Raw genomic sequence first — 115,343 nt, 5'->3', positions numbered from 1 at the left:
CTGCCAGCAAGGATTTCAGGGTCGTCGGAGCCTATCCGGACGGCATGGATTACAATCTGTGCACCGGCAAGCCCGGGGAGCGCCCAAAAGTGCTGGAAGACATCGCCCGGGTGCCCCTTCCAAATACCGATCCGCTGTACGGTGCGGCGGGCCCGCTCATGAGTGCCTGGAAACCTCAGCAGCAGACCGGAAATCACACTTAATCCTTCCTTGGACGACCGCTGGTTGAACGAGCCCGTGAAGCGGAATGCATTACAGCTCTGAACAAGTTAAGCCGCAAGCCGTTCCCCATTTGACATTCCTGACAAAATAGGTTTCGATTAGGATCAAACGTCAATTGAGGTGAACATGCCATGCGGCTTCTTGTCATTGAGGACGACAAGCATTTATCTGATACGGTATGCGAGACGACCCGGGACCTGTTTGAGGCCGATCAAGCCTTTGACGGCGAAGAGGGACTGTATCTCGCCCAGCAAAATATATACGATGTCATCATTCTGGATATTATGATGCCGGGTATGAACGGGTACGAAGTGCTGACCCATCTTCGGGAATACGGCATCACCACGCCGGTGCTGATACTGACCGCCAAGGACAGCATCGACGACAAGATTCAGGGCTTCAAGAAGGGGGCCGACGACTATCTCGTCAAGCCGTTCCATCGCGAGGAGCTCCTGCTTCGCCTGGAGGCCATCGTCCGGCGCTCTGTCGGAGGGTTCAGGGAGCACACCCTCTCCTTCAAGGAACTGAAGCTGAATCTGAAGAGCCGAACGGTCAGCATTGGCGAGGAAGCGATCCTGCTGAACGGCAAGCAGATCGACCTGCTGGAATACCTGATGAACAACAAAAATATTATCGTGACCAAAGAACAAATTTTCGACCGGGTCTGGGGTATGGATTCCAGCACCACCAACACGGTGATCGAGGTCTATATCAGCAACCTGCGCAAAAAGTTCAAAGCGGCCGGTTACGACAAATACATCAAGACGATCCGCGGCATGGGGTACATGCTGTCAGAGAACGGTGAAGACCATGAATAAAAACAAAGTGATCCGTCACCAGCAGCTCCGGCTGATTCTGTACAATCTGATCGCATTCACCCTGCTCTTCGGCCTGTTCGGAGTGATCGTATTCGGCCAAATGCGAACGACGCTGTTCGCCAAACCCGACCGGGATCTGACCATGTACAAAAGCATCATCGAAGCCAGATTCGGCGGCAGTCCGCTCAAGGATGGGTCGTCGGAGCGGTTCCGGTTTGGCAGGGTCATGCCCCCTCCAAGCCCCCGGATCATTCCCGTGCAGTGGAACGCCAATGGAGAAATTTCCAACATCCAGCAGATCGGCATGCTGAACTACGAAAATTACGGTTTGGAAAATCTTAAATTCGACCCGTCCACGATCGGCGTCATTTCCAACCTGACCCTGAACGGCACGTACCACTTCCGCACACTGACCGTTCCAGACCCCCTTTTCAAGGGCAGCTACATCCAGCTGCTGGTTGATGTCGATACCGAGCATAATCTGCTGGGCAACTTCAAGCGCATCATCATCATTTGTGCGGCCGTGTTTATCCTGCTGTCGATCACCGCCAGCATCATTTTATCCCGGAAAACGATGAAACCCGTCATCCGCTCCTGGGAGAAGCAGGTGGAGTTTGTGGAGAACGCATCGCATGAACTGCGGACCCCGCTCACCATCATCCAGAACAAACTGGAACTGCTGCAGACCATGCCGGATAAAAAAATCGTAGACACGTTTGAGAACATCGCCTTGTCCCTCTCGGAAACGCGCCGGCTGTCCCGGCTGACGACCGATCTCCTTACGCTCGCCAGAGCCGATTCCACCGAAACCCAGCTGGAGAAGCAGCCGGTCGACATAGACGATTTGATCCACGAAATGTGCAGCCCGTATATCGAAATCGCCGAGCTTTCGGACAAGCATATCTGGTTCCGGCTGACGAGCAAGGCCCGGATCCAGGCGGATCCCGCCCGGCTTCACCAGCTGATGGTCATTCTATTGGACAACGCCCTCAAGTACACGAAAGAGAACGACAGCATCGGCATCAGCACCTATATCAAGGAAAATCGGGTGTTTATCGAAGTCAGCGACACCGGCATCGGCATCAGCGAGGAAGGTCTTCAACGCGTCTTCGACCGGTTTTACCGGGAAGACCGGGCACGCACCAGGGAGAGCGGCGGCTCCGGACTCGGGCTCTCGATTGCCCAGTGGATCGTGCACAGCCATCACGGCACCATCCAGGCGCTTCACAACCATCCGAAGGGCGTCATTATCCGCATCCGTCTGCCTAAATAGCTGCCTCCCTCCGCTCGGGCTTTTCAGGAAATATGTTACCCCCTCGCGTCTTGAACACGAAGATGTAGAACACCCCGACCAAAGCGGACAGAGCCACACACCAACGAACAAGATATCGCGAGCTGACCGCATCATGCTTCGATAGCAAAGCAAGCTTCGCATGAACAACAAAAGAGGCAGTCTGTACCAGCGGCCCTATAAGGGGCCAGGTACGGTCTGCCTCTTTTTATATGAACAATAAAATTAAAATGTCGCAGCCTCCCTTAGGGGCATGGCTGTTTTTTCATATAGGATCACTTTGGTGAAGAGTGGCTGAAGTTTTATCCCGGTTCCCTTTGATGAGGATGATCATTTGCCTTTTGCCACCCACAGTATGGAAAACGGGATCTGTCCTTATACAATGGACACATCCCTATTTTGTCCTACAAAAGAAGGACAAGACATATATATCCTCCTGCATGCGGCCGGGCTCAATATTCCCTATATCTAGTTTCATTATCCAATCTACACCCTATATATAGAAGCGGATGTTTGAGCAAAGGTATGTTACCTCTGTCCACCATTTAAAAGACAAAAACTGAATTTGTTCGTTATACGTAGACAAGATCAAAATACGTAGACAAGATCAAATTAACCGTTACCCCAGCTCTAAATCGTCTAACTCGTCTAAATCGCAAACCATTCAGCTATTCTCTTCTCCGGCATTCTTCAGGTTTTCGGACTGAATTTCCAAATTTACGGCCAGCCTGGCGGTAAGGATGTTCTACGCTGGCTGGCCGATCTCCAAACTTCACAATATAAAATACTGGATCTTTGCCGCCATCCTGAGCAACGCCACGCCTGGCATCCTTATACCCTGCGCGATACGAGCCGCACCAGGTCGACGGTCAGCACCGGCAGGGACACGGAAGCAGGATATGCTAGGAACCGTGGCTCCCATCCTGGCGAAAACTTGCTCTTGTACTTCCGGAGGCCTTTAAATCCGTACCAATGCCCTCCGTACTGGAACACCAGCGCGGCCAGCTTCTCCTCACGCAGAGCGCTCCGGGTCTCGCCCACACTTGCCAGCGGCGCGTTCCCGAGATTAAAGACCTTGTATCCCTGTTCCTTGGACCACTCCAAGAGCTGGACGAACAAATAATCCATCGTCCCGTTCGGAACCTGGCTGCGGTGGCGCATCAGATCGATCGATATCGTCCGTCCGCCGTCATAAGCAGGGGCAAGGGACGCAAAGGCAAAGATGCTCCCTCCAGTCTCCCGCAGCACGGCAATCGGCGCCTCCTGCAAATAGCGCTCGTCAAACCAGCCCAGGGAGAACCCTTTTTCCCGTCTGCCGTGCATCCAGTCGTCCGACACTGCCCGCAGCTCGCGCAGCAGCTCCGGTGCAAAAGGCGGATGAACCACTTCAAACACCGCACCCTCCCGCTCAAAGCGATTGCGTACCGTGCGCAGGTCGGTGTTTTTCTTGCCCGACAGCGTAAACTGATTCAGATGCACCAAGGCTTCTTCCCCAAGCTTGAAAAACCGGTAGCCGAACTCATGATACATCGGCAGATAGCCGGGGGTCGCCTGATAGAAGACCACGGACATCGCGTAGGTATCGGCCATTTGCAGAAACTCGCCCAACGCACCCGGCACCAGCTTCTCCGGACCGAGCGGATCGCCGAGCACGACCAGCTTGTCCCGCGAGCGGGCGTAAGGGATCAGCACTTCGCCATCCGCGGACCAGAAGAAGCTTTTATCCCCCGTAAACAGCATATGGGTCAGCAAATTTCCGTGATGACTCTGCAGATACTGCCGCAGCCTGTCCAGATCGGCCGGTGTCGCCGGGGCCGCGACCTTGCGGCTGGGACGCAGCACGATCAGCATGGTCAGCAGGATCCATGCCCCGGCGAGACCGATCACGGCGGATGCAGCATACGGATTGGAGCCGACCATCCAATGCATCCGCTCCGCTGTCGGCAGGTGGCGGAGCCATCCATGATGGACATGAGCGCCGACCCAGTAATAAGCCAAGGCGATGACCGCCGAGAGCACGTACCATACGGCTGCGCTTCTCCACTCGATCAGGGCGCCCGAGCGATAAAAGCGGGCACGCGAGATCCACAGCATCAGTGCAACGATCAGCAGAAAGATCGCCTCTTCAAAATCAAACGCCTTCGTAAAGGTGAAGACCGCCCCGGCGAACAGCAGCCCGCTCGTCCACAAATACGCCCCGCGGATACGGAGCGAAATGCCCCGGGAGAGGATAATCAGCATAAAGCCGATCATGACCGACAGCAGGTGGGAGATGCGCATGATCGGCATGGACAGCAGTTCCTCCGACAACCGCAGACGATACAGCAGTCCCGGCGTAGCCGCCGACAGCAGCAGAAGAAGACCGCTGACCAGCACGAGCTTGCCAAGCGCCCACACACCCAGATCGCTGAGAAAGCGCATCTGTCCCGGCCAGCGCCACAGCCGCTGCCAGGCGTTCAGCGGAATCTCGATCGCGGTCTCGACCTTCTCCAAGTTGCGTTTCGCTGGACTGCCGAATTCGAAGGCCGCCATGATCAGCCCGATCAGCCAGGGTATAACGTAGTAGAACAGCCGGAACAGCACCAGGACGGCCATCGCCCTTTCGGCGGGAAATCCCATATGCTCAATGCCGAGAAGGACGGTCAGGTCGAACGCGCCGATACCTCCCGGCGCCATACTGAGGATACCAGCAATGGCGGATACGGTATACATGCCCATGACGCCCTGGAAGGTCACGTCATGCAGGACGCTGGCGGCAATCAGCCAAAACGTCACGCCAGCGCAGACCCACTCCAGTAGCGATGCGCACAGAGAGACGGCCACCGTGCTCCACGGCGTTCGGCCCTCCCCTTTGTTGAACCACCGCGCGAATAGCGATGAGCGCTGCATCAGAATAAATAAAGGCAGGTACAGGGCCATCCCCCATACCGCGAATATCAGCCAGCGGTGCTCCCGAATCATTGTGGTTGCCGGGAACACCCCCGTTAGAACACCCCAGGACATGATGGATAGTCCCGTGATGATGACCGGGGACAAAAATACGACCGCAGACGCCATCAGCGAGGGCGCAATGCCGCTCCTTTTATATAGCAAGGTACGGAGACCGGCGCCGGTCAGTCCGGCAAAACCGATAATGTTGTTGAACGTGTTGGCGATCCAGGCATAGCGGAACGTGTTCCACCAGCCAACTTTCAGTTTAAAATGCATGCGGATCATGTAATCGTACAAGCTCATCACCCCGACGGAAAACAGGGAAAAGAGACAGATCCCCACAACGGTGCCCACCGGCAGCAGACGCAGCTCATGGAACGTACGCGCCAGGTGAATCTGCCGCAGCTCCCGCTGCCCCTCCCAATAGACGAGCGCGATCACCGCAAGCGGAATGAGCAGACGAATCGCTTTGATTTCATATATTGAAGCCAGGATACGGAAAAATTTGTACCGCTCCAGCTTTTCCTTCATGTTATGCACCCTTTCAGCAGCGAAAACCCATTGATGTTGGTCCTGACATTCTTCCTTATCCTACCATAAAGCACTCATCCCATCCAAACACGTCCAATGAGCCGGGTTTCTATGGGAAGAGAGGCAAAGAGAGAGATAAGGCGGGAGCGGTAAAGCGGGAGCGGTAAAGCAGGAACGGCAAAGAGAGAGCGGCAAACGGGACGGAACGAACCGCAGCACGAACGGCCAGATTCGGCGCCCCGGTATCGGAACAACGCTGAATGCATAAAAAAATGCATAAAAAAACCGGCCCCGCAACGAGCGGAGCCGGACCATCTTGCTTTATTTATTCTCAATCGATTTACACGTTCACTTCGCTGGAGAAATCATCTGCATTTCCCGGCCCCAATGGCGGTGCAAGGCGATGGCGTCGACCAGCTGCCGGGCAAAAATGCTGCCGTCTTCCGTCTCCTTGCGGATCACCAGTCCGGTATCCTCACCCGGTGACGTCAGATGGCCGGAAGATGCCGAGGCGTCGGCCAAATGAATGCCTGAGCCGGACAGCAGTCCGGCCGCCAGCTCGGAGGCGCCTACCGTTTTGAAGTGGTTGTAGGCTTCCGTCACGAAATTGACCGCCTCTTTGATACCCTGCAGCTTGGCGATACTCTGCTCCCCGCCGGCCACATAGACGGCGTCAAACAGCACAGAGTCAGCCGTCAGGAAGGTATGCATGGCCTCCAGCTGGCTGCCGTCGGTTCCTGCGATCATACCCAGATTCTCGCTGACGACTTCCGGCACGACACCTGCTTCAGCGAAGGCCGCGAGGACAGCCTTCATTTCGCCCGCGTCGAATCCGTCAGCGGCCAGTACCGCCACCTTACGGGTAGCCGGGGACATGGCAGTATGAAGCTGGCTCAGCGCCGGGGAAGCCTGGGTTTCGGCACCTCCTGCCACGGTCGCTCCGGAGGCTTCTTCTCCAGCCTTCGGCGGGTTGACACCAACGCCGAGGGCGATTTGCTCAGCCAGCATCAGATCAACGTTGCCGAACATATCGACAACCTGCTGCTGCACGCTTTTACTTTTCACCTTGCCTACTTCAAAGCGGAAAGCTTTAATAATATGCTGCTTCTCCACGTCGGACATGCTGTTCCAGAACAGCTTGGCCTGGGTATAGTGGTCCTTGAAGCTGTCGCTGCGCGCCCGGACCTTGCGCCCCTCCACTTTTTCCTGATAGTGGGTGTATCCGCCCTCCTGCTCCGAAACCGGACGGGGATCGTTGTTTCCAAGGGAGTTTTTATGATAGCTCGTTTGGCCCCGGTTGATCGTCATGCGGTGGTATCCGTCGCGCTGGTTGTTATGGATCTCCGCCACCGGCCGATTGATCGGAATCTCATGGAAGTTCGGTCCGCCCAGACGGATCAGCTGCGTATCGGTATAAGAGAACAAGCGTCCCTGCAGCAGCGGATCGTTGGAAAAATCGATCCCCGGCACGACGTTGCCCACGTGGAAGGCCGCCTGCTCCGTTTCAGCGAACACATTGTCCACATTGCGGTTCAGTGTCATTTTTCCGATGCGCTGAACGGGAATGAGCTCCTCCGGCCATATTTTGGTCGGGTCGAGAATATCAAAGTCGAAGTTGAACTCCTCATCCTCCCGGATCATTTGCACGCCAAACTCATATTCGGGGTAGTCGCCCATTTCAATCGCTTCCCACAGGTCGCGGCGGTGAAAGTCGGGATCCTTGCCGGCGATTTTCTGCGCTTCGTCCCAGACTAGGGAATGCACGCCCAGCAGCGGCTTCCAGTGGAATTTGACGAAATGCGCTTCGCCCTTGTCATTGACGAGCCGGAAGGTATGTACGCCGAACCCCTCCATCATCCGGTAGCTGCGCGGAATCGCCCGGTCCGACATCGTCCACATGACCATGTGGGCCGATTCCGTGTTATTGGCGACAAAATCCCAATGCGTATCATGGGCCGTCGACGCCTGCGGAATCTCGTTATGGGGCTCAGGCTTGAACGCATGTACCAAATCAGGAAATTTCAGCGCATCCTGAATGAAGAAAACCGGAATGTTGTTGCCCACGAGGTCGAAGTTGCCGTCCTCTGTATAGAACTTGGTGGCAAAACCCCGGGCGTCCCGCACCGTATCAGCCGAACCCCGCGAACCAGCCACGGTTGAGAAACGCACGAACACCGGCGTTTTCATCGACGGGTCCTGCAGAAACTTCGCCTTCGTATACTGCGTCATCGGCTTGTACACCTGAAAATACCCGTGTACACCAAAGCCCCGGGCATGAACCACGCGCTCAGGAATACGCTCATGGTCAAAGTGGGTCATTTTCTCCCGAAAATGAAAATCCTCCATTAACGTCGGCCCGCGTTCGCCTGCTTTGAGCGAATGTTCGTCCTCAGAAACCCGAACGCCCTGGTTCGTAGTCATGGGTTTCCCCGCATCGCTGACGCGGAATTCCTCCAGCTGACTGTCCTTTACATCCTTCTGCGGCTGCTGTTCATTCTTACGGTCCATCAATGCATCCCCTCCTGGTCGGTTACGGACGGTGTCCGAGTATTTACACCCGTTATTACCCGAATGAAAATCCACCCAAACGGGAATGTTAACCTGGACATTTGCGGTACATTCGTTAAAAGCCGTTCTGCAGGGGCGTTTTCCGGATTTCAAACTTTTTTGCCAAACTATATTTACATTTCTATAAAAATAGATATAATAAGATCCATGGATACCTTATTAACCATTAAAGCACTATCAAACGAGACCCGGTTTAAAATTCTCGAATGGCTGAAGCATCCGGAGGAGCACTTTGATCCTCAGGAGCATATGCCGGCATCCTGTAATTTCAAAGGCGGCATTTGCGTCGGAAGCATTTCGCAGAAGACAGGGCTTGCACAGTCGGTTGTTTCAGGCTACCTGGTGAAATTGCAAAAGGCTGGTTTGCTGGAATCCCGCCGGGCCGGCCAGTGGACCTACTATAGACGGAATGAGGAGGGTATCAATCGTTTTATCGAACAACTCAAGAATGAGCTTTAGGCTAAAATGACATATGGTACACATCTGGACTTTTTGGCTTAAACGCTCTTTCTTTTCATCATATATATCTATTTTTATGTAAATGTATAAAGATATAAATCTCACATATTGGAGGAAACCGATACATGAACAGCAATACACAGCATACCCGTTCCACCGCAGCTCTATTCGAACCGTTTACCATTGGCAACTTGACGCTGCCCACCCGCATCGTCATGGCGCCCATGACCCGCGGATTCTCCCCGAACGGAGTACCGGGCCCGGACGTAGCAGCCTATTACCGCCGCCGTGCCGAGAACAACGTCGGCCTCATCATTACCGAAGGTACGGTAATCAATCACCCGGCGTCTACTGACAGCCCGAACATTCCGAGATTTTTCGGTGAAGATGCCCTGAACGGATGGGCCGAAGTGGTTAAGCAAGTTCATGAAGCCGGAGGCAAGATCATGCCGCAAATCTGGCATATCGGCATGACCCGTCCGGTCGGCGCCGAGCCGAATCCGGAAGCGATGCCGATTGGTCCTTCGGGCCTTGATCTGAACGGCAATAAGGTTTCCGAACCAATGACCGAAGAAGAAATCGCCTACGTGATCCAGGCTTATGCCGATGCGGCTGCCAATGCCAAACGAATCGGGTTTGACGGAGTGGAAATCCATGGCGCCCACGGTTATTTGATCGACCAGTTCCTGTGGGAACAAACGAACCGCCGCACGGACCGCTACGGCGGCGATATGATGAAGCGCGCACGCTTTGCGATTGAAGTCGTGGAAGCCGTCCGCCGTGCCGTAGGACCGGATTTCCCTGTCGTGCTGCGCCTCTCCCAATGGAAGACAAACCAATACGACGCAAGGCTCGCCCCAACTCCGGAAGACCTTGGGAAGCTGCTAGGCGCCTTGTCAGTCGCGGGCGTCGACGTGTTCCACTGCTCGACCCGCCGTTTCTGGGAGCCGGAGTATGAAGGATCCGACCTGAACTTCGCCGGCTGGGCCAAGAAGCTGACGGGCAAACCGGCCATTACTGTCGGTTCCGTCGGACTCGACGAAGCATTCACGAGCCTGTTTGCCGAAGGCAAAGGTGCAGGCAGCAAGGATATCGACGATCTCCTGGAGCGCCTGGAGAACGGTGAATTCGACCTGGTTGCCGTAGGCCGTGCATTGCTTGGAGACCCGGCTTGGGCCACCAAAGTGCGTGAAGGCCGCTTCGATGAGCTTGCTCCGTTCACGCCTGATGCGCTGAAAACACTGGCTTAATGCGGTCCCGCCCCACCCCCGGGACAACGCGCCGCGTGAAGCCTTGATATAAATAAAGACCGGAAGAGGGCTGCAGCCTCTTCCGGTCTTTTTGCTGTGTACAGAATATTGTTCTTGTTTGACCTGTGCACCATGCGTTCATACGTTTACGAGTATTAGGAATCCAGCGTGGAGTCCTTTCCGCTGACATGGGCCATCTGCTGCTTGCGGGACCGCCCGCGCGACAAGGTTTCCGGCAGCACGATCAAGGCCGGTACCAGCATCGGCAGCAGGATGAAGCAGAGCACGACGAGACCGACGATCACGGCCGCAGCCAGCTCGATCAAGAGCACGAGCCCCGAAGGCATCAGCGTTGCGAACGTTCCGCCCAGAATAACCATGGCGGAAATAATGACACCGCCGACGCTGCGGGCTGCCTTGACAATCCCTTCTCCCGGAGACAGCTCCCCGTTTTCCTTGTAGCGCTCCATCAGGAAGATGCTGTAATCCACGCCCACCGCGACGATGACGATGAAGGAGAAGAACGGCACGAAGGAAGATACCCCTTCCGCTCCGATGATATAGGTCGTTACGAACTTCGAGGCACTCATCGCCACGTAGTAGGAAGCGACAAGTGACAATACGATAAAGACCGATGGCCAGAAGGAACGGATCACGAACAGCAGAACGACGAACACGCTGACGATGACGATAATCGCCGTGCTGTTGAAGGATTTGATCTGGGCCTCATTCGTATCATACGTCGTTGAGCTAGGTCCCGCAGCTCCGAACTTGGCATCGCCAAGCACGGTTCCCTTCAGCGTGCCGGAAACCTCGCTGTTGATTTTCTCGATCGTGTCCATGGCCGCCGGGGAATACGGATCGTCGTTGAGGATGACGATCAGCTTCGTAATCTTGCGGTCCTTGGACATAAAGGCATCCACTGCCTGCTGGAAATCTTCATTTTCCAGCGCTTCGCGTGGAATAAAGAAGGTTTTCGAGCTGTTCAGCTGGGTCAGGAAGTCATTGGTCTTGCCGAGACCTTCAGAGATGTCGCCCAGTCCGTTGCCGCTCTGGTCGATGCCTTCCTTCAGCTGGGACATGCCGCCCGAGAGGCTGGATAGTCCGCTCAGCAGCTGTTGCTGCCCGCTTTGGACGCTGCCCAGCGCAGCATTCAGCTTCTTCATGTTTGCGGCGATTTCCTGACTGCCGCTGCTGCCTTGGCGCAATCCCTTGGCCAACTGGTCAGCCCCTTGCTCCAGTGCTGCCATGCCGGCAGCCATTTGCTTCTGCGCCGCGGCAATTTGGCCTAAGCCGCCGGAAGCCTGAGCGAAGGATGCGTTCAGCTTGGCATAATTCGCATTCAGTTCCTTGAGACCGCCGTCAAGCTGCGCCAAACCGGTAACGAGTCCTTCGCCGGTCTGCTTCAGCTGGATATAGTTTGGATCCTCGGCCAGCTCACTGTGGCTCTCACCCAGATTGCCGATCAGCGTATTCATGCCGGCAAGCCCCTGCTGAATTTGCGGAATCTGTCCGGATACCTGCTCATAACCGCCTGCGAGCGACGCATATCCTTTGGACAGCTCGGTGAGGCCTTGGTTGATTTTGGACGTATTGGTGCTGACGGTGTTCATACCGGCTTCGAGCTTCGCGATGCCCTTGCTGAGCTCCGATGCGCCGCTTGCTCCCTGCTGGATGCCGCCGGACACCTGCGAGATCGCGTCCGTAATTTGATCGTAGCCCTGCTTGACCTGTCCCGTACCCGACACCAGCTGATTGGCGCTGGAGAAGTCAGGCGTCGTCAGCTTATCTCCGATCTGGTCCAGGCCGTCCTTGATCTGGTCCACACCTTTTTTGGACGCCGAAATACCGTCCGTCACCGTTTCCGTCTGGCTGCTGATATAGAAGTCCTCCACAGGCTCCGACTGCGGCTGGGTCACGCTTGATACCGACTTGACCCCGTCGATGCCTTTTAACTTCTCGGTCAGCTTGTCGATAACCCCAAGCGTGTCGTTATTGTCCATCGTCTTGTCGTCTTCGATGACGACAGTCGTCGGCAGCGCCTGGCCGCGGCTGAAATGATCAGCGACGATGCTGAAGCCCTTGGTCGACGGATAGCCGTCCCCCAGCTCCTTCAGCTGGTCGAACGACAGCTTCTGGCCGCTGGTCAGCAGCACCGGAATCATCAGAATGACGATGATGACCGTCACGATGACCGGATGCTTAACGGAAACTGCCGTCAGCTTCGCCCAGAAGGTGCTTTCCTTGTGGCCCGCCACCTTTTTCGACGGCCAGAACAGCTTCGGTCCGAGCGTCTTCATCAGGAACGGTGTCAGCGTCAGAATTTCAAGCACCAAGATCACCGTGCCGATCGCAACCACGTTGGCCGATTTATAGATGCCGAAGTCCGAGAAGCTGAGTCCTGCAAAGGCAATAAAGACGGTAAGAATGCTGTATACGATCGTTTTACCCGCCGTTCTGTAGGAAGCGACGATGGCTTCATCGACGGATTTGCCATGCGACAACTCCTCTTTAAAACGGTTGAACAGCAGAATGTTATAGTCCGTCCCGATGCCGAACAGGATGAGTACCAGCAGCATCTGGGTCACACTGGTGACCGGGAAGTTCATTTTATCGATGATCTGCGCCGCAATCCCCATCGAACAGAGGTAGGATATGCCTACGGCAAGGAGTGACACGAACGGGATCACGACGGAACGGAACATGACGATGAGCACGACGAGAATAAAAATAACGGTCAGCGCCGCGCTTTTCTCCACCCCTGCCGTGGACGCCTTGATGTAGTCGTTCTGGATAAAATCCTCGCCGCTCAGGTAGTATGTCGCTTTGACATCCTTCAGCGCCTGATTGAACTGATCCGTGATTTCTTCCATATCCCGCCCGTTCTTGTCCAGGCTGAAGCTGACCATCACGGTCGTGCCGTCCTCCGAAATCAGCTGAGATTTGGCTTCAGGCATCGAGAACGGGTCCAGGACTTCGGTGATGCCAAGCTCGGACTGCTTCGCCTTCATGTTCATCACGCCGCTCTCGATGCTCTTCATATCCTCATCGGTCAGCTTGTTTTCTTCGTGGAACACCACGATGTCGCTGGTCCCGCTCTGGCCGGTCATTTTATTGAGCAGCGCCCCCGCAACCTTGGAAGGGCTGTCTTCGGCGAGGGGATCCTGGCCTCTTTGCTGGAGAATGGCATTCACGTCGGGCTGGAACACGGTCAGCAGGACCGTCGCCACCAGCCATAACACCAGAATCGCCCAGCGCCACTTGATGATTTGCCGCATGTTGTTGATATTCCTCCTTCAACTTCCTTAGTAAACAAGCGTTCATTTTTGAGCGAAAAAAAGGGAATCCCTTGGATTCATCCCTTTTTCTTATTCCAATGATCGGTGCCAAAGTAGTACAGATACACCAGCTGGTTCACCAGCCGTTTGACCGTTTCCCCGTCTTCATGATCACGCAGAATCAGACATACGCCTTCCACCACGGTTCCGCCCAGCATCTGGGCCGTCTGTTTCTCTTCCAGCGTCAGCTCGCCGGTCTCATCCTTACCGAAGCGGATCATGCTCTCCAGAATCGATACGACCAAAGCGCATATACTTGCCTTCACGCCGGCGTATTTGGAACCGGTGCTGCGGTTGAGTAAAATCATCAGCTCGGCGCTGGATTCCTCGAACAGATCAAGAATAATGCTCTCGACCATCTGCAGGCAGTCGCTCGCCTCCGTCCCTTTGGCGAAGTTCCGGTCCACTTCCTCCTTAATGACCAGGATGTTGGCGATGCATCGCTCATAGACCGGCCCGACCAGCGCTTCGAACAGCTCCTCTTTATTTTTAAAATAACGGTAGATATTCCCGGTGGTCATGCCGGCGGAGGCGGAAATGCGGCGCATGGAGGCATCGGCGTAGTCGTGCTGCTTGAATTCGGCCAGTGCGGCGTTCAAAATACTTTGGCGGACGTCATCTTTGAGAATTTGCATAAATAAACACCCGTTTACTGATAGATTAATGAGTTTATTATAGCGGCTGCATCGCCTGCTGGCAAATGTCGTTTTTCCGGCTTTTCATCCTATGCGGGAAATTGTCGAAACATACGTTCATTTTAGACGGTTGCGGTCGGTCGACGTAAGTATCAAAATGCCCTCAGTAGGGCGGCATTTCTGCCTCAGCGAAATACCACCTCGAATAGATAAATATCAGCACCTGCCCGTAGCCCTCCCCTGCGGCTCCGCATCCTCAGCTAGACCGCCCGCTCTTCGATCTCAAAGCCGAGATCCTCGATCATCGCATGGTCCGCAAGCACGTCCTGCCCTTCAGTCGTCAAGTAGTCGCCCACGAACACCGAGTTGGCTGCGTAGAGTGCGAGCGGCTGCAGGGAACGGAGGTTCAGCTCGCGGCCGCCGGCCACGCGAATTTCCTTGGAAGGGCACACGAGGCGGAACAAAGCCAGCACCTTCAGCGCCTTCAGCGCGGGCGTACGTCCGGCCTGCTCCAAAGGCGTCCCCGGAATCGCGTTCAAAAAGTTAACCGGGATCGAATCGGCGTCCAGTTCCCGCAAGGCGTAGGCCATGCCGACGATATCCTCGTCACTTTCGCCCATGCCGATAATGACCCCGGAGCAGGGGGACATGCCGGAGGCTTTGGCCTTCTGCACTGTGTCCACCCGGTCGTCATAGGTGTGCGTTGTGGTAATGCGGCTATAATTTGCTTGGCTTGTGTTGAGATTGTGGTTATACCGATGCACCCCTGCCTCAGCCAGTTTCTCGGCCTGCCCATCCTTTAGCAGCCCAAGGCAGGCACAAATTTTAAGCGGCATCGTCTCCCGGATTTCCTGAACCGCCTCCACTACTTGATCCAGTTCCCTCGGCGTCGGGCCCCGGCCGGAGGCCACGATGCAGTATGTACCCGCTTTACGCGCAAGAGCCTCCCGGGCTCCGGCAAGCACCGTCTCTTTATCCAACAGGCTGTACTTCTCGATCGGCGCCGTAGATACGATGGATTGGGAGCAGTAGCCGCAGTCCTCGGGACACAGCCCGCTCTTGGCGTTTAAGATCATGTTGAGCTTCACCTTCAGGCCGTAGTAATGCTTTCTTACCGTAAAAGCAGCCTGCATCAGTCCCAGAATCTCATCGTTCGGTGCGCTTAAAACTGCCAGTCCTTCTTCCATGGTAAGCCGCTGCCCATTCAGCGCCTTGTCGGCCAATGCCTGCCAGTCCTGCCGTACCGGGCTTCCCAGAACCATGTCCTTCTGCATAGGTTATCATCCCTTCGAACTGTTATATTTTCGGTATTCGTTAAGTCGTTACATTGGTCTATTTGCTACTCGTTAATTGTCAACCAAATTATCGTTATTTTGGTTGACAATTAATTTACCGCTATTCTAGCAGATCCATCATCCGCTGTAAATGCGCGAAAAAGGCAATCCGCCGCCTCTGGTTTTGCATCTCCCCTGCAGGCGACTCTACCGCACCTACCAAAGGCAGCCGATAAAAGCTGTTGTTCTTCAAGCGCACCGGTTCCTGAAGGGATGCCCTTCACGAATGACGCAAAAAGGCAGAGAGCTTTAGCTCCCTGCCTTTTCTGACACACTGATGATCCAGATCCATATTACCGCAGCTGGTAACGGTTGAATGGTACTAGAACGCCCGGAACGTGGGACAGCGCATAAATCTCTTAACGCGTTCCTTATCCGGCTACTTTAATATGGTATTCCTTTTTCAAGTACTGATGAATCCGTTTGAAGTCTTCCTGGTTCAGGTCGTGCAGGCGCTTGCCCTGCTTCAGCTCCCTGCCCAAAATAATGCCGATGGTCTGCGCCGCCAGGGCGGTGTTCGGCATGATACGCGCACTGCCGTAGGCTTCGATGGACGCCCCGATATTTTTGCCGGTCACCAGGACGTTGTCATAGCCCTTCAGCTCAAAAGAGCGCAGCGGAATGCCATAGCGGTCCGGCTGACCGAGATGGATGCCCTTCGGCACCGTCCGGGTTCCCTGCAGATCCAAAGCATAGCCGCCAATGCTGACGTTATCCCAGAACATCCGGCTGTTCATGACGTCCGAGAAGGTCAAAATATAATCCGTTTCGAACCGGTTATAGTCGCGGATATACAAATAATCCGGAAAGCCGTTCAGCTCGGCCCTGTCGAATCCCGGGATGTTCTTCCTCAAAAATTGCAGGATGTACGGAGCCTCTGCCTTTGCTTTATCCAGGGCGGACTGCACCGACTTCGGATCGGATGGATTGACGTCGAAGATCAGAAGGGAGTTCATAATGGCTTCGCCGCCCTTCTGGTAAGAGGTGTTCATTCCTCTCAGCAGCAGCTGCGGATCGCGCGGCTTGTATTTGAGCGTTATGTTGCTGAACCCGGTGGCAAAATCCCAATCGACATACGTATTTCCGCCGTACTTATCCCGGACGTTGGTCAACGGGTAGTCGTCCAGCACGGCCTGGTGGAGCTTGCTCCAGTTCACATGCTTGAACTTCAGCATCATCGTGGCCGCCATGTAGTCGGGATGGCCGACCTTTGAAATGCGCTCCATCCCGGGAATCCGCTTCGCATTCAGCTTGCCGGTCAGGGCATTAAAGTCCGTATTTTCCACCCAATAGCCCGCCTCTACCGTAACGACGCTGCCTTGAGGATCCCGGTACGTCAAGGATTTCAGCAGCTTTTTGCTGCCGCCGGAAGCCGCAGCCGTGACGGACTTGACCGTGATTCCGCTTTGGACCGGAATTCCCTTGATCAGCCGGTTATAGTACCGGTTAAAATCGGCTGCCTTCCGGATCTTCCCGCTGTTGTAGCCGTCAAACAAGGCTTTGATCTCGCCCTGGACCAGGCTCCGCTTCTTGGCGTCATGCGGCTCGTCCAGAAAGATCATCTGCCCCTGAATCAGCTCGCCGCCCGGCTTGCTCCGCGGATCGAGAATCAGAACGCTGAGCCCCTGCTTTTGCGCTTCCCGGGCCAGCAGCACCCCCTGTATTTCACTGCCGATGACGACGACGTCGTAATACTTGCTCTGTGTGTGCATGCCCTGCGCTTGCTTGCCCTGCGTTCCCGCTGTGCCCCCCGTCCTAACGGGAGCATCCACCTGAGCCGTCGCGGCCTCATGGAACAGGGAAGCCGGCGTCAATGAGATAACCAGCCCTATAAGCAGGAGTGGAACAAGGACGAAATATACGAATTTCCTTTTATTGATCATGAAAAAGCATGCGCCCCTTATCCCTTTGTAATCGTGTCTGGAAAACGTCTAATCATGCGGGTGCCACAGCGTCTTGGTTATCATTAATCCGTGACGGATATTAGAAGGCAACGTCAGAGCAGGCGAACCTTTCCATAAAAGATGCCCCAAAAACGCTCCCCGTATGTTTGCGGTCATAGTCACCCTCCGCCGGCATTAGGAGGCGCGGCTTAAGTTTACCGGAGCAGCGCCTCCCAGTCCGAACCCGACAAGTCAACCGGAATGTCCTGAAAGCTTCCCCTCAGCACATCGGTATCCTTCAGAAGGTTTCCCGTCAAAATGCAGACCGCCGTCTCATCCTTGGTAATCGTCTTCTCGGCGACCAGCTTCTGCAATCCGGCGAGTGTCGCCGCCGATGCCGGCTCGCATCCGATCCCGCTCCGGTCGATCTGCGCCTTGGCGGCGAGAATTTCCGCATCAGTGACGGAGCAGGTTACGCCGCTGCTCATCTCCATCACGCTGCGCGCTTTTTTCCAGCTCGGCGGGTTGCCGATGTTCAGTGCCGAGGCCAGCGTATCCGGCCGGGGTGCCGGCGTCAGCACCGGGCTTCCCGAAGCCATCATGCGGTGGAAGGGACTCGCCCCTTCCGCCTGGATCAGCGCGATCCGCGGCACCGACGGGATGAACCCGAGGCTTTTCAAATCGGCCAGCCCTTTGCCAAGTGCAGATACGTTGCTGAGCGCGCCGCCGGGAATGATGATCCAGTCCGGCAGACTCCAGCCGAGCGTCTGGGCGATTTCATAAATGATGCTCTTCTGACCCTCGATCCGCAGCGGGTTCACCGAGTTGCAGACGTACAACCCCAACTCCTCGCCCCGCTTCTCCAAGAAGCGGATTCCGTCATCATACGTGCCGTCAAAGCTGAGGACCCGGGCGCCGTAAGCCTGAGTCTGCAGCACCTTGTTCGCGGATACCTTCCGATTGGGGACGAATACATACGCCTGGCTCCTTCCCATGGCTGCATACATGGCGAGCGAAGAGGAGGTATTGCCCGTCGAGGTGCACGCAAATGCGGAGTACCCGAGAGAACGACCATGCGACACGGCCACGGTCATCCCGTTATCTTTGAATGAGCCGCTCGGATTCTCGCTCTGCGCTTTGAAGTACAGCCCGCGGATTCCCAGCGTTTCGCGAATCGGCTCCGGAGCGTACATTCCGGTATTGCCTTCATATTTAGTAACAATATATTCGTCCGGAAGTTCCGGAAAAATTAATTCTTTATACCGCCATACGCCGCTGGCATAGACCCCCATCCGTTCGGACAGGCGCTCCTGAAACCGCCGCTTCAGAAGCTCGGCATCGACCATCGCCAGCTCCTGCTCCACTTCCAGCAGCCCGCCGCACCCGCATCGAACCTGAAACGGCTCCAGGGAACAACGGCTGCCGCAATCCACGCATTTCAGCCTCATTGACAAATTCCTCCTATTTTGACGTTGTGCTTCCTCAAATGGTTGCACCCGCCTGTAATTTAAGCTTAGAATATGCTCTGTTACGGTATAAATCTAATATATTGTTTTTCATAAAACATAAATTTCAATTATGAATTGACCTGAATCTCTAATCCCTATGTAAAGGAGAACTCCCATGAACCTGCACGCGCTTCGCCTCTTTTACCAAGCCGCTTCCCTCGGAAGCGTAACTCTCGCAGCCGAGGCTCTGCATCTCAGCCAGCCCGCCGTGACGGCCCAAATCAAAAAGCTGGAGCGCGAAATCGGCCTCCGCCTGCTGATCCCTCAGGGGCGGGGCGTCATGTTGACGGAGGCCGGCAGGCATTTGGCCTCCGAAGCCCGGCGGCTGTTCGAGCTGGAAGGCCATATCGAGGAGACCCTGGAGCAGCTGAAAGCGGGCAGCGCCGGCAAGCTTCACCTGGCGGCCACCTATCTTCCGGCCAACTTCCTGCTCCCCAAGTGGATTGCCCGCTACAAACGCGCTTATCCCGGCGTCGGCGTCGAGCTCAGCACCGCCAATTCCAGCCAGGCCGCCGATCTGCTGCTGCATTACCGCGCGGAGATCGCCTTTATCGGCGGCATCCGGCTGGACCATCCGCTTCTGCTGCGCACCCCTTGGTATGAGGACGAAATGTGCTTTATCGTTCATAAGGGGCATCCTCTGGCCGGCGCCCGGGTCACCCTGGAAGAGGTGCTGCAGGAGCCGTTCATCTACCGCGAGGAGGGCAGTTTTGGCAGAGAGCAGCTGATCGCTCTATGCTCCGCCCGCCATCTGCCCGCCCCGCCGGTCGGGCTGCAGATGAACGGTCTGAACGAAACGCTGCGGGTCGTGATGGAGGGTTACGGCGCGGCCTTTCTGTCGCTGCTGGAGACCCGCGAACATATCGCGGCAGGCGTCATTTCCCGGGTGGAAATCGACGGCGTGCATATGACGAATCCGGTCTCCATCTACACCCGGAAGGAGGAGGCCTCTCCCCCTGCACAGCGGTTCATCGATATGATTTTGGCCAAGTCATAACTTGTCGAAAAGCGTAGTCTTTTTCAGTACAACTATAGGAGGACTTGTCGAAGAACGGCTGGTGGTGGCGGTAAGGGCTGGAGGTTAAAGCTAAAGGTAAAGGTAGAAGAGATGAGATGAGATGAGATGAGATGAGATGAGATGAGATAAGATAAGGTGAGATGAAATAAGAAAAGAAAAGGCAAACCGCGGGACATAGTGTCCATACGGCTTACCGAAGAGGGTAGATTATGATGATTTGATGGCAGGGGACTGCGTCGTGCGGTCCCGGATCTGCAGCGCTTCATGAAGCCCGGCCAGTTCATGCTGCAGCACAGGGATGGAGCTGAGCGCCGGGATGTTCGCCGGCTCAGGCGTGAGCTGCTGCTCGGCGGCCTGGGCCATCTGTTCAAAGAACAGGCTGCAGTCCGATGACGCTTCATCCGGTGCGGCATGACTCTGGGCGTTACCGGCTGCCGTGATCAGCGCGTAACCGATGTGCTGCACCGCATCCAGCGCAGGCCACCAGGAGCTGGCCTGATTCCGCCGGCCCACCGACTCGGCCAGTGCACCGTCATACAGCAGGCGCAGCCGGTTAAGCGCAGTCTCCAGCTCGTTCGTCCATGCCGTAACCCTGCTAGAGGGGGAGGAGGACAGGATGCTCTCCAGCAATTTGCCTTCCATCCGGATGACGCCTGCAAGCGCCCGCGGCAGCTTGCTGGAAGAAGCGCGTCTCCAGAGGAGGAGCATGCCGATGATGCCGATGGCGCTCCCGATCAGAATATCGGTCAACCGGGCCGAGATGAAGAAGCTTACCGCCATATCCGGATGGCTGCTCTCCGCGATCAGCAGCGAGCTCGGCGTGATGAAGATGACGGCCAGGGCGTAATTGCGCAAGTAAATCAGCTCGATAATAAATTGAAGAACAGCCATGATCAGCGCGATATAAATGCCCTCGGGCCGCAGCGACAGGATGAAGGCGCCGAGGAACAGCCCGACGACGGTGCCCGCCGTCCGCTGGATGGCCCGGTGAGCCGTGCCGAGCACCGTTGTACCGAGCATCACCGCCGTACAAGAAAGCGGCACCCAGTAGGACCGGTTCAAATCCAGCGAGTAGGCGACCGCAGCAGCGACGGCAATCATGATGCCGTACCGAAGCGAGGTATGGAGCAGCGCCGAGTGCGGATTCAGAGCGCCGGACAAGAGACGGCGCAGGGAAAAAGAGGGAGGAAGGGTCCCTTCCTCCGCCGTCCCGCGGCCTGCATCTTCCCCCAGGCAGATGGCGGCCGCCTCGTTCAGCAGCCCGGACAAGCGCCGGACATGCCCGTTCGGGATGTCCGCAGCCGCCTTGGGCTGCAGCATCTCCTGCTGCGGATGCTGCAAGCGATCCGCAATCGAGAGAAGGGACGCCGCCGTCCCTTCCGGCACCTTCGCCGCCTGGCGGTCCAGCGAGATTTCGACGGCCGCCATAAACATCTCATTGGCCTTCCGGGTCAATGCCATCAGGCGCAGCGTCGGCCCGTAATTCCGGCGCCAGCGCAGCTCCCCGCCGGACACAGCCGCGTCGGCTGCTCGAAGCTGAACGGCCGCCTGGTATCTTTTCTCCGGGTACAAATCGGTTCCGATCGCATCCACAAAGGCGGCCAGGCTCCGGTAAGCCCCGGCGACCGCTTTGGTCTCCGGCCCATGAGGGCGAAGCAGCCAACCGCTCATTCCCACCATCCAGGCAAAGGCTCCGCCGGTCAGCACGAGCAGGGTTCGCAGTGGCAGGGCGTGAAGATCGTACGGCAGACTCGTTCCGACCGAGAAGGTCAGAATGAAGAACATGGCCGACGGTCCGGCCATTTGAAATGCGCCAAAGCCGAATACGGCAAGGGCACCGATCAAGCCAAACAGCAGCACCATCAGCCACGGGGTTGCCGCTGAGAGCGACCCAAGACCAAAGGTAAGCGACAGGCCCAGGGCCACACAGGCAAGCTTGATCGCCCGCTGCCGGTACGTTTCGCTGCCCACGTACAGGAAAGCAAAGCCCCCGATCGAGGCGCACAGCCCGTAATCGAGATGCCCGGTCAGCGCGCCGATCAGCGTAGGAACCCCTGCTGCAACGGCCGAGCCGATCCCCCGGAACCACTGCAGCGGCATCCGCCGGATGCGGAACGCGTCCCGGACGGTTCCGGGAGCCGGGCCCTTGTGAACCGCCCGTACCCCCGGATAAGTATGCATCGTATTCAATTCGCATCATCTCTTTCTCTTAGATTCCATATTTATTCGCACCCATTCCATGCGGTACGTTCTACCTTTTCATCTATCCCTTTTCATCACTGCTCAGCCTCATATTCATCAACGAACGGACCGCTCGCTCCGATATTCCGGTTGATCCGCTTCAGAATCCCGCTGAACAGGGCCAGCTCCGCCTCCGGAATACCGGCGAGCACCTCTTCCCGGTACAGCCGGTTGATCCGCCCGACCAGCTCCCGATGCAGCTGCCGGCCCTCTTCCGTGATATAGATCAAGAACGACCGCCGGTCCTCTTCATTTCGGCTGCGGCGCACGAGATGCTTACGTTCCAGGATGTCGAGAATTTTCGTCAGGTTTGCCTGGTCTTTATCGGCAATCCATGCGAGATCCTTCTGCGTAATGCCGTCCTGCTCACTGAGTCGCTTAATGACCGTCCATTGTTCCGGGGTAATATCGTCATCCTTTAAATGTACCGCCATGTACCGGTTCAGCGCGCGGCTGGTTCTGGAAACAAATTGTCCGTACAGATCCTCGTAGTCTCCCTTGTTCACGGCCGGATCGTCCCTTCTCTTGTGCATGTTCTTCTTTTCACTTTACAGCCAAAGATGTTTTTTGTAAATAATATTTGCAAACATATAATTAATATACAAACTATTTATCCAATCGCTTCCCTTCCCCTACATCATGCGCAGTACAGGTGTAAGGGGATACATCCGGTTTTTAAAAAAATGAACGCCATACGCCAAAAAGCAGCCATTCTACCCGAATGACTGCCGTGCTATGTATTTCTATACTCTTTCCAGCTGGTTCAAAATCAGCCTGGCCGCCCCGATCGCTCCCGCCTGATTGCCGAGCTGCGCCGGGCGGACATCGATCCCCGGACTTAAGCTGGAGAGACATTCATCAAGCAGCGGCCACCAGATTTCCCGTGAATCGGTCAAGCCTCCGCCAATAACGATCACACCGGGGTTGAGGCCGATATGGATATTGTGCAGCAGCACACCTAAATTTCCGACGTATTCGTTGACAACCTTCACAACAGCCGGAAGCCCTCGCTTAAAGTCCTCCAGCACCTCAACCCCTGACGGATAGGATACGCCTGCAGCCTCTGCAGCAAGGGAAACCAGCGCCGTCCCAGACAGATATTGCTCCACGCAGCCCCGCTGGCCGCAGTTGCATGGCCGGCCCCCGGGTATGAGAATGGTATGTCCCCATTCTCCGCCGTTCCAGCCAGCCCCCCTGAACAGTTCCGTGCCCACCATATTTGCCCCGCCTACGCCAGTGCCCAGGGTAAGCATGGTAATATCGGGAATCCCCTTGCCCGCTCCCAGCCAAGCCTCTCCGACGAGGGCTGTGTTGGCGTCGTTATCGACAAAGACCGGCCGGCCGTATGCCTGCTCCAAGATCGCCTTCAGCTCCGTTCCCTGCCAGCCCGGCAAATTGTCGGTCGCATACACAATCCTTCCGGCATGGACGTCGACCCGGCCGGCGGTGCCGATACCGATGCCGGTCACATCGCCGTTTCTTTCCAGCAGCTCACGCAGAAGCGAATGCATGTTGGCCATAATCCGATCATTCCCCTGCTTCGCATCGGTCGCGATTTTACCGAGGTCGAGCACCTGTCCGTTCCTATCGAGCACCATGCCCTTGATGGAAGTTCCCCCAATATCCAGGCCAATTGCTTTCATGTATCGCACATCCCTTCGGTTCTGCTCAGATGCCTCCATTATAGCAATTTTCAGATATTTTCTCCATAAATATGTTTATAAAAGGAGAAATAGTTCAGCGCTACAATCGTACCTGCACCCCATCAACAGTACCGCTTGAAATGGATATTCTCGTACTTCATTCTCAGCCGGTCCCGGAGCGCAATCAGCTCGTCTTCAGTCATGGGTTCCAGCTTCTCCCTCGTATAATCCAGCCCATGCTCCTCCGCTATATCCAGTATCCCCCGAATATATAGTTCCCGGTAATCTTTCATCCCCGGCCCGCCTCCTTTGAAGTTTATCCCCTACTTCATACACTACCCCTCTGTTCTGTGATCAAACAGCAACCTCTGGCGCATGCACTTGGTCGCGTATAACTGCATCGCGATTGGATAGAATACCCACGAGGTGTGATTTATGGACATATTTGCAAAAATTAAGCATTTTTTTGTAGCCGGGGAACAAGAGAAAACAACCGTCAAAGAGCCGGAAAAAAATGAGCATCCTTCGCTGGAGCACACGATCCGGCAGTTCGAAAATTCGATGGATTTTATCCACCGGACCTACCCGCATTGTAAAGTGGATGTTATTTATTTGGCTTTTCTCGTCGGCAATGACCAGCTGCTGCAGGAAATCATTCAGCCCTTTACCGATGCGGACGAAGAACAAGTCAAAACCGTCCTTAGCCGTTCCCAATATGTCGTCGTCGTAGACAGCAAAGAGTGCATCAAAGGCATTCTAAACGGCAAGGCAGCTGTTTTCTTCCGAGGCAGCACTTATTTGGTCGATATCGCCAAACCGCCCGGCCGCAGCATTGATCAATCCGAGACCGAAACGGTCATCTCCGGTCCCCATGACGGCTTTGTGGAGAATATTGGACAGAACCTCGGTGTCCTGCGCCAAAGGCTGAAGAGCTCCCATTTAAAGTTCATTAAGCTGGAGGTCGGGGAGGTTGCCAAAAACGTCGTCGTCATCGCTTATATAGAAGGGCTCGCCAATCAGGAAATTGTCGACGAGCTGATCAGGCGGATCCAAAGGATTGAATATAACGCCGTTACCGATTCCAATATGCTGATACAGTTTATCGATGAGAATCCCAACTCCATCTTTCCGCAATTTATGACGACCGAGCGTCCGGATGCCATCGTGTCCAAGCTGGTCGCCGGGCGGGTCGCCGGATTTGTCGATGGCAGTCCGTCGGGCTTTACCTGCCCGACCGCCTTCTTCGATTTCTTCTCATCGCCGGATGACTATTATCAGCGGTGGCTGATCGGCACCGCACTGCGCTTTTTGCGGTTGATCGGCTTCCTGATTACGATTTCCTTTACCGCCTTCTACGTATCTGTAACAACCTACCATTATGAAATGATCCCGCACACGATGCTGCTCAACTTGACGGAGTCCCGGGCCAAGGTCCCGTTTCCCCCGCTGCTCGAAGCGCTGCTTATGGAAACGACGATCGAGCTGCTGCGGGAAGCCGGCGCCCGGCTGCCGACGAAGGTCGGACAGACCATCGGCATCGTCGGCGGTATTGTCATCGGTCAGGCTGCAGTTCAGGCTGGGTTTACGAGCAACATCCTGATCATTGCCGTCGCGACATCAGCGATCGCTTCCTTCGTCATCCCGAGTTACATCATGAGTGCATCGATTCGTCTCATCCGGTTCGGGCTGATCATCATGGCCGGTATTCTGGGGAATCTTGGTCTGCTAATGGCCATCGGCATGGTCGTGATCCATTTGGCGGGGGTCACGAATATGGGGACCTCTTATCTCACGCCCCTGGCCCCAATCAACTTTAAGGACATGCTGGACACTTATATCCGGGGGCCGTTTTGGGCTTTGCGCAGCCGGCCGACGATAGTGAAAACACCCAACAAAAAAATCAATAAAATGCGGAAATAGCGGCGGTGATGGACTGTGAACGAAAAATTAAGCGCTTTTCATATTGCGACCTTGATGATCGAGAACAACATCGTCCTGTTCGCCCTGCCGCGGCTGGTAGCGGAGAACATGGGAACCAACGGCTGGGTGGGATACATCGTTCTTGCCTTGGTATCCACCGGCAATATTTTGCTGTATTGGGTCGTCTATCGCATGGGGAAGGGACGGTCCATGTTCGACATTCTGGAGAAATCCCTGTCCAAATGGATTCTCTACCCGGTATATGCAGGATTGGCCGTCTTTTATATCATGATCGCCTCCTTTGTCGGAAAAAACTTCTTTCTGATCTTCCAGATGATTTCGTTCCAGACATCCAATGTAACGTTTATCTTTTTGCTGTTCTGTATTATGGTGTATTTCCTGCTCATCAAGCCTGTTTACAGCATCAGCAAAGCAGCCACGGTGTTTGCATTTATGACTTGGTGGACCTTATTGCTGACATCCTACCAGGCGCGCGAGTGGAAGCTGGTCCGCCTCACGTCTTATTTTTTTGAGGATCCTGCCGGGGGGCAGGTTCTTCACAATTGGGCCGAGGTGTATACGTCCTTTATTGGCTATGAGCTGTGCATCTTTCTATTCCCTTATGTCAACAAAAAGAGCAAATTGTTCAAGGGGGTTCTGTACGGTCATCTGCTGACTGCACTGGCTCAGGTGATCGTCCTGCTGACGGCGTTTGGCTTCTTCAGCTTCCAGCAGCTTCAGTCCCTGCTGTACCCGATCATCGATATGCTGGATTTTATTGAGATGCCGTTTATTAACCGGGTGGAAAACCTGGTGTTTGTCATTTTCGTATTCGGCAATCTGATTTCGACCACGATGTTTTCGTTCGCGTCCCTGTCCATGATCAAGCGGATCTTTCCCAAGACCCGCCCCAAACGCCTCGAGTTTTTGATCGTGCTCGGGGTATTTATCGTCGGGTTTTATTCCAAGTACTTGTCCCAATCGGAATATCAGCTCCGGCGTGTGCTATTCACGGAGATCGGCGTTGCCTTTATCCTGCCTATGCTGCTGATCCTGGTTCTCCTGTTTCAAAAGCTTCGGGAAAGGATGAACAGCCATGAGCATTAACAAGCGCCTGCTGATGACGCTGACTGCCGTTATGCTGCTCACGGGATGCACCGACCAGCATATTATCGAAAGGGCGGGTTTCGTCCGGACGATTGCTTATGACTTATCCGGGGAAGGAGAAAACACCAAATTAAGGGTAACCGTCAGCATCCCGAAGTCCAACCACGAGGATGCGATTGTCTATTCTACCATGGCGGAATCAGGAAAGAAGGCCAAAATGATCTTTGACCGGCAGAACAACCGCCGCTTGGTCAACGGGCAGCTGCGGCAGGTCGTTTTCGGCGAGAGGCTGGCAAGAAGAGGCGTTTGGAGCAATATGGACACACTGACCCGGGACCCGTCCATCGGCTCGCGCCTGCATATTATCGTGGCGGAATCCGACCCGCATCACATCCTGATCCGGAACGACTATCCCCAAGGCCCGACCGCCGGAGAATATCTCGATACGCTGATCCGTACCGAAGCTAAGTCCGGTGAAATTCCGGATACCACCTTATATACATTCACAAGAGATTACTATGACGACGGCATTGACCCGGTCGCCACGATCTTAAAGGAAGAGAAGGAGTCTCTTTCTGTTGACGGCATCGCCCTGTTCAAAAACGATCAATATGTCGGGAAAATCAACGCGGATGACCGGATGTTCTTCGCCCTGCTCCATCACGGGGTCCGTGCCGGCGATTTAAACGTCGGCATTCAAACGGATCGGAACGCGGATGAGCAGGCGACGCTGGAGTACCTGTCCAGCAAGCGGAGGATCAAGGTGCTCTCGACCCGCGACATCCGCGAGGGCAGGCCGATTCAGGTCGCCCTCCATATCAGGCTGTCGGGCTCGCTGCTGGAGTATATTGGAGCGCTCGACATGAAGAAGCGGACCGATCAGCGAAAGCTGGAAGCGGAGCTGGAAAAAACCATTAACCGGAAGTGCCAGAAGCTGATCGACCACATGCAGGAGGTAAAATCCGACCCGATGGGTATCGGACAGTATGTCCGTAACTCGATTCCCCACAGCGTATGGAAGCAGCTGAAGTGGGAAGAGATATTTTCCAAGGCGGATATCAGCGTGCACGTCGACGTCAAAATCCGGGATTACGGCAAAATGCTGCACTAATGCGGCTGGTTCCGCAGTGCTTTTATCGAATTTGTGAGAACGAATCAAAAAAACCGCCCGAACGAAACTGCACCTCCAGTGTAGAGACAATCTACCACTGAGGATGCAGTTTAAACGCTCGGTGCGGTTTTTTCCGTCTGTCTGCTTGGTCCGGCTGCCTAGTCCTCGTAACTGGCCAATCCCTGGTCCATCAAGAAATCCATTTCCGCCTCCAGAATAGCTTCCACGGTCATCTCGTCCAGCTTGATATCGCGGCGGCTCAGCACGTAATCGACCAAATCGTCCATGTCGATCTCCACCTCACCTTTCACATCGGCCTTGGCGTTGTTAATATAGGCTTCCTCATACTTCAGGACGAGCGTAATGCTGTCCCTGTCGGCTTGGGTTTCCTCGGCAATATATGAAATCAGCTCTTGTTGTTTGAGCGGCTTGTTCATGGGCGAAATCATCTCCAATCTTTGTTTGACTAGAGCCATTGTACCACAACTTCCTCCGATCTCCATGGGCAACGCCCGGCGCGAAAAACCCTCTTCTCATTTCGGCCCGTTGTTGTAGAATAGAATGGCATCCCTATGGAATGCAAGGAAACCATTGGGAGAGCCAAATGATGAATTCAACAGCTCCCTACATCGGGACTGTTCGGAAAGGAAATGTTGGACGAGAATGAAGCAGGTGTACGACAAAGTGTTTAACCGCTACTGGAGCCCTTATTTGGCCATGGCGCTGGCCGGTATTTTAAGCGCCGTATATTTTGGTATCACCGGCACGGTCTGGGCCGTCACCGGGGAGTTTACCCGTCTGGGCGGACATCTTCTGGAATGGAGCGGCGTGGATATTTCGGACTGGGCTTACTTTCAGCTGATCCATATGAACGGAACTACGTTCACCCGGACCGACGGATGGATCGTCTGGGGCATGTTCATCGGCGCGCTGATCATGATTCTGCTCAGCAACAGCTTCAAAATCAGGGTGCCGCGGCAGAAACGCCGGCTGCTTCAGGGGCTGGCCGGAGGTTTTGTCGCCGGCTTCGGGGCACGGCTTGCCCTCGGCTGCAATCTGGCGGCCTTTTTCACGGGCGTGCCGCAGTTTTCCCTTCACTCCTGGATTTTTATTGCCGCTACCGCAATCGGTACATACCTCGGGACCAAGCTGGTGAATACCTCCTGGTGGAAGGGGAAGCCCACCCTTCTGAAGGGTAATGCCGCCGCGCCTTCCGCGGCCCGCAAGAAGATCCAGCCCTACGTCGGTGCCGTTCTGGCGCTCGCGTATGCGGCTCTGATCGTCTATTTCTATGCGGCAGGCAAAACGATGCTGGGCACGGCCGCTTTGTTCGGGGCCGCCTTCGGCATTCTGATTGAACGGGGACAGATTTGCTTTACGTCCGCATTCCGCGATCTCTGGATCAGCGGACGGGCAGCCATGACGAAGGCGATCTTCGTCGGAATGGCCGTCAGCTCCGTCGCCACGCTGATCATTATTCTGGTAAACGGAATGGATCCGATTACGAAGATCGCCGCGCCGAGCACGCTGATCGGCGGCATCCTGTTCGGCATCGGCATCGTCATGGCCGGCGGCTGCGAAACCGGCATGATGTACCGTCTGATGGAAGGCCAGGTGGTATTCCTGCCTGTATTCATCGGCAACATTGCGGGAGCCACCGCTTTGGCATACGCCTGGGACCACCTCGGCATTTTCAATGCCATCGTGAAGCCAGGCAAACCGATCAACCTTATTACGGCAATGGGTCCGGCCGGTGCGATCATTCTGACGCTGGCTTTGCTGGCGGTCGGCTTTGGCATCGCCGTGTACTGGCAAAAAAACTACCGGTTTGGCATCGGCTTTAAGAAAGGGGAAACGAAACATGTCCATTGATTTTACGCTCGATCTCCGCGGAGAATCCTGCCCGTATCCGGTCATTTACACGCTCGAAACGCTGCGTGACTTGAAGAAAGGCCAGCTGCTGCAGGTCATTACCGACTGCCCTTCTTCCTTCCGCAACGTACCGGAGGAAGTCGTGAAGCATGGGTATACGCTGGAACAGGATCCCGTCCGGAACGGGCAGGAGTTTTTGTTCTATATCCGCGCGTAAGCCGCGGCATACGTTGAAGACCAAAAAAAGGATTAGAGCGATAACCGCTCTAATCCTTTTTTACATAACAGACAAGGAACAGCGCCGAGAGAGTCCCCGTCACGCCCGCGATAACCGCAGTAACGCCGGCGGCCTCCGGCCGTTCCCTGACTTGATCATAACGTATGAAATGCATACCAGATCAAGATGTTTTTTCGTCGCGCCCATTTTTAGGCTTGCGGATCACTGACTTTGACTAACATTTTACCGAGATTCGTACCCTGGAACAGCTGCAGGAACGCGTCGACCACATGGTCAAAGCCCTCGACGATCGTTTCTTCGTATTTCAGCTTGCCTTCGGCCAGCCACTGTCCCAGCTGCTGCATGCCCTCAGCTTGGCGGGAGGCATAATCGCTCAGCACAAAACCTTTGATCATTGAGCGGGTCTTGATCAGCTTGGACAGAATTCTCGGACCCACATCCTCCGTGCTGTTGTAGGACGAAATCGCGCCGCACAGCGGAATCCGCGCATAGTCGTTCAGCAGGTTCATGACTGCATCCGATACGCTGCCGCCGACATTGTCAAAATACACGTCGACCCCGTTCGGACATGCCGCTGCCAGCTCTTCTTGGAAATTGTCGGCTTTATAGTTCACCGCTGCATCAAAGCCGAGCTCGCGGGTCAGGTACTCGCATTTCTCATCCGTACCGGCGATGCCGACGACGCGGGTGCCCTGAATCTTGGCGATCTGGCCCACGAACATGCCGACGGAACCGGCGGCTCCCGAGACGACGACGGTTTCCCCTGCCTTCGGCTTGCCGATATCCAGCAGACCGAAATAGGCCGTCAATCCGGTCAGGCCCAGCACACTCAAGTAAGCGGACAACGGCGCGATCGACGGATCGAGCTTGCGGACGCTGCCGGCATCGACCGTGTTATACAGCCTCCAGCCCAGCATGCCGATGACCTTGTCCCCTGGCTGCAGGTCACCGGACTTCGATTCCACCACTTCGCCGACGATCCCGCCGGAAATGACCTCATTCAGCTTGAACGGCTCCACATACGACTTCGCGTCGCTCATTCTCCCCCGCATATAAGGGTCCACCGACAGATACAGTGTGCGGATGACGGCTTGTCCTTCCTGCGGCTCCTGGACGCTCCCTTCGCGGAACTCAAAGTTTTCGGGTCCCGGCATACCTACCGGGCGCGATTGTAACAGAATCGAACGGTTCATCAATGGTTGTACCATACAATATTCACATCTCCATCATTTAGAATTGGATCAAAAGGCGATGACTACACGGCCTCAAAACCATCCAGCATTAATAGGATAGTTTTAAAACTTTCAAATTATAAAGAATAAAGAGGGGTTTCCCGCCCAATCATAGACTGTCCAGGAAACCCGGTAAAAATGCGTTAAACGTATCCTCTCTAAGCTGCCCGTATTTATTCTGGCCCCTCCGGTAAATGTGGATCAAATCGGCCTCATACAAAATCTTGAGATGATAAGACACGTTGGATTTGTCCATCCCAAGCGATTCGCCGACCTCACCGCATGTTTTGTGTTCCGGATGCCGAACCAGATACCGGATCATTTCGATCCGCTTCACTTCCGACAGCGCCTTGAAAATTTTGGCCCGCTTCTCATCGTCTTTTGACGTTAGTTTGATAGTCATGCAACTATCCTACTCCTTTGCCTTCGGCAGAGTCAAGCAGCCAAATTGTGACATCCCCTATTCTGCTGCCTGCTCTTTCTCGGTCGTAACAATGACCCCATCGATATTATCCCCGGAAATTTCATAGTTTGCGGAAGCCGGATTATCAATTTTTTCCATATCGGCCGACGGGTAATAAGCGATCTCGTAGGTCTTGCCCTCTACCGTCTCCGTGATCTTCCCCTGCTGCTTTAGATAGTCCAGGTATTCTTCCAGCGCCATATTCTTCTCATACATCACGGCGCTGTGCGGCAGGCCGACATACCGGAAGTGCCACGGTTCATATTGGATGCCGGTAATGCTGATTTTGTCTTCGGGATACCGCAAAATAAAGCCGTACTTCCAGGCGTTCTCCTTCAGCCATTTGCCTTCCGGCGCCTTATCCATCTCCTTCAGACTGGAACCGATATCCATGGAGAGCCCCAAATTATGCTCGCTGGCACCGGCCGGAAGGGCATACTCGGAGCCTTTTTCCTTATACAGCTCCTCCTGCTTGTCAAAATCTCGGTAGCCGCTGCTGATGAGAAAATGATCCACGCCGTCCTTCCTGGCCGCGTCCACCATCGTCATAAAATGGCGTGCCAAATCCTCGGACAGCATAATATGCGCGTCCAGCAGGCTGTATCCTTCCATCAGGTCTTTATGATCAAACAGATTGACAACATCTTTCTTTACCGCATCCCCTGAAACGGGATGATCCTTGTTGACCAGCAGCAGGTTGCCCAGATGCACCTGATTCGAGCTGACGTCCAAATACAGACTCTCTTCCTTGGAAGGGGATTCATCTTCCGGCTTCGCCGAAGCTCCGCCCTGCTTGGCGGCTTCCTGTTCCGTTTCTGTCTTCACATGCTTTGTGCCCGAGCCGCCGATCTGATGCTGTACGCTTCTAAAGCCCACCAGCACCAGGATGACGATGACTGCGAGCATGAAAAACCACTTTCTCATTTCATCGTGTCCTCCTTCAATGCCTGTGTAATATAATAGAGGATCGCTTGGGAAATGAATAGGGGAAATTATGACTATTTCGCGGATTCGCCAACAATGTAAGGTGCCAGGGGCGTTCGGGAGACCGCCTTGACGATCGTCCAGGACAGCAGGATAGACAGCGCTCCGCCGGCCCATACAAGCAAATGATAAGAGAACGGTCCGGTCTGCTGCATATATTCCCGCCACAGGAGCAGGAAGAATGGATGCAGCAGGTAAATGCCGTAGGAATACGTCCCGAGCGAAAACAGTGTCTTGTACAGCGGGCTTCCTTGACGGAATTTCCGCGCCAGCTGCAGCAGGAATAAGCAGGCCAGTGAGAAATACAAACCTTCGGACAGCTTGTTCATGTACGATAGATACGGCTGCGGAACCCAGTGCGGAGCGGCGGTCTGCAGCCATTTCTGCCCAATATACACGGCTGCAGCCGCTATAAACGCTGCCGACATCCAGCCCGCGCCTGAGCCAAACGCTTGTCGGACGCCCTTCTCCCTCATCTTTTTGGCAGCATAAGCCCCCAGGTATAAATACAGCATATACGATCCGATAAACGTACCGATTTCGTCCATATGCCATACATAATAGTTCAGCAAATAGATGGCCAGCTGGACGGCGATCCCGAAGACGAGCGGATGGCGTTTCAGCACCGGAATTTTCTGCAGCAGCATAAACAGCGGAAACAGCAGGTAGAACTGCGCGATAATGATCATGAAGTACAAATGCTCGTAATTGTTCCCCAGCGGCAGGTTGCTCCAGAATCGATGCCAGCCCTGCTCCAGCGGGAGTCCGTGATCGTACGTATAATAGGCCGCATAAAAAAGGGACCAGAACAGATACGGAACCACGACTTTCTTGATCCGCTTTTTATAAAAAGAAAGCCAGCTCAGCTGCCTCCCGTCGTAATGATAGAACAGCAGGAGCGCGCTCAGGAACAGAAATCCCGGAACGGCGAAATTACAGCCGACGTTTACGATATAGTACAGCGGGTATAACGATGAACCGGTCGGCAGCTTCGTGACCGAAAACGAAGTTGTATGAATGGCAACCACCGCGATGATCAGTATACCTCTCAGCAGCTCCAGATAGGTTATCCTCTCTCTTTTTCCCATAATGTCCACCCCAGATGTCAGGATTCAGCCTTATAGAGGTCATTACCCATATGGTGGGGGCGGTTACCAAGGTATTTTCTAGGGGGCGAAAAGCAAAAGGCCCGCGGGATGATTCCCGGGGCCTTAAACTGCTGCGTTAACCTACCGTTCTACAGATGCTGAAGCTTATCGGGGTTTCTGACGACAAACAGATCACGAATCCGGTCACCTTCCACATGGAGAAGCATGGCGCCTTCGACCCCCTCCTGAGACCGGAACACAATCCCAGGCTGGCCGTTCAGTGAGACATGCTCAATCTGGATGTCTCCGTCAGCGGCCGAAAATTTGCGATACACGCCCAGCGCAAAGCGGGCGACGAAGATCGGCGACACGATCGGATGAACCGCCGCGGACGCCTTGCCGCCGCCGTCGGAGGTGATGACGACGTCCTTCGAGAGCAGAGACAGCACGGAATCCATGCTACCCTGCTCCAGAGCCGACAGAAACCGGTGGACCCACTCTTCGTCTGCAGCTTCCGGCTGAATCGGCATCTCGGGATCGAACCCCATTTTGGCACGGGCCCGGCTGAACAGCTTGCGGCAGTATACCTCCGTTTTCTCGACGAGTTCCGCAATGTCCGGATATTCAAAGCCGAGCGCCTCCCGAAGGATAAAGACGGCGCGCTCCAGCGGGGACAGCCGCTCCAGCAGCACCAGCATCGCGTAGGACAGCAGCTCCCCGCGAACCACGGTTTCGGCGGTATCCTCCGCCGACGTCTCGAACGGCTCGGGCAGCCATGGCCCGAAGTACTGCTCCCGCTGCCTCTGGGTGGATTTCAGCATATCCAGGCAGCGGTTCGAAACCATTTTGCACAGGTAGGATTTCGGTTCTTTCAGCTGTGCCAGGTCCCGGTCCGCCAGCTTCACGAAAACGTCCTGCACCGCATCCTCCGCATCGGACACGGAGCCCATCATTTGATAAGCGATCGAAAACAGCAGCGGACGGTAATTCTCATACAGTTCCCTCATGGATTGCTCACCTTTCCTACTGGCATGGCGCTGCTCACTTGAGCAGACTCGCATGATCCCAGGTGAATTTCCGAATATTCCAGCCGAGTCTCCCTTGTATGATCATATCGAGTCCCCACTGCCGGGTCCAGACCATTCCTTTGGCCGGACCAAGGCCGAAGCAGAAAACATCCATATACCCTTTATGGACAGGTGCAGGACGGCCCTCGACATCCGCCGCCACGACCTGGCCGAGCCTGTTCGCCTGAGCGCCGGCTTCCTTGCAGGTCATACTGTCTGCCCGGCCCGTCTCCGGATCGACGATCTGCGCGCAATCTCCAATGCTGTAGACGCCGGGTTTGCCCTCCACCCGATAGCTCGCATCGACAACTACTTTTCCTTCCACAGTAATCGGGAAGCCCATGCTGGAAAGCCTTGGATTCGGCACGATGCCAAGCGTCCATACGCACAGCCCTGCGGAAATTTCGCTCCCGTCTGAAAGGGCGATCACCCCGCCGCGTTCCCGAAGGACCTTGCGTCTGTGCAGCGTGGTGACCCCTTCGCCGGCGAGCAACCCCTCCAGTTTACGCGATACCTTCGCCGGCCCCTGCGCAAACAACCGCTCCTCGGCATTGACCAGATACACCCGGATGTCCGCGGGATTGAGACCCAGGCCCTCAGCATCCGCCCGAATGGCATGAGCCAGTTCAGCCGAGGTTTCAATGCCGCTGATGCCCCCTCCGGCCACGGCAAACGTCAGCAGCTTGGCGCGTTCCTCCGCACTGGCGCTGGCCGCTTCACGGAGATTCTGCTTCCACATCCGGCGGATCTGTTCAGCCGATTCCGGCGAGGTCAGCGCGATACCGCCCTGATCCGGCTGTGGGCGCCGGACCATACTCCCCGCCGCCATCACCAGGATGTCATATCCAAGGCGTGCGTCCCCGCCCTCACTGCGGCTGTAGATCAGCTGCCTGGCGTCAAAATCCACACGCGTGACCTCCCCCTGAACGAGTTCTACGCCTTCCCCCTCCGGGAACAATTGTCTCAAGGGGACGGCAATATCCTCCTGCAGAGCCGCCGGCTTGAACAGCAGCACCTTGCGAAGGTGATAAGGATCCTTGTTGATCAGGATGAGCCTGAGTTCCCGGCCAGCCCCTTTAAGCGATTTTTGCAAAGCCTTGACCGCATTGATTCCGGCGTAGCCGCCGCCGACCACGACGCATGTTAACTTTTCCATAACGTCCACTCCCCGCTTTGGTTTTGCATATATCACGAGGAAGGGGAAGCATTTGTGACACCGAAAGCAGAAAAAAATGAAAAAGCAGCACATGCCAAAAAAACCTCCCGCCTTCGGGAGGTCTAACTGGCTTCTATGATCCGGCTTCCTGTAATCTATGACTGGGCGCCGGGATTCATTCCGCAAGACGCCTCGCCTGCAGCATTCACGCATTCCGCCTGTCCCGCTGCCGCTGCGCTTCCTGGCTTCGAGCGCTCCAGCATCACGCTGCCCGCGGCTAAGGCGATGCCAATGGCCACAATCACGGCCGAAGCCAGCGGCAGTCCGGACAGCCCCAGCCTGCTCTCAGCCACATACCCGCCGATAAAGGCGCCAAGCGCATTGCCGAGATTAAAGGCAGAGATGTTCAGGGTGGAGGCCAAATCCTGCGCCGAGCCGGACCGCCGCAGCACCTGGACGTTCAGCGGAGTGACCATCGCGTAAGCGGCCGCTCCCCACACAAACACTGTAATGAGCGCGGGAACGACCGAAGTGCTCGTGAAATAAAAGGCGATCATCACTGCCAGCAGCAGGCCCATACTGCCCAAGAGAGCCGAATGCAGATGCCGGTCGGCCAGCTTGCCTCCAGCGGCATTCCCGATCACCGACGCCAGCCCAAACAGCAGCAGCACGATTGAAATGTGCTCTTCCGGAAGCCCCGTGATCTCCTGCAGGATCGGGGAGATATACGTAAAGGCCAAAAAGACGCCGCCAAATCCGAATACGGTCGTTAAAAGGGCCAGTACCGGGCCCGTACGGGCGATCTGCCCGAGCTGCCGGCGGATCTGAGGCCGTGTCGCCTGCGGCATGTCTGGAATCTTCCACAGGATGCCCGCTCCGACGAGCAGCGTAATGATGACCAGCATCCAAAAGGGAAAGCGCCAGCCGAGCTGCTGTCCGAGCAGCGTGCCCAGCGGCCCGCCGATGACCGTCGCAATCGTCAGCCCCGACCCGGCCAGAGATATGGCCGCGCCTTCCCGTCCCGGAGCCGCCAGCTGGCCTGCCATGACGACGGCGGCTCCGAAGAAGGCCCCCTGAGCCACGGCGCTGACGACGCGGGAGGCGATCAGCAGTCCGAAGGAAGGCGCGACTGCGCTGAGCAGGCTCCCTGCCCCGAACAGGGCCAGCATGTATAGGAGCAGGCGTTTGCGGGGGACCCGGACTGTGGCGACCGTCAGCAGCGGTCCTCCCGCGACAACCCCGAGTGCATAGGCGGTGACGAGCCATCCTGCTGTCTGAACGGTGACCTCGTACTGCCGTCCGATGTCCGGCAGCAGACCCATCGGGAGCAGCTCTGACGTACTGATCACAAAAATGCCCACCGCCAGCAGGAGGACCTGCAGGATACCGGACGGAACCCGTCTTCTTTCCCTCATGCCTGTCCCCCCTCTGCCCCGGGAGCTCCGCCCGGTCTGTCCACGATCGGCATCTGCAGCTCGGACAACACCGGGCTGGCCGGCTGGTCCGGCAGTTCCCAGTAAATCTCCCGGCTCGGTTCCTTCTCCGAAATGCCGTATCCCTGTTCCTCAAGCCAACCGGCCAGCTTGGCCGTGACCTCATAGGAACCCGCTAGGCCTGCGGAATGGGCTATACAAGCAAGCTTGGCGCCTTTCAGCTCCCTAACCCGGATTCGGCCTTGGTCCGGGAGGGGGCCCGCAACCGGAACGCCTACCTCCAGGTCCACGGCGTCTTCGCATTCGGCGCAGCTGTGCCACAGAACGATCACCCTTTGGTCCAGAGCGCCCTTGTACAGCGTCTTGACGGCCTGCCGCAGCTCCCGGATCAGCCCCGGAACCTTCGATTTGGAGGTGACTTCCCGAATGGAGGCGATCCATTCAGGGCCGGTCTGCCTCACGATGACATCCAGGGGCGGCTCTCCATCCTCACTCCGGTCCAGCTCATCCAGCCTGGCCTCGATCCGGTTCAGGCGGGCCTGCTCCTCCCTCAGCATCTCGGCAATTTCGGCCGATTTATGAAGAAGCATCGCCCGCATCTGTTCCGTGCCCAAGGCTCCGTCCAGCAGCGGAATCATCTGCTCCAAGGTGAACCCCAGGTCCTTAAACACCAGAATCCGGTGAACCCGCTTCAGCTGGTCTGCCGTATAGAATCGGTATCCCGTATCCGGATCGGTATAAGACGGCTTCAACAGCCCGATCTGGTCGTAATAGCGAAGCGCTTTGGCCGATACCTGGCTAATTTTCGAAAATTCCGTAATTTTGAACATTTCCCAGCCTCCTCTCCGCTCCAGTATAAAGCTTTCCCTTAAGTGGAAAGTCAACCCCCGTGCCAGCGTCCATCGTTCCAAGAATCCACAAGCTTTTACGAAATCCAAGGCGAATGTCCATACCTTTCATGACATAAAGAATACGATAAAAAATCAACGGTCACCACACCATGCGCTGCTGTCTAAGTTACTTTCTAACGGAGGGAGACCCCACCCATGTCACATCTACTGAGTCAAAGGGAAATCCGCAGCATTTCCCGGCGTTTCCGTCTGCAAACCCTTCGCTCCACGCCGGTCTCATCGTTTTACCGGAAAAACGCCGTGATCCAGATCCAGACGAACCTGGGCACGTTTGCATTAAAGCCGTATAACCGGAATCCCCACCTTCGCTCAGGTCTGGCTGCCCAAATCAAATCAGCCGCAAAGTATGTTCGTCTGTTAATGAACAACGACTACGGCTTTATGCCGGACTGGCTTCCTGCCGACTCGGGAAAGCTGTGGGTCATGCGCCAGGGGCAGCCTTATTATATGACGGAGTGGATTCATGGACGGCCGATGGGGACGGAGCAGGATTGTGAGCAGCTGGGCCACGCCTTGGCAAAGCTTCACACCCTCCGCTGCGGGCTGCCGCCCACAACGAAATCGGCTACCTTGGAGCAAGTTCGACTGTGGAAAGTCAAGGATCGTTATCTGCGGAAAAACATGGTTCAAGCAGCTTCCGCAAATACGGCGCTCCGAAGAGCCGTCAGTAAATACGGCGCGGCTTGGAAACGCTTCTCTGATGAGGCATGGTCCGAAATCCGCCATCCGGATATTTCGCGGCTTTGCGCCCAAGAAAAGGCGAATCCGGCCTTAATTCACGGCGATATCACGCCGCCGAATGTCATTATCGCAAATGACGAGCGTCTTCATATTATAGACTGGGATTTTATCAGAGTCGGCTCCACCTATGCGGATACGGCCAAGACGATCATGAATACGACCGGGTTTAATACTGCATTCATAGAGGCTTTTCTTAGGGGATACGAAGGGATCCGGCCCTTAAGCCCACCGGAGCGAAAATTGGTAACGGCATTATACGGCTTGCCGAGGGAAGCCTGGTATGCCGTCCGGTTCCCACGAAGCAACAGAAGCGCCGAGATGCTGAAGACCATGGACCAGACCTGGGTGCTCAGGCGTCAGGCGATGGAATATATGAGCAGGTGGGCAAATCTATAACCAAGGGGTGATGTTTGTGACGGACTTCAGGACCGGCATTGAAGAAACCTACGGCATGAGAATCCGTGAAATCAGACGGGTAAAGGACGTGTTCCGAATTCGGACTCGTCTGGGTACTTACTGCTTGAAGGGCTACGATGTTCAAGTGGAAGAAGTCTTCTATATCGCCCGGGTCTTTGCCTGCCTGGACGAACGGGGATTTACCCGCAGTCCAAAAGTATACCCTACAACCGCGCTTTCGCCGGTCATGATCCATCAGGGCTCGGTGTATATGCTGACGAATTGGGTGCACGGAAGGCAGCCGGATTTTGGGTCAGCAGCGGATTTGAGGAAAGGTCTTCGCTCGCTGGCCAGGTTTCACGCTGCCGCCGAAGGCTTTCCCGCAGGGGAGGCCCCCGCCTCTAGAATACGTTATTTCGACTTGGAGAAAGATGTCTCGGATTATAAGGACCTGCTTGGGTGCTACGAAAATACACGCCACTTAGTCCCTCCTTGCGAAGAAGCGATCAGCCGGCTGCGAGAGCCCGCCGTTCTTGCGGCGATTACAGCGGAGCAGCAGGCATCTGCTTTTATCCATGGAGATTATAATTATCCCAACTTGATTAAAGACAAGCGGGGAAAGCTGCATCTGATTGACTTTGAAAACAGCTCACTGCATGTGCGAATGAAAGACTTAGCCCACATTCTCCACCGCAATTTCACCTGGAACGCTGGCGGAATGCTGCGCGCCGTCGAATACTACCAGCGGCACCGGCAGCTTAGCGCTCCGGATCTCTCCCTACTGCATGCACTGCTGTCTGCACCGTATCCCGTCGTCCGAAGCATCAAAATCGGCGGGATCCAGTCTGCCGCACGGGTCATCCCTTCTACAGACCGATTCATGCAATATCAAAAAGAGCTGGTCGCATTGCTCGCTTCCTCCTGAATGTCCCGGCCGTATTTACCCTTCATCCATCGGGAAAGCGCCCCCCGCTACACTTATTGGAACGGAGGGAGTCTGTGGCAAGGCCTCAGTCCGCCCCAGGCTCCGGATGATAGCGGTATGCCTCCAAGTCAATCCGCCCCTCGGCGTCAACCTCTACCCCCTCGCCCTTCAAATACAGAATTTGCAGCATGCGCGACTCCTCCTCTACAAGGGCGATCTCGCCTTTCGCGTTGATGACCCGGTGCCAGGGAAGACGGTGCTTCTTGCCCAAGGAATGAAGAATGCGCACGACCTGCCTTGCCGCTCTCCGGCTCCCCGCCAGCTCGGCGATTTGCCCATAGGTCATCACGCGGCCCTCCGGTATATTTTGAATAATGTGGATGACGTTCATCGTAAAAGGCGTCATTAGCTTCTCCAACCTCCAAAACGGGATTCATGCTTAAAGCGGTCGATCATATACTGATACGCCGGCCGCTTCCGGCTTTCCTGCAAAAATCCAGCCGTAACAGCAGGCTGCAAATCAACGACGGCTTTTCACTAGCACAACATCAACAAGACCGCCTCTAAAGAGGCGGCCTTGTTTGGGCTGCAGCGCTTGTACAGGTCGTTACTTCACCGGAATCCAAATTTCCGAATACAGGTCCGGACTGGAAGGATCCTCGTCTGTATAAACCTCCAGCTCTGCGGTGCCGGTATACTCGTAACCGCTGGACGGAAACCATTCGGAGAAAATCCGCTTCCAGGCGCTCTGCATCGCATCCGGCATCGGGCCGCGCACTTCGAACACGGCCCATTTGGATGCCGGGATGTCCAGCTTCTCCAAGCCTTCCGGCACCTCCTGGTCGCACTCGGTCGCAATCCAGTAGTCCATCTCCTCCGGTCTCACCGCGCTTTGATCGACGCATACGCCAAGCACGCCCTTGATTTGCCCGCTGTTCACGCGGAACAACAGGTCGTTGACCCCGTTCTGGTGAACCTCCTGCCACATCTTCGGAATCCCCTCGAGATTCTGGCCATTTTCACAGGAAAAGGCCCGTTTGACTCCAACGACCTGGAACGCTTCTCTCTCCACAATATGATATTTCACCGGTTCGGCTCCTTTCAGACTTACCTGGATGACCAGGCGGTTATAAAATTGCAGTTTCCCGATCCCTTTCCGCGCTTCCGTCGGGGTAACGCCGTGCTGCTTGCGAAAAGCTTTCGAGAACGCCTCGGGAGTGTCGTACCCGTATTTGCAGGCAAGGTCGATAATTTTGGTATCCGTCCCCGTCAGCTCCTTCGCTGCGAGAGACAGCCGCCTGCGCCGAAGATAATCGCCGATCGTAATGTCGGTCAGCAGCGTAAAGGTCCGCTGAAAGTGAAACGGCGACGAATGTGCCTGCTTCGCGATCTCCTCAATGGTAATGTCCTCGGAGAGGTGGTCCTCCATATAATCGATTGCCCGCTGCAGCGATTCTACCCATGCCATATATCCGATCACTCCTCGTAAGTCATCATAACCCCGTCATTCGCCAAAATCCTGTCATTCCGTGCTATTGCCGAACAGGTTGTCCGTTACATTCTTCCGTTAAACTTAAGTATACAACAGGAACACGGGGGTACAGCACTCCGTTTGGCGAAGGCAGCACAAATCAGGGAGCCCGGCTGTTTGGGAACTCCGCATAGAACGAACGTCAAATAAGCCCGAAACGCGAAGGTTTCGGGCTGCCATCGGATGTGGCTGATCATCAGGTACGCTCACCGTTCACTTTTATTTTCCCCATTTCAGGAACATGGCCAGTTTGCAGCAAGGGTCGGTTTCAACTAACGGGTCGACGGTAATCCCGATTCCGCTCGGAGAAAACTCGGACGAAATCTTCGACCTGCTGCTGATCGACTTCATCAGCCGGTCCACCTCCTGCTTGTTGCCGGCCTGGGCGGCTGTCATCACCTGAACGGCAAAGGCATGGTCCGACAGCCTGTTGAGAATTTTGTAGCCCTCCTCCATCAGCGAATAATATCCCTGAATGGACTGGTTGAGGGTATCGGTCTTGATCTGCGGGTATTCACGAATCCATGAATAGTAATAGGGCCGCGGGTAATAATGGGGACACCATCCACCGTATGAGGGATAACTCATGGCGTGATCTCCTTTCTGTAGGCACCGGTCGGTCCATTATATGCCGCGGCTGGGCAATGGTGAGAGGCGCCTATCCAAAGCGCTTGGTTTTATACCATTTGCTCTGCCTGCCCGTCACTTTATCGACGATCATCGACCAGAAGGCCAGCAGCGAAATGACCAGAAACAGCTGGGCATACGTAAAGTAAGACACACAGGACAGGATGAAGTTCCTGACGTTGCTCTGTCCGATATCGGTGGCCAGTGCCAGGTTGATCTGAAGAACATAAATGTAGTACATCAGAGCCCAGGCGATGACCAGATACACATACAGGTCACTGCTGAATTGGAACGGAGATACCGTATCCGGGTGAAAGAGCGCAATGATCTGGTACACGAGGTTGACGATAAAAATGAGGTCGGAAACGATAATCGCCACCATGAACCAAAAATAACTTGCGGCATAATAAAGCACGTGCAGCTTGATCCGCCAGCTGCTCCGATTAAACAGCTGGTGGATATTGTCCACGACCACCTTGTAATTCCCTTTGGCCCACCGCTGGCGCTGCCTCATGTAGACGTCGAGCCTTTCCGGCTCCTGCTGATAGGCTTCGGCCTGCGGTGCGAGCGCGATCAGCTGGTCGCGGCCCAAAATTTCGAAGGACACCGCCGTGTCTTCCGTGATGGCGTGCTCATCCCATCCCCCGATATCCTCCATAAGCGAGCGTTTGACGATAAAATTGGTCCCGGGGATCGTTCCCAGACCGAACAGCTCCCACAGACCGGTATGATGCACCCGTTGAATCGTGATCAGCTCCAGGTTGATGAATTGCGACAGCAGGTTCTGCCCGCGGTTGCGCGCTTTGTTCCGTCCGAACACCGCACCGTAGCGCTCTGGCTGCTCCATGGCTTTCTGGATCAGAAAGTAGAGGGCGTTATGCTCGGGTGCGGCATCGGCGTCATAGACGCAAATCCAATCGCCGGTGGCTTCCTTCAGCGCATCATTCAGAGCTCCGGATTTCCCGCCGGTGCCGGTTCTTTCCAAAATGAGCAGGTCCCTGTCTTTATAGCTGGTTCTGGCCTTCAGTGCCTTCAGCTTGTCCGCGGTGCGGTCGGTGCAGTTATCGGCGATCACGATGATCTGGACCTTGTCCGGGGGATAGTACAGCTGCAGAATATGCTCCACTGTCGCGGTAATGACCAACTCTTCATTATGGGCGGGGACCATCACCGTCACGGTCGGAAAATCGTCCATTTGCCCGCTGCGCACCAGAGCCCCCCGGTTTTGCCTGTACACAAACCGGATCGCCCCAGCCATGATGACAATCGACTCCAGCACGGCGATCCAGATCGATACGATCGACAGGAGCAGGATCACGTCAGCCACTGAAATTCCCCCGATCGTATTTTTTCTTGACTTTGGCCCGGAACATCAGCGTGGCGATTGTCAGCACCAGCACCGCTGCGGCAAAAAAGATGCTGACGCCGATACATACAGGTATAAACCACTGGGCATACGACATGCGGGCGCCCTCCTTTCTCCTTATACATACTCACCGATCAGATCGGTCTCCGTATTGCGCTCCAATGCGGCAATGACCGCATCGATATGTTCATACTTGCTGAACTGCTCCGGCTGGAACACGAGCGCCCCCGTGCGGACGACAAGCTTCAGCGGGCTCCCGCTCCGGTCGACGGCTTCAACATTCATCATAGCCTGCTTAATCCGGGCGGTGAGCTGCTGCAAATGCTCCTGATTCGTCATCGGATACAAGACCACAAAGCGCCCTTGGTCGATGAAAAATTTATAATCCTCGTAGCGGATCTGCTTCTGGATCGTGTGCGATAACTCGAGCAGCAGCCGGGCGTACCGCCTGGATCCGAGCGACTCTTTGACGAGCGGCAAAAATTCGATTTTAAACATCGCCATACAGAAGTCGTAACGCTGCGGATAACGCTTGGCGAGATTGGAGTGTTTGATGACGGCATCCTCCAGGGACAGCTTGTTCCCGAGGGACGTATCGAGGTCCAGCTGCGGGCTCATGTCCTTCAAATCCTCCAGCCGCTCGATCAGTCTCCGGTTGCGGATCAACCCGGAATGAATCACAGAGGCCAGAATCATGTTGGCGGGAACGAGCAGCAGCCATGAGAAAGATAAGATATCCACATGTGCATAAGTGTTCAGCCACACAAAATAACTCACAAGATAAAAGAAGACGGCCACCGCCGTGACGCCGACCGGCATAAAGAAGCCGATCAGCAGCGCAGCCAATGTCCCCAGACTGAACAGCAGCTCCGGAGTGGTATAAGCTTGATCTGCATATACCTTGATAAAAATAAGCAGCTCCTGAATCATGATGACAAACACAAGGATGAGATAGCCTGCTTCAATGCGTCGTGTCGGCGTTTGGTCTTTCATCGGCATCCTTCCTTTACAGCAGCTGCAGCAGCCAGAATTGGAATCAATTTCTAATTATTACCCCATTTACAGGCGATGTCACAAAAAAATACCCCCGCAAAGCGGCGGCTTTTTACTCAGCTGCCTTTGGACTCTGCGGGGGATTGAACTTCATATTTTTTTAAGTACGTGAAAAAATTATTCCGATGAAGAGAATGCCGACCTGTTAATGATCGTCCTTCCAAATGACCCGGTCCCCATAATGACTGCCCCAGTCGTACATCATCTTCAGCACCGGCATCAGCGAGCGGCCGTATTCGGTCAGCGAATACTCCACCCGGGGAGGGACCTCTGGATATACCTTCCGCGAAATCAGCTGATCGTCTTCCAGCTCCCGAAGCTGGTTGGTCAGCATTTTTTGGGTCACATTGGGGATCAGCTTCTTCAGCTCGCCAAACCGCTTCGTCCCCTCAAGCCCCAAATGCCACAATATAATCAACTTCCATTTGCCGCTGATCACGGCAAGGGTCAGTTCCTTCGCGCAATTAATTTCTTTTAAGTTGATACGGTCTTTGATTTCCGTTGCCACGCTGCCACCTCCTTCTTATAGGATACTACACGATTCGCTTTTTCGCTTGATGCAAAAAAGAACCATCCCTCGGTCTGCGACCTCCGGGATGGTTCCTGTTTGGATGGGTATCTTTTTCAGGTGAAGCTTTACTCCAGGTTGGCGTGTCTGCCGAACATCTGGGAGGAATCTTGACCCCGCTGCTCCATCAAGCGGAGAACGACGGCATCGTACAAAATGATCAAGGTTTGCTCAAACAGCGATCCCATCGGCTGTATGGTCACCTTTTCTCCGCTGCCCGCTGCCTGCTGTTCCTTCGGCGTACCCGGAAGACAGACCGGGAAATCGGACAACCGGCCCAGCGTGGAGTCCGGGTGAATGGTTGCGGTGACGACCGCTGCTCCGATCTCCTTGGCTTTCCTGGCCATCGTGACCAAGCTTTGCGTCTCGCCTGACCCGGACCCGATGACAAGCAGGTCCCCCGGGCCGATTCCGGGTGTCACTGTCTCGCCGACCACATATGCGGTAATTCCGAGATGCATTAACCGCATGGCCAGCGCCCGGCCCATCAGGCCCGACCTGCCGGCTCCCGCCACAAATACAGTTCCGGCTTCAAGAATCATGTCAGCCAACTGGTCCGCTTCTCCATTCGAGATACGGGCAATCGATCGCTGCAGCTCCTTCGTAATTTCGAGGGCATAATCGGCCGTGTTCATCTTAGACCTGACTGACCAGCTGCTTCATCTGCGATGCCGCAGCCCGCTTGTCATCCTGACCGGTGATTCCCCCGCCCACAATAACCAGATCCGGGCCGGCCGCAATCACCTGAGGCAGCGTACTCAGCTTGATCCCGCCGGCAATGGCCGTCTTGGCGCGGTTCACCACCCGTTTGATCGTCAGCAGATCTTCAAAGGAGCTGATGCCTGCCGCCTGATGATCGTACCCTGAATGCACGCAGATATAATCCACGCCCATTTGGTCAATTTCCTTGGCGCGCTGTTCAATATCCTTCACATTGATCATATCGACCATGACTTTTGTGTTTTGCTTTCTAGCTTCTTCCACGGCTCCGCGAATGGTGGAATCGTCTGAGACGCCGAGCACGGTAATAATGCTCGCCCCGGCCTCGGATGCCTTCATGACTTCGTATCCGCCGGCGTCCATGATTTTCAGGTCTGCCAGCACGCGCAGGGAAGGGAAGGCCTCTTTCAGTTCTTTCACCGCCCGAAGCCCCTCATTGATGACGATCGGCGTTCCGATTTCCACGATGTCTATATAATCAGCAACCTCGTTTACGATTTCCTTGGCTCCGGGAATATCGACAAGATCAAGTGCCAGTTGAAGTTCCATAATGCGTTTGTCTCCTTTATGATCGATTTGGTTCGTGAACCACAACCCCATTGTAGTAGCTCTATTTCGCTTGCGTAAGTAGGCACTTTATCGTAATGAAGTTACCTCGGCGTAACTATTGGACGTCCAAGAACACAAAAAAGGCCCCCTTTAGGGGACCTTCACGACCAAAAGTGTACGGCATCATGCTGGCCGGAGCAGGGCTTCTACGGCTCCTTTTTCCCGCCGTACCGCACGGCGTTATACCGCTCGATGAGCGTATGGACCGCTTCCGGCGCCATGCCGGTGAAGCTCTCTCCCGCCGCAAGCTCGGCGCCGTTCTCCGCAGGCGTACGGCTCGCCCGGAACGCGAATCCTTTCTTGACCGCACGGCGGATCAGGCTCTCGTAAGCCTGACGCGGGTCGCTGCCGCTGATATCCGGTTCCTTGCGGAAGCGGCGGGGCTTGGCGGCAACGCGGTCGATTCGCTCGACCTCATCCACAAAGTCCGCCGTCTCCTCGGAAATGTGCCGGATCTGGCGCAGCAGCCCGAGCCGGTAAGCGAGGCGCCGGACCCAGCTTCGGATGCGCTCCGGAAGCCAGCGCCGGAACAGCTTATACAGCAGCATCCCCAGCAAAACAAGGGCAGCCAGGCAAAGAATGCCCAGGACGGCATAGCCTATGACTTTCAGCCACATTGGGTGCTGCACCGGACCCTGATCCATTCCGGACAGATCGGGCATCATTGGATCGGCCGGTGCTTGCGGAGGCTGTTCCACAGACTGTCCGTCTCCTCCCAAGCCTTGGAGGAGAGACCGGAGGCCGTCCCGCAGGAAGAGGAAGATCGCACCAAGGCCCTTCCATCCGCTGAGCAGGGCGATAACGGCAATGACGATCCACGTCATCGAGCGGTTTGCCGTCAGAATCCGGCCAAACAGCTGACGGTCGGCCTGCTCGGCGTGCGAGGCGTCCCGGACCCGCTCGCCGTTCATGCGCAGCAGGAGGGCGAACAGCGTAATCATCGCCATTACGTACAGCGACGTGCGGTGCGGATGAAGGGCGCTGACCTGGCCGGCCGTAATGTAGAGCACAAGCGAGGCGCCAAGGCCGATCAGCGGCAGCCGCTGCACTGCTGTCTTCCACCACTGCTTGCGCCCGGCGATCAGCCCGCGGATCGCAGCCGCCAGCAGAGCCACAGCGGCCAGCGCCGCGGCGAGCCGCAGCCCGAACACGGCCAGGGGCAGCAGGACCGCGGCCGCCAGCGGGATCGGTGTCCACAGGCGGCCGCCCCCGCTGCGGGACTGCTCCCGGCCGGCCAGTACGCCTGCAGCGTGAACAACCCCGGCAAGCAGCCAGATGAGCAGCGGATGGAGCGGCATCGCATATGCCGCAAGCAGCACGGCCACAGGGTACAGCGAGGCGGACTCTAGCAGCGAGAAGTATAATGCTCCCCCGGCTCCCCGGTAACGGGCTTGCGCTTGCTGACGTATCATACCGCCGCCTCCCTCGCATCCGGCCATTCCGCAACCGATACGCGGTGACCTTTGTTCTCCAGTCCGTGGATGCTCTCCCGGACCGCTTCCGACAGATGGGCCGTTATGAGCAGATAGTCGACCGTCTCTTCCGACTCGCGCTCCGCTTCAAGACGCAGCATTTCGTGGAATGACATCCGCGTCTTCATATCCACACCGGCCATCGCCTCCAGCACGTTCTCCAAATGGGCCGTGCCGTAATCCGGGTCGAGCCGGAGCATGGCCTGGCTCTCTGGATTAACCGACGCATTATGGGTGAAACCGGCGGCCATACCCTGGTGGATCAGCGAAGCCGCACAGGTAGCCGCATAGGACAGCGCATCCTCGACCATCTCCGGCCGGGTCACCACGTTCCACATCTGCTCGGACACCTCGATGTTCAGGCAGATCATGACCCGCGGATCGGCGGTATAGCCGTGCTTATGCACCTGAAGCTCGCCTGTTCTGGCGGTGGCTTTCCAGTGGATCCGGTTCATCGGATCTCCCGCGGCGTATTCCCGGATTCCGGTAATGAGGAATGGATCCTCAACGACCCAGCGCCGCACCGCGAGCTCCCCCTGCCATGTCTTCCAGGAGGAAGGCAGCCGGTCATCGCCAAGCAGCTCCGGGTAAACGACAAGCCGTTTGCTGAGCGTAATTTGCCGTGACGGGGTGTAGACCGCAAACAGGTCCCCGCCGGTCATCGTGGCCGAGTCCATCCGATAGATCCCCCGGCGGGTACACTGGATTTGATGCGTCCGGGTAATCCGTGTCCGGGGACGGAGCATAAATAAACTCGTATGATTCTGATAGATATTCCCCTCGCTGATCGAGGTTTCCCGGCTGCGCTTAAACATCAGGGACGAAGGAAGCATCGCTTCCAGGCGCAGCCAGGGCACCGGAAACATTTTGCCGTTTTCGATCACCTCGACCATTTCGATCCGGTCTCCCACGTAACAGGTTTCCGTGCTGAAATGGCGCTCGTACGTCAGTCTTCGCAGCGATCCCCTGCCCAGGATCAGGCCCTGCAGCACCAACACGCCGCCGCAGGCCAGAAGCAGCCACAGCATCGCCATTATCTCACGCCGCTTTCCAGTCCCGCTTCGCTGGGAACTGCGATCTGATCCAGCACCTCAAGCAGAATGCGCCGGGCGGCCTCATGCTGCCCGCCGTAGCGCTTCTTGAGCACCAGTCTGTGAGCGCAGACCGGCTCCAGCAGATGCTTGATGTCATCGGGAAGTACGTACTCCCGTCCATTCAGCGCAGCATAAGCCTGCGCCGCGCGCAGCAGCGCCTGGGTTCCGCGGGGGCTGATGCCAAGAGCCACTTCCGCATGGACGCGGGTCGCTTCGGCCAGGGATACGATGTATCCCATCAAGTCCTCGCTCACGTTCACCTGCGTGCACAGCTGCTGGGCTTCCAGCACCTCGCCGGCTGTTGCCGTGCGCTCGGCCCGCTCTGCCGTTAAGCCGGCCGGTCCCTGCGTCCGCTTCAAAATCTCCTTCCCTTCCGCTGCGGATGGGTACCCCAGCTTCATGCGGATCATAAAGCGGTCCATCTGGGCTTCGGGCAGCGGAAACGTGCCCTGGTTGTCGACCGGGTTCTGGGTGGCCAGCACCATAAACGGCCGCTCCAGCGCCATCGTCTGACCATCAATGCTGACCTGCCGCTCCTCCATACACTCCAGCAGGCTGGACTGGGTTCTGGGCGTGGCCCGGTTAATTTCATCCGCAAGCACGATCCGCGAGAACAGCGGCCCCGGGCGAAACTGAAACTCGCCGTCCTTCTGGTTGTAGAAATGGATGCCCGTCAAATCCGACGGCAGCAGATCGGGGGTAAACTGAATCCGTTGAAAGCTGAGCGACAGGGACGCCGCCAAACTTTTGGCAAGCAGCGTTTTACCGGTACCCGGCACATCCTCCAGCAGCACATGTCCTGACGCCAGCAAGGCCGTTAGCAGCAGTTCCACTTCTCCCTCTTTGCCGACAATGACTCTCCCGATATTCTCTTTCAGTTTCACAGCCAACTCGCGAACTTGATTCACCTGCATTGCATTCCCATCCTCTCCTGTATGACTGCCCGCGCTTTAGGCAAAGCAATCTACGGTTTATGATTAAAGCGTTTACAAGTGTCTTTGATACCCCCGGCAGACTGGACCTTTACGCCGGGAACGGTTCAGCTACAGATCTTCCGGCAGGCCGTTCTCTATGACCGGACGGTTTTGCTATATTTTATCACCGACAGAAGCATTAATCACCTATCAGGGGTAAAATCCGGCTAAATCGATTGAACTAACGTTTTGCTTGATCTTCCTGTTATAACAGCCCAATAGAGGCCTATAACATTCATTTCTTTAGTTCATTCTATATCAAACGCCCTATTTTTTGCCCCTCCAAGACAGTTGTCCCTCACAAAATCCGGCAAACATCACTAGGATGAACCATACCACAGACAAAGGATGGTTGATATGAGGAGGTATCTTAGAAGCCACGGTTGCGGTTATGCCCGCCGGCATATGGCAAGACGACTGAAGAGGCACTCTCGTTCACGGTCACAGGGCAAGCTCATCGTCAGCATCGTCCGAGGCGAAAAACGGCTGACGACCAAAGTTCCGCTCCGCAGGTTCGATAAGTTCGTGTTTGTCATTAACGATCAATTTACCAACGCCCCGAATACGACGCAGATCGCCAGCGGTGCAGGCCACAGCAGCGCGTCGGGAAGCAACGCGGCCATCGGTTCCCCCAATACGGACCAGCAGGTCAGCGTCGGGGCCGGAGGCACCGCCGATAACATCAGCATCCTCCGCGAGCCCGCTCACGCCTGCCGCGGTAAGCGGAAACGCTCGCACCGCCGGAAGAAGGAAGCCATCTTCGTTCTGAATCACCAGCGGGTTCAAATGCCGGAGGGAAGCGAGGAGGCTGCCGCCACCCAAATTGCCAGCGGCTCCGGCACACACAGCACGAGCGGCACCAACTCCACCATCGACAGCCCCTGCACCAGACAGCAGGACTCGGTCGGCGGAGGACCCGGCGCTAGCGGCATGAACAAGTTTATGAAGAAGAAAAAACGGAGTCACCATATCCGCCGGCATTATTAAGGAATACAGCTCAAATCCAAGTCGTTGACGGCCGCCGCGCCAGAACGTATGATGACGCTTAGAGGTGATTGATGTGAACACGCTGCTCATTCTGGGCGGAATCATGATGTTCTTGGCCGTGGCTATCGGCGCATTCGGGGCGCACGCCCTGAAGGAAAGACTCGACGATAACCGGCAGAAAACCTATCAGACGGGAGTCCAATATCATTTGGCTCACGGACTTGGCCTGCTGTTGATGGGCCTCTATGCCCCATCCGCCGCACAAGCGGGCACCATCCAGCTCGCAGGATGGCTGCTGTTTGCGGGAATTCTGTTATTCTCGGGAAGCCTGTACGCGCTGAGCGTGACCGGTATCCGCAAGCTGGGGGCGATTACCCCGATCGGCGGGGTGGCCTTTTTGGCGGGATGGGTCGTATTCATCGTGGCTGTGGCTGGTTGACCGGTTGAGGATATGGATGTTTCGTATAAATGCCCCTAGGCATGACAAAAGCCTGCAGATTTGCAGGCTTTTTCGTGTTATGCATGTTTTAAAAAGGAGGTACCCTCCTGTAAAACAGGAGGCCGGCCTCAGCCGTTTACCGCGCTGGCCTGGCCCGCGCCTCTGCCGTTTTCCTTACGGATTTGCTTGCTGCGCAGCTGTCCGCAGGCCGCGTCAATATCGGTTCCATGCTCCAGCCGGACACTGACGCTGACCCGGTTCTTCTTGAGCGTGTCATAGAAAGCCAGGATCGACTCCTGCGCGCTTCTCTGATATTGGCTGTGCTCATCGACCGGATTGTACGGGATCAGGTTGACGTTGACCAGCTGTCTGCGGTCACCGATCAGCTCCGCCAATTCAGCCGCGTGTTCCCTGCCGTCATTGACGTCCTTGAGCAAAATATACTCGAGCGTCACTCTGCGCTTCGTTTTGGCCAGATAGTAATCCATGGCCCCCAAAACTTCCTCAATCGGATAAGCCTTGTTAATCTTCATAATCCGGGTTCTCAGCTCATTGTTCGGCGCATGCAGCGAAATCGCCAGGTTCACCTTCAAATCGCGGTCGGCAAATTCCATGATCTTTGGAGCCAGGCCGCTGGTCGATACGGTAATATGGCGCCCGGCAATCGCCAGCCCTTTGCGGTCCTTAACCACATTGATGAAGTCGACCATGTTCTCGAAATTATCAAACGGCTCCCCGATGCCCATCACGACAATATGGCTGACGAGGTCGCCCGGCTTGTTCTGGTCCAGGAACAGCTGCACCTTCATGAGCTGCTCCACAACTTCCCCGGCGGACAGGTCCCGGCTTTTCTTCAGCAGTCCGCTCGCGCAGAAGCTGCAGCCGATGTTGCAGCCGACCTGGGTCGTCACGCAGACGGAAAGGCCGAACTTATGGCGCATCAGCACCGTCTCGATCAGGTTGCCGTCCTGCAATCGGAACAGAAACTTGACCGTCCCGTCGGCCGACTCCTGTTTCACATGCTCTTCGAGCGTCTGGATAACGTAATGCTCCGCAAGCAGCTTCACGCAGTCCGGATTGGCATCCGTCATATCGGCAAAATCGGTGACCCGTTGTACATATAGATAGTCCCACACCTGAGAGGCGCGGAATGGTTTATGTCCATAATCAAGCAGCCATGCAGACAGCTGATCGAACGTTAATCCATAGATGGATGGTTTGTTCATCGTTTTTCCTCTTTTCAAAAGCTTTAAATGCATACTCTCTCTACTTTACCAGATCCGGCAGGCAATCTGTCTATTATTGTCCCAAATTTTTTTTGTTAAAACAAGGGATGCAGCGGGAATTTAGCCACGGATGGGGGCTGCTGGCTCCGACATTACGGCGTCCTGTTGAAAAAGAACGATGATTTAAAAATCAGTGCCCGATTTTCGGCGGCGGAGATCTGCAGGGCTGGTCTATAATAAGAATAAAGGATGATGAAAAAAAGGAGGCCGGTCATGATTACGGCTGAACATAAAATGGAGTATTATCAGGCGCTGCTCGATAAAAAGTCGGAGTACGAGGGGATTTTCTATGTCGGGGTCAAAACGACGGGAGTGTTCTGCCGCCCGACGTGCCCGGCCAGAAAGCCCAAATATGAAAACTGTGAGTTTTACGAGACCGCGCAGGAGGCGCTGCTCGCTTCTTTCCGGCCCTGTCAGCGCTGCCGCCCGCTGTCCCATCCGAATCACGTTTCGCCGGTCGTCCAGAAGCTGGTCGAAGCCGTCGAGACCTATCCGGAAAAACGGTGGAAGGAACAGGACTTTGATGAGCTCGACATCGATGCCTCAACGGCGCGGAGGCAGTTCAAAAAACGGTTTGGCATGACCTTTGTGGAGTATGCCCGCGCCCGCCGCATGGGGCTGGCATTCAAGCAGATCCGGTCCGGCCAGGCGGTGATCGACGCCCAGCTGTCGAGCGGGTATGAATCCGGAAGCGGATTCCGGGACGCCTTCTCCCGCATCATGGGGGCGGCTCCGGCTAAATCCGCAGACAGCCGCATCCTGCGCGCGGCATGGATCGATACGCGCCTCGGTCCGATGGTCGCGATCGCCGACGAGGAGGCGCTGTATCTGCTGGAGTTTGTGGACCGGAGGGGCCTCGAGCGGGAAGTAGAGCGGCTGCGCCAGCGGACGAAATCGGCGATCATCCCGGGCGTCACCGCTCCCATACGCTCCATCGAGCAGGAGCTGACGGCTTATTTTGACGGGAGTCTGTCCGTATTCACCACACCGCTGCATCTGATCGGCTCTCCGTTCCAGAAGTCGGTCTGGGCGCAGCTGGTGCAAATTCCGCCGGGCGAGACCCGTTCCTACTCCGGGCTGGCCGGGGCTCTCGGCAAACCGAAGGCCTTCCGGGCTGTGGCCCAGGCTAACGGCGCCAACCAGCTGGCCCTTGTCATCCCCTGTCACCGCGTTATCAATGCGAGCGGCGACTTGGGCGGTTACGGCGGTGGACTGACGCGTAAAAGCTGGCTGCTTCAGCATGAGAAGCAGTTTCTTTCAAACCAGCGGCAGCATTGATCCGGAGCGTTCCCTGCTTATATAAAGGCACGCCGATTACGAAAAACAGGAGTCCCCTTGAGGTCCAACGACCGCTCGGGGACTCCTGTTTGCTTTGTCTGCGCATGCTTTGCCTATGCCTGCTGCTCCCCGCCGCTGCCCGTAAGCACGAGGCTGGCGGAAGCCGTCTCCTGGCCGTTGACCAGCAGCACGATCCGGTGCTCGCCCGGATAATGGCGGCGCGTCGTCAGATCGGCCCAGGAATGGGTTCGCGTCCCCGACAGGCGGGAGCCTCCGGGTACGGTCTTATCCGACAGCAAAAACGCTTTGCGTGATATTTTGCCGCGGGCTTTGACAAAGTCGATCCCGTATTCCACCCGGATATGGGCCGGCTGCCCGTCCCGCACGCGGATTTCGTAGTAAAGCTCTGTGCTGCCCCCGACCGCGACCTCGGACGGCTCTACCGTCAGCGAAGCGGCGGACGCCAGCGGTTCCTCCGCAGATGACTCCGCATAGCCGAACAGAGCCATCGCTTCCGGATGGGACTTCTTGATCAAGGTCCGGCAGCCGTGACGGATAATCCAATCGGTATGCGGATGAGTACCTTTCCAGCGCCGCGCTGTCTCCAGCACCACGTCAGAATGGTCCTTCGCGATGTCGTTCAGGTTGTTGGCGACGCTCTTGCGGACATAGAGCGACGGGTCCTGCTTCAGCAGCTCCAGCACGGGCAGCACCGGCGCCGGATCCTTCTTGAACATCGGCAGGGCCTGTCCCCACGGCAGCCGCGGCCGGCTGCCTTCGCTGGCCAGACGCCGGACATGCTCGTCCGGATACTGCGCCCAAACCGTCATCTGGCGCATCATCCGTTCCGGGTCCCGCAGCAGAAAGGGCCTGACGGCAAACTCCGCCGACGATTTGGACGTGAAGCGCTCGAGCGCCTTCATTGAAAGGTCCCAGTGCTCCGGCGCCTGCCCGAACACTTCCACGAAATCGGGAAAGAACAGGTACGGAAACCCCGCACAGTGTTCGTCGATCGCGAAGAGCACCTCCAGCGCCTCTTCATATCGGGCGGGCAAGTGATCGCCCAGCTTTTCGCTGATCCGCCGCATACGGGCTTTCAGCTCAAGTTCCTGCCATGTGTCGTCCATGACATCTTTGACAAACTTATCTGTATCAAATGCGGCGTGGGCCGTATGAACCTTCGCCCCGAACCCCCGTAAAAATTCCTCATTGTATACTGCCTTCAGCTCAGCCATCAGCAGACCTCCTCCTGAAGTTATTATAGTAAGCCGCAGCGGAGGAGGAAATCAACACTCCAAGTCGTCTTACCGGCCTTACGGCTCCTTCGATTCAATCAAGCGATTCAAGTGCCGGAGTTTTACTCAATGATCAATTCGTTGAGGCCATGCTTTCGATCAGTCTGCAGCCAGCTGCTGCCGGATGTGGTCCGCTGCCTCCTCCCAATATGCCTTCATCTGCTCACGCTGCTGCATATCCGTCAGCTTTTCCTGATGGAAGCTGATCGTCGTTCCCGTCTTGGCCTCCAGCAAGCGGATCTGGACCGTGGAAGGATGGGGCCAGCCGGGCCGCTGCCAGGTCAAGCGGATTTGCTCCCCGGGTTTGACGACCCGAATCTCGCCGTGGTTTCCTTCCTTGGACGTATACGTCGTTCCCGGCTTGAATTCAAGGGCCGGAAGTTTTCCAAGCCATACCATCATACCCTCCGGGGAAGTCAGCAGCGACCACGCCGCCTCCCGTGATACCGGAAACGTTCTCCGGACGCCGACCTGAAACCCGGCAGCGGCGGTCAATCCCACGGGCTTCGCTGCATCATCCGCAGTGGGTACCGCCAGCTTGCTTGTTGATTTGCTCATTGTCACCGCTCCTCGCAATGTAAAAAATAGTTGCTTGGCCTGCCCCATTTGATTGAGCATCCCGTCCCGCCACCCGGCTCCTTCTCTCGCTCTTAAATCCGTTCGTTCATCGGAGTCAGGGCATCGACGAACAATGCGATGCTCGTCTGCAGAAACTGCTCTTGGGACACGGCTGTAATCAAATCCGCGTTGTGCAGACGGGAAATGAAGGCACCGTAATTCATCCACATAAAAGCCATAGCCTGCGCCTCGGAATCTATGGCCTTCACCTTCCCCTGCCGGTGCATTTCCTGGAAGTACGCCGTCAGCAGCTGCTGCAGCTGCCGCGGATGATCCTGCGCCCGGTCGCGCAGATCGGACAGCTCCGCGCTGCGCAGCATGACCAGCACCAGCTTCCGGTTCCGGTTCATGATGTCATGGTAGGCACGGGTTATCCGCAGCAGATCTTCACGCAAGCTCCATGTCAGCCGGGTGGAAAACAGCTCCTCCATCTCGCCCGCATAATGAAAACGGTCGATCGCCTGTTCCAGCAGCTGCAGCTTGGTGCCGAATTGGCGGAACAGCGTCATCTCGCTCACCCCCGCCGCTGCGGCAATTTCCTTCGTGGTTACTCCCTGATATCCCTTCTCGGCCATCAGGTCAATCGCGGTCAGCATCAGTCTGTCCCGGTTGGTCGTTGATTCCGTCATTGTGTCAGCATCCTTTGGAGTCGTCATCCGGATAATGTTAGTAATCACTAACATTCCGTTGATTCATTGTAAAACCTCCACGCGCCCGTTGTCAATAACTGGGATATAACAAAAAGATGACTTTTCCCATTAAAAACAATCCTATCGCCAATTCGTCCGAGCCTTGAGCCAAAGCTTCGCATTTATAAAATCGTGAAAAATACGCATTGACTTTGACACTATGTCAACCTTTTAAGATGGGTAGGAAAGGAGATGAGAACATCCTATGAGGGAAAATAAACAAGGGAATCCGCTGGGGCAGGAATGGAAACAAACTGAGGGGCATCTTTTACCGGTGAGCGTCATCGGGCTAGGCATGATGGGGTCGGCGCTGGCCCAAGCCTTTCTGAAGGAGGGCCGCCGGACTACCGTCTTAAGCGGACCTTCGTTCGAAGTATAATAAGTTTCCAAATTCAACGAAAAGCAGGGTGATTAGCACATGTTTACTAGTTTGCATCAATTTATCGATGAGTGGAAAATGGAAGCGGCCCTCACACAGAAGGTCCTCCAAGTCCTGACGAACGAGTCTCTTCAGCAACAAGTGGCTCCAGATCATTTCACTTTGGGGAAACTGGCGTGGCATATAACACTATCGGTTCATTACTTTTTGTCCGCAGCGGGGCTGGAATTCCAAGCGGAAGGAAATTGGCTGGAATTCCAAGATCAAGGAAAAGATAGCGATCAACCAACATCGGCAGCTTCCATCACAGAGGCCTATGATCGGACGAGCCGTGCGATGCTGGATGCGCTGCAGACGCAATGGAACGATGTGACGTTAAGCGAAACCCGGAATATGTGGGACACGATAGTACTACCCATTTCTGCAGTGTTGCGTTTGCTGATCCAGCACCAGGCCCATCATCGTGGACAAATGTTCGTGCTTATGCGTCAAGCCGGATTGGTGGTACCTGGCGTTTACGGCCCCAGTCGCGAAGAGCGGCAGCAGAGAGGTCGGAATGCAGGGCCTAAAGCTTAAGCTCGAGCATTTATGACGTGCTCATTAAAGAAATTATCCAAAGGTTGATGAAATCCAGCTTTGTAAGCAATGCTGACAATACCGTACAGTACGTTGAATATTTAGGCGAAATGACAGAGCGTCCTTCCCATTATATCCATTAAAAAAATAAGGAGGCCGTGTACAATGGCACAAGAACGTACCGGTGTAGCAACAGCTCAAGGCAACCCGCTTACTTTAGTAGGACCTGAACTGAAGGTCGGAGACAAAGCCCCTGACTTCAAAGTTAGCAAAAATTTGTTAGAGCAAGCATCCTTGGCTGATTATGCCGGGAAAGTCAAACTAATCAGTGTCGTTCCTTCCCTGGACCATACAGGTGTATGCGACGCTCAAACCCGGCGTTTTGACGAGGAAGCCGCAAAGCTTGGCGATAACGTGGTTGTCCTGACCGTCAGCGTGGATCTTCCTTTTGCACAATCCCGTTGGAGCAGTGCTGAAGGCATTGACAATGTAATCATTTTATCCGATTATAAAGACCGCAGCTTTGGCCAATCATACGGCGTTCTCATTAAGGAAATTCAATTGTTGATGAGATCCGTTTTTGTAATCGATGCTGACAATACCGTTCAATACGTTGAGTATGTGGGCGAAATGACAGAGCACCCTAACTACGAAAATGCAGTTGCTGCCGTTAAAGCTCTCGTTTGAATACAACTTCCATTAGAAAAACGTCTATCGACGTACCTTCAAAGAAGACAGACCGCGTTTAAAGGTAATTTTTCTTGCAATATCAGGAGCAACGGCTCTGAAGTTTACACTTTGATATTATAAAAAGAACAGCGGAGAAGCCCGGCTTCCCCGCTGTTCTTTTTGCTAAATAAATCAAAGCCTGAACACGAATGCAGCCGATACATTTTTGTGTGCTTCATATCTATCGTTCATTCATCCATCGTGTACATGCCATCCGTTTATCCATATTGTAAATCGGCCCTTCCTTAACCCTTTTTGTTCATATAGATTGGTTTGATTGCTCGGCTGAGTTGCTCACTGTTCCTTTCAACGTTCTCTGGCGTCTCATTTGTTCAATACGCTGCTCCAATTTCAGCTGTGCAACAGTGAGCGCTTGAATTTGCTGTAAGATTTCTGCATGTTTTTCCTCATAGGCACCGAGCAACTCCTCACAGAAATCATCGCTGTCGTAGGCATCATAATTCTCATGACAATTCAATATTCCATTAATTTCCCTCGTCGACAGACCGATGTCTAAATAAATCTGTATCGTTTTGATCCGTTTAACATCAGATTCGTCGAATTCACGATAATCATTATCCATACGTTTTGCTGTCAACAGATTTTTCTTTTCGTAATATCTGATCGATCGAGTGCTGGCACCGGTCGCTTTGGATAGCTGGCCTATTTTCAAGGTATCGCCCCTTTCATTCAAGCAGATTCCCAATGTCCATACCCATCATCTGAATGTTGGGTCGCCGTATTTTTTTGATTAGCGACAGCTCCTGCTCAAAGGAATCCTTTTTCCACTATTCCCCCCATTATACTGCATCGTTGTCTACGCAGACAGCGCCTCACCCACTGCACTGCGATATACGACAAGTCCTTTTGTTCATTGCGTGATTTCAGGTATATCGGCAATATACCAGCTTTAAAGGATCGCTGGAATTGAACTCTACTGCTTTTGCATCGTTCCCCAATAACATGTTAATGTTGAGGCATCTGCCCCAAAATCCCAATAACTGGATCTCAATAAACTGTAGAATCGCATATCAGACACTTCATTCTGACAACTCTCCATGAAAAAGAGGTGATGATGATCGCTGCATTCGTGAATAAGGAAGCAATAGCCTTGTCGCATATTCTTTGGATCGGCGGCCCTCCGGATTGTGGTAAAACGACGGTTGCAGACCTGCTTGGCTCAACATACCAGTTACAGGTATACCACTTCGACCGGTATGAAATGGATCATATCCGTCGCGCGGATCCTGAGCGGCATCCCGCATTGTTCGCGTTAGGAGCCAAACTTGCGGATTTGGATGAGAAGGCGTTTCTGGAATGGTTATGGCTGTCATGCACGCCAGCGGAAATGGCTGCCAATGGAAAATCGGTTTGGTTGGAGCGGCTTCCCATGGTTATTGAAGATTTGCGTGCCATGTCCGCGGATCGTCCCATCATCGCAGAGGGGCCCGGCTTTTTTCCGGAAGCGCTCCTCCCTTTATTACCAGATCCCCAACGAGCCATATGGATGGTGCCGAGCGAACCCTTCCAAAGGGATTCCCATCATCGGCGTCTCAAGGGGCAGCGGCGTGCCGAAGTTCTGGATGACCATGAGCTTGCCCAGCAGAACCACATCGAACGTGACCTGCTGTGGGCCGAGCAGTACAGACAGTCTGTAAAGGAACGGGGACTGCCCCTCATTGAAGTAGACGGCTCCAAAGGACCGGAAGAAGTCGCTGCCGAAGTCGAAGCCTATTTTAAAAAACTTCTCCCGCCTCCAAATGAGCAGCTGTGAATGGTTCCGCTTGATACACGGGGGTCGTCCAGTAAAGGGCCCGATCCCTGTGTATATTTACCTTTTCGGGGAGGGTTCCGCATGATTCGGTTTTGTTATGTATTGTGGACAGGCCTGTCTCTGGCCTTGTGCGCTTTCGGCCTGCTTGCCTTCTGGCCATGGTACGGTCCGGAGCAAGAGTTTCCCTTGTTTCAGGATATCGTCACGGTCATGTTGTTCCTGAACTCTGTTTCGATTTTGTGCTACTCGCTGCTTCTGCAAGCCGTTTCCAGGTTAGTTGCAGCATATTGGAAGCCGCGGCCTGGGGTCCTGCCTCTTGTATGGTATGTTCTGGTGTCCTGCCTATTGCTGTTCTATCTGAATCATAAAAGCATATCGGCCCGGCCGACGCTGATTCTGCTTCTCTCGGTACCCGGCCTGCTGCACTATTGGATTTCCACCATGCTCCGTATTTTGGCATCCGTCCCGAAAACCCACAGCGATCCACGGGACGAGGATCACAAATTCCTTTGACCGCACTCTCCAAACCCTGACATATTGTTGTCAGCGTTGATGGCTATACTGAGGATATAAGAACGTATAGACCATGAACCTTAAGGAGGCGCTGCCGTCGTGACCGAGCCGATGCCCAAGCCAACCGATACATCCCTTTTTACGAAAAATGTTCCCCAGGTACTCAGCCGCCGGGCCTTGAACCGGGCCCTGCTCGAACGGCAGCTCCTGCTGCGCCGGGCAGAGATGCCGGTGCTTGACGCGCTGCGGCATCTGGCCGGCATGCAGGCCCAAGCCCCGATCCCGCCGTATTACGGCCTGTGGGCCCGGCTGGATGGCTTCCGGCACGAGGAGCTGTCCCGGCTGATCGAGACGCGTCAGGCCGTGCGCATCGTGATGATGCGGTCGACGATCCACCTCGTGACGGCCGAGGACGCCCTGGCGCTGCGCCCGGTCCTTCAGCCCGCGTTGGACCGCGGCCTGAAGGGAGGCTACGGCAAGGAGCTGGCCGGCCTGGATACCGGTGCGGTCGCCGCAGCCGGCCGGGCCCTCGTAGAGGAGGCCCCGCTGGCCTATGGCGAGCTCGGCGCCCGCCTGCAGGAGCGCTGGCCGGACCGCAGCCCGGCCGCGCTCGCCAACACGGTGCGCACGCTCGTGCCGCTCGTGCAGGTGCCCCCAAGGGGCCTGTGGGGCGCCAGCGGCCAGGCCCTGCACACCACCGCGGAAGCGTGGCTGGGCAGCCCGCCCGCGGCAGCTTCCAGCTCCGGACTCGAGGAGCTGGTCCTGCGTTACCTGGCCGCCTTCGGGCCGGCCTCGGTCAAGGACATCCAGGTCTGGTCCGGGCTGACCCGGCTGAGCGACGTCATCCGCCGGCTCGGGCCAAGTCTGCGGACCTTCCTGGATGAAAAGGGCGTCCTGCTGTACGACCTGGCGGACGCCCCCCTGCCGGCGGAGGATACACCCGCACCTCCGCGCCTCCTCGGCGAATTCGACAACATGCTTCTCTCCTTCGCCGACCGCTCCCGGATTATGGATGAGAGCTACCGCCGCCGCATCTTTACGGTGAACGGCATCATCCGGGCAGCGGTGCTCGTCGACGGCTTCGTTTGCGGCATGTGGAGCCTGGAGCGGAACAAGCAGTCCGCCGAACTCGTGATCAAGCTGTTTGAGCCTATCTCGGACACCGATCAGGAGGCATTGGCCGACGAGGGCCGCCGCCTGCTGGATTTCGCCGCAGCGGATTGTCCGAACCGGGGAGTTCACTTCAACCTTTCCGAGCTCTAACACCGAAGCCTAGCTAGTGGTTGCTGTAGTGTGTCTTCTTTGAAAAACAAAGGGGAGCACGACGGCCCTTAATGAACGAATTGACTCCCCACATGGAAACCGCCCCGCAACTTTCCCGTTCGCATCCGAGCATTCCCACGTCTCCCATATTCCAGCCCGAATGGCCTGCCCATCCCGGGCTTTTTCGCATGTTAGCAAGAACGGTCAAAACGCACCCTCTCCCATCTGCTATGCTGATATCAAAGGAGGGGCACGCTGGTGTATTCAAATCAGATTCAACACAGCATCCGGTTCATGGAGGAACAGCTTCACGAGCCGCTGACACTTGAGCAGATCGCTGCACAGGCCGGATTCTCGCCGTTCCATTTTCACCGTCTGTTTCGCAGGGAGACCGGGCTGAGCATCGCGGAATATTTGCGCAGCCGCCGGCTGTGTCTCGCCTCGCGGATGCTCCTGTACTCGGAGGAGCCGATCATCGGCATTTCGCTGCAATGCCATTTTGAGAGCCAGGAGGCGTTTACCCGCGCCTTTAAAAAAATGTACGGCATGCCGCCAGGGCGATACCGGAAGATGTTCAGCCTTCATGCCCAGGCCCATGCCGCTCAAGGAGGAGAAAGGAACATGATTGAGGAATCGATGGTAAAAGGCTGGGTGCTGAGCGGCAGCCACCCGCATCAGTATGAAATCGGCCTGGACCGTCACAACGTCCATCAAGGGAACGCCTCGGGTTATTTGAAAGCCGTCACCCCGGAAGGCCCGAACGTGTTCGCCACGATGATGCAGCAATTTAAAGCCGATCGGTACCTGAAACGCAGAATGCGCTTCTCCGGCTTCGTCCGGACAGAAGGGGTTACCGAGTTCTGCGGATTGTGGATGCGGGTCGATAATCAAGCCGAGGACGTGCTTCGGTTTGACAATATGAACAACCGCCGGATTGTGGGCGACACGTATTGGAACCATTACGCCATCGTGCTTGATGTCCCGGACAATGCCGCGACGATTTCGCTCGGCGTGCTGCTGATGGGACCGGGGCAGGTATGGGTGGACAGCTTCCGGTTTGATGAAGTCGACGAGAGCGTACCCACCACGAATTTGGAGGTCGTCTACGAGCTCCGGGACGAGCCATCTAACCTGACATTTGAAGAGTGACATCTAATATACAGTAAGGGAGGGCCCTCAGGCCCTCCCTTACATATTTCCGTCCGCTTCGGAGGCGGTATCCTCCTTGGCGGCATTCGCCTTGAATTCCATATGCTCAAAACCCCAGCTGCACATATCGTGGAGCACGGATCTTAGCGACTCCCCATGTTCCGTCAAGGAGTATTCTACCTTGGGAGGAACCTCCTGATATACCCTCCGGTGGATCAATCCATCCTGCTCAAGCTCACGCAATTGGTTGGTCAGCATGCCCTGTGTAATATGGGGAAGTTGTCTGCGCAGCTCCCCGAACCGTTTCGTCCCCTGGTGCAGCAGTATAAACAAAATGAGCGGCTTCCACTTGCCTCCGATCGCCTGCAGCGTCGTGATGATTCCTCCCGTGTTTCCCGTCCCGTGGTCCTTACTCATCTCGCTAGCCCTCCCCTTTCCTACCGAAGCGGCAGTGCTGTCTTTGCTGCCATTGTACCAGAGTACACGGAATGGTGACAGTACTCTTTTAAATCGTACATAGTATGATTTTTCGTACTACTCGGCAATACGCTGTCCTGATCCAGAGTACGGTTTGCAAGACTTAGTCTGTTTAAAATGCGTACTTTTCAAAGCGGCGGTCTTGAACAATACTGGGGGTGCATCATTCATACCGCATACCACCCGAAAGGATGATTTTGAAATGAAAACCATGGTCATTGTATCCCACCCGGATCTGTCCAAGTCCAGAGCGAACCATGCGCTTCTCGAAGCTCTGCCGAAGCATACCGATATCCACGTCCGCGATCTGTATCAGGAATATCCGGATTGGCAGATCGATGCGGACCGTGAGAAGCAGCTGCTGCTTGCTTACGACCGGATTGTTCTCCAGTTCCCTTTTTATTGGTACAGCTCACCACCACTTCTCAAAAAATGGTTTGACGATGTACTGACTCCCGGCTGGGCTTACGGCCCCGGAGGCGAGCATTTAAAGGGCAAAGAATTCATCGTCGTCACTACCGCGGGCGGCACAGATAAGTCATTTCAGGCCCGGAGGAGACAACTGGTTCACGATCAGCGAGCTGTTAAAACCGATCCACCTTACGATTGCCCACTGCCACGGCACCTTCCTCCCCCCGTTCGTGGTGTACAATGCCAACCGGGCCAGTCAGGAGCAATTGAAGGCAGAAGGCATCCGGTACGCCGAGTATATCCAGACGCCTTCGCCTGTACTGGTTCACTAAACCGTCTCCTGATAGCTCAAAGGGAAAATAAAAACGGGCAAGGCCTCTCGGCCTGCCCGCTGTATTTCTCCCGGAATCAACCCGGATTCTTCTGCATTTTACGCATGGTCAGCATGTTAGTTCAACACATCCTTCATAAACCGCTCCAGTTGAGACACATCGGTAATATTCTGGTTGCACTTGGCGCTGTCGATGCACATATAATTTCCGACCCGACCGAAATGGTCCAGTGCCGATCCTTTCGCTTTCGTCTGCGCGGTCACGAAGGCCACCTCTTCATGCTTGTTGCAGAGACAGCAGACCCCCTTCTTGTTCGTCGGGGTGAATCGGCCCTCAATGCCTGTCATTTTCCCGTCCAGGTTGTAGACGATGAACAGTTTATTCGTTGAAATGTCGGTCCAGCCAATATAGGTCAGGAAGCGGAAATCGAGCTCGGCCAGCGGTGGAAGCTTCAGCTTTTTAATTTTGGGATAAAGCTTCTTCAGCTGCTGTTCCGTTACCTGCGGAAAGGCCGTGACGTATTGCTCCAGCTCGCTCAAATAAGCCTGGAATTCTTCGGCACGGTTTAGCGTCGGAATCCGGTCGAAGAACCGCTTCTGCTCCTCCGTCGCAGTAGGGGACATCTCTATGACCCGGGTCCAAGTCGTGTGCCGGATCGCGGATATGACCTTCTGGTCGGCTGTGGTCTTGATGTTATATTCAAGGCGCCCCAGCAGGCGCTTGATCAAATTATACTCGTGGTTTTCCATAAATGGCGTTAGCATGTGTTTTCCTCCTCATTTCACCAAAAAACGGAGTACCTCAAATAAGGCACTCCGCCGGTATCGAAAAAAATACGATGCGAGAAGTTCCTTGTATTAGGTCAAAAGGGCATACGTATCCCGTGAACGAACTCACGAAATTTTTGCACTTTTGCCGGCTACAAGCAAACAACTGCCACTTATGGATTCCCCTTTCGAACTTCTGCACATACATCGACATTATAAATTCTCATGTCAGCCTTGTAAAGATATCTCCGGGTAAAGGATTCTTAACCGCCTGCGGCGGGTTGGAGAACTAAGCTTTCCCAGGGCAGGTGTCCGATTGACAACTGCAGGAAGCCTCGCTTATACTGTGTGGCGTAACGATAAACTTGAATGAGGTGGAAAGGTAATGGAAATTTTGTCTACTGTTCTTAGAAGAGAATTGGCTTGATACGGGAGAAGTCTGCCCTTTTTTAGCCATCTCGAGAACAGTCGATATGATTTCCACATCTTTTCCAGCTTTGGTATGTAAGCGGGTAGGGTGTGTTCACCTTACCCGCTTTCTGTATATTAAAGCGGGACTGTAAGATACCTAATCGCCAGGTACAGACCTCTAGGGCCGGAGTATCTTGCAGTATTTACAATCGAATCGTCACGTCATTTCGCTGTCCTCCTGATGGCTTCATTTGTTCGCAATCAATGAAACCTAAGGAGAGAGAACCATGAGCCTATTAAATGTCACGAATCTTACGCATATGTACGGAGATCAAATCACGTTTCGCCATATTGAGTTTCGCCTGCTGCCGGGCGAGCATGCCGGACTGGTGGGCATGAACGGCGCCGGCAAGTCGACACTGTTCCGCCTGCTGACCGGAAGCCTGCTGCCGGAGGAAGGGCGGATCGAGTGGTCGCCGCGCGCCCGGGTCGGCTTCCTGGAGCAGCACATCTCGCTGCAGGAAGGAATGACGGTCCTGCGGTATTTGGAGCGGGCCTTTCAGCACTTGTTTGACATGGAACGCGAAATGAATGAAATCGCGGCCCGATTCGGTGAGGCGGGAGACGGGCTTGACGCGATGCTCAGGCGCTACGGCGAGCTGCAGGATGGGCTGGAGCAGGCCGGCTTTTATGCCATTTCCGCCAAAATTGAGGACGTGGCCCGTGGGCTGGGTCTGGCCGAGATCGGCCTGGACACCGACGTTAGCCGCTTAAGCGGCGGCCAGAAGACGAAGCTGCTGCTTGCCAAGCTGCTGCTGGAGGAGCCCGATGTGCTGCTGCTCGACGAACCGACCAACTACCTGGACGCCGTGCATATCGAGTGGCTGACCGGCTACTTGAAAAAGTATCCGCACGCCTTTATCGTTGTGTCGCATGACGAGCATTTCCTGAACGAAATCACGAACGTGATTTTTCATCTGGCCCATCAGACCTTGAAACGCTACACGGGCAGCTATGCCGCGTTCCAGAAGCAGTATGCGCTCGGCCAGAAGCAGCAGCAGGCAGCCTATGAGCGGCAGACCCGGGAGATCGAACGGCTGGAATCCTTTATTAATATCAACCGGGTCCGCAAGGCGAAGCAGGCCAAGAGCCGCGAGAAAATGCTGAGCCGGATCGAGCGGGTCGAGAAGCCGGGTGACGGCCCGGCGCCCCGCTTTGAGTTCCGGGCGGAAGGAAACCTCAGCGGCTCGGTGCTAATCGAGGCCAGACGGCTTCAAGCGGGATACGCGGTGCCGCTGTTCCGGCCGCTTGACCTTACCGTCAAGGGCGGCGACAAAATCGCCATCATCGGGGAGAACGGCGCCGGCAAGTCCACGCTGCTGAAGACTCTGCTCGGCGGCATCAACGCACTGGGCGGCGCCGTAACCGTTCAGAACACGGTCCGGACCGCCTATTACCAGCAGGAAGACACCCCGTCTTCGGACACGCCGCTGCAGTATGTCTGGTCCTTGCGTCCGGATTTGACGGAGAAGGAGATCCGCCGCACGCTGGCCATGGCCGGCCTGAGCGCCGAGCATATCCGCAAGCCACTGCGGACGCTGAGCGGAGGAGAGCAGGCTAAGGCCCGGCTCGCCGAGCTGATGCTCACCCGGAGCAATCTGCTCGTGCTGGATGAGCCGACGAACCATCTGGACGTCCGCGCGAAGGAGTCTCTGCAGAGGGCACTGGCCGCCTACCCCGGCACCGTGCTGCTGGTGTCCCACGAACCCGCCTTCTATGAAGACTGGGTCACGGACATCTGGCGGGTGCAGGATTGGAAGTAAGACCAAGAGGCAAGGCGCTCAAGGCTCAATCACAGATGCAGTAAGGTTTCGCAACTATTGATCTTCAAGGAAGAAGCTGCCGCACCGGAAGAACCCGGTCGGCAGCTTCTTTTGTGTAACGGGTAAAGCAGCTATTTTTTCAAATGGTACGGCACCGTGGTGACGATGATATTTTTCCGGTAGAGCAAAAAGGCACGGATCAGCAGACTCGACTGGTTATGCAAAATGTTGTGCCAGCTCTTCTTAGGGATAAACTGCGGGATAAGCACCGTCACCCGGTAGTGCGACTCTGAAGCTTTGTACTCCACGGTATCTACGAATTTCGTCAGCGGCTGGATAATACTGCGGTAAGGCGACAACAGCGTCACCAGCCGAATGTCGGGCTGCCACTGCTTCCACTTCTCCTCCATCTTCCGCTCCGATTCCCGGTCATAGGCTACGTAGACAGCGATGATCTGGTCGGGTGACAACGACTTGGCGTAATTGATCGAGTTCTCCACCACATGGGTAATCCCGGCGACGGGTACGATCATCACATTGCCTTCGACGGGAAGGGCCGGCTCGCAGGTCGTAATCCGCAGCTGATCCCCGACGGCCTCGTAGTGCCTTTTGACCGCATGAAATATATAAACGATCAGCGGCAGGAAAATGAGCACAGGCCACACTTGGCCAAACTTGGTAATAAAAAATATCATCATGACCGTGAAGCTGATCAGCGCACCCACAAAGTTGATGATCAGCTTGCCCAGCCAGCCTTTCGGCTTTTCACGAATCCATTTGACCAGCATCCCCGTCTGGGCCAGCGTAAACGGAATAAATACCCCCACCGCATATAGCGGGATTAAATGCTCCGTGCGTCCCTTAAAAGCGATGATCAGAATGATTGATGCCGTGGCCAGAAACATAATGCCGTTGGAATACCCGAGACGGTCCCCGCGAACGGTAAACATTCGAGCGATGTATTTATCCTTGGCCAGGTTGACGGCGAGCAGCGGAAAGGCGGAATAGCCGGTATTAGCCGCAAGGACGAGAATAAGGGCGGTTGTCGCCTGGATAAAATAATACAGGAAGTTCCTCCCAAAGGTGGTGGAGGCGATTTGGGATACGACCGTTTCTTTTTCATTCGGTACGATCCCGTAATAGTAAGCGAGAAAGACGATGCCGGCGAACAGGATCGCCAGCAGCGTGCCCATCGCCATCAAGGTTTTGGAGGCATTGTTCGGCGCCGGGTCGCGAAAGTTCGGAATGGCATTGGAGATGGCCTCCACCCCGGTGAGTGCCGAGCTCCCTGAGGCAAAAGCCCGCAGCAGTAGAAACAGGGAGATCCCGGCCACCGGCGTGCCTATTGGCGCGTGCAGGGTTGGGGGCACCTGTCCGGTTGCGATTTTGTACAAGCCCACCCCGATTAGAATAAACAGCGCCAGCACGAACAGGTAAACCGGATACGCCAGAATGGAAGCCGATTCGGTAATCCCGCGCAGGTTCAGAATGGTAATCAGAACGACCAGCGCACAGGCGATGACCACATTATACGGGTGAAGGCCGGGAAACGCCGACGTAATAGCATCCGTCCCGGACGACACACTGACCGCCACCGTCAAAATATAATCGACCAACAGCGAGCCGCCGGCAATCAGTCCCGGATTGATCCCCAGGTTCTTCTTGGAAACGACATACGCTCCACCGCCGTGGGGATAAGCAAAGATGATCTGCCTATACGATAAAATGAGGGCCAGCAGCAAAATCAGAATGCCGATACCGATCGGGATCGTGTACCAGAAGGCTACCGCACTGACCGTTACCAGCACGAGCAAAATTTGCTCGGGACCATAGGCAACAGAGGACAGCGCATCGGAGGACAGGATGGCCAGCGCCTTGGTTTTATTCAGTTTTTGCTCACCCAATTGGCCGGACTTCAGCGGGCGGCCGATCAGAAATCTTTTGACGGCTGACAACATGAATAACACCTCGATCTCTGTCGATAGTATGGTTTCCTTAGGGTATCCCTTTCCCAGCCAAACGACTCCGGGTATATCTAGGAATCCCCTCCCCAAACATTTAAACCGCCGCAGGGCATGAAACAACAAAAAAGCCTTCCGTTTTAGGAAGGCCTTGTGTGAATGGATCGAGAGGCAGGAATTATCGAAGCCCGGCTACACCAAAAAGATCGCCACGGCCGTAGTCACCGCCAGCCCGATCAGCACGGGCTTCAAGTTCCGTCTCGCCAGCTCGAACGGGCTGACGCCGCAAATGGCCGCGGCGGGAATCAGCGCCCAGGGGATCAGCGTACCGCCGCCGACCCAGATCGCCGCCACCTGGCCGAGGGCCGTCAGCGTGGCTGCATCGGCATGCGTGGCGGCCGCGAACAGCTGGGCGATCGAGCCGGCGAGCGAAATGCCGGAGAAACCGGATCCGTCGAGTCCGGTGATGGCCCCGGTGATCGTCAGCGTGACGGCACCCACCGCTCCGTTCAGCGGCACCACATGCGCCAGTGCGGCGCCCAGATCGTTGACGATGCCGTTCGAGGATTCCGGCAGCACCTTGCCGAAGAGGTCGGTAAACGCCGCATCGCCGAGGTAGAAAAAGGCGGCGATCGGAATGACCGGACCGAATACTTTAAACCCGAAGGTGAAGCCGTCGATCAGGTAAGAGGTGACCTTCTCGAGACCTTGGTTCCGGTGCGAAAGCAGCGTTACCGCGTTCAGAATCAGTACGGCCGTGCCGCCTACGAGCGCTGTGGCGTCTCCGCCCTGCAGCTTCAGCACAAACATGGCGGCTACGTCGATCAGGAACAACACCGGGATGATGACGGCCAGCCACACCCTCACGCGTGCAGTAAGCGGCGCTGCCGATTCTTCCGCTCCCCCGCCTTCGCCCGTAAGGGTACCCGCCCCTCCGGACCCGGTGACGAGACCATCCCGCCATGTGCCGTTCTTCATGTCCCTTCGCATCATCCAGTAGGCCGTCACGGTTGTCACCAGGCCCATCACGATGACGAGCGGAACGCTCGCTTCCATGACCTGCGATACGTGAAGTCCCGCCGCGTCGGCGGTCAGTTTGGGCGCGCCCTGAATAATATAGTCCCCGGAGAGCGCGATGCCGTGCCCGAACAGGTTCATCGCGATGGCCGCGCCCAGGGCGGGCAGACCAACGCGGGCCGCGACCGGAAGCAGCACCGCCCCGATCAGCGCGACCGCCGGCGACGGCCAGAAAAACAAGGACGTGACCAGCATGATGAGTCCGATTCCCCAGAAGGCGACCGCCGGCGTCCGGATGAACCGCGTCAGCGGTGCAACCATCGTCTCGTTAATGCCGGTGCGGATCAACACCCGGCTCATCGCCACGATGATCGAAATGATCATGATGGTGCCCATCAGCTCTTTGGTCGCATAAATAAAAGAATTAAAGATGCCCGACACTGAGCCGCTCAGCGTCTCGGTCGCCAGCCATCCGAGCACGAAGATGCCTGCCACGCAGATCATCGTCGTGTCCCGCCGCTTGATCAGCAGCGCCATAATGAACACGATAAACGCCAAGTACACATAGTGTAAGGCCGTTAAATGAATGACCATACCGGTCACACCCTTCCCCTGCTGCAATTGTGCTATATGCTATGCGGGGGCCTGGGCATGTGTTCATGTCTATGGCTCAGGACAAACGGTAGGTGGCGAACGGCTCACCGTTTCGGAACGGCTCGCTGATGCGGTCCAGTTCTTGGATCGTCTCCGCGCTCAGGGTCATATCTACGCTGCGCAGGTTGTCTTCCAGCTGACTTGTGCGTGTCGCCCCAACAATGACGGTCGAAACCGCCGGACGTCCCATCAGCCAGGCCAGTGACAAGCTGCTTGGAGCTAATTCCAGACCGGCAGCCAGCCGTCCAACCTCCTGGCCAAGCTGGATGTTGCGGTCAATGACAAACCGGCTGAAGTTCGGATCGGTATCGGCCCGGGATTGCTCCGGTGCCCGGTTCTCCAGCGAATATTTTCCGGTGAGGATGCCTCCGGCCAGCGGAAAATAAGGGATGATGCCGACGCCTTGATCCAGGCACATCGGGACCAGATCCCGCTCCGGCGTCCGGTCTGCAAGCGAGTAGCTGACTTGTGTGGACACGAACCGGTTCAGCCCTTTGGCTTCGCTAATGCCGATCGCCTTCATCAGCTCCCAGGCGGCATAATTGGACGCGCCGATGTAGCGGACTTTGCCGGATCGGACCATATCGTCCAGCGTCCGAAGCGTTTCTTCCAGCGGGGTATGCGGGTCAAACGTATGAATCTGGTACAGGTCGACGTAATCCGTGCGCAGCCGTCTCAGGCTGTTCTCCAGCTCCTGCATCAGATGGTACCGGGAAGAACCGCGGCCGTTAGGGCCCTGCCCCATGACCAGCCCGGCCTTGGTGGCAAGCACCGCCTCCTGCCGTCTGCCTTCCAGCGCCAGGCCGATGATGCGCTCCGACTCGGTTCCGGCATAAATATTGGCGGTGTCGATAAAGTTCACCCCGCGATCCAGCGCGTGGTGGATGATCCGGATGGAGGTATCCTGATCCGCCCGCTTTCCGAAGGCGTTCGTGCCTAGTCCCAGGACGGATACTTCCAGTCCGGTATGGCCGAGGTAACGGTATTTCATCAGTTCATTTCCCCTTTACGATAAAGTGAGTGTTCAGCGGCACGTCTTGAGTCTTGAGATATTGTGCAGCCCAGGTTCATATTCCTTGCTCCTCGGCCCTTATCTTTCCGCCGATGCTTCCGCCTTCGGCTTCCCGCCCCCGTTCACGAGCCAGATCCCCAGCAGCACAAGCACAATGCCAACCGCCACGACGGAGTTCAGGCTTTCCTTCAGGAACAGGCATCCGCAGACGACCCCGACGACCGGCACCAGCAGCAGCGAGATCGAGGCTTTGCTGGCCTCCACCTTGGACAAAATGTACGACCACATCACAAAAGCCAGCGCCGATCCGACGACGCCCGAAAACACGACGTACACGGCCGGCATGACGCCCCAGTGGCTCTTCCCGTGCTCGAAGATTACCGAGTACAGCAGCAGTCCCGCTGCGCCGGCCACCATCTGCCACGTCGTAAACTGGAGCATGTCGCTGCCTGCAAGCTTTCGCTTGATGAGAAGGTTGGACAACGCCCAGGACAGACCTGAGGACACTGCGAGCAGCAGCGCTCCTGTGCTGCCTCCCCAGTGGGCATCCATGGCGATGAAGAGTCCGATGATGCCGATCATAATGCCGGCGAGTTTGCGCAAACGCAGCTTTTCTCCCGGAAGCCAAAAATGGGCCATCAGCGTCAGCCAGAGTGGCATGCTGTACGTGAGGACCGACGTCAGACCGGCGCTTAGATCCTCCAGCGATATCTGGATCGCCAGGTTAAAATACATCGTCTGCAAAATGCCGCATACGATATACCACTTCAAATCCTTCCAGCGGGGCAGCGGCACCTTGCGGAAATAACAAACCGCCAGAAGTACGAGCGCCCCAAGCGCAAAGCGGTAGCCGGCAAAAAGCACGGGCGGAAACACGCCGTTGGCCAGCTTCATAAAAACCCAATTGAAGCCCCATATTAAACAGAGAAGACCGATCAAACCATTCATGTTCACACCCCGGATGTCTGAGATTGAAACCCCCGGCCGCAGGGTGCCGTCCGGTGAACCCTGCCTGCGGCAGTTTCAGCTATCTTTCATGTTAGTCCAATTCCGGACCCATGGGAAGAAAGAAAAATCGCACCTCCATGCGGTTGGCACGGCGGTACGATTGGATTCCTTGCGGATTTTGCCCTGGCACAGACACGGCGATCCGCTTCTGTAAGGCTAGTATTTGATGATGTTAGCGATCACGATCAGAATCGCCCCAATAGCGATCCACATGCACATCAGGGGCCAGAAAAATTTCACCCACTTTTGATATGCGATGCCGGATACGGCCAGGCTTCCCATCAGCGCCGAGGACGTTGGCAGAATCATGTTCGTGATTCCGTCCCCAAGCTGGAAGGCGAGCACCGTCGTTTGGCGGGTAACGCCCAGAATATCCGACAGCGGCACCATGATCGGCATCGTCGTCACTGCCATCCCGGTTCCGGACGTAATAAAGACGTTCATTACGTTCTGGAACACGTACATGCCGAGCACTTGAACGGATCCCGGCAGCTCGCCGACCACAACGGCCAACCCGTTTACGATCGAATCGATGACGTCGCCTTGGTCCAGCACGACCATAATTCCCCGGGCAAAACCGATGATCAGTGCGCCATACGTAATCGACTTGGCGCCTTTAACGAATTCCGAGGCGATCCGGCTCGGACCGTAACCGGCGCAGAAGCCGGACACGATGCCCATGGTGAGAAACAGCGCGGCGAGCTCCTCCATCCACCAGTCCTTTTTCGATACGCCCCAAATCAGGGAGGCAAACCCGATCACAACGGTGGCGATGGTCAAATAATGCTTAAGCTGCATGGGAGGCAGCTTGGAGAAGTCGAGCTCCTGCTTGTCCGCATCCTTCTCCAAATCCTGGACAAGGCTGCGCTCCGGATTTTTCCTCACTTTACCGGCGTACCGGACAATATACAGACTGGTAACCGTAATCAGGCACACGAGCAGGATGATCCGCAGCCAAGCACCCGAAAACATCGGCACCTGGGCGATGGCCTGCGCCAAACCCACATTGAACGGGTTCAGAATCCCTGCGGTGAACCCGCATGAGGCGCCGAGGGAGATCATCGCGGTGCCCGTCAGGGCGTCAAACCCGAGCGCCCGGGCAATGGCGATGCCGATCGGCACGAAAACCATGACCTCGGTCGACATCCCCATCGTGAAGCCGGCGACCGAGAAGAGCGTAATAAAGATCGGGATGACCCAGCGGCCCTTGTTCGAAAACCTTTTGGCGACCCGGCCGGTAATGGCTTCGATCGTCCCCGTGGAGGAAATAATTTCGAAGGTGCCACCGATAATCAGGATAAAGAAAACGACATCCGCCGAGTCGATCAGCCCGTGCACAATCGCCTTCGGTATGCTGACGATGCTAACCGGACTGGCCTCCACCTGGTGGTAGGAACCGGGAACGACCAGGGATTTGCCTGTCGCCTTGTCCTCGGCCCGGTCGAACTCCCCGGCCGGAATGACGTAGGTGAGCGCCGTGGCCACCAGCACAAGGAAAATCAAAATGACATACGTATGAGGCATTTTCAACCATTTGCGGGATGCAGTATTAGTGGTGTTCATCGGTCTATCCCTCGTTTCTCTACGCTTTCCATTGCTCAAATTCGCTGCGGACCTCGCGCAGCGCTTCCTTGTCGGTACACAAATCGTAAGCCGTCAGCGCCAGCGCCTTGGCCGCACGGTTCAATTCGATCATGCCTTCCTCCGAACCGGCCAGCGCAGCGAATTCCGGCGTATGCGTCGTAGCGTCACCAAGCCGGATATACGGGTGGATTGCGGCAGTCATCTGGCTGACGTTGCCGATGTCCGACGATCCGACTCCGCCTTTCTCCGGCGGGTCGTTCACTTCAATGCCGAGGTCCTCCAGATTGCGGGCGAACAACCCGGCCAGCGCCTTGTTGTTGTTGCGCTCTGCATAAATCAGCCCCTCGGCGATGTCCACGGTAGCACCGACGCCTTCGGCTGCGCATCGGACGGCGCGGTACACTTTTTCCCTGACCGTCTCCAGCTCCTGAACGGTGGAAGCCCTGAGGATGAACACCGCCTCGGTCAGTTCCGGCACGACGTTGGGCGCGTCCCCGCCTTTCGTAATGATGCCGTGTATCCGCACGTCCTCTTTCATAAACTGCCGCAGCGAGTTGATCGCCACATACGCGTTAACCAGCGCATCCAGCGCGCTGATGCCCTTTTCCGGCGAGGAGGAGGCATGCGCCTGCTTCCCGTGGAAGGTAAAGGTCGCATCCACGCAGGCGAGCGCTCCGCGCAGCACCATCGTTTTGTTCTGCGGATGAACCATCATGGCCGCGTCAACGTCATCAAAGACACCGTCCTGGCACATGATGATCTTGCCGCCGCCCTCCTCTTCGGCCGGGGTGCCCAGCACCACGATTTTGCCCGGGAGCTCCGGGCATGTATCCTTCAGCGCCAGAGCCGCTCCAACGGCAGCCGTTCCGATCAGATTATGCCCGCAGGCGTGGCCGATGCCCGGCAGCGCGTCATATTCGGCGAGCAGAGCGATCGTCGGTCCGCCCGGTGTTCCTTCCCAGGTTGCGCGAAAGGAGGTCTCCAGTCCGGAGATGCCTTTTTCTACGGTAAATCCCGCTTCGGCCAGCGGCTCGGTCAACCACTGCTGCGCCTGATGCTCATGGAAGCTCAGCTCCGGATTGGCATGGATTTTCAGCGAAATCTCCCGCAGCATGGCGTCACGCGCGTCAACTGCCTGAATCAGCTGCTGTTTTGGTTCTTTTTCTTGCTGTGCACTCATGGCTATCCCACCCTGTCGATATAAATGTTCATGAAGCCGTCATTGGTTCCGGCATTGTTTCGTATATTTATGCATTAATATGTATTAAATAATAAGGGCAGCCGCAGGAAGATGTACAATCAAGATTTTTTCGCGCTGGACCTAAAGAATTTTTATGTAGCGTTTCGTTTCATTCAGATTGGATAAAAAGAAGCCCCGCCCGATACCCAGGCAGGACTTCGTTAAGACGGATGTTCCGTTTTCATAAAATCGACGAACCGGTCCACGATGGCCAGCTCGAGCGAAGGCTCCCGGTACAGCATCCAGGTGTTGCGCCGGATCCGCTCCCCGTTCTTCAGCTTAAGCTCCAGCGTGTACAAGCCGTCCTCCGGCGAGACGAACACGCCCGGCACGATGGAATAGCCCAGCCCGTGCTTGACCATTTCCTTGCATGTCTCATACGCATCCACCTGCATGGCGATGGTGGGCGGCGTGTCGTAATGCTCGTGCCACCAGGCCCGAATCGTCTGCCCAAAATGGGAGGATACCTGGCGGGCGGCCTTGGCCTTCGGCTCGCTGTAGTGGATATGCGGCAGCTCCGGCAGGATGGCCAGATCGATCGGCTCCTTGGAGATCAGGCAAATCGGCTCATCATGCAGCAGGAAACGGGATTCCACCCATGGATAATCGCCGCGGACGATGCCCACATGAATCTCCTGCTCCATCAGCGAGTCGACAATTTCGGGGCTGAGCGCACAGGTGACGCTGAAATGCACCTCGGGATACAGGTCCCTGAACTTCTTGAGCAGCGGCGGGAGCTTGTAGAGGCCGTAATAACTGGCGACCCCGAGCCGGAGCGTCCCCTTCACCCGGCTGCGCATATTCAGGAGATAATCCTTCATATGGTTCAGCTCGTCCTGCGTCTTCTTCGCGTAAGCCGCCAGCGCTTCGCCTTCCGGCGTCAGGTACGTCCCTTTGGCGTGTTTGACGATCAGAGGCACGCCAAACTCCCGCTCTAGCAGCTGAATCCGGTAGGTCAGTGCCGGCTGCGTCATGTACAGGCGTTCCGCCGCTTTGGTCAAGCTTTGCTCTTCGACGAGATGCTGCAAGATGGCAGCGTCCTTTTCGTTCATGTGAGTGTCCTCCTTTCCACGGGTCGGTTGTTATTTTGTTTATCATACCATACCGGCTGCGGCGGACCGGCCCCATGTTACCTTGGAAAAAATGGATGTCGGACCGATCTATGTGTAATCTACAGAGTATAGGGTGATGGTTGAGTCTATTGGTGTTCGACCGGGTGAAGAGTGAAGTTGTTTATTACATTAACAAGGGAGATGGTATGACTTGCGAAAGAGACTGGCACTTATCATTCTGCTCATCGTAGTTGTTTTAATCATTGGATACCTTGTCGACCGTTAACCTGTCTTGTCCCAGTTGTTGCGAAGGTGATAACAAAAGGATAACAGGAAAGCCCTAATCTCCTTGTAGAGGGGATTAGGGCTTCTTTCTGCTCAGTGTACTGATTACCTGCTTTACCTTCCTTGGAAAATTGCCTTCTCCGTGTTAAACCTTCCTCGATGAACCACAATTGAAATGATAACGCTGTTCCATCCTCGGCCAATGTTAGGCTGACGCCTCGATTTCCGGCTTCTGTTCGGACTTTCGGCCCGTTCTCCACGCCTTGTTCGCCACCAGCGTCACCAGCATGGCCAGAATCAGCGCGACGAGCATAGCAGCGGCAAAGCCGACCACGTTGTTGGACAGAAACGGCCCCATAAAGGACGGAACATACGCCGTTCCGCGCACATTAAACAGTCCCACCAGTCCCCCGCCGACGCCGGCCGCCCCGATGGCGCCCGCGAAGACGACCTTGTTCGAGAACATAAACGGGTACGCCGCCTCAACAAAGGTGCCGAAGCCCATGTTGATCAGAAAGCCTGGCGCGGCCACTGCCGCCTCTCCCCGGTCCCGCGGAGCGATGATGTTGGCCAGGGTGATTCCCGCGGAGACCATCACGAGTCCGACCATGTCGATGGCCCCCAGGAAGCTGTTGCCGGTCTTCTCCATTTCCAGCAGGACGATCGGCAGAATCGCCGCGTGATACACGCCGCCGATAATCGCCGGCCAGATCAGAAGGCCTGCGACCACGCCTGCGATGATCGGATTAAACGAAATCGCCTGATTGATAATGTATTTAATGAACTCGCCGAGCTGCAGGGCAAATGGGGCGATCAAATAGTACATGATCAATCCGGATATGAGGCCTGCCAATCCCCCGGCCACGATGTTGACCGTCGTCATCGGAAACTTCCACTGCACGCATTTGACAAATAAATACTGCACCAGCAGGCCGGCGCCAATCCCGCCGATAATACCCCCGATAATGCCGCCGTTCACTGACAGCACCCCGGCGATGACGCCTGCGACAATCGACACCTCGTCCATGTCGGAAATCTGCTTGGCCGCCACGACCGCCAGTACGACCGGCAGCGCCTTGAGCATCAGGTCGAACACCTCGCTGAGCCCCTTCAGCGCCGGGATCTGGCTGATCGCCAGCACGATTGCCATGGCGATGAAGCCCGGCAGCGAGGACTGCATGATGCCCTTCAAGTTGATCCGCCGCAGCGGGTTCCCCGCAGGTGCGGCGGACTTGTCCCCGGCGCTTCCGAGCACCGGGATATATTTGATCCCCCAGTATTTGCACAGGGACGTCATAAATGAAACGGCCCGCGTCCGGTTCGTTGTTCCAGTCGTGCCCGACGTAGCGATGACGTTCGCTCCCTTGGAGCTGATCATTGCCATGGATGTTCCGCCGGTTCCCACGACGGGAATGCCCGCCTCAGCCGCGGCCTGCACCGCCTGCCGGTTGGACCCTTGCGGATCGGCGCTCATCACGATCAGCCCGTCGATGCCGCCGGACCGGATCCGGTCTGCCAGCTCCGCATCCGCTTCCGCCGCCGTCTCATTCGTATCTTTCAGCGTCCCTTCGTACCGCTTCGCCAGACGCTGCTCATCCTCATTCCATCCGTACAGCACGGCGGCGGTGTGGTCCTTGGCGACGTCCATCGATTCGGATGCGGCAATGAACTGCACGAGGCCGATGTCCACGCCTGCGCTCTGACACTGCGCCTTGATCTCCCCGATCAGTTTCTCGGGATCCTTGCCGCCGAGGTTAAACAGGTTGCCTCCGCTGCTGCCTGCAATCGCTATTCGCTTCATCTCGTTCTCCTTGTTGTGTGGCTTTCATTCTTTATCTGATTACCGTATTACCATATTATAAGAGTAAAAGGTTAGGCCGACAACCGTTTTACCTTCAGAAAGTAGGCCTCTCTCTGCATTACTGCTGGCACCCGTAGTTAAGCCGTATCTGTGGTTCCTCATTTCGGTTCGACGTTCGGCGGCATTTCCAACCGCCATCCACCTTCTCCTTCACCCAAGCAGGTTCGCCTTTCCCCTATGGCTGGCCGAAGGCAGCAAAAAAAGGACACCCTGAAGGGTGCCCTTTCACCGAAGCTTATTTTTTAATAACGAACCGTAAACAACGTTTTCTGCCCATCTTTATTGTCTCTCAAACAATCCGTTCTTCTGGTCCTCTACCGCCATCTGCTTCACGACAAAATGCTTCTTCTTGCCGGTTGCGGTATACGGCAGCTCGTCAATGAACCGGTAGAAGCGCGGTTTCTTGTAATTGGCCAGCATCGGATGATCGCTGCAGTACTTGTTCAGTTCTTTGGCTGTCAGCTCCGGATCCTCCTTGATCACGTAAGCGACGATCGATTCGCCGCGCAGCTCGTCCGGCGCGCCGACGACGACCGACTCCTTCACTTTCGGGTGCTGGTTCAGAATTTCTTCGATCTGCACAGGGTGGATATTTTCACCCGAGGAGACGATCATGTCATTTTTACGGCCGACCACGGTTACGAACTCATTCTCGTCCCAGGTTCCCATGTCCCCGATGTACACCCAGCCTTTATAAAAGACCCGCTCGCTTTCATTCGGGTTGTTCACATAGGCATACGTGGATTTGCCCGGAGACTTGACGATGATCTCGCCGACCTCGCTGCCATCGCGGGCCACGACCTCATCCGGTTCCGCCCGTCTGTCCGGGTAAACCTTAACGACCGCGACATCGTCGTCGGTGCAGGAACGTCCGGCCGATCCCGCCATTTCCGGCAGATCGTAAGGACGGAGGAACGTGTTCCAGAACGCTTCTGACGTGCCGTAGCCATTGAAAATATTCGGCGTCAGCGTCTCCTGGAATTTGATGCAGTCCTCGCGCTCCAGCGGCGCACCCATCGTCACGATGCCTTTTAATTTGGACAGGTCCACAGGGTGTTTCTTCTGGGCGTCATAGAGCATTTTGAGCATAGGCGGCGCCCCGATCAGGAAGGTCAAGTTGTATTTCTCGGCGAGTTCCAGGCATGTTTTCGGATGGAAGTATCGAAGAATAACGATTTCGGCCCCCACATACAGGGATGGAGTCGGTCCTCCGGAATGAATGCCTCCGCGGTGAAACCAAGGGCTCATATTCATCGTCTTGTCGGTAGGGTTGAGAGGAAAATGCATCGCCACGTCGTGGGCGGACAGGATGTCGTTGATGTTGTTGATTGGAACCCCTTTCGGCTGGCCGGTGGTTCCCGAGGTATACAGGCGTGTAATTTCATCGTAGATATGGGATGGCCGCTCGATGTCCGGGTTATGCTCCCGCTTGTCCTGCACATATTCACTGTAGGTAATGTGATCCGCAGGTGCCTCTTGATTGCCGTTCATATCGACCATCACGATCCGGCGGGGGCGGTGTTTGGCCATCGCAAGCGCCTGCTCGGCTGTTTCCTTGATTTCCGCATCGTAGATGTAGACGGCAGGCTTGCTGTCATCGAGGATGAACGCGGTTTCTCCGGGGGAGAGCTTGAAGTTGATCGGGCAGTTGATCGCGCCGATTTTCTGAGGAGCCAGGTAGCTGAATACGAATTCGGCCGAGTTGAGCAGCTGATACACAATGACCTCATTTTTGCCGACTCCGTCTCCGAGCAGGGCATGCGCAAGGCGGTTTACCTCCCCGTTCAGCTGGGCATAAGTCCAGGTGCGCTCCCGCACCGGATCGGTCAAGGCCGGACGACCGGCAAACCGGTGCACGTTCCGCATAAATCCGTTGATATACGTAAACTCATTTTCAAATGTATCTTTAAACATCCGAACATCATAGGTAAATTGTTGTTCCATGGTACCCATCTAACTTCCTTCCTTCATATTTAAAATCAAACCTTTGTGAGACTTCGAAAAGCGGAACCAGGCCCTTTGCCCGTCCGCTTCATGAATTGGTTCCTTCGTATTTCCCAACGATCAGGGACGTGTTTTGTCCGCCAAAGCCAAAAGAATTGGACATCGCGATACGGACCTTCGCCGCTCTCGCCTCATTCGGCACATAATCCAGATCGCATTCCGGATCCGGCTGCTCGTGATTGAGCGTCGGCGGAACGATCCCTTCGCGGATCGCCTGAATGCAGGCAATCAGCTCCGTGACGCCGCCCGCCCCCATCAAGTGGCCGGTTGCCCCCTTGGTCGAGCTGACCGGGATTCGGCCCGCCCCTTCGCCGAACACGGCTTTCAGAGATTTCGTTTCGATTCGGTCGCCTAGCGGTGTGGACGTTCCGTGGGCGTTAATATAATCCACGTCGGACGGAGTCAGCCCGGCCTGTTCCAGGGCCTGTTCCATGCACCGCACTTCCCCGGCTCCTTCAGGCTCCGGCGAAGTCACGTGGTAGGCGTCCGAGCAGTTGGCGTGGGCGAGCAGCTCAGCCTTAATGCCGGCTCCCCGGCTCTCGGCCGATTCGAGCCTTTCCAGAATGACCGCGCCGGCTCCCTCGCCCATCACGAACCCGTCGCGATCGAGGTCAAATGGCCGGCTCGCCTTGGCCGGATCGTCATTCCGGGTCGACAGCGCCCGGGCCGACGCCAGGCCGGCGTCCATCAGTCCGCACAGGATGGATTCCGCTCCGACGGCCACGACCGCATCCGCTTGTCCGGACTGCAGGAGCATGGAAGCCATGCCGATGGCGTCCGCACCGGAAGAGCAGGCGGTGTTGACCGTATAGCTCGGGCCTTTGAAGCCATATGCGATCGAAATTTGGGCTGCAGCAATGTTGCCGAGGATTTTGGGAACCAAATACGGGCTCACGCGGGCGCTTCCCGTTCCGGTCATCTGCTCCTGCGCCGCCGCTGCCGTCGTAATGCCTCCCAGCGCCGTTCCCAGCACGATGGCCACCCGCTCGGGCTTCGCATCCAGCTTACTGTCCGCCAGCGCTTCCTGAGCTGCCACCAGGGCAAACTGCATGAAAATATCTGTCTGTCCGGCTAACTTTTTCGGTATGTAGTCCGTAGGGTTAAACGCTTTGACTTCCGCTGCGATCTTGACCGGCAGCTCCGAGGCATCAAACCGCGTAATACTTCCGATCCCGCTGCTTCCTTTCAAGAGATTGCCCCAGTAGGCCGGCACGCCGATGCCGATCGGGGTTACGGCCCCCATACCTGTAATCACTACGCGCTCCTTCACTCCGAAAGCACCTCCCCTCTATTTTTGCCGCAAAATATATCATCCTTGCTTGTAGATTATGCTTGGGCCGATGGCTTGCCTGCCAACGCGCCGCTCCATGTGCTGCTGATCTGCTTCCACAACTCCGGGAAACGCTTCTCCACGTTAAAAGGAAGACCCTGGTCATCCACATACGTATGGGACGTCGTCCCCTCGCACGCCAGCTTTCCGTCCTGCTTCAGCACCTGATAGGTGAACGTCATCCGGCTCCGTGACAGGGCTGTCAGCGACGTGCGGACCGTAACGGGCTCCTCCGGGCGGAGCATTTTTTTATAATCACAATCCGCCTTCAGGCAAACCAGCGAAATGCCGTTACCATGAAAGGTTTCCATGTAAGGAAATCCGTATACGTGCATGAATCTCATGCGCCCGTTCGTGAACCAATCAAAAGCTTTGGCGTAATAGGAGATTCCCGCCGCATCGCAGTCCCCCCAGGTCACAACCATCTCCATGTCATTGCTGGGAAAAGAATCTGCCAATTTCGCTCCCTCCTTTCGCTCGTGCTATTTTTCACACTGAACATTATACTCCGATTATTAAAAATAAAAAGTAATTTGCTAACTTTTATAAGGTGGCCCACTCTTTACCTGTGATTCCAATCCACAATTGAATCCGTGGTCCATTCAAGGATTGCCCTGCCGGCAAGTTTTCAAACCGCGAAAATTTTGATTGAAATACGCCTGATAATCACTACAATTCAGATTAGGCTTATTGGTTATTATTTCATGTTCAATTGGGGGAAATATGTTGAGAAATACGTTGATGAAAGTCCTCTCGTCCGCGGCGCTGCTCAGCGCCATCGCCGTACCCGCCGTTAGTGCGGAAACCGCCACCACCCCGTTCTCGGATATCGCCGGATCCTACGCCAAGGATGCCATTAACGAGTTAGTCGAAAAGGGCATCGTTAACGGAAAAGGTGACGGCAAGTTCGACCCTACCGGAAAAGTTGAAAGACAGGATTTTGCCATCATCCTTGCCAAGGCACTAGGTCTGGACGTTTCCAGTACACCAACGTCGCCGACTTTTTCGGACGTACCTTCAGACAGCTATGCCTATGCTTCTGTCGAGGCTGCCGTCAAGGCGGGGCTGATCAAGGGGCAGGGAAACGGAACTTTTGGCACCGGCTCCAATTTGTCGCGCCAGGATATGGCGGTCCTGTTCGTTCGCGCTCTGGGCGTCGATGCACAGGGGAAAGGCTCCATTTTAAAATTTTCCGACGCAAGCTCCATTTCTGACTATGCCAAGGATGCCGTCGCCGTAGCGGTTGGGTTCGGATTGTTCAATGGAGGCACCGACGGCAAATTTGATCCAAAAGGCGGTGCGGCAAGAGAAGAAGTGGCGCTGGTGGCCAGCCGTTTTTTTGACGCCAAGAAGATTATAGACAGTCAAACGCCGCCTTCGCAGCCGGATCCAGCTCCAACCACGCCGCCGGAACCGGCCAAGCCAGCCACTTCGACACCTCCGGCAACCTCTGTGCCTTCTTCATCGGGCGGAAGCAGTAATAGCGGGGGCGGCTCTAATGGGAATAACGGCGGCAGCACGCCTAGCCAGCCGGAAACGTCAGCACCGGCGGTTACCTTGGTGTCTTCGTCTCCACTAAATATTGGGGATCTGATCCAATTGATCAGCAGCAAAGTAGGAAAAGTGTACCTGGTGCCGTATGCAGCAACTCCAACGAGCAAAACGGACCTAGAATCACTGCCTGATTTGTTAGTGAGTTCAGTTCTTTACGCGAATCAGGTGACGGAAATGCAAACATCTTCGTTGACAGTCGGAGAATACAAAGTATATTTCGTAGATCAAGACGGGCGTATGTCGGCGCCGTCTGCTAAAATCGTACTTCAGGATAATCCCAGGATCACCTTAACGAATGAAGAAGAATCCTCCTTCCTTTTAGGTAAGGAAGGTGCCGTACTTAAAAATTTTTTCAATACGGATACTCCTTCAAGAACAAACAGAAATATTAACGATTGGATTCAGATAAAGTGGCACGGTAAGTCTTTGGATATGATCTATAATTCAACGCAACACAATTTCAAAGTCTTTGAAGGTGACAATCGGGTAGGCACATTGGAAGTAAGCTCTGAATCTTCCGTAATTTCTATTGAGCCTACTGAAAATGGGTTGCATGTCCGGGCAACCGAAGAGGCCAATGAAACAACAAAAGCTGATTTGCGGTTTACCCTAAAGAGTTACAGTAGAGAGGAAGAAACTCAACAAGAGTTAGGTCATGTTGATTTGCCAATCCATTTTGACTTCACAGCCCCGACGGTTACTGGCGTGACATACCAAGACGGTGTTTTCACAGTAACGGCAGATCAAGAGTTGTATCAGGATGAGGATGAAATCCAAGCTGAAATAATCTACTCACCTACCGGTGTCTTCGAGGGAGACAGCAAGAATGTCTATAATTTTGAAGAAAATGAAATAGTCGTCTCTGATCCACAACAAGGAGTAAAACAATTTACAATAACAATAAACAATAGCGAATTCTCTGAGAATCAGGGTGGTATATTTCAGTTAACAATCTCTGGTTTGAAGGATCTAGCGGGGAACATCTCATCACCAAAGACGCTTTTAGTCACAATTTCTGGCCCCAACCTCGACCCAAACCCCATTTCCGAAGGCGAATAACGCACACAAAAAAACGGCCAACATCCTTGGCCGTTTTTTCCATTTACCCCTCCTCCCCCACAACCTTCATCCTCAGCAGCCGGGTCCGAGTCACCATCCCTGCGCTTTCCAGCGTCCTCTTGGACGCCTCGTTGTAATACCAGCAGCCGCTTAGCGGCCGGATTCCCTGTGCGTGGCACCAAGCTTTCAGCCACAAAATAATCTTTCGCCCTACTCCCTGATGGCGGTACGACTCGTTCGTAAACATACCGATACTGGCGGTGCCTTCGATCAAGACCGAGCGCTCCACAATGCCGACTCCCAGCAGCTCACTGCCACGATAAAGGGAAAAGAGCTCTCCCTTTTGAATGCGTAATGCGACAGAACCCAGAAAGTCTCCGCATACCCGCTGGATGTCCTCCAGATCGGCAAGCTCTGCGGGACGTAACATGCCCGGGTCCGAACCTGGATCACTCGTCAGGTCTAACCCGCTGTCCTGAAAGAAATAGGCCTGCTTGGCGATAGCCATATCATGGTCCAGTACCAAGCTGAGCAGCAGCTCATCTCCCGTCGATACGAACACCTCACTCACCTGATGCTCTTCCAGCACCTGCCGCAGCAGAACCTGCGCATGCCTCTGGTGAGGCCGCCGCAGGTAAAACTGCGTCAGCAGACTGTGATCATGAATGGCGTAATATCCGATCGACGCGTTTTCAGACAGGATGATATAAAATTGCGAGGCCAGAATATACTGCTCGTGAAAGCTATCAAACGGCGAAGACAGACCTTTTATGTATTCCTGCAGAAGTTCTCGTATTTCTTCGATCCCACACGCTCTGGTGTCCATGCACGAAACACCCCTTCCAACCATCTTTTTCCTTCATTTTACATCGGCTTCCCGCTGGGCGAAACTACAAAAAAAGCCATTCCCACACGGAATGGCCTTGTGTTCCACAGAACTCCTGAAAGTATCTCGTGCGGCTCGCCCCCGCTAGATTTTAAATGCCCCCATCAAGGGCATAATCATCTGCAGCATATTCATGCCCACCCGAATATTCGGGATAATCTGGCCGAACATGCCCATGATTCCTCCGGGTTGACCATCCGCCTGGCGCTGCGCATTTCCCTGACGGCCGCCGCCAAACAAAGCGCTCAAGATGCCGGATACCTGCACTTCTTTATCCCGTGTCGGCGGGCCTGTCATCTTCGACCGTCCTCTGGCCGCGGACAGTACAACCTGCCCGTTCTCAATACCCGTTACGTAGCCCACATACTGCGTACCATCCTTGAGCACTACCCAAACCGGCTGCCCCAGCAAGTGGGCCGCTTGTTTAGGATCGACAACATACTCCTGCTTCATGAATCTCACCTCGCTTCTCAGCTATCTGATCCGCCCGCCAATCCCTTGCCTCCGATCCATACTGCATAAGACAATACATCGCCGAACTCTTCATAGAACTGATGATTCCTTTGCAGCAGCTGCAGCGCTGCCGGATCGTCCAGCCACTCCATATCGAACATTTGGTATGGATCAAAGGATATGCTCACTCCCTGCTCCTGCAGCGAAGCCAAACGGTCCGAAGGAAGCCGCGCCTCCAGACTGCGGAAACCCGCCTGCTTCAATAGCTGCTCCCATTCTTCCAAGGAAGGAATGTCCAGGGCACCGTATAGCTCCTGCGACGCTTCCTTCAGCCCCGGATGGTCCTGCTTCCGGACCATTTCCCGGTCGTATAACAATCCGCCGTCCTTGAGCACGCGGTGATATTCCTTCAAGGCAGCCGGAATGTCCACAAATAAGGTAACCGATTCGACAAAAACGACATCGAACCCGCCGGCTTCAAACGGAAGTGAGGCGGCATCCGCAATCCGGAAGTCGACCTCCACCTCCATAGCCTCGGAACGCCGGCGGGCTTTTCCGATCATGCCATGATGTACATCTACAGCGGTTACCCGGTAGCCCATTTTCGCCAAGTGACAGGCCGTTCTTCCGGTTCCGCAGCCTACCTCCAGAATATTCGCCCCGGCCGGTATGGCATCACGCTCAAGGAGTGCCAAGGTGCTGTCAAAGCCGCCTGGATGAGCAGCCCCTTCACCCAGCGCAGCCAACATATCAAAGTACTTCAACGTTTTTCGCCTCCATCAGGCACTCCGTCCGGTCTTCGGCCCGCCATGGCGGACGGACAGGTCTCCCGTTTTCCTTTTAAAAAAATGACCCCTGCATTCCCTATCGTCTGCAGAGATCAGTTCACATCCAGCGAAGCGCCAGTATATATATCGTCTATTCTATTTAGATGAAGAGGAACGGTATCAGGAATAATAAAGCAATGGAAGTCCAGGCCAAAGCCCCGTATCCCGGCGGGTAACCGTAACCGTAACCGTAGCGGCCGCCATAGCCGCCGTAAGGACCGTATCCCGGGTAGCTGGATGTCTTGGCTTTTTGCTGCAGCTCGCTTAGCTGCTTGCTGGCTTTTCCGGGGTTCGTGGACAGAATGGTCGCACGGGGAGCAGCGTCGCCGAGCTCCAGTCCATGATCCGAAACTCCCTTAATCGTGCCATACACTTGCGTACCATCCTTAAGAACCGCACAAACGTGCTTACCGACATACGATCTGCACGTCTCGGCCGATGGTGATTGGATCAGCATCATGCCTATTCCTCCTTCCCACTTCATTCCTTTATCCTATTCACCTGCATCCGAAGTCGAAAGGGGAATATGACCATTTATAGGGAGCCCTCACCAGAAAGGCCTTGAAGCCCATATTCATGTCATCCATGTTCCGGTTATAAAAAAGAAACCCGCGTCTCCTAAAGAAGGGGTTTCTCGTCAGCTCCTGTGCCCGTTCATCTGCCGGGTGAGCGTTTGCCGGCCTGCGGATAACCTGCCGCCGCATCCTGCAGCGCCCGGTCGATCTGCTGCTTGATAATGTCCGCATAGACGGTTTGGTTCATCTCCAGCAGGCTGGGGTACAGCAGATCCACCAGCTCGCGGATCGTCGTTAGCGCAGCAGAAAGTTCGCGGATCCGCATCGTCACGGCTCCCCCGCCAGAAGGGACCTTCACCGCCGAATGTTTCCGCTCGGGCTCCTTTAAATCCTCGTGCAGCCTTTGGAGCTGCTCCGTCACCATCTGGAACTCCCGGCTCTGACAAATACAGACGATATGTCCTGTCCCTACTTCGTCCCAGGACTGATAGACGTCAACCAAAGCAAGCGGGGCGGAACGGGTCTTCATAATCAGCTCCACCTTCACGTTAGCATGGGAAGGAGCAATGTAGGCCGTCGCTTTGCCCACCGAGCCCTCGTCGATCAGATCGAGCAAGGAGCCGGCTTCAGCGAATATTGCTTCGGCCTGACCGGAGGCGGTTAAAATATGATAATCCCGGTCAATGCAAAAATAAGGGACCGGTATTTGCGTCATGTCCATGGACGGTCATTACCTCACGATCTGCTGGTTCGTATCAGCGAATAAATAGGAATCGATCCAATCGTTTAATTCGAGTAACGTTGGCACAAACACGGCCTGATCGGCCAAGCGCTGATCCATTCCGTACGGTTCGATCACACGGCCCCCAATAATGACCGCAGGACTGCCAGGCAGGCTCCCGAGCGCGTTAACATACTGCTTTAACTTGGGTAAATGATACACGATGGAGACCGAAAGGCCGATCACATCGGGCTTCCAGTGCATGGCGCCAAGAAGGGCCTCCTTCAGGGGCAGATTCGGGCCGTAAAACCGGGCGGCGAACCCGCGCTCTTCGAAGAGGGCCGATACCATTTTCAGACCGAAATAGTGCGCTTCTTCTTCTACACACAGAAACATGCCTCTTTTTCCATTGGGCTGTTCCGGCTTCACTAGTGCGGCATACCGGGTCATCAATATATCGCAGACGCCTGAGGCCAGATGCTCATCAGCCACCGTGATTAAATTTTGCTCCCACAGCGAACCGACGTATCGCATGGCCGGCGCCAGCCACTGCTCGTAGATATACAGGCTGTTCCTGCCGGACTCAACTTGCTCCACAAGGCTGTCCCAGCATTCTTCTGTCCTTCCGCCAATCATTTGTTCAGCGAGCTGTTCCATGCCCATATTCATGCAGCGGCAGCCTCCTTTTCCATCGGTTATAGATATAACAATGTATATATCAATCTTACATACTATCATCCATACGAACAGAAGGGAATGTAGATTCAACACAGGTTTTGTCGAATTTGACGACCTTGGGCCTGTTCCTCTACGATGAACACAAATAAAAAATGAAAGACTTGAAAACTTTGGGAGATTATACCCATGATCTTTATTATAATATAATTAGCCCTCATTCGAGAGGCAAGGAGGAACATGCATGTATATCGTTCACTCAACTGTCGTTGTCCCCGCCGATAAGGCCGACGAAGTTATCCATATTTACAACCACAGATCCAAGTTGGTGGATCGGGCCCCAGGCTTTCACTCTTTCATGCTGCTGCAGAATGAACGCAAGCCTCATGAGCTGACGGTACAAATCACTTGGGAAACCAAGGAGGACTACCTCCGCTGGGCCAGGGGGGAAGATTTCAAGCGGGTCCATGAGCTGGAGAAGCAGTACCCGGATCAGGAGCTGGCAGCGATCATCCCACAGGTCAGCAAGTACAAGGTGGTCGCCCAATGAAACAAGCCGGCACTTACGAACGATTAATCGATCGGGTGACCCAGTTGATTTACGAAGCCGACCCTTCACTCATGGACCGGTACGGCGAGAAAGGAGTGCAGAAATGCAAGGATGATAATGCGCACCACATGCGTCATCTGGAAACGGCACTCGAACTTGGCGATTCACGGGTATTTAGCGATTATGCCGTTTGGCTGAATGGTATTCTGAACACTTACGGCATGCAAACGCGTACGCTGACGGATAACTTTCGATACCTTCAGCAATCTCTTTCCACAGTGGATGAATTGGACGAGCCCACCAAGCGGGCATTCGGCCAGTACCTAACCGATGCGATAAATCGGCTTGAAGCAGATCAAGATTGATTGCCTTTCAAGAATGATAACGGAAGGGGTAGACGCGGATGAACGGGAATGGACGTAATGAACTGCAAGCTGCAGCACCGGTATCGACACAAGAACTGACGCTCGTCAATAAGGATACACAGGAATTGGACCCCAGCTTTGTAGTGGGTCTGGGTGCATCAGCCGGGGGACTGGAAGCATTGGAGACTTTCTTTGACCAAATGCCGACAGACACGGGGATGGCCTTCATTGTCGTTCAGCACCTTTCTCCGGATTACAAAAGCCTGATGGACGAGATTTTGCGCAAATACACTTCCATGCCCATTCGCGAAGCCAAGCACGGCATGAAAATCAACGCGAATCATATTTATTTGACCCCTCCACGTAAAATCCTCACCGTTATGGAAGGACGACTGCAGCTGACCGATTCCATTCCGCCTGCAGCCCTGCACCTGCCGATCGATATGTTTTTCCGCTCACTTGCCATGGCCTACGGCACCAAAGCCGTAGCCGTGATTATGTCCGGGACCGGTACCGACGGTTCACGGGGAATACATGACATTAAGGAAGCCGGGGGACTCGTCATTGTTCAAGACAGTCAATCGGCTAAATTTGACGGAATGCCCAGCAGCGCGAGGCTGTCCGGTAACGCTGACGTCGTGCTGGCCCCGAAAGAAATGACCGAAAGGCTGATGCAGCACGTGCATGGCGCAGAGTACGAGAGCATGACAACGGTCCGGGAAACCATTACGACCGAGCAATACATTCAGCTCATTTTTGAGAAAATCCGCCAGGACTGCGGCGTGGATTTTACCTATTACAAACGAAACAGCGTGCTGCGGCGGATCGAGCGGCGGATGGCCATTCATAACGCCCCATCCATGGCGGTTTACATGACCTATCTTGAGGAACACCGTGAGGAGCTGCAGGCGCTGCGAAAGGATCTCCTGATCGGCGTTACCAATTTTTTCAGAGATCCCGAAGCGTTCCAGACCATTTATGACAAGGTACTCCCGGAGATTTTCGAGCACAAAAGCCTCTCCAAGGAAATCCGGGTGTGGGTGGCGGGGTGCTCGACGGGGGAGGAAGCCTATTCGATCGCAATGCTGCTGCGCAAATATGCGGATACGCTGGATGAGCCCTATCTGATTAAAATTTTCGCCACCGACCTGGACAAGGAATCGATTGAATACGCCAGCCAGGGCATTTATACGCAGAGCAACATCAGCCATCTTTCGGAAGAAGACCAGGAGCGCTTCTTTATTAAGGACGACGATATGTTCCAGGTGAGCAAAGACATCCGCAAGATGGTTGTGTTCGCTCCGCAGAACATCATCAAGGACCCTCCGTTCCGGAATCTCGACTTGATCACCTGCCGGAACATGCTGATTTACCTACAGCCGGAAATGCAGCAGAAAGTTCTGTCCCTATTTCATTTTGCGCTGAATCCGGAAGGCTTCCTGTTCCTTGGGCCCAGCGAAACGATCGGGCGCTTTGCGGGGCAGTTCGATTTTGTGGACCGGCGCTGGAACATTTTCTCGCACAAGAACGGAAAAGCCGAAACGGAATCGCGGCTGTTTTCACTCGAAGGACGGATTTCACAGACCCAGTCCTACCGCAAAACCACGCCACCTCCGGCTGCTGTCCGCGACCCCGCAACGCCTAAACGTCTGGACGATCTGCAGGGGGCACTGGTTGAGGAGCATATTCCGCCCGGCATGATCGTGGACCAGAACAACGATGTCATTCACCTGAATGGAGCGATCAACGATTATCTCATGCTTGCCCAAGGCAAGCCCAGCTGGAATTTGTACAAAATGATCGACCCGAACGTATCCGTCGCGGTATCGGCCGCCGTCCAGAAGGTCCGGCAGGAGCGGCGGGGCGTCGTCTATCACTCGCTCGGCATCGCTACCAACGCAGGCGAAACGGTAGTGGATCTGCACATTCGGCCGTTTTCGCTAAAGAATAAAGCGTTCGATAAATACGTGCTTATCCTGTTCATGGACCCCGAGGAGCCGGAGGCCGCGGCGCAAATGGTCCTGGAGCCGTTTGAAATCGACCGCAACGTCAGCTCCCGGATCATTGAGCTGGAGCAGGCGCTCCTCATGGCGGAGGAATCCCTTCAAGCCACCGTCGAGGAGCTCGAGACGTCCAACGAGGAGCTGCAGGCGACAAACGAAGAGTTGGTGGCCGCGAACGAAGAGCTGCAGAGCGCCAACGAAGAGCTGCAGTCGGTGAATGAGGAGCTGGTGACGGTCAACACGGAATACCAGTTTAAAATCCAGGAGCTCACCGACGTGAACAACGACATGAACAATTTTCTGGTCAGCACGCGCATCGGCACCATTTTTCTGGACAAACGGATGTGCATCCGCCGCTTTACTCCGGCCATCACGAAGGAGATCAACCTGCTGGAGGTCGATTACGGCAGGCCGATCGAGCACATCTCCCACCATTTTAAATACGATACGCTGGTGGCCGATGCGAAGCAGGTGCTGCAAACGCTCGTTCCTTTTGAGAAAGAAATCCAAAGCCAGGACGGCACCTGGTACAGCATGCGCATCCTGCCGTACCGTACGGAGCAGAATTTCATCAGCGGGGTCGTGCTGACGTTCGTGAACATCACGGATCTCAAGGCGGTAAATGAAGAGCTGACCAAGCTCAGCTACGCCGTCGAGCAAAGCCCGAGCATCACTGTCATTACCGACGTCGGCGGATCGATTGAGTACGTGAATCCGAAATTCACCGAGATTACCGGATTCAGCCTGTCCGAGTCGCGGGGAAACAGTCTGAAGGCTTTTTGCAAGACGTCTGAGGGAAGTCCCACGGTCGATCTGATCATGGAAACGGCCAAAAACTGCGGTATCTGGAAAGGCGAGCTGAACAGCACCAAGAAGAACGGGGAATTGTACTGGGAATCGGTGAAGCTCATTCCGATTAAGAACAAGAAGGGCGAGATCATCCACTTCGTCAAACTGTCCGAGGATATCAGCGAGCGCAAGCAGGCGGAGGAGATGCTCCGCAAGACCGAAATGCTGTCGGCCGTCGGCCAGCTGGCTGCAGGCATCGCCCACGAAATCCGCAATCCGCTGACCGCGCTGAAGGGCTTCACGAAGCTGATGTCCAACAAGGGGACGGGCAACGAATCCTATATAGGGATCATGCTGAACGAGCTGAACCGCATTGAGCAGATCGTCAGTGAGCTGTTGGTGCTGGCGAAGCCGCAGGCGGTCGATTTTGTCCAAATGGATCTGGAGCCGATCCTGCATGACGTCATCATGCTGCTGGAATCGCAGGCCAACATGAACAATGTAGAGATGAACATCGACCTGAAGCCGGGCATGAGGGTGGTCTGCGTCGAGAACCAGCTCAAGCAGGTATTCATCAACGTGCTGAAAAATGCGATTGAAGCGATGCCGCGCGGCGGCGAGGTGAACATCCAGGCCAGCTTGAGCGACAACCACAACATCATCGTGCGGTTTGCCGACAACGGCTCCGGCATTCCGGAGAGCAAGCTGGCGAAGCTGGGCGAGCCGTTCTATTCGACGAAGGATAAGGGAACGGGCCTCGGCCTGATGGTCAGCTACAAAATCATCGAGAATCACCAGGGATCGATCCGTTTTGAAAGCGTTGAAGGCGAAGGAACGACGGTCACCATCACGATTCCGGGCGTAGCGTAAAAGGAGCGCGGAGTTGGCAGCTTGACGGTGCCTGAAATAATGTGCGGTCTGATCTTGCCGGGGTCCGGCAGGATCAGCCTCTATTAGCTTTCCAATAGATGAATACCGCAGCGTTCTTAATGATATCCGTAGCGACAAGGCGGATTGAAGTCCGAATAATTTTTTAAAGGAGGCGTTGTCTATGGTAAGTCCCTTGAATAACCGGGCAGAACAACGAAAGGGGATAGCGCATCACTAGCCCGACAACCTGCGTGTTTCCCCGCTAATCAGGAGGATGGGAAACCTTGAATTTATTTATTCCCGGATTAAAATTATCTCAGTTGTTTTATCAAGAAGTTGTCAGCAAGCTGATCCAATGCCCGCACGCAGCGGCTTTAATCGGCGAGGGCTCCGAGGTGCTGGGGTATGACCAGCCGCGCTCCACCGATCACAGTTGGGGACCGAGGCTGCACATTTTCGTTTCAAGGGCCGAGGTCGAAATGGTGAGCATGTGCGTCGACAGCGGGCTGCCGGACAGCTTTAAGGGATATCCCGTGCGGTTCTTTTCATGGCAGAACGGGACGATTCAGCACCATGTCCACGTGACGACCCTGGAGGACTGGCTGGCATCGCAGCTCCGCATCCATGGACCGGACCCGCTCACTCCGCAGCAGTGGCTGTCCCTCCCGCAGCAGCATCTGCTGCAGTTTACGGCAGGCGCCGTGTTCCATGACGATGCCGGTGAGCTGACCCGAATGCGCGAGCGGCTCGCGTGGTATCCGCAGGATATTTGGCTCTGGATGCTGGCGTCCCAGTGGCATTTGATCGGCAATATGCAGCCGCTTATAGGCAGGACAGCCGAAGCAGGCGACTTTCGTGGCTCCGCTTTGATCGCCTGCACCCTGGTCCGCCGAATGATGGAGATGTGCTTTCTGCAGGAGCGGACGTACTGGCCTTACCCCAAATGGTTCGGAACAGCCTTCTCGCGGCTTGCGGCCGCCCCTAAGGTGGGTCCGGTTCTTGACGGTATCCTGGCCGCTGCCGACACGGAGACCCAGGGGCAAGCCGTCAATCAGGCGCTGATCCAGCTGGCCGAGCGGCATAATGCACTTGGGATCACCCCGGAAATCCCCCCGCAGATTGGGGATTTTCAGGTCGGGATTAACGGTGCTGTCCGGCCGTATCCCGTCTTGAATGCGGGAAGCTATGTCGAGGCTTGCCGGAAGGCGATCGCTGATTCCGCCATGGCCCGCCTTGTCCCGATCGGGGCGATCGATCAGCTGACGCACGCGGATGACGCGCTGATCAACTTCACTTCCTGGCCGAAGCGCTTGAATGATGGCTACGCGCAGGAATTGAACAGCCCTGCCGGCTCGGAGTAAAGTGCTGCCTGGCAAAAGTGCATCTCTTTCACCTGTACGCTGGCAAGCAAAGGCTTGAACGTACAAAAAAGAGGGGGACTTATCCCCCTCTTTTTTTGGTAGTTATTGAAATAAAATGTGTGGACACGCAGCAGCTGGCGGCACTGAAGCGCAGCGTTAAGCCGTTTGCTCAGGGCACCTGTGTGCCCGCGGCTTGCTATCCCTCCTGAGCACACTCGCCCGCTGCCCGGTTCGCCAGCCGCATGATTCCTTCCGCTCTCGCATACCGGCGAGCCCCCGGCTGCAGGCCTTACTCCTTCGGCTCTCCCGCGGCTTCCCATTTCGCAATCTCCTCGCGCACGAGCGGCGCCACCTCGGTTCCGAGCAGCTCAATGGCGCGCATCACGAGATGATGCGGCATGGAGCCGACCGGCACGTGAAGCATAAAACGCGTGACGCCCACATTTTTGCGGAGATGGATGATCTTCCGGGCGACCGTCTCCGGATCGCCGACGTACAGGGCGCCTTCGAAGCTGCGGGCGTTGTCGAAGCTGTTGCGGTCATAATGGCCCCAGCCCCGCTCCCGCCCCAGCACATTCATGCTGTACTGGGTGGAAGGGAAGAACAGGTCGGCGGCCTTCTCCGTATCCTCGGCGATAAAGCCGTGCGAATGGGAGCCCACCGCCAGCTTCGACACGTCGTGGCCCGCGTGGGCAGCCGCCCGCTTGTACAGCTCCACCAGCGGCGCAAACTGCGTCGGTCTGCCTCCGATAATGGCCAGCACCAGCGGCAGGCCCAGGAGGCCGGCACGGATGACCGACTCCTGGTTGCCCCCGCTGCCGATCCAGACGGGCAGCGGATCCTGAACAGGGCGCGGATACACGCCCAGGTTGTGAATCGCCGGGCGGTGGCGGCCCTCCCAGGTCACCTTTTCCGAAGACCGGATTTTGAGCAGCAGCTCCAGCTTCTCGTCAAACAGCTCGTCGTAATCGTTCAGATCGTATCCGAACAGCGGGAACGATTCGATAAAGGACCCCCGGCCCGCCATAATTTCGGCGCGTCCGTTTGAAATTCCGTCGACCGTGGCAAAATCCTGAAAGACGCGCACCGGGTCGGCCGATGACAGCACCGTGACCGCGCTGCTGAGCCGGATTCGCCGGGTCTGCGGCGCAGCCGCCGCCAGCACGAGCGCCGGCGAGGACGCGGCATAGTCCTTCCGGTGATGCTCGCCTACTCCGAATACGTCCAGCCCCACCTGATCGGCAAGCACAATTTCCTCCACTACTTCGCGCAGACGCTGCGCGTGGCTGATGACCTCACCCGTCTCTACGTCCGGTGTCGTTTCCACAAAGGTACTGATGCCTATTTCCATGGGATCCCCCTAGTTCAATAGATTGGTATACTCGAACCGACCGCCGCAGCGGCCCATTTTTTCTTAATTGCGTATATCTTTATATTGAACTATTTTCGGGTCCATTTCAAGCCTTCCCGCAAAAATCCCATTCGCCTTCCTACTCCATCCCCGATCAACGCGCGATGGTTCTAAAATACCGATACACCCGGTCCAGCTTCGCCTCATGCTTGCCCTTGGGACTTTCCATATTTCCGAACTCAAAAAATTTGACCCGCTTGATGCCTACGAACCGGAACAGCGCCTTCCGCATCAGCACTTTGTGTGCGTTATTCAGCCAAAACAGAGGATATAGCGCCGGCCCTTTCATGGAGGAGATGCATACGACCGATCTGCCCTTTAGCAGCCCTTCCGGCAGCAACCCGCCCTTGTCCCTGTAAGCGAAGCCCGAAGCAAACATCTGGTCGATGAATCCGAGCAGCATGGCCGGCGGCCGGCCCCACCAAATCGGGTAGACCAGGACGATTTTATCCGCCCACAGCAGCATCTCCCGATACTTCTCCAGCGCTGGGTCCTTGTGCATATCCCGTCTCCGTTTGGTCTCATTAAAGATCAGAACCGGATTAAAGCCCTCTTCATAGAGGTCGAGCGTCCGGATTTGCGAAACCGCCGGATTCTCACGGCTGCCTTCCAATACTTTCTGCAGAAACGAGTAACTTAAGCTTTGATGATTCGGATGCGTGTAAATGACCAGTACCTTCATCGTGCCACCCCATTTACTTATCATTTGATAACAAAATCCTACCACGCAGTCCTTTTGGTTGTCAAATGATAATTGTTTATTGATAATAATTTTGATATGTTCGTGAGGAAGAGGTGGTGACATCATGGATGAAAATAAGCTTTTTGACAAGTTTATTGCCTTTACGGCAGCCGTGCATCAGGTCAAGCACGAAATGACTCAAGGCATCAAACCCGAAGGTATTACGCCGGTCCAGTACAGCATGCTCGAATACATCGCCGTAAGCCAGCCGGTGACCTTGAGCCAAATCAGTGACTGCCAGCAGATGTCCATGCCGAATACGAGCCGGGAAATCAAGAAGCTGTGCGACAAGCAGTTATGTGAAAAATACGATGACCCCAGTGACCGGCGCAAACAGTATGTCCGCCTGTCCGGCGAAGGGGAGCGTGTGATGAAAGAGGCCTTCGGCCACATCGGCGCGCGGTTCCTCACCCGGCTGCAGGACGCTTCCGAGAAGGATCTGCAAGAGATCGTTCATGCGATGGACGTGCTGCACTCCCGGGTATTTTATACAGATAAATGATGATATGAAACGGCCGTATGATCTCAGGATCATGAAGACATGGTCCTTTCCATGCAAGCGAAAAAGGCGCCTGTCTCCAGGCACCTTTTCATAAACGAAGTATATATTCTCAGCAAGTCTGCTGCCTCCTGCCTTACCCTTTAATCCGCTCAGCCGCTTCCTGCAGGGCTTGAACCACTTTATCGCACCAGCTGTCGAACTCAGGATCCTCGGTCTGGTGCTCGGGATGGGCCAGAATATACTGCACCGTCTCCTTAATCCCCTGATCCACCCGTGTGGTCGCCACAAAATCGGGAACGAGCCGCTTCAATTTGGCATTGTTAAAGACAACCGTGTTGGCCTTGTCTCCCAGCAGGCTGCCTCTGAAATCCTCCTTGCTGCAGGCATCGAGAAACTCGGATGCGACATGAACCGCATTCAGCTTCACGCCCAGAGCGTCGGCGATGATCTCGTAAATCTGGTTCCAGGTGACCGATTCATCCGATGTAATGTGCACGGACTCGCCGATCGCATGGATGTTGCCCATCAGGCCGATAAAGCCTTTGGCAAAATCCCGGTTATGTGTCATCGTCCACAGCGACGTACCGTCTCCGTGAATAATGACGGGCTTGTTCTCCAGCATCCGTTTCGCCACCTGCCAGCTGCCCTTGCTGCCATGCACGCCAAGCGGTATCGAGCGCTCATCGTACGTATGGCTTGGCCTTACGATGGTGACCGGAAAGCCCTGCTCGCGGTACTGCTTCATCAGGTAATCCTCGCAGGCGATCTTGTTCCGGGAATACTCCCAGTATGGATTGGATAGCGGAGTTCCTTCGGTGATGAGGTAATCGGATAAAGGCGACTGGTATGCCGAAGCCGAACTGATGAACATAAACTGCTTCGTACGGTCCTTGAACAGGCGGTAATCCCGCTCCAAATGCTCCGGCACAAAGGCGATAAAGTCGGCCACCACGTCAAACTGGAGATCGGCGATCAGACCGGCCACCTGCTCCTCGTCGTGAATATCGGCCTGGATGATATGAGCCCCTTCCGGCAGGGCATCATTCCGGTGTCCGCGGTTCAGCAGGTACAGCTCGCAGCCCTGCGCCAGCAGCTGCTTCGTAATGGCGGCACTGATCGTTCCTGTTCCTCCAATAAATAGCGCTTTCATAAAAAGACACCTCCATCAAGATGGTCTAGAAACTTTTGGATTCCTTAAGCCCATCCTAACGATAACACGGGAAGGCCCGCCAGACAATCAAGAGAAGTAACGGCGCAGGCTCTTTTTCATCTCCGCTTTTCGTGCGGCAAACTGTATGTGCCGATGGCCGTTGGCCCCCGAAGGGTGGGGAAAGCCCCATAGGCACTTCCTGGCGTCCAACACTCCCTGCTCGGCTAGAAGCCGGAGGATGCCTTCCACGGCTATTCCAAGCGGAATGATGAAGGGGAGATCCGGAAAAACACTCAGCTCTTCGGTGATGCTGGCTACCGCCGTGTCCCTTAGACTTGGAGTCCCCAGCAGACCCGGGCGGCTGCCGTTGTAATTGGCCCGGTTGACGAAGACGGGATAGCGGAGCACCGAACTGGTATGCAGCAGCTCCCGCTCTGTGCCAAATAAAGCCTCACTCGTGCGGATCCCCAAATACTCCGGCAACCCCAGCTCGTCCAGCATGGAGTTCAGGTTCGCGCGCAGACTGCCGGCAAAGCTGGCCGCCTCCTTCGCCTTCCGGCACACCGCCTCATCGCCCAATCCTTGATCCATGGCATGCCGCGCCGCTTCGTAAGCGATTCTCATCTGTGTAAAGCCGGGGGTCAAGCCCACGATAAATAGGCTCGCGGATGAATGAACATAATCATTATGGGGAGCGTAAAATGTCTCTACAAGGCCGTCTGCCGATAGACGCAGTTCCGGAATCAGAAGCTCCTCCCGGGTGAGCCGCCCGTCTGCCGGCAGTGACCGAATGGCGCGTCGGAACGTGCTCAAGGCGCTTGATAACAGCAATATCATCCCTCCAGTTATGCCAGAACGCGGGGATATGTTCGCCTGCTGTTCATACCCGATCCCGAACGTTCTCGGAAGCGGCTCCCCCGCTTAATATCCTTATCCTTGCCCCGCCGGTTAGGACCCATCCCCTGCAATCACCTCCAGCGAGTTCCCCAGGGACTGCAGCAGGTTGCCGGCGACCATCATGTCGTTCACTTTCTTGCTCGATGCAGAGCTTCTCAATCTGGCGGTTAGTTCTGCCTGTGCGGCATTGGCAATCGCCTGCATCGCATTACCGATAAGCTGCAGCTTCTCTCCTTCCTGCTGCTGCTTTTTACGGGATGAGAGCACTTTCGTCTGGCCAATGGCTGCGACATTGGTCCCCCATGCCTGAAGCCAAGCAAACGCCGCAATCTGCTCCTGAATCCTCCTTTGCTGTGACCGCATCTTTGACCGCATCGTATCCCTTCTTTCAATCTACAATCTATGAGAAGTATCTACTGCTATAACATACGCTTCTCTAGCACGGCCCGCCGATGGCGTATGACCTCCCCGATGCGGCGCCTGTCCGATTGCTAAGGAAAAAGAGGCTTGTCACATGGACAAGCCTCCTGCAAGTTCTAATATTGTCTTACCGATTCTCACCCATCTCCGCCTGCTCATAGCGCCGGGCGAACCAGGTGGCCAGGAGCGAGCCGGAAATGTTGTGCCACACGCTGAATATCGCGCTCGGCACGGCGGCGACGGGGTTGAAATGAGCCGCGGCGAGCGTCGCCCCCAGGCCCGAATTCTGCATACCGGTCTCAAACAAGATCGCTTTGCGTTTGCTCAGGTTCATGCGGAAGAGCTTGGCAAACAAATAGCCAAGGGCATACCCGAGCAGATTGTGAAGAATGACGACCGCAAAAATCAGCAAACCGCTCTCGATGATTTTGGTGCGGCTGCCGGCCACGACGATCGCCACAATCAGCACAATGGCCAGGGTAGAGACGAGCGGGAGCGCCTGAGCGCTGGCTTCGGCCTGCTTTTTAAACAGGGACTTAACGATAACCCCGAGCACGATCGGCAGAATGACCACCATCAGAATGTCCTTGATGAGTGCACCGGCATCAACCGGCATCCAGCGGCCGGCCAGCAGGCTGATCAGCGCGGGCGTAGCCAGCGGTGCGATAATGGTAGACACGGAAGCGATGGATACCCCCAGCGCTACATCCCCTTTCGCCAGCAGCGTCATCACGTTGGACGAGGTACCGCTCGGACAGCATCCGACGAGGATAACGCCTACGGCGATATCCGGCGGCAGGTTTAGCACCAGCGCCAAAACATAGGCCAGCAGCGGCATAATGATGAAATGGCCAACCACGCCGATCAGCACTTCGAGTGGCCTGCGGAAAACTTCGCGAAAGTCAGCGGAGGATAAGGTCAGCCCCATGCCGAACATGACGATTCCCAAAAAGATCGAAATGTAGCCCTTTAACGGGATAAAGACATCAGGTAAAAAAAAGCCCAGACAAGCAAACAGAATGACCCAAACCGAAAACGTGCCACCGACAACCTTGCTTACTTTTGCAACAGCATTCATCTCTCCGAACCTCACTTCTTGTGTAATAAAAATCATTCTACGACAAAAGCTGTGAATCGTCTACGAATTCCGGAGAATTGGAGAGGGTTACTGTTGCAGGAATGTACTGGTGAAAAAAAGACCTCCTTCATCAAGGCGGTTAGATACAGGTCTCCGTGTAGAGCTTGTCCGTTTCATTAATTTACCAATGCTGAAGAACAAAACCAATCGCCCTCCCTCTCGTCCAACTATACAGGGACTTCTTGGTAAAGTTACCCGCCGGGAGTCCCTGTTCCTATGCGGTTCATCATCCACGAACCGTCAATCCAGTTGAAGCAAGGTGATGAGAACATGATGAGAAAAAAAGGGGCGGTTCTTGCCGGCCTGGCCGCCGCCATGATCGCAGGCACGTCGGTCTATGCGGATGCCGCTCCAGCATCCAACAAGCCGATCGCCGTCTATCTGAACGGCCAGCAGCTGCAGACCGAAGTGCAGCCGCTGAATGTCGGCGGTACGGTACTTGTGCCGATGCGCGGCCTGTTTGAGCGCCAGGGGGCTAAGCTGGCCTGGGATAACGCCACGAAGACGCTGAAGGCCACCAAGGGAGGCACCACGCTGACCTACCGGATCGGCGAGCATACCGCGAACCTGAACGGGCAAGCCCTCGAAGTGACGGTGCCCGGCCAAATCTCCGGCGGATATTCCCTCGTGCCGCTGCGCTTTGTGAGCGAAGCGCTGGGCAGCGAGGTCGCTTGGCAGCCGGATGCGCACACGGTGCGGATTACGTCCAAGGTTTCGCTTGAGACTTCTATCCGCTGGGGCGTGAACCTGCGGAGCAAGCCGGATTCAGCGAGCGATGCGACGTCACTCGGCATGCTTGCCGCCGGACAGAAGGTGCATGTCATCCGCGAGGTGAACGCCCTCTGGCTGCAAGTGGAGACGGAAAACCACCAAACGGGATACATATCGGCCAAGCCGAAATATACCGACTATGCCAGCGCCTCGCTTGCCGACATGCAGGCGGACGAGCTGATCGCTTACGGTAAGAAGTTCCTCGGGACCCCTTACGAATTCGGGGCTTCTCCGGATCAGACGAAGACATTCGACTGCTCTTCCTTTGTCAAGCGGGTTCACGAGGATGTGCTGTCGGTCGAGCTGCCTCGCGTGTCCTACGATCAGGCGAAGGCCGGCAAGGAAGTGTCCTTAAGCGATCTACGCAAAGGGGACCTGCTGTTCTTCAGCGCCCGCGGGCTGGATATCGGCCACGTTGGCATCTATATGGGCAATAATCAAATTCTGCACACGTACTCCAAAGAGCTCGGCGTTCACGTCGAAGCCTTTGACGGCCAGTGGAAAAAACGGTTCGTCACAGCGCGCCGGATTCTGTAACCCGGATCGTCGGCTGAAACCGGTGGATATCGGTAATCCATACCGATTGTATCCAACACAAAAAAGGGGAGTTTCCCAGGTTCATCGACCCGGGGAACTCCCCTTTTTATATGCGTATTATTTTCCTTGCGCCCACATGGATTCCATTTCCTCCAGGGACTTTCCTTTGGTTTCCGGTACCGCGCGCCATGTAAACACGAGGCAAATCAGCGACATGACGCCGAAGATCCAGAAGGTGGCTGCCGGACCTGCCGAAGACAGCATCGGCGGGAAGGCTTGGGATACGACGTAATCGGCGATCCACAAAGCCATCGAAGCAATGGCCGTCGCAATGCCGCGGACCCGGTTCGGGAAGATCTCCGAAATGAGGACCCACACCACCGGTCCGAGCGAGATTGCAAAAGCAGCTACGTAAATCAGAATAAAGATCAGGACCAGCGGGCCGGAGCTATGTCCGGTCTGGAACGCCGTTCCGATGACGGCCAGACAGATCAGCATCGCAGCCGATCCGACCAGCATCAACGCTTTCCGTCCTACTTTATCGATCAGCCAAACGGCCAGGATCGTAAACAGGAGATTGATCACGCCGACAAAGATCGTCTGAATGAGCGCGGCGTTCGTGCCGGCACCAGTCTCTTTAAAGATCTCCGGCGCATAATACATGACCGCATTGATGCCGGTCACCTGCTGCAGAACCGCCAGTCCGACACCGACGATCAGCGCCATGCGCAGCCCCGGGCTGAACAGCTGGCGGAACGATCCTTTTTCCTGGCTAAACGACTCCTTGATATCCCGCACTTCCTGCTTCGCCAGCTCTTCGCCGTGAATTTTGAGCAGGATCGGCAGCGCTGCAGCTGCCCGGCCTTGCTTGATCAGCCATCTTGGGCTTTCCGGAACGAAGAACAGCAGCACGAGGAACAGTGCGCCGGGAATGACGCCGAAGCCAAACATCCAGCGCCAGGCACTCGACACGTCCCATGCGTCGTCACCCATGCCGGCGATCCACAGATTGATGAAGTATACGAGCGAAATGCCTGTAACCGTTGCCAGTTGGTTTAATGCGACGAGGCGGCCGCGGTATTTGGCCGGGGCGATCTCCGCATTATACAGCGGACACAAGGTGGATGTAATGCCGATGCCAACGCCGCCGATCATCCGGGCGATGATAAACCCGCTGAACGTATTCGGTATGGCCGAGCCAATGGATCCGATGATAAAAAGAAGCGCTGCCGCAATGATGACTTTTTTCCGGCCGAACTTGTCGCTCAGCATGCCGGAGAACAGGGCTCCAGGGATACAGCCGATGATCAAGCTGGAAACCGCCCAGCCTGTCTGGAAATCGTTCAAGTTAAAGCGCTTTTCCATGAAACCGATGGCGCCCGAAACCACGGCCGTATCAAAACCAAACAACAGCCCGCCCAATGCGGCTACGATGGACACCAGCGTCACGAACTTCATGCTGATCTTCTGGTTATCCTGCTCGCTGCTATGTTCCAATGTAATAGAGCTCATATATTATCCCTTCCATGTCATTTATTTGGATAGAATGAATTAAAGTCAATACAGAACTCCTTTAATTCAATCTATTTGGATAGATTGAACTACTGTTCAATGCAAACTTCTTAGTTCAATCTATTGGATGAAATCCAAGAAATCATCACTAAAAGCCTACATCCATTGTAACATGGGGGACCTTTGCATCCGCTTTCGAATCCCTTCACTTATTTGCGGTAGATCAGCATAAAATCGCTCCGTCATTCGCCTGATAAGCCTGGACTAGCACAAATTCGGCTCGCATCACAAATAAGTCCATGCCCGCATTCGGCATGGACTTTTGTCTCTCATTGGTGCTGTACTCTGTAGTCGGACGGCGTGAGGCCCGTCACTTTTTTGAATACCCGGCTGAAATAGTTCGGATCCTTATACCCCACCTGGTAACAGACCTCCTTCATGCTGTACCGGCCGTCTTTCATCAGCTCCTTGGCTTTGTCGATCCGCAGCCGGGTCACGTAGTCGATAAAGGTTTCCCCGGTCTGCTGTTTGAATACCTTGCTGAAATAGTAAGGATTCAAGTGGACATGCTCCGCCACATCCTCGAGCGACAGCTCCTCCTGAAATCGGCCCCGGATATACAGCACCGCCCGGTCCAGCATATTGGTGGTCCGCTGCTCCCGTTCTTCACGGATTTGGCGGATCGCCAATTCAACATAGGCGCTCTCTCCGGCATCGCCGGATCCGTTGATCAGCTTCTCTGCATGCGTTCCGCCGGCGCCCGAAGCCTGCACCAGGTCTTCAAAGCGGCAGATGCCGCCCCCTTCCTGATCATACCTGGAGGCGAAAACAGCCTCGTAATAAGACCGCTTGATTCCCTCCGCCCGATTTTGGACGGTTCCGATGCCGACCGGGACGGCCATCCCGCACTGCTCCCTCAGCACATCAGCCAACCGTGTGCCGAGCTCGCGGGCGCCTTCAGCCAACGCCGAGTCGCCAGTCTGCCTCGTTCCCAGCAGGAACAGGGCCATATGGCTGTGAATGAGCGAGCTGACGACCGTGCCGTAGCCGTCTTTCGGGGCTGCGTGCGCCGCCGTTTTTACGGCGTCGTACACTTTTTTCTTGGCGTCCCCCACTTCGGACAGTCCCAGCACCAAAGAACACCCTTTGTCGACCGGGAGCTGCAAAATATCCGCCAGATGGCCTGTCTCCGTCTCATTGACATGGCCCGACATCAGATGCAGCGCGATTTCCGTCTCGGCCAGCGGCAGCAGCTGAAAGAACTGCTCGCGCACCGCGAGCTCCTCATCGCGCTTGTGCTGCTCCTCCTCCAGCTCCTGCACCAGCCGGCTTAGCACGGCAACGATCTGCTCCCTTTTGGCCGGCTTGACCAGATACTCGTGCACGCCGAGGGTGATCGCCTGCTTGGCGTATTCAAAATTTTCATAAGCGGTGATGAGTACCATTTTGGCCTGCGGATTTTGGGCTTTAATTTCTTTTAATGCCTCCAGCCCCTGAATGCCCGGCATTCTCACGTCCATCATGACGATGTGCGGGCGGTGCTCTTCCGCCTTCTGTATGGCCATCCGGCCGTTCTCCGCATGGATCGTTTCAAACGTATCCGGCATCATCCGGTTCACAATCCATTCGATACCTTCCCGCTCCAGCGCTTCATCATCGGCGATCAGCAGACGATACATGGCCGTCCTCCTTTCGTGTTTCGGCAGGGATGTTTAAAAAGACCGTCGTCCCCTTCCCGGGCTCGCTGACAATGTCAATCAAATCCTTCCTGTCATAAAACAGCTCCAGGCGCTTAAACACGTTGCGGGTTCCGAGGCCCGTCGAGTGCCCTGCGGGGTGCCGGGCTTCTCCGCCTCCCTGATCCCGCAGCCGCGGTGCGTCAGTATCCAGCAGCGACCGCCGGACCTCCTCGCTCATCCCGATCCCGTTATCGGAAATGGCAATCCGTGTTCCGCCCGGCACGGCAGAAACTGCAAGCCGAACCTCGGCCCCCTCTTCCATACCTTCGATGCCGTGCACGAACACGTTCTCCAGCAGCGGCTGAAGCGTGAGCACCGGCACGAGTACATCCAGAGCCTTCTCGTCGATGTCCGTGACGAACCGGATGCGGTCGCGAAAGCGGGCCTGCTGAATCGTAAAATACTCCTTCGCATGCTCCACCTCATCGCGGAGCGGCACCGGCCGGTCCAGCTGGCGCAGATTGTAACGCAGCAGATTGGACATCGTGACCGTGAGATCGCTCGTCTTCTCGGCCCCTTCGATCAGCGCCAGCTTGGACAGCACGTTCAGGGAATTGAACAGGAAGTGAGGATTGATCTGGTTTTGCAGCACCTCAAGCTCCAGCTCCTTGACGAGCCGGTCCTTTTCCAGCCCTTCTTTTTCCTTGCGGATCAGTGATTTCAAATTGTCCTGCATCTGCACGAAAGCCTCAGACAGAATCCGAAACTCGTCGCGGCTCTTCATCACCGGCGGTTTCACCTGCAGGTTGCCGTCCGAAATTTGCCGGGCTGTCCGGACCAGCTGCCGGATCGGTCTGGTGATGCGGAGGGAGATCCAGTAAGCCAGCAGGACGCTGATCAGCGTGCTGAATATAAACAAGGCGACGCCCCATTGGTTCATCCGGTCGGTCTGCGCCAGAATGCTCCGGTAGAGGGGCTGATAATAGCTCAGCTCCTGGTCGATCAGCCGGTACGCCTCTTCCTGGATGAAACCGGCCGTCTTCTCCGCCGCCGCATAGGAGTTGGCGTATGCCAGCGGGGTCTTGCCGCTTAACGCCTGCAGGATGCCGGATTCCTGCGCAAGAAACGTCTCCAGCAGGTTGCGGTAGCTCCGTACGCTCAGCTCCGTGGTCGGAATGGCGTCCTGGGCGTTCAGTTCCGCCTGGAGCTTTCGCAGCTGACTCTGATGCTCCTGATAGATTTGCCGGCTCCGCTCGCTCCGGTCCGTCAGATACACATTGACCGCGCTTAAATTGCTGCGGGTCTCCGCATCGATTTGTTTGTATAGTAATACCCGGTCCAGCATCATATTATAGCTCTGCTGAACGGTTCGCCCGCTTTGAAAAATAAAAAACGATACGGCGTTCGTCAGGACAAATAAAGCGGGGATCACTATGAGCAGCATCCGGCGCATGTTCATGGGCCGGCCACCTCCAGCTTCAGCGCCGCCTTGTCCAAGACACTCGTCGGAATAAAATGCTCGGCCGCAAAGGACTTGCCGTGAAAGTGCTCGTTCAGGAGGCCGATCGACCGGGCCCCCATTTCTTTCGGCGACTGCACAATGGACGCCGCGATTTCGCCCTGCTCGATCCCCTGCCGGGTCATGGCCAGGTCGTCAAAGCCGTATACGCGGATTCCCGTCCTGCCCGCAGCTTGGATGCCCTCGACGATTCCGGCCGCGTCCAGGGAGCTGAAGCCGACGATCGTCTGGATGTCCGGATGCTGCTTCAGCATCGCCTCGGCCTGCTTGGCGGCGCCGATCCGCGAAATGTTGGACGCGCGGACGTCCACGATGGCGAAGCCGGGAGCTGCAGAAATCACCGAGCGAAATCCCGCCAGGCGCAGCTGCATATTTTCGGCCCGCTCGCTTCCGATCATGACGCCGATTTTCCCTTTGCCGGCCGCTTCCTTCAGCACCAATTCGCCCATTCGTTTTCCCGCCCCCAGGTTGTCGGTTCCGACATAGGCCAGGCGGGAGCTGCCCGGTTCGTCTGCATCCACAGTGATCACCGGGATCCCTTGCCCTGTGGCTCTTTGGATCAGCGCATCGTAGTCCGGATCCACGATTCCCTGCACGAGGATGCCGTCGGGCCTGGATGCAATCGCCCTTTCCAGCAGCCTCATCTGCTCGGTGGGATTGATGCGGATCGGGCCGGTATAATCAATCCGCATCCCCAGCTTGTCCGCCGCTTCCTCCGCCCCCTGCTCCATTTCCCGCCAGAACGGGTTGTCGAGCTCCTGGGCGATCAGCACGACATGCTTAACGGACGGATCGTCGGCCCGCTGAAGCCGGATCTGTCCGACCAAATCACCGATGGTCATGGACGCGAGGAAAAACCGGACCAGAATATACGCAAAAATGAGAACAAGTACAATCAGCCCGAAGGGCCAGATTCGTTTGAGCATGAGCATCTTCCTCCTTAGCCCAAATGAGATATATCTGTAGGGATCGGCATTTTACCGTAAATGCTCCCTGTTATAACGGCCCAATATGGCCCTCTAACATTTTGATTTAGTATGCGGAAAACCAGCCGCCCCTATCATGGTTAAGGCATAGGTCCCGGGTGTTCCCATTACAACAGTATAGCATTTGAATGAAAAGCCGCTGAATGGTTTCCGAATATTTTCTGAACGATAAAGGAAAGAAACTTGGAAATAAAAAAGATGGCTCCCATCTAAGGAGCCATCTACCTCTCAATCGCGAATTTATGGTTTCTTCGGTGCCAGCTCAACCGCCTGGCGGATCGCTTCCATCATGCTCTTCTCTTCCACGATCCCTTTGCCCGCAATGTCAAAGGCGGTGCCGTGGTCTACGCTTGTGCGGATAATCGGCAGGCCGACGGTGATGTTCACGCCTGCGTCGAGGCCGAGCACCTTGACCGGTCCATGGCCTTGGTCATGATACATGGCAACGACAATGTCGAAGTCGCCGCGGACGGTGCGGAAGAACAGCGTGTCCGCAGGCAACGGTCCGACCACGTTGATGCCCTCGTCCTGGGCGCGCTGCACGGCGGGCACGACCTTCTCCTCTTCCTCGCCGTAGCCGAACAGGCCGTTCTCGCCCGCATGCGGATTGATGCCGCAGACGGCGATACGCGGCTGAGCGATGCCGGACTTCATCAGCGTCTCATGCGCCAATTGGATGACGCGGTATACGCGCTCCGGATTGATCATTTTCACCGCATCAATCAAGCCGACGTGAGTGGTGACGTGAATGACCTTGAGGTTCGGCGCCGAAAGCATCATGGAAAACTCGTTCGTTCCCGTCAGATCGGCCAAAATTTCCGTATGCCCCGGGTATTTGTGGCCGCCTTTATGCAGGGCTTCCTTGTTCAGCGGAGCGGTGCAGATCGCGTCGATCTGCTGCTTTTTCGCCAAATCGATCGCTTTAGCTAGATATTCGAACGCCGCGTGGCCGGCTTCAGCCGATACCTGTCCAAGCGGAAGGTCCTCGCTAAGCAGATTCAGATCAAGGCAGTAGACGGTGCCGTGCTCATAGTTCAGACTGCTGAGCTGGTCCTCAGTCACCGCTTCAACGTTCAGGCTGCTGTTCACATAAGCCTTGGCCCGGTTCAGAATTTTCGCATCCCCGATCACCAGCGGATGGCATAGGTCGTAAATCTCCTGGTTCTGCAGGCTCTTCAGAATAATTTCGGGGCCAACTCCGGCTCCGTCCCCCATCGTAATACCAATGACAGCTTTGGTTTCGCTCATTTTCATTCATCCTCTCCACTCATATAGATCAACGCATTCATCAAAGAACGCTCGTTACCAAATCCTCCGGCCTTCGTTACGGCCCAGTACTCTCTTGTATCCGCTCCGCCGCGCAGCTTCCCGAGCGGAAGCCCGGCCTCCACTTCGGTGCAGAGCTGCATCTGGTTCATGTTCAGCTGATTGCACACCGCCTTAGCGGTATCGCCTCCGGTCAGAACCAGGCCGTTAATGTCCTCGTATGTGCCTAAAACCTCCCGGGCGATCGCCCCGAGCTCTCTGGAAATCGTCTCGCCGATTTCGGTTTTTCCGATGGAGAGCTCGGCTTCCAGCCGCTTCGTCGCTTCTCTATTGTTGACCGACGAATCGACAAACAATACAAAATGCTTCTTGTCCGCTTCCTTGGCCAAGGAAGCCATGACGTCCGGCAGAGCGTACGTGCGCTTGATCAGCTCCACCGGGTCCAGCTCTACAAAACACGTGTCCGGCATCGATCGCACGTTCTCCAGCTGCTGCTTGGTCACCTGCGACAAGCTGGCGGACACGGTCAGCGTCTTGGCGACCCGGAGCCGGTCCTCCGGACGGTCAGCGGTTCGCTCCAGCTGAAGCGCCTCCGGCAGGTGCTCGATCAGGCCGGCCGAACCGGCCCATACCGTCTTTTTACCCGCCCGGGCAAAAACCTCGGCAATCTTTTGCAGATCTTCATCCGTCGCCGCGTCGCATATAAACCAGGTCCGCCCCAGTGCGGTATGTTCCTCGATCGTCTGCATCAGCCGTTCCGCCGGTCCATGCAGCTGCGCAAGGTCGATCAAGACGATGCTCTGCTGACCCGCATACGGCCGGAACAGATTCGCGATGAAGCTGTCCTTGACCGGCGTTTTGGGATCGCGACCGAATTCGGTCTCCGAGACGCGCTGCCCGTGGACATGCTGATAACCGTCAAGGGTTTGACGGTTCATCTTCGGATATGCCGGGGCAATCACGACCACTTCCGGCTGATGAACGGAAACGACGGCTGCCAGCTCGGCAGCCACGTTCCCCCGTAAGGTCGAGTCCATTTTTTTATATACTTGATGATACCCTTGCTGATAAAACAAAGTGCTTGCTTTAGAAACGTTGTTGTGTGCTTCCTGTTCGCCTGCCGCCCGGGTGTCCGTATCGATAATGGCAACATCCCCGTTCGGCTTGGCCGGAGCAGCTTGGGAATCGAGATACACGGTTGACGTGATCCCGATCTTGGACAGCTGCACGCCGGCATCGTTAGCTCCCGTCAAATCATCTGCGATAATGTACATATGCTGCATGTTGAACGACTCCCTTACTTGATTCCTTGTCCATGCCACTTACGCCTGTGAACTCCGCCGCTGCGCCCTTCTTGCGAACCAGGTCGTCAGAAGCGGGGTCAGAATCGCCGTCACAATGACGCATGCCGTTACCTGGAGCGTTGCATCCGCAGCAATGCTGCTGTAGCCGGAGTATACCGCAGCAACCGCCATCGGAACTGCCGAAGCGTTACCCGCTGTAGACGATGCCGCAATCCCGGCCACGCCGTCGCCGCCAGTCAGACGGTCGATCAGGAACAGGACGATGCCCGTGATCACGACAACACCAATCCCCAGAATGACACCGGAGAATCCGGCTTTGACCACGTTGGTCAGGTTAATGCCGGCGCCGATCGCCAGCGAAAAGAGCGGAATGATGACATCCTGTCCCTTACTCAGGAACTCGCGCATCTTCTCATCGAGGTTTCCGAGGATCATGCCGAGCAGAAGCGGCAGAATCGCAAAGACAAACGCCATAATCGGGAAGCTGGCCAGGCCGGCAACGCCGAGAATGAGCATCGTAAAGAACGGGCCGGATTCCAGCGACATGATCGAATATGCGGCGACGTCTTCCTTTTTCTTGCCGAGCTGACCCATCAGCGCCATGTACAAGCCGCCGTTGGTGTCGGAGAATGCCGCGACGATGGCCAGAGCCGACAGCCCCAGGAACAGATTGTTCTGATCCGGGAAAATCGCTTTGATCAGCAGGGCGATCAGGAAGGTCGTACCGATTTTACCTACCCAAAGGCTGACGCCCTTCTTCAAAATGTAACCGGTTGCCTGAAACCGAATCGTCGATCCTAAGCAAATATAAAAGGCGGCAAGCAGCGCGGATGTACCGGTCAATAGACCGCCTGTAAACGAGCTCTTGAATTCCGGCATATCGAATACTTGCGGAAAGAACGTCCGAATCAGGGCGCCGATCAGCAATGGGATCAACATCATCCCGCCGGGGACTTTGTCAATGGCTGCCTTTATTTTCATGGCTGTGTCATCTCCTGTGTTGTAAATTTAAACAGTTCGTTTTGTAAAAGCGATTACATAAAACGATTACATCGATTATGATAAACGTTTACAAAAAATAATGCAACACTTTTTAGCTAAATAAAATTCATTTAACCAAAAGTGTTGCACATTTAAACAATAATGAAAAATCCACTATCAGTCCTTAAGCTTTCTCCACAATGTCGACCGGTTGATGTTCAGGCGCTTCGCCGCTTTGGTCTGGTTAAAGCCCTCCTGCTCCAGCACCTTCTCAATGATCGCCTTCTCAATCTGTTCCAGCGTACCGTTCAGCAGTTCTCCGCTGATCGTTCCAGCAGCTTCGCCTTTTCGCTGCAGCAGCTGTTCGACCAAGGCGTGCTCGATGACGTACCCTTTTTCCAAAAGCACCGCCTCCTGAAGCAGCGCCCGCAGTTCCGATACGTTGCCCGGCCAGCTGTAGTCCATCAACAGGGCCAGCCCTTTGTCCGTCATTTTAATGGCCGAGGTGCCCTGCGTTTGGTTAAAATACAGCAAAAACGAGGTGACCAGCTCCCGGATATCCTCTTTTCGCTCCGCCAGCGCAGGAACATGGATCCGGACGATTCCGTCCTCATAGGCTCCCCATAGATGCTGCTCTTCAACCATCGAGAAGATGAGGGTGATTCCCTTTCCCTGAAAAGCGTCCATTCTCCGCCACAGCTCGGCCCTCAGGCTGCTGTCCATCATATCAAGCGCGTGGATATGCAGCGTCTTGATCTCTGCGTCGACTTCGTCGGGCTCCAGGGCCAGCATATCGGCAGCCTGGACGGAGGCGAGCAGGCCCTCCCCGCTGAACTTGCGGTTATGAATATAACGCGCGATCAACTCCTTGCCGGCCCCTCTCGGCCCGATCAGGACGAACCGGGATGCAGAAAGGCACCGGTCGATCATCGACAAACAAGCGTCCATCGCTTCGCTCTGATGAATGATCAGCGGCGGCGTGCCCGTCTTCACCTGCAAAACCGCCTCGGCCGGCGAATTCATATGGACGCGCGAAAATTCGCACACCAAATAAGCCCCATTTTCCACCGCGACCCGGGTTTTGACGATCTTCAGCGGCCTGCCTTCCGCATCGCTCGCATGGCTGGTCTCCCGGACCGCCGCCGTCTCCCGGAAAGCGTGGTGATCCAAGCCGACATGCGGAACGGGACGGGAATCGAAATGCTTCCACTGCTCGTACACGACCTGCCCGTTCTCCGCTAGAACCATCACATCCCCTGCCGTAACCTGCAGCACAGCTTTGAGCCTTTCGATTTCCTGCCGATTCTTCATCATCCACCGGGAGACCGTCTTAGCCTCCTGAAAGGCATCAAAGATCGCTTCGCGCCCGGACTGGATCAGAATACCCACAAGCCCCAGCCGGGATGCCGTTTCGAAGGTCACCACATCCCCCATAATCAGCTGGTAGCCTTCCTCCTTGAGCTTTCTAAGCAGGCTCTCCGTCTCATCCTCGTCATGAATCGTGAAGATATCGATCGGAATTTCCAGCAAATCGATGATGGCCTTGGCGCCGAGGGTGATGGCGGGAAAGCCGACAATCGCCTTTTTCCGTGGAAAATCGTTCGCCAGCGTCAATACCCGCAGCATGTCATAGCCGGATACATGCACGTCGACGACGGGAATATCGACGGCCTCCCCGATCAGCTTGGCCGTTCCGCCGCGGCTGATGATGACGTCGACCCCTTCAGCCTCCGCCTGCTTGGCGATGGCAACCCCTTCTTGCAGATTTCCGACCCGGATCTGAAGGTCCAGATCCTTCTCTTCCGCACGGCACGTCTCGATCAAGTTTTCCATGGCTGCATATGGAGCTATAAACAGGGCTTTTATTCTCATCTGATCCCACACCTATATTCCTTTAAGATTGTAGTTCAGTCATAGCATATATTCGGGTGGTATGCAATTTTAGTCTTGTCTGCGGGTAGTTTGGTGAAGGCGACGACAAGAAAAGGCCATTTGATGGAGGACGGAATTCAGAGCCAGCAGCTGCAGCCGCGCTTGAAAAATACGGCGCAAGCCAATGGATCAGCCTGCGCCGCAAAGTATTTTCTTCCTTTTATCTCTTTACTCTCGCTATGATATCCCGAGTACCAGAATGTGCTGCGGACCTGCCGGCCCGATCCGGGTCCGTCCCTCATCACGGAAACCCGCTTTGAGATAAACATGACGCGCGGCAGCGTTTCTCATATTAACAGCAAGGACCACTTCATCGGCCGTCGGGAAATGCTGTTTGACAAACTCCTTCAGGCCGAGCAGAGACTGCGTCGCGTACCCTTGTCCCTGATGCCTGTGATCGATGGAGAAAGCCCGCAGCAGCAGGGCATTGGGGTTGTCCGAGTATTCGCTCCGGTCTTCCCCTGCATCCAGAATGAAAAAGCCGACTGGCTCCTCATCCCCCAAAATGACGATCGGATGCCGCTCCTTCCGCTCCAGCGCGTTCTGTATGACTTCAAACGGCAATGCGGTGAATTTATGCTGCTCCTCCGGCAGCGTAAAAGCTCCAAGTCCGGCCTCGTGATCCCGGTGATATAAGGCGAGCCGGACGTTATTCATGGTGTTTTTCATCGGAGTCTCCTTGGGCCATGTCTTCATAAAGGCCGATTTTGCGATTCAGCATAGCCTCATATTTTTTAAACCGGGCCATTTGTTCCTGGACGTTGTGCCGTTGTTCCCGAAGCCGCACCAGCCGCTCCTGAATGGTGGTCGCGTGGTTGACGAATTGTTTAATGTCAGCGATGCCCATCCCCGTTTCCCGCAGGCAGCAGATAAACTCCAGCGCTTCGATATCCTTCGCTTCGTACAGGCGGATGCCGCTTTCGTTGCGCTGAACGCCCGGCATGATGCCTTCTTTTTCATAATACCGCAGCGTATGGATCGACAAACCCGTTTGGGCCGACACTTCCCCGATCGAGTAACTCATGCCTTCAAATCCCTCCTAAGCGAAAAAGCCCACCTGACGACAGGTGAGCCATGGTTATTCGTATTATAATTCCTGCCTGGTGGGCCTTACAATGATTTCATTGACGGCCGTTTGCGGCGGCTGGGATATGGCGTAGGCAATAGCGTGAGCGATGGCCTCCGGGGTTAAGGCGATGTCCATGGAAGCTTCGATGTCCCGCTTCACTTCTTCGTTCGTAATCGTGTGCACCAGCTCGGTGTCGACGCCTCCCGGACAAATAATCGTCGTGCGGATGTTATTGTGTGCTTCTTCTTGGCGCAGTGCTTCGGTGATTGCCCGAACGGCGAATTTGGTGCCTGAGTAAACCGCCCACGTTTTACGGACGATGTGCCCGGTCACCGACGCGACGTTGATGACGTGCCCCTGTCTGCGC

Annotated in this window: 104 protein-coding genes and 1 pseudogene (2 of these 105 only partly in view); 32 read left to right on the top strand and 73 right to left on the bottom strand. The window is 55.5% G+C overall.

The window, feature by feature from the left end; translation table 11 throughout:
* From MKY74_RS05105 to MKY74_RS05095, 3 genes are all read left to right on the top strand, one after another.
* Window positions 1–203, top strand: partial view of a cupin domain-containing protein gene (locus tag MKY74_RS05105; protein WP_076172047.1) — the end only. The gene continues 325 nt to the left of window position 1, outside the view; 203 of the gene's 528 nt are visible here — the last part of the coding sequence; the start codon falls outside the window, past its left edge; its stop codon occupies window positions 201–203.
* 150 nt (window positions 204–353) lie between these two features.
* Window positions 354–1,040 carry a response regulator transcription factor gene (locus tag MKY74_RS05100; protein WP_076172050.1) on the top strand — a complete coding sequence of 229 codons (687 nt, stop codon included), beginning with the start codon at window positions 354–356 and terminating at the stop codon, window positions 1,038–1,040.
* The gene (locus tag MKY74_RS05095; RefSeq protein ID WP_076172053.1) at window positions 1,033–2,313 is read left to right on the top strand and encodes a sensor histidine kinase; all 1,281 of its coding nucleotides are present in this window, start codon (window positions 1,033–1,035) and stop codon (window positions 2,311–2,313) included. Before MKY74_RS05100 ends, MKY74_RS05095 begins: the two co-directional genes overlap by 8 nt.
* An 849-nt stretch (window positions 2,314–3,162) precedes the next feature.
* Here the strand turns inward: MKY74_RS05095 and mprF are convergent.
* Window positions 3,163–5,793 carry a bifunctional lysylphosphatidylglycerol flippase/synthetase MprF gene (gene mprF / locus MKY74_RS05090; protein ID WP_445671797.1) on the bottom strand — a complete coding sequence of 877 codons (2,631 nt, stop codon included), beginning with the start codon at window positions 5,791–5,793 and terminating at the stop codon, window positions 3,163–3,165.
* A 348-nt stretch (window positions 5,794–6,141) separates the two neighbouring features.
* Window positions 6,142–8,301 carry a catalase gene (locus tag MKY74_RS05085; protein WP_076172059.1) on the bottom strand — a complete coding sequence of 720 codons (2,160 nt, stop codon included), beginning with the start codon at window positions 8,299–8,301 and terminating at the stop codon, window positions 6,142–6,144.
* Window positions 8,302–8,508: 207 nt separating this feature from the next.
* Between MKY74_RS05085 and MKY74_RS05080 the strand changes: the two genes are divergently transcribed.
* Together MKY74_RS05080 and MKY74_RS05075 are read left to right on the top strand one after the other, a co-directional pair.
* Window positions 8,509–8,820, top strand: a complete 312-nt coding sequence (locus tag MKY74_RS05080; RefSeq protein WP_076172062.1) for an ArsR/SmtB family transcription factor — start codon at window positions 8,509–8,511, stop codon at window positions 8,818–8,820.
* A gap of 125 nt (window positions 8,821–8,945) precedes the next feature.
* Window positions 8,946–10,070 carry an NADH:flavin oxidoreductase gene (locus tag MKY74_RS05075; protein ID WP_076172065.1) on the top strand — a complete coding sequence of 375 codons (1,125 nt, stop codon included), beginning with the start codon at window positions 8,946–8,948 and terminating at the stop codon, window positions 10,068–10,070.
* A 155-nt stretch (window positions 10,071–10,225) separates the two neighbouring features.
* Here the strand turns inward: MKY74_RS05075 and MKY74_RS05070 are convergent, their stop codons facing one another.
* From MKY74_RS05070 to thrC, 5 genes are all read right to left on the bottom strand, one after another.
* A complete protein-coding gene (locus MKY74_RS05070; protein WP_076172067.1) occupies window positions 10,226–13,348 on the bottom strand; it encodes an MMPL family transporter in 3,123 nt (1,040 codons plus the stop codon).
* Window positions 13,349–13,425: 77 nt separating this feature from the next.
* Window positions 13,426–14,043, bottom strand: a complete 618-nt coding sequence (locus tag MKY74_RS05065) for a TetR/AcrR family transcriptional regulator (protein ID WP_076172070.1) — start codon at window positions 14,041–14,043, stop codon at window positions 13,426–13,428.
* A 260-nt stretch (window positions 14,044–14,303) separates the two neighbouring features.
* Complete coding sequence (gene bioB, locus MKY74_RS05060; protein WP_244169301.1) at window positions 14,304–15,317, bottom strand: biotin synthase BioB; 1,014 nt, start codon at window positions 15,315–15,317, stop codon at window positions 14,304–14,306.
* Window positions 15,318–15,748: 431 nt separating this feature from the next.
* Window positions 15,749–17,260 carry an FAD-dependent oxidoreductase gene (locus tag MKY74_RS05055; RefSeq protein ID WP_076172073.1) on the bottom strand — a complete coding sequence of 504 codons (1,512 nt, stop codon included), beginning with the start codon at window positions 17,258–17,260 and terminating at the stop codon, window positions 15,749–15,751.
* A 215-nt stretch (window positions 17,261–17,475) separates the two neighbouring features.
* Window positions 17,476–18,708, bottom strand: a complete 1,233-nt coding sequence (gene thrC, locus MKY74_RS05050; RefSeq protein ID WP_076172076.1) for a threonine synthase — start codon at window positions 18,706–18,708, stop codon at window positions 17,476–17,478.
* Window positions 18,709–18,883: 175 nt separating this feature from the next.
* Here thrC and MKY74_RS05045 point away from each other — a divergent pair, with 175 nt between their 5' ends.
* Entirely contained in the window at window positions 18,884–19,765 is an 882-nt protein-coding gene (locus MKY74_RS05045; RefSeq protein ID WP_076172079.1) for a LysR family transcriptional regulator, read from the top strand.
* Window positions 19,766–19,993: 228 nt separating this feature from the next.
* Here MKY74_RS05045 and MKY74_RS05040 read toward each other — a convergent pair whose 3' ends face one another.
* The 4 genes from MKY74_RS05040 to MKY74_RS05025 form a co-directional block, all read right to left on the bottom strand.
* Window positions 19,994–21,967 carry an FUSC family protein gene (locus MKY74_RS05040; RefSeq protein WP_076172548.1) on the bottom strand — a complete coding sequence of 658 codons (1,974 nt, stop codon included), beginning with the start codon at window positions 21,965–21,967 and terminating at the stop codon, window positions 19,994–19,996.
* Between the two features lie 95 nt (window positions 21,968–22,062).
* Window positions 22,063–22,560, bottom strand: a complete 498-nt coding sequence (locus tag MKY74_RS05035) for a MarR family winged helix-turn-helix transcriptional regulator (protein ID WP_076172081.1) — start codon at window positions 22,558–22,560, stop codon at window positions 22,063–22,065.
* 210 nt (window positions 22,561–22,770) lie between these two features.
* Entirely contained in the window at window positions 22,771–23,670 is a 900-nt protein-coding gene (locus tag MKY74_RS05030; protein ID WP_076172084.1) for an ROK family protein, read from the bottom strand.
* A 122-nt stretch (window positions 23,671–23,792) separates the two neighbouring features.
* On the bottom strand, window positions 23,793–23,963 hold the full coding sequence (locus MKY74_RS05025) for a hypothetical protein (RefSeq protein ID WP_163882017.1): 171 nt from the start codon (window positions 23,961–23,963) through the stop codon (window positions 23,793–23,795).
* A 142-nt stretch (window positions 23,964–24,105) separates the two neighbouring features.
* On the opposite strand from MKY74_RS05025, the gene MKY74_RS05020 reads away from it, so the two are divergent.
* The 3 genes from MKY74_RS05020 to MKY74_RS05010 are packed head-to-tail and all read left to right on the top strand — an operon-like array spanning window position 24,106 to window position 27,808.
* Window positions 24,106–25,590 carry a spore germination protein gene (locus MKY74_RS05020; protein WP_084203960.1) on the top strand — a complete coding sequence of 495 codons (1,485 nt, stop codon included), beginning with the start codon at window positions 24,106–24,108 and terminating at the stop codon, window positions 25,588–25,590.
* Window positions 25,591–25,605: 15 nt separating this feature from the next.
* Window positions 25,606–26,697 carry a GerAB/ArcD/ProY family transporter gene (locus MKY74_RS05015; protein WP_076172086.1) on the top strand — a complete coding sequence of 364 codons (1,092 nt, stop codon included), beginning with the start codon at window positions 25,606–25,608 and terminating at the stop codon, window positions 26,695–26,697.
* On the top strand, window positions 26,687–27,808 hold the full coding sequence (locus MKY74_RS05010; protein WP_076172088.1) for a Ger(x)C family spore germination protein: 1,122 nt from the start codon (window positions 26,687–26,689) through the stop codon (window positions 27,806–27,808). Before MKY74_RS05015 ends, MKY74_RS05010 begins: the two co-directional genes overlap by 11 nt.
* A 158-nt stretch (window positions 27,809–27,966) precedes the next feature.
* Here MKY74_RS05010 and MKY74_RS05005 read toward each other — a convergent pair whose 3' ends face one another.
* The gene (locus MKY74_RS05005; protein WP_432206613.1) at window positions 27,967–28,284 is read right to left on the bottom strand and encodes a hypothetical protein; all 318 of its coding nucleotides are present in this window, start codon (window positions 28,282–28,284) and stop codon (window positions 27,967–27,969) included.
* 187 nt (window positions 28,285–28,471) lie between these two features.
* Here MKY74_RS05005 and yedE point away from each other — a divergent pair, with 187 nt between their 5' ends.
* Complete coding sequence (gene yedE / locus MKY74_RS05000) at window positions 28,472–29,680, top strand: selenium metabolism membrane protein YedE/FdhT (RefSeq protein WP_076172093.1); 1,209 nt, start codon at window positions 28,472–28,474, stop codon at window positions 29,678–29,680.
* Window positions 29,670–29,897 (top strand): sulfurtransferase-like selenium metabolism protein YedF, encoded by a 228-nt coding sequence (gene yedF, locus MKY74_RS04995; RefSeq protein WP_076172096.1) that lies wholly within the window; start codon window positions 29,670–29,672, stop codon window positions 29,895–29,897. The genes yedE and yedF overlap by 11 nt, the downstream gene beginning before the upstream one ends.
* A 209-nt stretch (window positions 29,898–30,106) precedes the next feature.
* Here the strand turns inward: yedF and MKY74_RS04990 are convergent, their stop codons facing one another.
* The 8 genes from MKY74_RS04990 to MKY74_RS04955 all read right to left on the bottom strand — a co-directional run bounded on the left by MKY74_RS04990 (window position 30,107) and on the right by MKY74_RS04955 (window position 38,171).
* Window positions 30,107–31,126 (bottom strand): NADP-dependent oxidoreductase, encoded by a 1,020-nt coding sequence (locus tag MKY74_RS04990; RefSeq protein ID WP_244169302.1) that lies wholly within the window; start codon window positions 31,124–31,126, stop codon window positions 30,107–30,109.
* Between the two features lie 133 nt (window positions 31,127–31,259).
* Window positions 31,260–31,553 carry an ArsR/SmtB family transcription factor gene (locus MKY74_RS04985; RefSeq protein ID WP_076172099.1) on the bottom strand — a complete coding sequence of 98 codons (294 nt, stop codon included), beginning with the start codon at window positions 31,551–31,553 and terminating at the stop codon, window positions 31,260–31,262.
* A 57-nt stretch (window positions 31,554–31,610) separates the two neighbouring features.
* Entirely contained in the window at window positions 31,611–32,537 is a 927-nt protein-coding gene (locus MKY74_RS04980; RefSeq protein WP_076172101.1) for a M15 family metallopeptidase, read from the bottom strand.
* 74 nt (window positions 32,538–32,611) lie between these two features.
* Window positions 32,612–33,685, bottom strand: a complete 1,074-nt coding sequence (locus tag MKY74_RS04975) for an acyltransferase (protein WP_076172104.1) — start codon at window positions 33,683–33,685, stop codon at window positions 32,612–32,614.
* 149 nt (window positions 33,686–33,834) lie between these two features.
* A complete protein-coding gene (gene sigJ / locus MKY74_RS04970; protein WP_076172106.1) occupies window positions 33,835–34,692 on the bottom strand; it encodes an RNA polymerase sigma factor SigJ in 858 nt (285 codons plus the stop codon).
* Between the two features lie 34 nt (window positions 34,693–34,726).
* Entirely contained in the window at window positions 34,727–35,908 is a 1,182-nt protein-coding gene (locus MKY74_RS04965; RefSeq protein WP_076172109.1) for an NAD(P)/FAD-dependent oxidoreductase, read from the bottom strand.
* Between the two features lie 155 nt (window positions 35,909–36,063).
* Window positions 36,064–37,323, bottom strand: a complete 1,260-nt coding sequence (locus tag MKY74_RS04960) for an MFS transporter (protein WP_076172112.1) — start codon at window positions 37,321–37,323, stop codon at window positions 36,064–36,066.
* Window positions 37,320–38,171, bottom strand: a complete 852-nt coding sequence (locus MKY74_RS04955; protein ID WP_076172114.1) for a MerR family transcriptional regulator — start codon at window positions 38,169–38,171, stop codon at window positions 37,320–37,322. The genes MKY74_RS04960 and MKY74_RS04955 overlap by 4 nt, the downstream gene beginning before the upstream one ends.
* A 216-nt stretch (window positions 38,172–38,387) precedes the next feature.
* Here MKY74_RS04955 and MKY74_RS04950 point away from each other — a divergent pair, with 216 nt between their 5' ends.
* A complete protein-coding gene (locus MKY74_RS04950; protein ID WP_076172117.1) occupies window positions 38,388–39,389 on the top strand; it encodes a phosphotransferase in 1,002 nt (333 codons plus the stop codon).
* Window positions 39,390–39,405: 16 nt separating this feature from the next.
* Window positions 39,406–40,314, top strand: a complete 909-nt coding sequence (locus MKY74_RS04945; RefSeq protein ID WP_244169303.1) for an aminoglycoside phosphotransferase family protein — start codon at window positions 39,406–39,408, stop codon at window positions 40,312–40,314.
* Window positions 40,315–40,399: 85 nt separating this feature from the next.
* On the opposite strand, the gene MKY74_RS04940 is transcribed toward MKY74_RS04945, so the two are convergent.
* The 12 genes from MKY74_RS04940 to MKY74_RS04885 all read right to left on the bottom strand — a co-directional run bounded on the left by MKY74_RS04940 (window position 40,400) and on the right by MKY74_RS04885 (window position 50,268).
* Entirely contained in the window at window positions 40,400–40,720 is a 321-nt protein-coding gene (locus MKY74_RS04940; RefSeq protein WP_076172122.1) for an MGMT family protein, read from the bottom strand.
* Between the two features lie 201 nt (window positions 40,721–40,921).
* Window positions 40,922–41,782 carry an AraC family transcriptional regulator gene (locus tag MKY74_RS04935; RefSeq protein WP_076172125.1) on the bottom strand — a complete coding sequence of 287 codons (861 nt, stop codon included), beginning with the start codon at window positions 41,780–41,782 and terminating at the stop codon, window positions 40,922–40,924.
* 282 nt (window positions 41,783–42,064) lie between these two features.
* Complete coding sequence (locus tag MKY74_RS04930) at window positions 42,065–42,433, bottom strand: hypothetical protein (protein ID WP_084203961.1); 369 nt, start codon at window positions 42,431–42,433, stop codon at window positions 42,065–42,067.
* A 70-nt stretch (window positions 42,434–42,503) separates the two neighbouring features.
* Window positions 42,504–43,799: a glycosyltransferase family 2 protein gene (locus MKY74_RS04925; protein ID WP_076172128.1), complete on the bottom strand. Its 1,296-nt coding sequence runs from the start codon at window positions 43,797–43,799 to the stop codon at window positions 42,504–42,506.
* Window positions 43,792–43,935, bottom strand: a complete 144-nt coding sequence (locus MKY74_RS04920) for a hypothetical protein (protein WP_167372888.1) — start codon at window positions 43,933–43,935, stop codon at window positions 43,792–43,794. The genes MKY74_RS04925 and MKY74_RS04920 overlap by 8 nt, the downstream gene beginning before the upstream one ends.
* A 20-nt stretch (window positions 43,936–43,955) precedes the next feature.
* Window positions 43,956–44,831 carry a diguanylate cyclase domain-containing protein gene (locus tag MKY74_RS04915; protein WP_076172130.1) on the bottom strand — a complete coding sequence of 292 codons (876 nt, stop codon included), beginning with the start codon at window positions 44,829–44,831 and terminating at the stop codon, window positions 43,956–43,958.
* Between the two features lie 205 nt (window positions 44,832–45,036).
* Window positions 45,037–45,399, bottom strand: coding sequence for a winged helix-turn-helix transcriptional regulator (locus MKY74_RS04910; protein WP_076172132.1), 363 nt, complete (start codon window positions 45,397–45,399; stop codon window positions 45,037–45,039).
* Between the two features lie 128 nt (window positions 45,400–45,527).
* On the bottom strand, window positions 45,528–46,094 hold the full coding sequence (gene hxlB, locus MKY74_RS04905) for a 6-phospho-3-hexuloisomerase (protein ID WP_076172134.1): 567 nt from the start codon (window positions 46,092–46,094) through the stop codon (window positions 45,528–45,530).
* A 1-nt stretch (window position 46,095) separates the two neighbouring features.
* Entirely contained in the window at window positions 46,096–46,728 is a 633-nt protein-coding gene (gene hxlA / locus MKY74_RS04900) for a 3-hexulose-6-phosphate synthase (protein WP_076172136.1), read from the bottom strand.
* Window positions 46,729–46,934: 206 nt separating this feature from the next.
* Complete coding sequence (locus tag MKY74_RS04895; RefSeq protein WP_076172138.1) at window positions 46,935–48,200, bottom strand: DUF4129 domain-containing protein; 1,266 nt, start codon at window positions 48,198–48,200, stop codon at window positions 46,935–46,937.
* Entirely contained in the window at window positions 48,197–49,288 is a 1,092-nt protein-coding gene (locus tag MKY74_RS04890; RefSeq protein ID WP_244169304.1) for a DUF58 domain-containing protein, read from the bottom strand. Before MKY74_RS04890 ends, MKY74_RS04895 begins: the two co-directional genes overlap by 4 nt.
* A 5-nt stretch (window positions 49,289–49,293) precedes the next feature.
* Entirely contained in the window at window positions 49,294–50,268 is a 975-nt protein-coding gene (locus tag MKY74_RS04885) for an AAA family ATPase (protein WP_076172142.1), read from the bottom strand.
* 417 nt (window positions 50,269–50,685) lie between these two features.
* On the opposite strand from MKY74_RS04885, the gene MKY74_RS04880 reads away from it, so the two are divergent.
* Together MKY74_RS04880 and MKY74_RS04875 are read left to right on the top strand one after the other, a co-directional pair.
* Entirely contained in the window at window positions 50,686–51,315 is a 630-nt protein-coding gene (locus tag MKY74_RS04880; protein ID WP_244169305.1) for a hypothetical protein, read from the top strand.
* A gap of 73 nt (window positions 51,316–51,388) precedes the next feature.
* Window positions 51,389–51,754, top strand: a complete 366-nt coding sequence (locus MKY74_RS04875; protein ID WP_076172146.1) for a DUF423 domain-containing protein — start codon at window positions 51,389–51,391, stop codon at window positions 51,752–51,754.
* Window positions 51,755–51,882: 128 nt separating this feature from the next.
* On the opposite strand, the gene rlmN is transcribed toward MKY74_RS04875, so the two are convergent.
* Window positions 51,883–52,980 carry a 23S rRNA (adenine(2503)-C(2))-methyltransferase RlmN gene (gene rlmN, locus MKY74_RS04870; RefSeq protein WP_076172148.1) on the bottom strand — a complete coding sequence of 366 codons (1,098 nt, stop codon included), beginning with the start codon at window positions 52,978–52,980 and terminating at the stop codon, window positions 51,883–51,885.
* Between the two features lie 273 nt (window positions 52,981–53,253).
* Here rlmN and MKY74_RS04865 point away from each other — a divergent pair, with 273 nt between their 5' ends.
* Window positions 53,254–54,318 carry a bifunctional transcriptional activator/DNA repair enzyme AdaA gene (locus MKY74_RS04865; protein ID WP_076172150.1) on the top strand — a complete coding sequence of 355 codons (1,065 nt, stop codon included), beginning with the start codon at window positions 53,254–53,256 and terminating at the stop codon, window positions 54,316–54,318.
* Between the two features lie 113 nt (window positions 54,319–54,431).
* Here MKY74_RS04865 and MKY74_RS04860 read toward each other — a convergent pair whose 3' ends face one another.
* The 3 genes from MKY74_RS04860 to MKY74_RS04850 all read right to left on the bottom strand — a co-directional run bounded on the left by MKY74_RS04860 (window position 54,432) and on the right by MKY74_RS04850 (window position 56,860).
* On the bottom strand, window positions 54,432–55,553 hold the full coding sequence (locus MKY74_RS04860) for a hypothetical protein (protein WP_076172152.1): 1,122 nt from the start codon (window positions 55,551–55,553) through the stop codon (window positions 54,432–54,434).
* A 159-nt stretch (window positions 55,554–55,712) separates the two neighbouring features.
* A complete protein-coding gene (locus MKY74_RS04855; RefSeq protein ID WP_076172154.1) occupies window positions 55,713–56,171 on the bottom strand; it encodes an SRPBCC family protein in 459 nt (152 codons plus the stop codon).
* A 92-nt stretch (window positions 56,172–56,263) separates the two neighbouring features.
* Complete coding sequence (locus MKY74_RS04850) at window positions 56,264–56,860, bottom strand: TetR/AcrR family transcriptional regulator (RefSeq protein WP_244169306.1); 597 nt, start codon at window positions 56,858–56,860, stop codon at window positions 56,264–56,266.
* Window positions 56,861–57,125: 265 nt separating this feature from the next.
* On the opposite strand from MKY74_RS04850, the gene MKY74_RS04845 reads away from it, so the two are divergent.
* The 3 genes from MKY74_RS04845 (at window position 57,126) to tpx (ending at window position 58,562) form a co-directional block, all read left to right on the top strand.
* Window positions 57,126–57,299 carry a hypothetical protein gene (locus tag MKY74_RS04845; RefSeq protein ID WP_167372886.1) on the top strand — a complete coding sequence of 58 codons (174 nt, stop codon included), beginning with the start codon at window positions 57,126–57,128 and terminating at the stop codon, window positions 57,297–57,299.
* 39 nt (window positions 57,300–57,338) lie between these two features.
* Window positions 57,339–57,875: a DinB family protein gene (locus MKY74_RS04840; protein WP_076172156.1), complete on the top strand. Its 537-nt coding sequence runs from the start codon at window positions 57,339–57,341 to the stop codon at window positions 57,873–57,875.
* Between the two features lie 165 nt (window positions 57,876–58,040).
* Complete coding sequence (gene tpx, locus MKY74_RS04835; protein WP_076172158.1) at window positions 58,041–58,562, top strand: thiol peroxidase; 522 nt, start codon at window positions 58,041–58,043, stop codon at window positions 58,560–58,562.
* 301 nt (window positions 58,563–58,863) lie between these two features.
* Here the strand turns inward: tpx and MKY74_RS04830 are convergent, their stop codons facing one another.
* Complete coding sequence (locus tag MKY74_RS04830) at window positions 58,864–59,277, bottom strand: MerR family transcriptional regulator (RefSeq protein ID WP_076172160.1); 414 nt, start codon at window positions 59,275–59,277, stop codon at window positions 58,864–58,866.
* A 438-nt stretch (window positions 59,278–59,715) separates the two neighbouring features.
* Here MKY74_RS04830 and MKY74_RS04825 point away from each other — a divergent pair, with 438 nt between their 5' ends.
* The 4 genes from MKY74_RS04825 (at window position 59,716) to MKY74_RS04810 (ending at window position 63,303) form a co-directional block, all read left to right on the top strand.
* Window positions 59,716–60,378 carry a hypothetical protein gene (locus MKY74_RS04825; RefSeq protein WP_144025446.1) on the top strand — a complete coding sequence of 221 codons (663 nt, stop codon included), beginning with the start codon at window positions 59,716–59,718 and terminating at the stop codon, window positions 60,376–60,378.
* Window positions 60,379–60,459: 81 nt separating this feature from the next.
* Complete coding sequence (locus tag MKY74_RS04820; RefSeq protein WP_076172164.1) at window positions 60,460–60,891, top strand: hypothetical protein; 432 nt, start codon at window positions 60,460–60,462, stop codon at window positions 60,889–60,891.
* 99 nt (window positions 60,892–60,990) lie between these two features.
* Entirely contained in the window at window positions 60,991–62,154 is a 1,164-nt protein-coding gene (locus tag MKY74_RS04815; RefSeq protein WP_244169307.1) for a winged helix DNA-binding domain-containing protein, read from the top strand.
* Window positions 62,155–62,409: 255 nt separating this feature from the next.
* Window positions 62,410–63,303, top strand: a complete 894-nt coding sequence (locus MKY74_RS04810; RefSeq protein ID WP_432206616.1) for a helix-turn-helix domain-containing protein — start codon at window positions 62,410–62,412, stop codon at window positions 63,301–63,303.
* Between the two features lie 39 nt (window positions 63,304–63,342).
* On the opposite strand, the gene MKY74_RS04805 is transcribed toward MKY74_RS04810, so the two are convergent.
* Window positions 63,343–63,720, bottom strand: coding sequence for a winged helix-turn-helix transcriptional regulator (locus MKY74_RS04805; RefSeq protein WP_076172167.1), 378 nt, complete (start codon window positions 63,718–63,720; stop codon window positions 63,343–63,345).
* 262 nt (window positions 63,721–63,982) lie between these two features.
* Here MKY74_RS04805 and MKY74_RS04800 point away from each other — a divergent pair.
* Window positions 63,983–64,276: pseudogene (locus MKY74_RS04800) on the top strand (NAD(P)H-dependent oxidoreductase); the annotation flags it as partial.
* Window positions 64,277–64,639: 363 nt separating this feature from the next.
* On the opposite strand, the gene MKY74_RS04795 reads toward MKY74_RS04800, so the two are convergent.
* Window positions 64,640–65,287 carry a FusB/FusC family EF-G-binding protein gene (locus tag MKY74_RS04795; protein WP_076172169.1) on the bottom strand — a complete coding sequence of 216 codons (648 nt, stop codon included), beginning with the start codon at window positions 65,285–65,287 and terminating at the stop codon, window positions 64,640–64,642.
* 701 nt (window positions 65,288–65,988) lie between these two features.
* Between MKY74_RS04795 and MKY74_RS04790 the strand changes: the two genes are divergently transcribed.
* Window positions 65,989–67,524, top strand: a complete 1,536-nt coding sequence (locus MKY74_RS04790) for an ABC-F family ATP-binding cassette domain-containing protein (RefSeq protein ID WP_076172172.1) — start codon at window positions 65,989–65,991, stop codon at window positions 67,522–67,524.
* Between the two features lie 131 nt (window positions 67,525–67,655).
* Here the strand turns inward: MKY74_RS04790 and MKY74_RS04785 are convergent, their stop codons facing one another.
* The 11 genes from MKY74_RS04785 to MKY74_RS04735 form a co-directional block, all read right to left on the bottom strand.
* Window positions 67,656–69,482, bottom strand: coding sequence for an APC family permease (locus tag MKY74_RS04785; protein ID WP_076172174.1), 1,827 nt, complete (start codon window positions 69,480–69,482; stop codon window positions 67,656–67,658).
* Between the two features lie 195 nt (window positions 69,483–69,677).
* Window positions 69,678–71,096, bottom strand: a complete 1,419-nt coding sequence (locus MKY74_RS04780; RefSeq protein WP_076172177.1) for a hypothetical protein — start codon at window positions 71,094–71,096, stop codon at window positions 69,678–69,680.
* 76 nt (window positions 71,097–71,172) lie between these two features.
* Window positions 71,173–72,147 (bottom strand): aldo/keto reductase, encoded by a 975-nt coding sequence (locus tag MKY74_RS04775; RefSeq protein WP_076172179.1) that lies wholly within the window; start codon window positions 72,145–72,147, stop codon window positions 71,173–71,175.
* Between the two features lie 99 nt (window positions 72,148–72,246).
* The gene (locus tag MKY74_RS04770; RefSeq protein ID WP_076172182.1) at window positions 72,247–73,116 is read right to left on the bottom strand and encodes a DMT family transporter; all 870 of its coding nucleotides are present in this window, start codon (window positions 73,114–73,116) and stop codon (window positions 72,247–72,249) included.
* Window positions 73,117–73,332: 216 nt separating this feature from the next.
* Window positions 73,333–74,739: a YfcC family protein gene (locus MKY74_RS04765; protein WP_076172185.1), complete on the bottom strand. Its 1,407-nt coding sequence runs from the start codon at window positions 74,737–74,739 to the stop codon at window positions 73,333–73,335.
* Between the two features lie 19 nt (window positions 74,740–74,758).
* Window positions 74,759–75,940: a M20 family metallopeptidase gene (locus MKY74_RS04760; protein ID WP_076172188.1), complete on the bottom strand. Its 1,182-nt coding sequence runs from the start codon at window positions 75,938–75,940 to the stop codon at window positions 74,759–74,761.
* Window positions 75,941–76,161: 221 nt separating this feature from the next.
* Window positions 76,162–77,052 (bottom strand): LysR family transcriptional regulator, encoded by an 891-nt coding sequence (locus MKY74_RS04755; RefSeq protein ID WP_076172190.1) that lies wholly within the window; start codon window positions 77,050–77,052, stop codon window positions 76,162–76,164.
* A 490-nt stretch (window positions 77,053–77,542) separates the two neighbouring features.
* Window positions 77,543–79,138: a PTS sugar transporter gene (locus tag MKY74_RS04750; RefSeq protein WP_076172193.1), complete on the bottom strand. Its 1,596-nt coding sequence runs from the start codon at window positions 79,136–79,138 to the stop codon at window positions 77,543–77,545.
* Window positions 79,139–79,477: 339 nt separating this feature from the next.
* The gene (locus MKY74_RS04745; protein WP_244169308.1) at window positions 79,478–81,151 is read right to left on the bottom strand and encodes a class I adenylate-forming enzyme family protein; all 1,674 of its coding nucleotides are present in this window, start codon (window positions 81,149–81,151) and stop codon (window positions 79,478–79,480) included.
* Window positions 81,152–81,230: 79 nt separating this feature from the next.
* Entirely contained in the window at window positions 81,231–82,472 is a 1,242-nt protein-coding gene (gene fabF / locus MKY74_RS04740; protein ID WP_076172195.1) for a beta-ketoacyl-ACP synthase II, read from the bottom strand.
* Window positions 82,473–82,528: 56 nt separating this feature from the next.
* Window positions 82,529–82,990 (bottom strand): acyl-CoA thioesterase, encoded by a 462-nt coding sequence (locus MKY74_RS04735; protein ID WP_084203963.1) that lies wholly within the window; start codon window positions 82,988–82,990, stop codon window positions 82,529–82,531.
* Between the two features lie 265 nt (window positions 82,991–83,255).
* Here MKY74_RS04735 and MKY74_RS04730 point away from each other — a divergent pair, with 265 nt between their 5' ends.
* Window positions 83,256–85,145, top strand: a complete 1,890-nt coding sequence (locus tag MKY74_RS04730) for an S-layer homology domain-containing protein (protein WP_076172197.1) — start codon at window positions 83,256–83,258, stop codon at window positions 85,143–85,145.
* 43 nt (window positions 85,146–85,188) lie between these two features.
* Here the strand turns inward: MKY74_RS04730 and MKY74_RS04725 are convergent, their stop codons facing one another.
* The 6 genes from MKY74_RS04725 to MKY74_RS04700 form a co-directional block, all read right to left on the bottom strand.
* The gene (locus tag MKY74_RS04725) at window positions 85,189–85,971 is read right to left on the bottom strand and encodes a GNAT family N-acetyltransferase (protein ID WP_076172199.1); all 783 of its coding nucleotides are present in this window, start codon (window positions 85,969–85,971) and stop codon (window positions 85,189–85,191) included.
* Between the two features lie 144 nt (window positions 85,972–86,115).
* Entirely contained in the window at window positions 86,116–86,484 is a 369-nt protein-coding gene (locus MKY74_RS04720) for a hypothetical protein (protein WP_076172201.1), read from the bottom strand.
* Between the two features lie 17 nt (window positions 86,485–86,501).
* Entirely contained in the window at window positions 86,502–87,248 is a 747-nt protein-coding gene (locus MKY74_RS04715; RefSeq protein WP_076172203.1) for a class I SAM-dependent methyltransferase, read from the bottom strand.
* Window positions 87,249–87,411: 163 nt separating this feature from the next.
* Complete coding sequence (locus MKY74_RS04710) at window positions 87,412–87,771, bottom strand: hypothetical protein (protein ID WP_244169309.1); 360 nt, start codon at window positions 87,769–87,771, stop codon at window positions 87,412–87,414.
* Window positions 87,772–87,965: 194 nt separating this feature from the next.
* Window positions 87,966–88,547, bottom strand: coding sequence for a hypothetical protein (locus MKY74_RS04705; RefSeq protein ID WP_076172206.1), 582 nt, complete (start codon window positions 88,545–88,547; stop codon window positions 87,966–87,968).
* Between the two features lie 9 nt (window positions 88,548–88,556).
* Window positions 88,557–89,216, bottom strand: a complete 660-nt coding sequence (locus tag MKY74_RS04700) for a cobalamin B12-binding domain-containing protein (protein WP_076172208.1) — start codon at window positions 89,214–89,216, stop codon at window positions 88,557–88,559.
* A gap of 250 nt (window positions 89,217–89,466) precedes the next feature.
* Between MKY74_RS04700 and MKY74_RS04695 the strand changes: the two genes are divergently transcribed.
* The 4 genes from MKY74_RS04695 to MKY74_RS04680 all read left to right on the top strand — a co-directional run bounded on the left by MKY74_RS04695 (window position 89,467) and on the right by MKY74_RS04680 (window position 95,160).
* Entirely contained in the window at window positions 89,467–89,772 is a 306-nt protein-coding gene (locus MKY74_RS04695) for an antibiotic biosynthesis monooxygenase family protein (protein ID WP_076172210.1), read from the top strand.
* Window positions 89,769–90,137: a hypothetical protein gene (locus MKY74_RS04690; RefSeq protein ID WP_076172212.1), complete on the top strand. Its 369-nt coding sequence runs from the start codon at window positions 89,769–89,771 to the stop codon at window positions 90,135–90,137. Before MKY74_RS04695 ends, MKY74_RS04690 begins: the two co-directional genes overlap by 4 nt.
* A 38-nt stretch (window positions 90,138–90,175) precedes the next feature.
* Entirely contained in the window at window positions 90,176–93,799 is a 3,624-nt protein-coding gene (locus MKY74_RS04685; protein WP_084203964.1) for a CheR family methyltransferase, read from the top strand.
* Window positions 93,800–94,083: 284 nt separating this feature from the next.
* The gene (locus tag MKY74_RS04680) at window positions 94,084–95,160 is read left to right on the top strand and encodes a DUF4037 domain-containing protein (RefSeq protein WP_076172214.1); all 1,077 of its coding nucleotides are present in this window, start codon (window positions 94,084–94,086) and stop codon (window positions 95,158–95,160) included.
* Window positions 95,161–95,449: 289 nt separating this feature from the next.
* Here the strand turns inward: MKY74_RS04680 and MKY74_RS04675 are convergent, their stop codons facing one another.
* Window positions 95,450–96,511, bottom strand: coding sequence for an LLM class flavin-dependent oxidoreductase (locus MKY74_RS04675; RefSeq protein WP_076172216.1), 1,062 nt, complete (start codon window positions 96,509–96,511; stop codon window positions 95,450–95,452).
* 154 nt (window positions 96,512–96,665) lie between these two features.
* A complete protein-coding gene (locus MKY74_RS04670) occupies window positions 96,666–97,253 on the bottom strand; it encodes an NAD(P)H-dependent oxidoreductase (protein WP_076172218.1) in 588 nt (195 codons plus the stop codon).
* A gap of 124 nt (window positions 97,254–97,377) precedes the next feature.
* On the opposite strand from MKY74_RS04670, the gene MKY74_RS04665 reads away from it, so the two are divergent.
* Window positions 97,378–97,815 carry a MarR family winged helix-turn-helix transcriptional regulator gene (locus MKY74_RS04665; protein WP_076172220.1) on the top strand — a complete coding sequence of 146 codons (438 nt, stop codon included), beginning with the start codon at window positions 97,378–97,380 and terminating at the stop codon, window positions 97,813–97,815.
* A gap of 133 nt (window positions 97,816–97,948) precedes the next feature.
* Here MKY74_RS04665 and MKY74_RS04660 read toward each other — a convergent pair whose 3' ends face one another.
* From MKY74_RS04660 to MKY74_RS04645, 4 genes are all read right to left on the bottom strand, one after another.
* On the bottom strand, window positions 97,949–98,965 hold the full coding sequence (locus MKY74_RS04660) for an SDR family oxidoreductase (protein WP_076172222.1): 1,017 nt from the start codon (window positions 98,963–98,965) through the stop codon (window positions 97,949–97,951).
* A gap of 87 nt (window positions 98,966–99,052) precedes the next feature.
* Complete coding sequence (locus MKY74_RS04655) at window positions 99,053–99,796, bottom strand: hypothetical protein (protein ID WP_076172224.1); 744 nt, start codon at window positions 99,794–99,796, stop codon at window positions 99,053–99,055.
* Between the two features lie 117 nt (window positions 99,797–99,913).
* Window positions 99,914–100,237, bottom strand: coding sequence for a DUF6944 family repetitive protein (locus tag MKY74_RS04650; protein ID WP_244169310.1), 324 nt, complete (start codon window positions 100,235–100,237; stop codon window positions 99,914–99,916).
* A 172-nt stretch (window positions 100,238–100,409) separates the two neighbouring features.
* The gene (locus MKY74_RS04645; RefSeq protein ID WP_076172226.1) at window positions 100,410–101,360 is read right to left on the bottom strand and encodes a bile acid:sodium symporter family protein; all 951 of its coding nucleotides are present in this window, start codon (window positions 101,358–101,360) and stop codon (window positions 100,410–100,412) included.
* A 330-nt stretch (window positions 101,361–101,690) separates the two neighbouring features.
* Between MKY74_RS04645 and MKY74_RS04640 the strand changes: the two genes are divergently transcribed.
* Window positions 101,691–102,728 (top strand): C40 family peptidase, encoded by a 1,038-nt coding sequence (locus MKY74_RS04640; protein ID WP_076172580.1) that lies wholly within the window; start codon window positions 101,691–101,693, stop codon window positions 102,726–102,728.
* A 117-nt stretch (window positions 102,729–102,845) separates the two neighbouring features.
* Here the strand turns inward: MKY74_RS04640 and MKY74_RS04635 are convergent, their stop codons facing one another.
* The 11 genes from MKY74_RS04635 to MKY74_RS04585 all read right to left on the bottom strand — a co-directional run.
* Window positions 102,846–104,240, bottom strand: coding sequence for a sugar porter family MFS transporter (locus tag MKY74_RS04635; protein ID WP_076172228.1), 1,395 nt, complete (start codon window positions 104,238–104,240; stop codon window positions 102,846–102,848).
* A 329-nt stretch (window positions 104,241–104,569) separates the two neighbouring features.
* Window positions 104,570–105,919 (bottom strand): AraC family transcriptional regulator, encoded by a 1,350-nt coding sequence (locus MKY74_RS04630; RefSeq protein WP_076172230.1) that lies wholly within the window; start codon window positions 105,917–105,919, stop codon window positions 104,570–104,572.
* Window positions 105,894–107,378 (bottom strand): sensor histidine kinase, encoded by a 1,485-nt coding sequence (locus tag MKY74_RS04625; RefSeq protein WP_076172232.1) that lies wholly within the window; start codon window positions 107,376–107,378, stop codon window positions 105,894–105,896. Before MKY74_RS04625 ends, MKY74_RS04630 begins: the two co-directional genes overlap by 26 nt.
* On the bottom strand, window positions 107,375–108,364 hold the full coding sequence (locus tag MKY74_RS04620; RefSeq protein WP_076172234.1) for a sugar-binding protein: 990 nt from the start codon (window positions 108,362–108,364) through the stop codon (window positions 107,375–107,377). The genes MKY74_RS04625 and MKY74_RS04620 overlap by 4 nt, the downstream gene beginning before the upstream one ends.
* A gap of 300 nt (window positions 108,365–108,664) precedes the next feature.
* Window positions 108,665–109,672, bottom strand: coding sequence for a 4-hydroxythreonine-4-phosphate dehydrogenase PdxA (gene pdxA, locus MKY74_RS04615; protein WP_076172582.1), 1,008 nt, complete (start codon window positions 109,670–109,672; stop codon window positions 108,665–108,667).
* Window positions 109,673–109,674: 2 nt separating this feature from the next.
* Window positions 109,675–110,973: a four-carbon acid sugar kinase family protein gene (locus MKY74_RS04610; protein WP_076172236.1), complete on the bottom strand. Its 1,299-nt coding sequence runs from the start codon at window positions 110,971–110,973 to the stop codon at window positions 109,675–109,677.
* A gap of 39 nt (window positions 110,974–111,012) precedes the next feature.
* Entirely contained in the window at window positions 111,013–111,975 is a 963-nt protein-coding gene (locus MKY74_RS04605; RefSeq protein ID WP_076172238.1) for a 2-keto-3-deoxygluconate permease, read from the bottom strand.
* A gap of 177 nt (window positions 111,976–112,152) precedes the next feature.
* Window positions 112,153–113,847, bottom strand: a complete 1,695-nt coding sequence (locus MKY74_RS04600; protein WP_076172240.1) for a sigma-54-dependent Fis family transcriptional regulator — start codon at window positions 113,845–113,847, stop codon at window positions 112,153–112,155.
* A 237-nt stretch (window positions 113,848–114,084) separates the two neighbouring features.
* Complete coding sequence (locus MKY74_RS04595) at window positions 114,085–114,576, bottom strand: GNAT family N-acetyltransferase (RefSeq protein WP_244169311.1); 492 nt, start codon at window positions 114,574–114,576, stop codon at window positions 114,085–114,087.
* The gene (locus MKY74_RS04590) at window positions 114,557–114,931 is read right to left on the bottom strand and encodes a MerR family transcriptional regulator (RefSeq protein WP_076172242.1); all 375 of its coding nucleotides are present in this window, start codon (window positions 114,929–114,931) and stop codon (window positions 114,557–114,559) included. Before MKY74_RS04590 ends, MKY74_RS04595 begins: the two co-directional genes overlap by 20 nt.
* Window positions 114,932–114,994: 63 nt before the next feature.
* Window positions 114,995–115,343 carry the 3' end of an SDR family oxidoreductase gene (locus tag MKY74_RS04585; protein WP_076172587.1) on the bottom strand. 392 nt of this gene lie beyond the right edge of the window, so the window shows 349 of its 741 coding nt (coding positions 393–741); its start codon lies beyond the right edge, outside the window; its stop codon occupies window positions 114,995–114,997.

The organism is Paenibacillus sp. FSL R5-0378 (genome assembly GCF_038009285.1).
GTDB classification, from domain to species: domain Bacteria; phylum Bacillota; class Bacilli; order Paenibacillales; family Paenibacillaceae; genus Paenibacillus_AQ; species Paenibacillus_AQ favisporus.
The sequence above is the reverse complement of the archived record's forward strand: the minus strand, read 5'-3'. Positions and strand labels throughout refer to the sequence as shown.

Excerpts from the sequence above, each read along its gene's own strand:
- MKY74_RS04725 (WP_076172199.1), bottom strand. The coding sequence starts at position 85,971 with ATGGACACCAGAGCGTGTGGGATCGAAGAAATACGAGAACTTCTGCAG.
- MKY74_RS04780 (WP_076172177.1), bottom strand. The coding sequence starts at position 71,096 with ATGGTCATTCATTTAACGGCCTTACACTATGTGTACTTGGCGTTTATC.
- MKY74_RS05075 (WP_076172065.1), top strand. The coding sequence starts at position 8,946 with ATGAACAGCAATACACAGCATACCCGTTCCACCGCAGCTCTATTCGAA.
- MKY74_RS04675 (WP_076172216.1), bottom strand. The coding sequence starts at position 96,511 with ATGGAAATAGGCATCAGTACCTTTGTGGAAACGACACCGGACGTAGAG.
- MKY74_RS04610 (WP_076172236.1), bottom strand. The coding sequence starts at position 110,973 with ATGCAGCATATGTACATTATCGCAGATGATTTGACGGGAGCTAACGAT.
- MKY74_RS04745 (WP_244169308.1), bottom strand. The coding sequence starts at position 81,151 with ATGGGTACCATGGAACAACAATTTACCTATGATGTTCGGATGTTTAAA.
- MKY74_RS04795 (WP_076172169.1), bottom strand. The coding sequence starts at position 65,287 with ATGCTAACGCCATTTATGGAAAACCACGAGTATAATTTGATCAAGCGC.
- pdxA (WP_076172582.1), bottom strand. The coding sequence starts at position 109,672 with ATGAGCGAAACCAAAGCTGTCATTGGTATTACGATGGGGGACGGAGCC.
- MKY74_RS04730 (WP_076172197.1), top strand. The coding sequence starts at position 83,256 with ATGTTGAGAAATACGTTGATGAAAGTCCTCTCGTCCGCGGCGCTGCTC.
- MKY74_RS04630 (WP_076172230.1), bottom strand. The coding sequence starts at position 105,919 with ATGTATCGTCTGCTGATCGCCGATGATGAAGCGCTGGAGCGGGAAGGT.
- MKY74_RS05085 (WP_076172059.1), bottom strand. The coding sequence starts at position 8,301 with ATGGACCGTAAGAATGAACAGCAGCCGCAGAAGGATGTAAAGGACAGT.
- MKY74_RS04955 (WP_076172114.1), bottom strand. The coding sequence starts at position 38,171 with ATGTTCAAAATTACGGAATTTTCGAAAATTAGCCAGGTATCGGCCAAA.
- MKY74_RS04700 (WP_076172208.1), bottom strand. The coding sequence starts at position 89,216 with ATGAATATGGGCATGGAACAGCTCGCTGAACAAATGATTGGCGGAAGG.
- hxlB (WP_076172134.1), bottom strand. The coding sequence starts at position 46,094 with ATGAACACGGCCGATTATGCCCTCGAAATTACGAAGGAGCTGCAGCGA.
- MKY74_RS05010 (WP_076172088.1), top strand. The coding sequence starts at position 26,687 with ATGAGCATTAACAAGCGCCTGCTGATGACGCTGACTGCCGTTATGCTG.
- MKY74_RS04845 (WP_167372886.1), top strand. The coding sequence starts at position 57,126 with ATGAGGGAAAATAAACAAGGGAATCCGCTGGGGCAGGAATGGAAACAA.
- MKY74_RS05025 (WP_163882017.1), bottom strand. The coding sequence starts at position 23,963 with ATGAAAGATTACCGGGAACTATATATTCGGGGGATACTGGATATAGCG.
- MKY74_RS04755 (WP_076172190.1), bottom strand. The coding sequence starts at position 77,052 with ATGAACGAAAAGGACGCTGCCATCTTGCAGCATCTCGTCGAAGAGCAA.
- MKY74_RS04965 (WP_076172109.1), bottom strand. The coding sequence starts at position 35,908 with ATGGAAAAGTTAACATGCGTCGTGGTCGGCGGCGGCTACGCCGGAATC.
- MKY74_RS04685 (WP_084203964.1), top strand. The coding sequence starts at position 90,176 with ATGAACGGGAATGGACGTAATGAACTGCAAGCTGCAGCACCGGTATCG.
- MKY74_RS04790 (WP_076172172.1), top strand. The coding sequence starts at position 65,989 with ATGAGCCTATTAAATGTCACGAATCTTACGCATATGTACGGAGATCAA.
- MKY74_RS04690 (WP_076172212.1), top strand. The coding sequence starts at position 89,769 with ATGAAACAAGCCGGCACTTACGAACGATTAATCGATCGGGTGACCCAG.
- MKY74_RS05065 (WP_076172070.1), bottom strand. The coding sequence starts at position 14,043 with ATGCAAATTCTCAAAGATGACGTCCGCCAAAGTATTTTGAACGCCGCA.
- MKY74_RS04805 (WP_076172167.1), bottom strand. The coding sequence starts at position 63,720 with ATGAGTAAGGACCACGGGACGGGAAACACGGGAGGAATCATCACGACG.
- MKY74_RS04980 (WP_076172101.1), bottom strand. The coding sequence starts at position 32,537 with ATGAGAAAGTGGTTTTTCATGCTCGCAGTCATCGTCATCCTGGTGCTG.
- MKY74_RS04650 (WP_244169310.1), bottom strand. The coding sequence starts at position 100,237 with ATGCGGTCAAAGATGCGGTCACAGCAAAGGAGGATTCAGGAGCAGATT.
- MKY74_RS04860 (WP_076172152.1), bottom strand. The coding sequence starts at position 55,553 with ATGGCTGAGCTGAAGGCAGTATACAATGAGGAATTTTTACGGGGGTTC.
- MKY74_RS04885 (WP_076172142.1), bottom strand. The coding sequence starts at position 50,268 with ATGCAGGTGAATCAAGTTCGCGAGTTGGCTGTGAAACTGAAAGAGAAT.
- MKY74_RS04695 (WP_076172210.1), top strand. The coding sequence starts at position 89,467 with ATGTATATCGTTCACTCAACTGTCGTTGTCCCCGCCGATAAGGCCGAC.
- MKY74_RS04765 (WP_076172185.1), bottom strand. The coding sequence starts at position 74,739 with ATGAACACCACTAATACTGCATCCCGCAAATGGTTGAAAATGCCTCAT.
- MKY74_RS04750 (WP_076172193.1), bottom strand. The coding sequence starts at position 79,138 with ATGAAGCGAATAGCGATTGCAGGCAGCAGCGGAGGCAACCTGTTTAAC.
- MKY74_RS04710 (WP_244169309.1), bottom strand. The coding sequence starts at position 87,771 with ATGATGCTGATCCAATCACCATCGGCCGAGACGTGCAGATCGTATGTC.
- mprF (WP_445671797.1), bottom strand. The coding sequence starts at position 5,793 with ATGAAGGAAAAGCTGGAGCGGTACAAATTTTTCCGTATCCTGGCTTCA.
- hxlA (WP_076172136.1), bottom strand. The coding sequence starts at position 46,728 with ATGGAACTTCAACTGGCACTTGATCTTGTCGATATTCCCGGAGCCAAG.
- MKY74_RS04990 (WP_244169302.1), bottom strand. The coding sequence starts at position 31,126 with ATGGTACAACCATTGATGAACCGTTCGATTCTGTTACAATCGCGCCCG.
- MKY74_RS04895 (WP_076172138.1), bottom strand. The coding sequence starts at position 48,200 with ATGATACGTCAGCAAGCGCAAGCCCGTTACCGGGGAGCCGGGGGAGCA.
- MKY74_RS04605 (WP_076172238.1), bottom strand. The coding sequence starts at position 111,975 with ATGAAAATAAAGGCAGCCATTGACAAAGTCCCCGGCGGGATGATGTTG.
- MKY74_RS05070 (WP_076172067.1), bottom strand. The coding sequence starts at position 13,348 with ATGCGGCAAATCATCAAGTGGCGCTGGGCGATTCTGGTGTTATGGCTG.
- MKY74_RS04785 (WP_076172174.1), bottom strand. The coding sequence starts at position 69,482 with ATGTTGTCAGCCGTCAAAAGATTTCTGATCGGCCGCCCGCTGAAGTCC.
- MKY74_RS04775 (WP_076172179.1), bottom strand. The coding sequence starts at position 72,147 with ATGAAATACCGTTACCTCGGCCATACCGGACTGGAAGTATCCGTCCTG.
- MKY74_RS05040 (WP_076172548.1), bottom strand. The coding sequence starts at position 21,967 with ATGCATACTTATCCGGGGGTACGGGCGGTTCACAAGGGCCCGGCTCCC.
- MKY74_RS05035 (WP_076172081.1), bottom strand. The coding sequence starts at position 22,560 with ATGCACAAGAGAAGGGACGATCCGGCCGTGAACAAGGGAGACTACGAG.
- MKY74_RS04645 (WP_076172226.1), bottom strand. The coding sequence starts at position 101,360 with ATGAATGCTGTTGCAAAAGTAAGCAAGGTTGTCGGTGGCACGTTTTCG.
- MKY74_RS04590 (WP_076172242.1), bottom strand. The coding sequence starts at position 114,931 with ATGAGTTACTCGATCGGGGAAGTGTCGGCCCAAACGGGTTTGTCGATC.
- MKY74_RS04635 (WP_076172228.1), bottom strand. The coding sequence starts at position 104,240 with ATGAGCTCTATTACATTGGAACATAGCAGCGAGCAGGATAACCAGAAG.
- MKY74_RS04720 (WP_076172201.1), bottom strand. The coding sequence starts at position 86,484 with ATGAAGCAGGAGTATGTTGTCGATCCTAAACAAGCGGCCCACTTGCTG.
- MKY74_RS04880 (WP_244169305.1), top strand. The coding sequence starts at position 50,686 with ATGAGGAGGTATCTTAGAAGCCACGGTTGCGGTTATGCCCGCCGGCAT.
- MKY74_RS04855 (WP_076172154.1), bottom strand. The coding sequence starts at position 56,171 with ATGAGCAAATCAACAAGCAAGCTGGCGGTACCCACTGCGGATGATGCA.
- bioB (WP_244169301.1), bottom strand. The coding sequence starts at position 15,317 with ATGCAGAAGGACATGGTTCTGGGAAGCCCGGTACGGCAGGACTGGCAG.
- MKY74_RS05100 (WP_076172050.1), top strand. The coding sequence starts at position 354 with ATGCGGCTTCTTGTCATTGAGGACGACAAGCATTTATCTGATACGGTA.
- MKY74_RS04985 (WP_076172099.1), bottom strand. The coding sequence starts at position 31,553 with ATGACTATCAAACTAACGTCAAAAGACGATGAGAAGCGGGCCAAAATT.
- MKY74_RS05020 (WP_084203960.1), top strand. The coding sequence starts at position 24,106 with ATGGACATATTTGCAAAAATTAAGCATTTTTTTGTAGCCGGGGAACAA.
- MKY74_RS04960 (WP_076172112.1), bottom strand. The coding sequence starts at position 37,323 with ATGAGGGAAAGAAGACGGGTTCCGTCCGGTATCCTGCAGGTCCTCCTG.
- MKY74_RS05055 (WP_076172073.1), bottom strand. The coding sequence starts at position 17,260 with ATGATCAATAAAAGGAAATTCGTATATTTCGTCCTTGTTCCACTCCTG.
- MKY74_RS05030 (WP_076172084.1), bottom strand. The coding sequence starts at position 23,670 with ATGAAAGCAATTGGCCTGGATATTGGGGGAACTTCCATCAAGGGCATG.
- thrC (WP_076172076.1), bottom strand. The coding sequence starts at position 18,708 with ATGAGGCTGAAATGCGTGGATTGCGGCAGCCGTTGTTCCCTGGAGCCG.
- MKY74_RS04915 (WP_076172130.1), bottom strand. The coding sequence starts at position 44,831 with ATGAAAGACCAAACGCCGACACGACGCATTGAAGCAGGCTATCTCATC.
- tpx (WP_076172158.1), top strand. The coding sequence starts at position 58,041 with ATGGCACAAGAACGTACCGGTGTAGCAACAGCTCAAGGCAACCCGCTT.
- MKY74_RS04600 (WP_076172240.1), bottom strand. The coding sequence starts at position 113,847 with ATGAGAATAAAAGCCCTGTTTATAGCTCCATATGCAGCCATGGAAAAC.
- MKY74_RS05005 (WP_432206613.1), bottom strand. The coding sequence starts at position 28,284 with ATGGCTCTAGTCAAACAAAGATTGGAGATGATTTCGCCCATGAACAAG.
- MKY74_RS04850 (WP_244169306.1), bottom strand. The coding sequence starts at position 56,860 with ATGACGGAATCAACGACCAACCGGGACAGACTGATGCTGACCGCGATT.
- MKY74_RS04975 (WP_076172104.1), bottom strand. The coding sequence starts at position 33,685 with ATGGGAAAAAGAGAGAGGATAACCTATCTGGAGCTGCTGAGAGGTATA.
- MKY74_RS04865 (WP_076172150.1), top strand. The coding sequence starts at position 53,254 with ATGATTACGGCTGAACATAAAATGGAGTATTATCAGGCGCTGCTCGAT.
- MKY74_RS04770 (WP_076172182.1), bottom strand. The coding sequence starts at position 73,116 with ATGAATGGTTTGATCGGTCTTCTCTGTTTAATATGGGGCTTCAATTGG.
- rlmN (WP_076172148.1), bottom strand. The coding sequence starts at position 52,980 with ATGAACAAACCATCCATCTATGGATTAACGTTCGATCAGCTGTCTGCA.
- MKY74_RS05045 (WP_076172079.1), top strand. The coding sequence starts at position 18,884 with ATGAACCTGCACGCGCTTCGCCTCTTTTACCAAGCCGCTTCCCTCGGA.
- MKY74_RS04890 (WP_244169304.1), bottom strand. The coding sequence starts at position 49,288 with ATGCTGTGGCTGCTTCTGGCCTGCGGCGGCGTGTTGGTGCTGCAGGGC.
- MKY74_RS04935 (WP_076172125.1), bottom strand. The coding sequence starts at position 41,782 with ATGGCATGGGTAGAATCGCTGCAGCGGGCAATCGATTATATGGAGGAC.
- yedE (WP_076172093.1), top strand. The coding sequence starts at position 28,472 with ATGAAGCAGGTGTACGACAAAGTGTTTAACCGCTACTGGAGCCCTTAT.
- MKY74_RS04820 (WP_076172164.1), top strand. The coding sequence starts at position 60,460 with ATGATTCGGTTTTGTTATGTATTGTGGACAGGCCTGTCTCTGGCCTTG.
- MKY74_RS05080 (WP_076172062.1), top strand. The coding sequence starts at position 8,509 with ATGGATACCTTATTAACCATTAAAGCACTATCAAACGAGACCCGGTTT.
- MKY74_RS04620 (WP_076172234.1), bottom strand. The coding sequence starts at position 108,364 with ATGCTCAAACGAATCTGGCCCTTCGGGCTGATTGTACTTGTTCTCATT.
- MKY74_RS04595 (WP_244169311.1), bottom strand. The coding sequence starts at position 114,576 with ATGAAAAACACCATGAATAACGTCCGGCTCGCCTTATATCACCGGGAT.
- MKY74_RS04660 (WP_076172222.1), bottom strand. The coding sequence starts at position 98,965 with ATGAAAGCGCTATTTATTGGAGGAACAGGAACGATCAGTGCCGCCATT.
- MKY74_RS04760 (WP_076172188.1), bottom strand. The coding sequence starts at position 75,940 with ATGAGTGCACAGCAAGAAAAAGAACCAAAACAGCAGCTGATTCAGGCA.
- MKY74_RS04625 (WP_076172232.1), bottom strand. The coding sequence starts at position 107,378 with ATGAACATGCGCCGGATGCTGCTCATAGTGATCCCCGCTTTATTTGTC.
- MKY74_RS04930 (WP_084203961.1), bottom strand. The coding sequence starts at position 42,433 with ATGAGTTATCCCTCATACGGTGGATGGTGTCCCCATTATTACCCGCGG.
- MKY74_RS04950 (WP_076172117.1), top strand. The coding sequence starts at position 38,388 with ATGTCACATCTACTGAGTCAAAGGGAAATCCGCAGCATTTCCCGGCGT.
- MKY74_RS05095 (WP_076172053.1), top strand. The coding sequence starts at position 1,033 with ATGAATAAAAACAAAGTGATCCGTCACCAGCAGCTCCGGCTGATTCTG.
- MKY74_RS04705 (WP_076172206.1), bottom strand. The coding sequence starts at position 88,547 with ATGGACATGACGCAAATACCGGTCCCTTATTTTTGCATTGACCGGGAT.
- MKY74_RS04670 (WP_076172218.1), bottom strand. The coding sequence starts at position 97,253 with ATGAAGGTACTGGTCATTTACACGCATCCGAATCATCAAAGCTTAAGT.
- sigJ (WP_076172106.1), bottom strand. The coding sequence starts at position 34,692 with ATGAGGGAACTGTATGAGAATTACCGTCCGCTGCTGTTTTCGATCGCT.
- MKY74_RS04840 (WP_076172156.1), top strand. The coding sequence starts at position 57,339 with ATGTTTACTAGTTTGCATCAATTTATCGATGAGTGGAAAATGGAAGCG.
- MKY74_RS04920 (WP_167372888.1), bottom strand. The coding sequence starts at position 43,935 with ATGTCGTATGCCCAGTGGTTTATACCTGTATGTATCGGCGTCAGCATC.
- yedF (WP_076172096.1), top strand. The coding sequence starts at position 29,670 with ATGTCCATTGATTTTACGCTCGATCTCCGCGGAGAATCCTGCCCGTAT.
- MKY74_RS04640 (WP_076172580.1), top strand. The coding sequence starts at position 101,691 with ATGATGAGAAAAAAAGGGGCGGTTCTTGCCGGCCTGGCCGCCGCCATG.
- MKY74_RS04665 (WP_076172220.1), top strand. The coding sequence starts at position 97,378 with ATGGATGAAAATAAGCTTTTTGACAAGTTTATTGCCTTTACGGCAGCC.
- MKY74_RS04940 (WP_076172122.1), bottom strand. The coding sequence starts at position 40,720 with ATGACGCCTTTTACGATGAACGTCATCCACATTATTCAAAATATACCG.